Here is a 108,928-nt window from a genome sequence, read left to right as displayed (position 1 = left end):
AGTCCCGGTACGGGAAATCGGTGCCTACCAGCAGCAGGGTGTCGGCTTGATGCAAGGCCAGGTGGGCGGCCGGGTTGCCGATCAGCCCGGATTGGCCGATCTGGTAGGGATTCTCGCCTTCCAGTCCCTCTTTTCCTTTCATGGTGAGCACCATCGGTGCAGCCAGGGTCGAGGCGACCGACAGCACCTCCTCGCGTGCGTCACGGCCTCCGCATCCCACCAACATGGCGACGTTTCCCGGGGCGTTGAGGAGTGCGGCTGCCGCGTCGACATCGTCGGGCGCGGGGACCTGGCCGGCGCGGGGAAACGCGAAAGACGCCAGATAATCACCAGTCTCCTGATCACCGATGTCGCCGGGCACGGTGAGCACGGCGACGCCGCGCCGCGCCAGCGCTGAATTGACCGCCTGCTCCAGCAGGAACGGAAACTGGGCCGGCGCGGTGACCGTGGCGTGAAAGACCGCGACGTCGGCGAACACCGCGTCGTTGTCGATCTCCTGGAAGAAGCTGCTCCACATCTCCGAGGTGGGCACCTGGCCGCAGACAGCAAGCACTGGGGCGTGGGACTTCTTGGCGTCGTAGAGGCCGTTGAGCAGATGCAGCGAACCTGGGCCCACCGTTCCCATGCAGACACCGAGGGACCCGGTGAGTTGGGCCTGCGCGCCCGCGGCGAATGCGGCGACCTCTTCGTGTCGGACGCCGATCCATTCCACTTCGTCCTGGGTACGGATGGCATTCGTGATCGGGTTGAGCGCGTCACCGACCACGCCCCAGATCTGTCGGACCCCCAGTCCAGCGAGGGCCGATACGAGGGCGGAGGCGACGGTAGGCATGGCAGTCCTTCCAGCTGGTGTCAAATACGTTGTGTTCCAATAGGTGTGAATGAATCCGGCGCTGCGGCTTCCCAGTCCGCCCGCCAGCTCTCGGGCGGTTCGCTCAGGAGCACTTTGGCGGGAAGCCACTCGAACAGCTCGGCGTAGGAACGCTGCTCGGTCGCGGACACGCGTTTCCGCAGCAGGTGGGGTGAAAGCTGTGCCGGGTCAGCGACGCCCATCGACGCCATCAAGCGCATCGCCTGCGCCACCGTCGCACGCTGATACCGGTACACCCGTTGGCTCTTGTCGGCGACGTCGAGGGCACGTGCCCGCCGCGGGTCCTGTGTGGCCACCCCCACCGGGCAGTGGTTGGTGTGGCAGCGCTGGGACTGGATGCAGCCGGCCGCCATCATCATCGGGCGGGCGGCATTGGTGTAGTCGGCACCTTGGATCAGGCGCTTGACGATGTCGGTGCCGGTGGCCACCTTGCCGCTGGCGCCGACTCGGATGACATCACGCAGCCCGGTGCCGACGAGTGCGTTGTGCACCGTCATCAGGCCGTCGGTGAGCGGTAGGCCGACGTGGTCTTCGTATTCCAGAGGCGCGGCCGCAGTCCCGCCCTCGGCGCCGTCGACGAGGATGAAGTCCGGGGTGATGCCTTCCGCGAGCATCGCCTTGCAGATCGCCAGAATGTCGACTCGCGAGCCGACGCACAGCTTGAACCCCACCGGTTTCCCATCGGCCAGTTCGCGCAGCCGGGCGATGAATCCGATCAGTTCCCGTGGAGTGTGAAACGTCGAATGGGCTGCGGGGCTGACGCATTTCTGACCGGCAGGCACGCCGCGGTACCGGGCGATCTCCTCGCTGACCTTGGCAGCCGGCAATACTCCGCCCACGCCCGGCTTGGCACCCTGACTCAACTTGACCGAGACGCACTTGACCGCGTCATGGGCGACCTTGTCGGCGAACTGATCGGGATCGAAGGCGCCGTCGCGCGTGCGGGTACCGAAGTAGCCAGAACCGATTTCCCACACCACGTCGGCGCCGCCCAGATGATAGGGCGTCAGCCCACCTTCACCGGTGTCGTGAGCGAAACCGCCGAGTTTGGCGCCATTGTTCAACGCGCGCAATGCATTGCCCGACAGGGCACCGAAACTCATCGACGAGATGTTCATCAACGCCATGTCGTAGGGGTGCCGGCAGTCCGGCCCTCCGATGCGTACCCGGAACGGCTCCAGAGGATGGTCGATCGGCGCAGTCGAGTGCACGAGGTACTCGTAGCCCTCGACATGGATGTCACGCTCAGTGCCGTAAGACAGCTCGGCGGCGGTGCCCTTGGCCCGTTCGTATATCAGGGACCGCACGTCCCGATCGAACGGGCGTCCGTCGAAGTTGCGCTCGATGAAGTACTGCTGCAGCTCGGGGCGCAGCGTCTCCAACATGTACCGCATATGCCCCAGGACGGGATAGTTACGCAGCACAGAGTGCCGCCGCTGGAGCAGGTCATACCAACCGACCACTGCGAACAACAGCGTCACCGCGGCCAAGATCCACCAGCCCCACGACCCGACGACTGCGACCGCGGCCAGGATCGCCGCCAACACCGACAATGCCGCCACGGCGCCGAACCGGATCATTGAGGAGGCATACCCGCGGTCGGCGGATTTCAGGCGCACTCGTGTCACCGCACAGCGAACCCACAGCCGAACCGATCTCTTGGGCAACCCGGCAAGAGCACCGCCATCCGCCGGGGTCCGTGTCGATTGCACCCTCGATGACCTCACCGGAATTGAGTCCGATCCACAGCCGAACTTCGCTTCCGTGTCACGCGGCAAAATTGACGACTCTGTGAAATACTCCTCTGGACTTGACGATCCGGCGGGGGGCGGCGGCATGGCGAATTCGGTGAGATGCCAAGTGGTGACGGCAATGTTGAGCATGGGCGCGCTCGCGTCAGCAGGTTTGTTGGTCGCGGATCCACCGGACCGGTCCGGGGCTTCACCAGCCGTCCGACCCAGCGCGTCAACACCCTCGGCGTCCCCCAGGTGGACACTATTGGCCACCCCAAGTTCGTTCGCAGCTTCCGGCAGCGTCGTTCAGCTGGCCGGTTCGGGAATCTCGGCCACCCAGGTTCCGGGCGGCACGATGCTGAGCTTCTCCCCGCCGGTTGGCCGCACCACCTCACCTCGACATTCACCGGGCCCGGGGGCACAGCCGAGCGTCACAGCAAGGGGCGCAAATACTTTCGTGACAACTGGCGGCGGCGGACCCGCCGTGAGTGCCGTGCTGGCGACGCCGAGCGGGGCGACCGTCGTGACCGCGAACTCACTGGCCGACCTGCCCGGGCAGATCGCGGGGGTACTCGGAGACATCGGCGGCAACATCCCGGTGGTGTCGATCTTCATCCGCAATGGCACCGAGGACAATCCCAATGCCGGCCTGCTCATCGGCAACGGGTACAGCTTCGACGTGACCGAAGCTCCGGACAAGCTCGGCCGCGACGGCGGCAATGGCGGGCTGTTGCTGGGCAACGGTGGTAACGGCGAAGGCGCCGGGTCGGCCATTGTGCCGGGCGGCAGCGACGGCATTGTCGGCGGTCGTGGTGGTAACGCCGGCTTGCTCGGCAACGGCGGCGACGGCGGAAACTCGGGCATCACCGTCCGACTGACGGGTGCCGTCACCGGTGCGGCGGGCGCCTCGGGGGGTGACGGCGGGGCGTTCGGTCACGGCGGCCGCGGCGGTCGCGGCGGATACGCGTACGCCTACACCGGTGCTGATGCGACGGGCGGTGACGGCGGTGTCGGCGGCGCGGGCGGTTGGTTGTCCGGGTCAGGCGGCGACGGCGGCGACGGCGGAGGCAGCAATGCCGTCGACAATGGTGTCGGAGTGGCGGCCGGCGGGCGTGGCGGTCGGGGCGGGGACGCCGGGTTGACCGGGACGGGCGGGCGCGGCGGCACTGGCGGCGAATCCATTTCGGGCTACGAGACGGAGTCCCGGGCCGGTGACGGCGGCGACGGAGGTTTGGGTGGCGTGCTGACCGGGTCGGGAGGGGGCGGCGGCAACGGCGGCAAATCCTTCTTCGGGAAGGACCCCTCCCGCGGAGGCACCGGCGGCCGCGGCGGGGATGCGCGCGGCCGCGGCGCCGGCGGCGCCGGCGGCAATGGAGGGTCCGGTGACTACGACGGCGGTACCGGCGGCGAGGGTGGCAGCGGAGGCGCGCTGGGCGGTGACGGCGGCCGGGGTGGACTGGGCGGCAATACCTCGAACAGCCAGTCCGGTCACTACGGCGGTAAGGGCGGCAAGGGCGGCCGAGCCGGCACCGGAGGTCGCGGTGGTGACGGCGGCACCGGCGGATCAGGTGCCTACGGCGGCGACGGCGGCGACGGTGGGCCCGGCGATCCAGGCGGTACCGGAGGCGCCGGCGGCCGCGGCGCCCAGAAAGATGGCGAGCACGGCAAGAACGGCTGACGCGAGACGAGGCGCGGACGAGGCCCAATAGCCCCGTCGCGGGCCACATCCGCCCGGTCAGCGCCCGGCATCCGCAATTGTCAACAGCAGCGCTGCCTCGTCGTAGGGAAACCCTCGGTAGAGCGGCCGGGAACTGGGTGTCACGAGGGCCGCGCCTTCGGCCTTGCTCACCACCCGTGCGTTGGTGAGCGCGACAACCCGCCCCCGCTTGCGCAGCAACGTCGGCCCGCCGGCCAGTACGTTCTTCAACCAATCCGTCTGCTGGCCGTAGCCGACGAGGATGGCGTAGCCGTCGTGAGTCTTGAATACCAAAAGGGGCGTTCGATACCGTTTGCCCGACTTCCGTCCGACATGCTCCAGCGTCCCGAGGCTCGGAAGCCATGGCGTGATCGCGCGAGCCAGCGGATTGGTCACATGCTTGTTGAAATGTGCGATTCGTCGAGGGACGCGCATTCTCGGAGTCTAGGTGTTGATCCAGGTCGGTGACCGGCCACGGCTCGGTCGACTTGCCGTTTACACAGGGCGTTCAATCCGCAACGACGTCGGTGCCCCCAGTCGGACTCGGACCGATTTCGCCGCCTGGAAAGCGTGACTGCAGCGGCCTTATGCTCCCACGTAGTTCACCGGGGCAAGGTGGTTAGGCCCAAAGATTGAGCGGCCAGACTTTCCGTGGGCTAAGCACCAATATCTGCACCGATGAAATCCCAAGAAACAGAAGCACACCGGCCCAAAACGCATAGAGGCTGAGACTACGCCGACGACGCAACGCTACGGCCGCTCCGGCTGCGGCAAAAATGAAAGCGACGACAAATGCTGTGTTGACGCCTAACGAGTAGAGAGCCGCGCCAAGGATGACAGCGAACACGGCGTATGTAGCGGCACCCGCGAAAACGCCGAGGACCAGGCAACCTGCAATCGTCAACGCGCGCTTCATCTTTGCCCTGTATGCCCATTTCGGCATTATTTGTATCCGTGTGGTGGAACTTCAGCGAAGGGACGCGAGCGCCGCGTGGAGCGGTTACCGCAGCTCATACGTGCGCGACGAGATTGTGAAGCCATGCTCGTGTGGCGTGCCACTGTTCGCAGTGCATGTCAACTCGTCCGGTTCTGTGGCGGTGCATTCTATGTTGAGAATTTGGATGGTTCCGCCAATCGGCAAGGGCGGGACGAAGTCAACGATCCGTGTATCTAGCACGGCGAAGTGACTCCCCTGACTCGGATTGGGGTCCAGGACAATCGAATTTGGCCGTAGCCCATTCACCAAAGGCGCATCTTGCGGCAACTCACCCTGGCAGACAACATCTTTGATCTTGTCGGAAGGGTCAAGGGTAATCTGGCACCATACGTTCCTACTGGGCGGAGCGACGGAGAACGCTTTCCCGCTTACGCCAGGAGCGTTTGGAGGGAGCTGGTAGATGCGGTTGTCAACGACGTTGCTTAGATTGCGTTCCATAATGGATACCAGCCTAATTTCGGTACCATCTTTCTGGCACTTAACTCTGTAACCAGTCAGGACGGCGGAGTCCCGCGGTACTGTACACATCCAGCCATCGCCTACCGAGAACTCGGCTCCGGTTTGTGGATCAGCGCCGGAAGCCCTAGCGATAATCGAAGTTGCATCGCCACAATTAATCAATCCTCTGTTGACGACGATTTTCGATTCAGCCACATCAACTTTGCTTCCGTTACTCGGGTGCGCGGAAAAAGAACCGCAATCGTCGCCAGTCGACACTGTTGCGTTCGGGTCCTTTGGCGGCGGCAGGTGTGTCCACGGATTACCGTCCGTAGGGCGCGTACTCAATGCCCAGGTTAGGACCACAGCTGCGGCAACAAGGGCCGCAGAGACAGGAAGCCAAATGTGCCACGGCCGAACTTTTCCCGTGCTCACGGCCTACCTGCCCTCGACAAACGCGGTTACTCCGTGGTGCGAGAGCGCATCGGATAGATTCAACCAAGCACGCCCTGGTGTCGAAGGATCAATTTGAACGACGGGGATACCTGAATCACCTTTAGCTGCATTGTATTGCCATGGATTGACTATCTCCGCCCAAACCGTGCCGTCCGGATCACGATGAGCACTGCTAATGGCATAAACGTGCGATGCGGCAAGTCCATCTCGATGAGGATCGACACCAAATGGCGTGGCAGACATTGATGTGCCCATGACGACCGGAGTTCCTGAGTTCAAAGCGTCCATCAAGTCATTCTCATCGCGACCCCCACCGAGGAACCAAGTGTATGAAGTCTTTCCCGTGAGTTGTTCAAGTCCGGCACCAGGAGTGTCCCCTCCTCCCATCAACTCAAGCCCCTGCGCGACGTTCCCGCCACCACGCGTCTTTGCCGCCGCCGCCTCCAGCACCGCAGGCCACAGCACCTTTTGACCTGCATGATGTTTCAGTACTTCGTCAAGATCCTTTTCAGTAATCGGATAGTTTACGATCGGGTTTCCGTAACGGTCTCGCATTCCTGACACATAGTACTTATCGCCCAACTTGTAAATCATGTCTTTGAGGCGTTCCGGATCCTTATCCGCTACAGCGATCAGCGCCGCCTCAAAATAGCAATCTCCAATGTCTCGTTGCATGACATCGCCTGGATGCGGATTCCCATCCGAGCCAAACATCGGAAGCTCATCGCCTTCAAATGTCGTGTTGTCTACAAACTGGACAGAGTGCCGCTTGCCAGGGGCTTCGTTCTCGCCTGGGAGTCGGATCGCTTCGAGTTCTGCGGCTTTCGCTTGCAAGCGTTGTTTGAGGAACATATCGGTCTGCAAGAGCCGATCGGCATGCCAGCGGATGTCTTCTGCGTGCTCCGCAGCGGCACGGAGGCAGTTAGCCAGTTCGAACACATCCACTCGGCGGGTGTCCGTAAGCAAGAGATTCTCGCCCACTTTGAACCCGTCATTCTCAGCGGCAGCAATCACGGCAATCGTTTCACGTCGGCCTGCGTCAATCGCGGTGGCGCCTTCTTCAGCGAAACTGGCGGCTTCGCGCAACACATAACCCTGATCGCTGACCAAACGGCATGCGGTGGTGGCGTTCTCCATAGCGGCGTCCCTGGCGTCACCTTCCCAGGTGGTGCCACCTGGAGACGAGACGTTGCTGCAGTGCTGTTCGAACGCTGCTTCGGATTCGGCCGCAGCCTGCTTCCACGCTGCAGCCGCACGCGTCAACGCTGCCGTGTCGCGGGTTTCAATCTCGGAGCGGGTCAACTCGCGCCCAGCGGAACTATCAGGCACCGCCAGCTACACCGTGACGGTGAGAGCTCGGCCACCCTCGGCGTCGATATCGGCGTATTGGGTTCCAGCCACTGACATCCCGTTGGCCTGACCCGTGATCCAATTGGATTGGCGGACCCGAACCTCAGCCAAAGCTGTGTTGAGCAGGTCGATGCCCGCACTGCTCGGCCAAGCATCTGATGGAGCAGCGCATGTCGTGCCGTCTAGAGCTGCCGCAGCGGCATCGCTGCCGGCGGCGGCACACCGCAGCCCCTCGCTATCGACAGTCAGTTCGTTTGCCACAGCTATCCCCCATCCTGATGGAACCCCGTGCCGTACATTACCCATCCGCCCTCAAGAGATGTCCAACTGGTTTGGACAGCGGCATCCGCCGTGCCTTCTGGCGACCGATCCGGACGGTATGGCGACGTGGCCGGCCAGCAGGGCTGTCACACACCCCGAGCAGCCGCCCGAAAACTATTCTGAACTGCACCGATATCGGTGCCCCCAGTCGGACTCGAACCGACACTTGGCGGATTTTAAGTCCGCAATTTTGATAGAATCGTGGGAGGCCGGTGATTTAAATCCGCTGGTAGACAGTGGTTTTGATACCTACCGAATGCAGTACGTATGCAGTACGTTGTGTGCAGTGGTGTACACGATGAAGGGGGTTCTGTGGCATTCAAGTCGAGCAAGAAGAAACCGCCCCGCGCCAAAGGTGAGGGGTCGATCTTCCAACGCAAAGACGGCATGTGGGTTGGCAGTGTCGAGGTCGGCTACGACGAGAATGGGAAGCGGCGACAGAAACGCGTCTACGCCAAGGACTACCGGGCGCTGGTCGCGAAACTGGATGAACTGAAATCCGACACCCTCGATGGCCTCAATTTGGACCGCAGCATCACAGTGACGAAGTGGCTGGACTACTGGCTCCCCAACGTCCACCGAGAACGGATCCGCCCCACCACCTTCCGTGACTACGGGTACACCGTGAACAACATCTGCACGGCTGTCGGACACAAGAAGTTGGTCGAACTCACGCCGGCGGACGTGCGACGGATGCACACGCTCATCGGGAAGGGTGAGCGGCGCGCACAGAAAGCGCACGTCGTACTCCACAAGGCGCTAAAGGACGCTGTCGCAGAGGGTCTCATCAAGCGCAACGTCGTTGACGCCGTTGACTCCCCCGAGGTCCGCAGGAGTGAGCGCGAATCACTGCCCGTCAGCGATGTGCAGAAGATCCTCGCCTACGCCACCGAGCATCGCAATCAGATGGAGACCACCCGCTGGCTGTTCGCGTTCCTCACCGGAACCCGCCAAGGCGAGACCCTCGGACTCACATGGGATCGCGTGAACATCGAAGATGGCGCCATTGACATCACCTGGCAGCTGCAGCAGCTCAAACGCGCCCACGGCTGCGGAGAGAAATCGGGCGACACGTGGCCATGTGGGCGAAAGCACGGCGGACACTGCACTAACCCCAAGTGGGACATGCCAATCGCATTCGAGTACCAACCGCTGCACGCATCCCTAGCGCTCACTCGTCCGAAGTCGGAAGCGGGCAAACGGTGGATACCGATCATCGCTCCGCTGCAGAAAGCCCTAGCAGAATTGCACGCCGCAGACGTCGGGCTGAACCCGCACAATCTGGTATTCCATCGAGCTGACGGCGCTCCAGTCATCCCGGGCGATGACAGCCAGGCGTGGCATTCGCTACTACGTGACGCCGGGATCATCGGGCCGAAGGCGACGTTGCCGCTCCACACCACCCGGCATACGGCGGCGACAGTGTTGCGCGCGGCGGGCGCCGACGAGCAGACGAGGATGGAGATCCTGGGACACAACTCCCCCGAGGTGACCCGTATCTACGCCCACGCTGACCAGGCCAAGAACTCCACAATGATGGACGCGCTTTCGGTGCTCGTTCCCACGAAAGAATTGACGTGAGTGAATACCATCAGCGCATGGGGGATGACGCCGAGACAGGCGTGGGCTCGCGGGCATTGATCAGATCGAGTGAAATCGCACCCAGCTGTAGCGGCGAGACTTACACTGCTGTTCTTCGTAGACATTCGCCACAGGCGTAGTTGGACCTGATCAGGAAAGGATATCGTTGAGTCATGAGCATCATCGATCTGATCAGCACAGCGGGTCGGTCGATCAACCGCAAGGCATTCCTAATCGGGGTGGGGTCGTTGATCGACCTGAACGGCGTGGCCACCTACGAGGCGATGCAGGACCTGATGCCGGATCCGAAGCTGCGTCCGCTGCAGGATCTCTACTCGGATACCAACAGGACCCTGTCTCTCCCGAAGTAGCGCAGATAGCCGCGCTGGTACTCGCTCAAATCAGCCAACACCAGCACTTTCACCTGGCGCCGAGCCCGGACGCTGACCAACTCGCGGAACTCAAATCCAAGGTTCCAGAGGCTTACGAGCTGTGGATAGATACCACACGGAAGCGCAACGAGCACGAGCTATGGCAATCGAAGAAAGCCACACGCCAGCCCTACCTGCTGGCTTCGCTCGGTCAGTGGCTTGGCCTGGTCGCCGTCTTGGGTGTGCTGGTCGTCGCCGGTATCGCGGTGTACCTGGATCATGCCTGGGTCGGCGCCGTCCTGGGTGTGATCGATGTGATCGGTCTGGCTGCGGTGTTCAACGGCAACCAGGGGCGACGTCGACAGAAGGACTCCGACAAGGGCGAGGAGTAACGCACCCTTGAACGCAAAAGGACGCCCCATCCCGTTGAGAGGTCGGGATGGGGCGTCTCTTGACTTGCCAGTCGAGATCGATCGTATCGCTACATCATGACCACAGCGGTCAGCAATATCGCGCACATGCCGATGACGACCGCGACGTAGATGGTGCGGTGAACCTCTAGCTGAGGATCGGTCATAGCGGGTCGGCCCCGGGGTGTTCGCGCCGGATGAACGCGTTGAGCCGGCGCACCAGATCAGTATGTTCTTGCTGGGCCACCCGGTCGGCGCCACGTAGGTCCCCAACGTCGTCACGGATACCGCCAATGTCGGCACGAATGTCCCCGATGTTGCGGCCCTGGTCGATCTGCCGGGACCGCATCTCACTGACCTGGCCGTGTAGCGCGTTCTGTTTCTGCTCGATGCGGTCGAGCTGCTCGCGCATGTTCTCCTCTTCGGGGTGATCGTTCACGGTTTGTCGGTGAACGTCGTTGAGCATTTTGCGGTCACCTTTCCACCGCTCCCGGCCTCGCTTCTGGCCGCGGACGGTGATCACGCCGACGATGATGACGCCGATAGCGGCGATGATCGACGGGGTGATGGTGATCAGCATGCCCAGTAGGTCGATTCCGTCGCTCGGGTCGAATTGGTCGGCGGCGGCATTGAGGACCTCGGCCAGGGTCACAGCGTTCCGTCTTTGCGCTGCTTGGCTAGGTTCACCCCGGCAGTTCCGGTGGAGATCGCGCCGACGGCAGAGAACAGGCCGAGCCACAACGGAACCTTGTCCGCCTCAACAACGCCGTAGCCGACAGCGAATGCCAGCAGCGCAGTCGCCACCGAATACAGGTACAAGCGGGCTTTCGTGCTGGCAATGACAGCTATCAGCTTGTCGAACATTGGGGTCAACCTTTCGTATTGCGGTAGGCGAGGATTGCGGCGAGGGCGATGGCGCCGGCGCTGTAGAGGCAGCCGAACGCCATGACGACGTACATCAGGCGGCGACACCGCGCATCCACTCCACGTCCCCAGGTGTGGCGAACGTGGAGTAGTGCGGGTTCGGGTTGGCGGCGAGGAACATGATCGCGTCGAAAGCTGCCTTGACCGCGGCGAATCCCTCACCGACCGGGTTGCCGAACAGTGCGAGCACGCGGGAGAACAGCGACAACGGTCCGCCCACCCAGGAGTTCTCTGTGATGATCTTGGCGATGGCCGTCTGATCCTTGCCGGCAGAGTCGTCACCGACCTCGGCGAACATGTCGTCGTCGTTGGCGTTCTCAGCCCACCTGTCCCCGATACCCTCAGCGTTGGCGTCGAACAGGCGGTCCATGATGCCGTGCGTCCCGAGGTCGGGCGGGCTCTGCGCCCACGCACACACCGCGTCCTTGGCCCGACGCGGGTTGCCGAACATCAGGCCGCGGCGGAAAGTCTTCAGCCGGTAATGCAACGGCGCGTTCGGATGGCTGGGCATGAGGCGTCTTCTCCTGAGCGAATACAGCGCCCAGGAGTGTGGCCTGGCGGACCGACAAGCCGGGGCGACCAGGCAAACTTCCTCTAGCATTGCTGCCATGGCAGGAGTAAACTGGTGCCATGGCAATTGGCTCGGCGGCAAAAGTGCGCAAGACTCGGTGCAAAACCGATTCCGAACTGGTGTTCCTCGACTACGGCAACGGTTTCGTTGAGGCCGCGCTTGAGGTTCCCGGCGACATTCCGATCACCATCGCGAAGGCGTCAATCCCGGAAGGCCGGCGCCGCGGCCATTGGATCGTGGTGGTTGACAAGGACTATTCCGACCCGATCGGAACGAAGGCTGCCGCGATGGAGCTGTTGGATGTTCTCGCGGCCGAAGCTCGCCCACGCGTGGAGCAATCCGAAAGGGACTTCCGCGAGCGTTGGCCGGTGGCACACGAAGGATTCGCGGTCTTCAAGCGTGAGGCGATGGGGCTCAAGGCCTCGTGACGGCAGAACCTGAGGGCGATACCCCCAACCGAACCGTTCGTATCCCCACCATCGAGTGGAACGCCGGATTGCGCGCCGCAGCCGAGAATGGCGAGAAGCTACCCGCGGTCATCCGGCGCGGAATCGCCTCGTATGTGGCCCAGACCGACGACGACTACCGCACCGAATACCGGGCGACATCGGTAGCCGACTCCCAGCTCGTTGTCATGGGCATCTCCGGCGAACTGGCCAGTGTTCGGCGCCAGTTCCCCGCCAAACACTGGCACCTGGAGTCATGCCGCCGATCGACCTACCAGCCCGTCAAATGACCCCAATCCGACACGCACAACGGCAGGAGTTCCCCATGAGCGCGACACCGATCACCATCACCGCCGAGATCCTCCCGGGAAAACAGGATCCATCGGCCGAAGCCCACTTCGCCAACGGTCAACGTGCGAGCCAGTACGCCCGGATGCTGGTCGACAGCGGCGACTACACAGGGGTCTATCTGGACGACGGCGTAACCAAGTGGCCTATCCGGCCGTCCGCGTAACCAATCTAGTCCACTCGCCGCGGAAGGAAATACGCGTGTCAACTGGCATGCCAGACCAGAGCTGGACGAGTGAATCAGTTGACGGCGAGGTATTAGTCCATCTCGCTCGACTCGCGATGACTGGCGACGAATCAGACATCGTGATGTACATCCGACGGCAAGCGCGCCGTCACCGCGTCAGTTGTCCGCGGACATCGCAAGCCCTCAATGCACTCGTGAGCGATGCGCCTGCTCCGAGTGCGCTGCGCTCGCGAGAGCCACGGGTATCCGTCCCGCACTGCATGATCTGCGGACGAAAGAACTGCTACCACATGGGGTGCGGACTGTGACCGGAACTAGCAGCGCATCGGTGTAACTCCGTGTAACCAACGTGGTGGAACACCACAGCTAGCCCAGTAGGTCAGCCAGTCGACGACAGTCACTGGGTCACGACCCCGGTCTTGCCGCGGTCCTCGCTGCCGGTGATGTGGTCGCGCAGCTCGGCCAACGTCTCCACCACCGTCTGACCGCCGAGGCAGTTCCACCTGTAGGTGAGCTGGTCATCGGCCGGCCCAACGACAACGGGCTTCGGCTCAGCAGGCGGGGTAACTTCCGGATGTTCACCGGGGAACTCGAATCCGTCGATGTCCTTCTGGATCTCGCCGCGGAACCAGTCCATGTCGAGGTTGCCCGGATCCCATTTGAACTGGCGTTGACCGGCGGGCCCGAAGCGTGCCCATTCACGGTGGGAGATGTTGTGCGACACGGGGACGCCGAGGTGCTTGGTGAGCGCGGCGCCGACGTCGCGCATGGAGATAATCTGCGCGTCGGGCCACGGCTCGCGGCTAGCGGTCGCCTCAGTCAATGAGGTGTCGCGGGGCCAGGCGCATTCGATGCCGATGGTGTAGGCGTTGGCTCCATCGGTGGGCAGACCGGGCCACGATCCGGCGCCAGCATGGTTGCACGGGCCGACAGCGACAATGGTCACGATGCCATCAGGTGCGATGTGAATCTGCGCGAGCGGCCCGGACAAGTCAGGGCGTCCGACGCTGATGGATTTGGGCTTCTCCGCTGCGTTTCCGGTGTGGTGCCAGATGACGCCCCAGATGTTGCCCATAGTTCCGCCGACACCGTCGGACTCCCATCCGGGCAGAGTCTTGAGCCTGTCCCCCAGTGCGGGTCGGAGTACGTCTTCGAGCCAGACGGGATCGCCTGATACGCCCACGGTGGTTCCTCCTGAGAGTCGGTCGTAGTAGCTCTGCGCTTCGGCCATGCGCTGCGCGTAGCGGTCGGGGAATGCGGACTTCTGGATCTGCTGCGCGATCGCGCCAGCCGCGGCGTCCGTGGTGTTCTGGTACGGGAGTTTGGCGAGCCGGTCGTAGAACAGGCCGGCGCTCTTGGTGGGGTCCTGGCAGACGTCGACCGGGCCCCACCACCAGCCGTTGCCCATGATCACCTGCTGCTGCAGGGGGCCGACGCTCATACCGTCGGAGCCGACAGCGTCATGCGGGAGGTCTAGAGAGCCGGGGACTTTCGCGTTCGCGTACACCGTGAGGTTCGACTCCACGAGGCCGGTAGCAATGCAGATGACGATGCCGCGCGGGGCGATGCCACGACGTTCACCTTCGTCTACGAATTCCTGGGCCACCTGATCTTTCGTGCGGTACATCAGGGCAGCCACTTCCGCAGGATCTCGGACAGGTCGATAACGTTGGACAGGCCGGGAATGTCGGGGTCGGCGTCGACGATGTTCTTGGCGACGCTCTCCGCGAGCTCAACAGCTTCCGGGAGGTTGGCGACGTTGGGCAGTGCATCCAACGCGGCCTTGATGATGCCGGATCCGAATGTTGGGAACAGTGCGATCAGATCGGGCAGGATCTCGGCCTTGATCTTGTCGAGAGCTTCGGCGCCGAGCTTCTGGATCTCGGGGTCCTTGGCGGCGGTGATGATCAGTTTGATGATGAAGTCCTGGAGCACGGCTGGTCCTTTCACGACGAAGCCCCGCACACCTGATGGGTGGCGGGGCGAAATTTGGAGGTGAGTCGAAGGCTTGTATTTGATCTAGGTGGCGGCCTGGAGCATTTAGATGTGGTGGATGGTGTCGCTGTCGCGGATCGTGTCGAAGATCGGGTGGCCCACGTAGAACGCCCACATAAGGAGCGCGGAGAGGCTGAGACCAGCCAGTGTGCCGGCGGCCAGGGCGCGGGTCATGACGCCAGCGGTGTGAAGCCGATGGAGTTGGAGCTGATGCGGATGATGTCGCCCGACACGCCGCCTTTGGACACCGATGCCTGTGCGGAGTAGAGGAAGTTGCCCGACGTTGAGGCGTCCCAGAAGCTCACGCCGGTGATGGTTTCCGATGCACCGAGGGTGTGTTCGGGGGTGTTGGACATGGCGATGGATCCGGATGCGGCGGCGTTCCATGCGCAGGCGTAGCGGGTGGTGACGGAGCTGCCGTTGCTGGTGCCCGCGGCGCCGGGGTCGCCGGTGTGCATCCGCGCGTAGACGGTGGCAGGCGGGGTGTAGGTGGTGTTGCGGAATGCGTGGTCCAACAGCTTGTTGGCGAGGTATGTGCTGATGCCGTAGGCCATGACGATCTCCTGGTTTGGTTGGTTACTGGTAGGCGTAGAACCACACTTGGCCGCGTGCTCCGGCGTTTCCGTTGGAGAAGGCGTTGCCGCCCCTTCCGCCCGCACCGGGGACGTTGGCGGTGGTTCCGGTAGAGGTGGCGCCGCCTGCGTAGGTTTGGCTGTTCAGGGAGACGTCTTTGCCGCTGTTGGCGTTGCCGGATGTGACGGCGTCACCGTTCTGGGTGCCTGATCCGCCGCGGCCGGTGCCTCCGGTGCCGGTGATGGTGTTGCCGTTGATGGTGGCGGTGCTGTTGCCGCCGTTGCCTCCCTTGCCCGCGCCTGTACCGGCCGATCCGCCTGCGCCGACAGTGCCGGTGATGGCGGTTTCGGTATAGGAGAAGTCGACGCCGCGTTGCAGTGTGTCCCAGGCGAATGCTCCGGCGTCGCCGCCTTGGGCTGGGGTGAACGCGAAAGATGCGCCGCCGCCCCCACCGCCGCCTCCGAGGACGATGCGGTCGACGAATTGGCAGTTGCGGGGGAAGTTGTAGGTGTATGCGCCGGTGGTGGTGAAGCTTGCGGCTGCAGGTAGGCCGGTGGTGGGGAATCCGAGGGTTGTGGCGCGGGTGGCGCTGATGGCGGTTGACAGTGCGATCTGCGCGAGCCGATCCAGGGTGTTGGCCCGATTCACGGTCAGCGTTTGGGCTGGGGCCAGTGTCGCGAGCCTGTCGAATCCGAGGCTGCGAACGGCGGTGAGGGTTTGCAGGGTGTCAAGGTTCGCCACACGACTGAGACCCAGCGTCTGGGCAACGGTCAATGTTTGGGCGAGGTCGATATCGTTCAGCTTCCCCAGGGACAGTGCGCGTTGCGCAGTGACGGATGCCGTGGAGTTGATCTGATATTTGCCTTGCAAGGCGACGTTGCGTGCGGCTGTGACCTGCTGACTTATCGCGATTTGCAAGATCGCTAGCAGGGACAGGTTGCGGGCCACAGTGACGGACCGGACAACCCCGAGCCCCTTTAAGGCTTGCAGTTCGAGGTTGGTGACGCATTCGACGGTGAGGTTGACTGGACCGAGAGTGAGCAGCACCGCCCACTCCTGGCTGCTCGTGCGTGGCGGGATGGTGGGGTCGGTGGTCCAGCCTGGTTTCGCGATGGGTGCGGGTGGGGTGGTGGACCAGGACACGATTCACCCCCGTCAAATTTTGGTGGTTCTCTAGACCCCGCCAGCGGCGGATGGCACAATCCCGAGAGGGGAAAATGCGTCACTGGGGGATGCAAATGGTGCGTAAATCGGCTGGCTGTGAGGTCGCTGACTGCGACGGCTCACACATCGCTGCGGGCGTGTGTCACAACGGCGACGGGCCACACAAGGCCAAGGGGCTGTGTAAGTCCTGCTATCAGCGCGCGCACCGTGTCTGCAGTCAGCGGACGTTGCCGAAGTTCCACACCTTGACGCCGGATGACGTCAGGGAGATCCGAGACCTGTACGCAACCCGGCAGTACAGCCAAGTCGAGCTGGGCAGAAAGTTCGGGGTCTCCGGTAAAGCGGTCTCAGAGCTCGTGAACCGGAAGACCTGGCAGCACGTGGCATGACGAAGGCCCCCGGTTTCCCGAGGGCCTTGCGTGCATTTTGGATTTAGCGCTGGTCAAACCAGTCGTAGATGTTCTGGATGCCCTGTTCGCGGCGTTGCTCGAAGTAGCGGTCCATAGTGCGCTTCTTGGCGGCCCGCCAATCCCCGGCGGGGTGGCCAGCGAGCTTTTTCTGGACCGGCACGCGCAGCTTGGGCGCGGACACCTTCGGCGCGGTCTGGCTGGATTCATTTTCGGATCGCGTCTTGCCTGCCTGATCGGCGGCCGCGGTGGGTGCGCCGATCAGGCCGAGCGAGCAGACGACAGCCGCGGCCGCGAGGGCGGTGCGTAGCATGAGTGAGCCTCCATTCCGGGGGTGGGCCGCGTGGCGGGCCGATGGTTCCTAGCCGGTTAGCCCGCCGCGCGGTGCCTAAGTGACACCCCGAGTGTAGCGTCGCTTGCCCGTCGCGTCCATCATTTAACAGGGGAAGCGCGCTACACTCAGCCTGTGGACATTCTCGAGGCCATCCGTGCCAACAGGCGGCAGCACCGGGAGCATACCGACGCCGCGAATGTCCTCGATTCTAAGTTGCGAGACCTTGTGAAGATGGCATTTAAGCAAGGACGCACAGGCCCCGAACTGGCTTCCGTCTTGGGGATATCCAAAGAGCGCGTCTACCAGATCCGTGACGGTAGGCGCTGACTCACACCCACTCAATGACTGTGCGTCCGGCGCCGCCGAAGCCGCCAGCGCCAGAGCCTATAGACGAACTGGTGCCGCCAGCGCCGCCGCCGCCACCGCCACCGCCGTTGCCACCATCGCCACCCTTGGTGGGTACCAAGGATCCGCTAGTGCCGTTGTCGCCATTGGCTTCGGTACCGGCACCACCACCGCCAGCCCCGGCCCTGCTGCTGCCGGTGGTGCCACCTGCACCACCGACGTTGGTCGTCGAATCGCCACCACTGCCACCAGCGGAGGCCGAAGCGGAGCATGAGCCACCGCCCGCGGCCGCGCCGTTCGGATTATCCGCTGCGGACTTGCTCGTGACACTGCCGCCGCCATCTGCACCGGCAGTGCCCGACGCCGTTGTTGCGGTCACGCCGGAAACGGTGGCCGTTCCACCGGCGCCACCGGAAGCTGTGGCGCTCCGGCCGCCGATTCCACCCTGCCCACCGCCAGCAGACAGGGACACTGACCCCGAGGAGAACGTCGATGCGCCACCGGTAGGTCCATTGCCTCCGTTGCCGCTAGTCACGCCAACACCCCCCGAAGTCCAGCCTCCACGCGTGACGGTGTAGGTACTGCCCAGCAACGCAACCGGAATCCAGGTGCGGAACACTTTCGCGCCACCGCCGCCACCCGCGCCGCCGAACGGAGAACTTGAAGCGAACATCCCACCACCACCGCCGCCACCCGCGCCAACGAGGGTGACCCAGCAGCCCTCAGCGCCATCCGGCACCGGCTGATTAGTGCGGGCAACGTTCGTCTCCGTGAACGCAACGAATTCGGACTCGCGCTGGCCAAAGTATGTTGCCAACACATAAGTTCCATCTGGGTAGCCCGAGACCACATTCAAGGCGCCACCGGAATTCTGGTACGCCTCGATCGAGAACTTGTCCGTCACGGCCAAGGAGCCCCTTGTGGCAACCTCCTGCGTTGCCCGAACCGAATTTCGAACCCCCCACGATGGGAAATCGGCTGCATCCACACCGTCGATGGCCGGTATCACCGACCCGCTTGTCAAGGTCCGCTTCATTGCCGACTGTCGTTTCCCAGTGGTCGACGATTGCCAGACCACCTGCGACTGGACATCCCACCAGCCTGCCTTCGGAAACGCCCACCGCGTATTGGTGCCGTCATCGAATGTCGCTGTCACACTGCCGGTCTGCTGCCACCCAGTGAGGGCGGTCGCAGTGCCGGACGATATGGATTGGTTCGCGGAAAGTGTGAACAAAATGTGTTCGTTGGGTACGGGAGTATCGTCGCCAACGCCTGGAACGTTGCCGAGCTGAGATAGTGGGACGTTGCCCGACGAATCCAGGGTCGCGACACCGTTATTCGCTCCCTTTTGCGACAGCGGAATCGCGTTCGATGACCCACCGCCGAACCACTGCGCGAACCAGTCCTTCACGGCCTGAACGGTCGCGTTGATCGCGGTCACCGCGTTACCTGCCAGAATCTCAACGATCTGGTTCGTCTGAGTCGCAAGGTCGGTCAGTCCGGTCACCAATGACTGCGACAGCGTGCCCGTGATGTTCGACAGCTTCCCCGCATCGAACAGGCCACCCGAAGTGATGTTCACCGTCTTCGCGGTGATCGCATCCCAGAAATCCTCCAGGCCATCAACCACAGTCTTCGGAATGTTCTGCAAGTAGGACAGGATGTCAGCGGCGGTATGCCCAGTTCCCGCGTGCCCGAGCGCATTCGCAATCGCATCCCGAATCGCCTGACCCGCATTATCCAGCGCATCATCAATGTCGTCGACCGTGCCGCCGACACCGCCCTTGAACTTGTCCCACGTCGCCTGCAAATCGTCGATGCGGTCCTGGATCGCGGCAGGCAACCCACCCGCCAACGGACCCGCCAAAATCCGCTTAAACTGCGGCGTGTTCTTCCAAAACACCGTCCCCGCAGACAAATCCTGCACCAAAGCCGGACGCACCGACTGCACACCCGCCGGAATATCCCACGACGTATCACCAAGAGTCACCGGCGTTGTGATCGACCCAGACGGATTCGAGATCGCCTGAACCGTCACCGGAGTAGCAGTACCAGACCCATCATCCGACGTGAACGTCTCCAACACATACCGAATCGACTGACCCACACCCGACGACACACCCGTGTACTTCACCGGAATCGTCGTATTGATCGGCTGACCTTCCTCAACCTTGATCACACCCGACGACAAATACAACGTCTTCGTGCTGCCATCCGCAACAACCTGCGCCGCCGACTCAGTCGCATTCCACGACCAACCATCCGACGACGGCACACTCGTTGCACTGAACGGCTCCAACTCATTCGGAACCGCCGTCGTCAACGCCATCAACGGCACACCACCACCAAACTGCGGCAACGACAAGCGCCCGAAAATGTTCAACGCATTCAACGGAGACGACGGGCCCAGCAGCAGATTCAACGGCAACATAATCGTATTGATCACCGTCTGCCACACCTCAGCCGGCGACGGCAAATCATTGAAATCCAAGCCCGCGAAAATCGGGCCCAAAATCGCGTTCAGACCATCACCAATCGCACCAACAACATCAATGATCGGCTGAATGAACGTCGACACCACGAACTGCCACACATCGCCGGCGTCAGGCAGATTCGACCAGTCGATCGACCCGAACATGTTCTCCAAGAAGTCCCGGATCCCCGTCAGGTCAATGCCGGTCAGATCCTTCAAGGCTGTGAGGAATCCGTCGACGATCTGTTGAATGTCGAACGGCGGCAACTTCCCTATAGCCGTGTCGATCCGTTGCGTCGGATGGTGCGTGATAGAGACCGGGTTCAGGTCATACGACCGGGGCATTAGCCGCCTTCCAGTTCCGCTCCGCCGCAACCCACGCCTTCAACTGATCGTTGCGCCACTTGCATTCAGCGACCAACCAATCCAGCACCGCCTCATTCACACGCCCCGTGCTGGTCTGCTCAATCCACAGATAGTCAGCGGGATTCATGCGCAGAGACACCATGTGCTTCACCGTCTTCGGCGGCAGGTCAGTCACAGCGATCTCACGCTCTGCGTGGTCGATCAGCTCGAAACCCTCAGCCGCCAATGCACGCTCAGCGGACTCGCGCGCCAGCCATGACAGCACTGACCGGTCAGCATCCAGCGGGAATGGGCCCAGTGTGCGGAACGTTTTCTCGCGCGCCATAACTCAGCCCTGCGGAACCGTCTCGATGACCAACTGGGCACCGTTGGCTTTGTTGAAGATGTACACGCCGCCAAGGAACCCGTCGTTGTACAGGTTGACGTTGATCGTTGCCGTCTCACCTGCATTGACCTGCGCCACACCGTTGTCGGGCGACACCGCGGCGGTGGGATCTCCGGGGTCGGAGTAGTGAGGAAGGATCGTCGTCCAGTTCGACGAATTGCCGAACCCCCGGCCGATCAGCGTTCCCGAGATGGGGTCACCAAGCCGGACTTCCACACCGATGGTGAGCGGGTCGGCGTCGGTCTCAATGCCGTAGCACTTGAGGTGCCCGGACACGTAGGGCACGTAGTCGTAGTCCTGGGCTTCAAGGGTGAACGACAGAATGGTTTGCCGCTGCGTGGCACCGGTGTAGTTGGTGAACGCACCCTGCGGAACCGAATACAGGCGAGGATGTTTCGCCGCGAAATCGCTGGGCTCCCACTTGTCCTTCACTGAGCTCCACGTCACCACTTGCCCGTTGAGGGGTGGCAGGGTGTTGTCGTAGTCCGCGGCCAAGACGATGGACGATGCGGGGCCTTGCGGTCCGGCCGGCGGATCGACCTTCACATGCACTACGGGATTAAGCGAGGTTCCCGACTGCTCGGTGGTAGTCCCAGTCCCGGGTGCAACTCGCTCGAAGGTGAACGTGACGTGCGGGGTCTCACCTGTCGCTCCCGGAGAACCCATCGCCTTCGCCACGTAGTGGGTGCCGGTCCAGGCGTAGACGAGGTTGTCGATCCAGAACGCGAACCCTGCGTCCGCCAACGTGAGGGGCCGGTCAAAACCGTTGGCGGCCGACGCGGTGGGCAGGTCTGCAGGATCGTCAATGTCGGAGTCCCACTGCATCTTCACAATGTCGGCAGGGTCGCCCTTGTCACCCTTGGCGCCCATGAGTGCGTCCATCGCGATGACCGCGTTGTTCTGGACAGCCTCCATGGTGGCGACCTGCATCGCAGGGGTGTCCCCGTCACCCACCACCCCGTACCAGTGGGTGTTGGTCAGGAACGAACCGAGGTAGACCGGATCGCCGGGAATGGGTGAGCTCACTTGAACGTCCCTTCAAATTTGGTTCGCACTTGCCACGGCATCGCGTCGAACATCGCGTCGAGATCCACTTCGTCGCCCACAGCTGTGACGAGCTCGGATCCTGGAATCGGTTCGGGGTCGGGCCAATCCACCGGAACCCAATCCCGCATCCCGGCCATCTGACCGGGTCGGTTCGGTACCGCGCGCGCTTTGATTACTGCCCTATCTGGGTGTACGTCGGCGCCGGCGCGGGCGAGGTGCCATGCGATTTGCGGCAGCTTCTCCCCCACGAACAGCAACTCGCCGGTTGGTCCGCGCATGAACATCAGGGCATCGGCCAGACGGTGCATGGCGTCGATCAAGTCCTGTTTTTCGGCAGGCAAAACACACCCCTCTTACGTTGGGAGCGGAAAGAAATCAGGCAGCGATGGCGGCGCCGCCGATGAGTGAACCGATCGCGTTCCACCCATCAGCGAGCGCTTTCAAACCCGCTTCGAATGGGTCTCGGTCACGGTTCTTGCCGATCGTCAGCGCCAGGTGAATCGGGGTGTCCTCGTCGTACTCCCACTTCACTCCGCGAATCTGCTCGGTGTAGTAAATGCCGTCGATCTCGAACAGCCCGCGGTATCCGATGTTGTAGTCGTAACCCCAGCACCACGGCTCACCGTCACGCGCATTGAGGGTGAAGGACACCTTCGGCTTACGCTTGTGCTGTCCCTGGCGGATCGTCAACGCCGCCGACACAACGTAGGCGTAGCCGTTGCCCTGCTCGAAATCCTCCAGGAACGCGTAGTCGTTGAACCACACCGCCACAAACGGATCGGTGAACTTCTCGTAGGCGAAGAACATGTCATCGAACTGGCCCTGATACACGTTGTCTAGACCTTCAGCGCCGTACTGCTCGTAGGCGCCGATGCCGTAGTTTATCACCTGGGCAATCTGAGACAACCCGTACCGGATACCGAACGTGATGGCCTGATTAAGCCACTGCGGGCTGTGGCCACCAGTCCAGACGGTCTGGGCACCACCCTTTTTGATGCGCCGCTCAGAAGACACCAAGCCGGAATACTCGCAGTCACGCCACACTAACGACGGTTTCTCGGGCGCTACTCCGAGCAGCTTGCGGAAGAACGGGTCAGTTTCTCCGTCGCCGTCCGCGTCGATCGGCAAGATGGTTTCGGTGATCGTGTCATCCAGCACCGCACCAATAAGATTCAACGCCCCATCGAACGCGGTTCCCGTCGGTCCGGTGACCCCGGAGTTGTCCTCGAACGCCAGGATCACCGCCGCCCGCGACGGGCGGGCCGCATCGTTACCCACCAGCGCCGCGAGCTCGGGGTGAGGCGAATCCTTGTCCTCTGGCAGCCAGATGTAGTCGACCAACGAGCAGCCGGCGTCATCCAACAACGGCTCTGAGATGGTGTGCAGGTCTTGCCACTTCGACGCCAACGGCAGGATCCGTGACTGATCCAGCACTGGGTTGACGAACTGCACCTGGATGGGCCAATGCAACGGGGAGAGGTTGCCGACACGGGTGGTCAACCAGTGCACCGGATCGAACAGCGACGTCGGGATGGACAGCAGCGGCCAGAACGATCGGGCCAGGTTGATGAACGTCGTGAACGCCAAGTTGGAGCGGAGATTTTGGATCCACACCCATGACTTGAGGGGCTGGAATTCCGGTGCGCTGAACGGTGTGGCACCCAGCAGGATGTGCTTGGCGTGCTCCCGCAGGCTGATGATGTCTATTTCCACCGTGCGAGTGCCGTCATCGTGCTTCACCGCGCGAATGTCGGTGACCTTGTAGCCCAACCGAGTGCGCCAGTGCCGCTGATTCGGGTTCGGATCAACCGCTAAGTGAAGATCCTCCTGCACTCGGGTCTTGTGGGCGCACAGATCAGCCAGCCAGTCCGACCACCGCAACGACACAGTGCCGGTACCGGAATCGTCCAACAGTCGTTCCCAGTTAGCGGCCTTCTCGGTGGCGACCGTGCCGAGGTAGTCCCAACGCTTGTCCATCAACCGCAACAAGGGCCGCTGCCGGTTGGCGTCCACGATCAACTGGCGCCGCTCATTCAACAGCCGGTACTTGGTGACCGCGTCGTTGGCTTCAGTGATCTTCTTCAGTTCCGGGCGAACCTGCGTCCGAGAAACGAAGCCCATCAGGCAAATCCCATTCGGTACCACTGCGGGACAATGGCGGTGACCTTGCCGTTCGGGTTTGTGTGTGTGACTTTCACGTGCGTCACCGATTTCGCCGGGATAGGTGAAGCGAACCCGATACCACCGGGCATCCGCCGGCCCACCGGAAGACCCGAATCGGCCTTCGTCAGATCGCCGAGGATGTAGTCCAAAATCTCGCTGTTGCGGATCAACTGGTAGAACAGGTTGTCCACCGGATCCTTCGACCCCGTCAAGGTCCGCGCAGCAGGATCGGTGTCCACCAACACCAGGCCATCGGTGGCGAAAATCTCGGGCAGCTCCACCATACGATCAGTGATGCCGTCCTGGATCGTCACATGCCCCGCACCCTCAACGATGTACTTGGGCCACGGCTTCCAATCCCCCGCATTCACCAACGCCAGCAGGCCGGTGTTGACGCCGTTGACCTGATCGTTGTCCTCGTTGTTCGCCCACACTGTGGTGTAGGCGCGCTTCGAATAGAACGGGAACTGACCGTGAATGGTCATCGCCCATGCCTGGCAGTTGTTGCCGTACGCCGTGGGATCCAGGTCTAGTGTCTGATCGTTGGCCTCACCGTGGCGAACGCGGATCCACCGCCACCCATGGGTACGGGTGTAGGTCCCCCAGAAGCCCGCCGGGTCATTCTTGTTCTCCGGCCAATCCGACCACCACTTCTCCTCCAGCATCCGATAGGCGAATTCATTGTCCGGGTATCTGGTCCGCGTGAGGTAGTTGATGCCAGGTCCGACAAGAACATTCAGGTTGTACACCCGCTTGCGGTAGTCGGTGCGCTCCAGCTCCTCACCGATCATGTACGGGCCGCCGGAGTAGCGTTGCTCGAACGGGAGGTGCATCGAGCCCTGCAGTTTCTCGTCGAGCACCACGCCTTCTTTGCCTGCCCAGTTGCCGGCCAGGTTCCATAGCCGGCGCCCGTCCGGCGACATGTACACGTGTTTGGTCCTCAGTCCGCGCAGCTGTTTGCCCCACGGGCCCAGGTCATTCCACGACGTGTACCGCTGCCACCCCGGATGCCGAGATCCGACCGGCTCGTAGATCGGTGTACCATCGGGTCGAACCCAGTCGTCCATCCCCAGGTTGACCTCTTGGGTGGTGTCGAACCGGGCCCACTCTTTGAAGTTGAAACTCTCACTCCGCGGGTAGGTCATGACGGCCTCACCGCGCCGAGGGTCTTCTTGTACGTCTGGTTGGCGTGAGCATCAGCCTTCAGCAGCCCCGCTTTCGGATCAACCCCGGACATGTTGTAGTTCACCGTCGTTGACGGTCCCGGGGCGCCACCGGTGCCCTGATGTGCTTCATTGGGGCGCAACTGCCGACCCGCCTCTGGGAGAGGCTTCAAGAAATCCCCCACCCCAGGCAAGCTGATACCGGGCAGTTCGCCGCCACCACCAGGCAAACCAACAACATTGCCTTCATCGCCGATCGGCATACCAGGCGACCATCCCGGCTGCTGAATACCGAGCTTGCCTTCCAGCGCACCCTTGATCGGGCCGGCGAATGCGTTCAGTAGAGACTGGCCGGACTTGAGCAGTGGCCACTCCAGCATGTTGGAAAACCCCGGCAGGCCAATCGACTCCATCACGCCGCCGAACAACCCCGATGCCAACTGCTGCCCGAACCCCTGAGCGCCGGTGTCCTTCTCCGCCTTCGTCGCCTCTTTGTCCTTCACCTCAGACAGGCGGGTCTCGGCCGCGGTTTGGCGTTCCTGCGCGGCGGTGAGCTTCTGCTCCGCCACATCGCGTTTCTTCTCCGCCGCGGTCAGCTTGTCGGCCGACGCACCCTTCGCCTTGAGCGCATCCAGATCGGCGTTGGCCTTGTCGAGCGCGTGCTGCGCCGAAGCGGTAGAGGCTTTCGCTGAGGTGACCGATGCTTGGGCGGACTGCACCCGAGCGGACGCGCCACCAGACTTGGTTGGGTCTTCCCCGTAACCGGCCAAGGCGATCCAAGCTCGGTTGGGGAACTCCGATGCACCCGCCGCTCCGCCGCCGTACTGGCCACCCCCGGAGCGTCCACCCATCTCCACGTTGACGTTGCCGCCATCGGGATCCAGGATCGTACCCGCCGTATGGCCACCACCGGGACCACCGTTCTTCCAGCCAATCCAGTACGCCGCAATACCCGAGGGCGGGTCGCCCTGCTGGAAGCCACGCGCCAGCAGTGCTTGAGATTCGTTGCCGGTGGCGAAACGCCCGCCAGCTCCGGTGATGTAGTTCGCCAAGGCGGCCTGCGCCCCCGAGCAGTCAGTTCCCGTGAGTCCAGGGGGACCACCGCGGACATAGCTGCCACCGGAGATCCCGGAGGCGTACGACTTCAGCTCATCGACGGTGATGGAACCTTCGGCGTTTCGTCCGATCCCGAACAGGCGGGCAACCTCCATGAGGATCGCCATCGACCGGCCCCGCTTCGACGGGGTCAGCGGAATGTACGCTTCCCCACCGGTTTCCTCTTCGGCGAAGATCGTGCCCGCACCGCGCCCCGCATAGATACCCGCGGTCTTCGGCTTCTCAATCCACTGCAAACCACCATCGGCCATCGGGACGATTGCACCGAAAACATGGGGAACGATCGCACCGTTCGCACGTTCGCCATGCGCTGTGGGGCGATCGATGGCTACGGAGCCGGATGCGGTAACGCCAGCAAATGCCGCCTCAATCGTGACCTTACGATCCTTCGCCGCCTGGTCGATCTGGGTACTAGCCTCTTCGGCGCCGACCTGACGGACCGTGATTGTCTTGTCGTTGTTCTGCGTAACCTCGAACCCGAGAGACTTCAACGTCGCCAAAACCTCAGGCGCCAAAGGGGCATCAACGTGAATGTTCTTCTCGTTGTCCTGGGAGACCTTCTGTCCCAGTTGGGTCAGCAGGTCGAACACCGCCTGGCCACCCGGGGCAGACACATTCACCGGGGCGTCCTTCGGCACCGCATCGAAAGCGGTCTTGATGCGACCAGCGGACGCCACCACGTCGTCACTCAGCTTCTTCAGCACAGGATTCGCGACCGTGCCGGCCTGCTGCGCGCCGAGCAGATCTATGCGGAGCTGCTTCATCTTCTCCGCGGCAACAACACCGCCAGCGCCCTGTTTCTCAAGGTTGGACACCAACGCATCGAATGTCGGCTGGTCCCCGCCAACCTGCTTGGCAAGGTTCTCCTGTGACAGGCTGAGGTTGTCGATCGCGGTGCTGGCAGCCTTCGCCGTGTCGGCCTGCTGGGCAATTTTCGTGTGAAGGTTGCCCTCAGGGTTATCCCCGAATGCGAATATCTGCTTCTTGAAACCGCCCCACAGGCTGCCGGATTCGTCACGCAATCGGTCAAGCGGCGAACCTGTGCGCCCACCGGCGGTGTCCAGTTCACCCTTCAGCGTCCCGAGGCGGTTCTGCAGATCCCCTAGAGCCTTCTCGTCCATGACGCCGCCGGATGCAATCAGCGCATCATTGAGGGTGGTTTGCGCTTCCTTGGACCGCTTCAGCGCCTCGTTGTAGTTATTCAATGAGGTTGTCGCGGCATCATTGCCAGCGGAAATCGCGGCGAACGCCCCGGCGCCCACCATCAGCGCCGCGGAAAACGGGCCGCCTAATGCGCCCACGATCCCGCCGGCGGCGCCCTTGAGGGCATTCAAGCCGCCGGACACCGCGTTGCGCGCGTTCGTGCTCAGCACCCGCAGATGCGCGCTAGCAGTCTGGGCGTTCGATCCCATCCCGAACAGCACGCGCCCCGCCGTTGAAACAGTCGGATTGGACTGCCTCATCCAATTCACCGACGTGCGGTACGTGTCAGCGAGATTCCTCACCCCGCCGACGGTGTTCTTCGCCCCGGTCCCGATCGACGCGACAGCATCGTTGACACTCTTCAGCTTCGGCGTGACCGCGCCCATGATTCCCGGAATGGCCTTGAACCCCAGCCACGCCGCAACAGCCGCCGTCACCAAACCCTGGTGCGCAGACATTAAGTCACCAACGGTCTTCAAAGCAGGCGTGATCACCCGAACCGCGCTAGCCACCGTCTCCAATGTGGTGACGAACGCTTTCCACGCCGCGCCACCAATCGCAGCGGCAGCAGTGCCGAGAGACTTCGCGATTTCACCCAACGCCGGCGCTGCGCCCTTCACGCTGTCACCCAGCGATCCGAACGCCGACTTGGTCTGTTCGATCAACGACTGAACCTGAGGGTTGCGCGCCAACTCAGACAGCGTGTCCGGAACCTTCGCCACACCGTCGATCAGCTTCGTCAGTGGGCCCTCAAGCTTGTCGTAGGCCTGCAACTGCAGAGACTCGAGCGTGTTCTTGAACCGCTCCCACGCACCCGGCAGACCCTTGGTCTTGGCTGCCGCAACATCTGCGGCAGCGCCTTGCCGGTCGATCGCCACACGCATGTTGTCGTAGGACTTCGAACCATCCTTAGCCGCCACACCCGCGATACGCATCGCGTCCGAACCGAACAGCACCGCAGTAGCCGCTTGGTACTGCTCCGGAGTCATCCGCTTCGCAGCTTCACCCAACTGCCCATAGAGCGAGTGCAAGCCAACGAACTTGCCGGCCGTGTCATAGACGGTCAGGCCGAGCTCTTTGATCGCACCCTGTGCTGGGTTGCCCTGGTCGGTCAACGCCAGCAACGACGACTTGAGCAGTGTGCCCGCATCGGAACCCTTGATGCCATTGTTGGCAAGCAGCGCGATTGCCGCCGAGGTGTCCTCTGCAGACAACCCGAACTGATTCGCAACGGTGCCGGCGGCCTGCAAGGCATAAGCGACGTCAGTGATCTCGGCCGATGATGCGTTCGCGGCGTTGGCGAGGGTGTCGGACATCTTGCCCGCCTGGTTGGCGTTCAGCCCGAACGCCTGCAACGCTTGCGACTGGATCGTTGCGGCATCAGTCGCCGAAATCCCCGCCGCGGCAGCCAGTTGCAGCGACCCCTTGGCGGCATCCATTGCCTGTTGAACTGTGAATCCGCCCTTGGCAAGCTCGGTCATCGCCGACGCTGCATCGTTGGCTGAAGTCGCTGGCAACGAAATATCGTTACCCAAGGCGCGAGCGGCATCGCCGGCTCGCTTCAACTCGGCAGCAGAGGCACCCGTGACCGCAGTCAAGGTGTTCATGTTGTTGGTCCAGTCCATGCCAACAGACATGACAGCCTTGAACTGCGAAGCTAGGCCGGCTATCCCACCCGCCAACCCGACTGTGGCCAGTGCAGTCTTCGCCCCGGTGGAGAACCGCGAGCCGAAGTCCTTACCCGCCTTGTCACCCTGAGCCGCAATTCCAGAAGTGTTGACCTTCGGGTCCAGCTTCGCTGACGCAGAGAACCGCGAACCGAACCGGCGGCCAGCCGAATCCGCCTCGTTGGACATTTTCGAGGTGTCAACCTTCGGGCTGATCTTCGCGCCGCGCTCAGCCTGATTCAGCGCCTTGGTGATGTCCCGCTTCATGCCGTCAGCGGAGACTGCCAATGTGATCCAGGCCGTTGATAGCTCGGGCATCAGGCTCCTTTCAGCAGGGCAACAACTTGTGGCGGTGCGGGATCTTCGAGCGCTTCTTCCCATGTGGTCGCCGAGTCGATCGGTTCAACACCGGGACGGGAAATCGTCTCTGGGAACGGCATTTTGTCGCCGTCCTTGAAATGCACAGCGCCGTAGCGCCAATACAGCCTTCGCTGCACTTCCAACTGTTCGGCGGCGAGGTGATCGCCAACCGTCCAGCCCTCGTTACGGACGTAGTAGATGGCGGTCCCTGGTGGCGCTGCCTCAATGTAGGCCCGCATATCGGCGGGGTGAATCTTGTTGAAGTTCAGTTGATCTGAAAGCAGGTCACGGGTGATCGCGTCGGCTAGGTCGCCCGTGACCTGACCGGCCAGCCACGCTATTCCCCCGGTGTCACGCCTTCCATATCGGCGGAAGACCACGCAGTGAATAACGCCTGGAAGTCGTCAGGGCCGCCGATCGGGCAAGGGCGGGTGTCGATCAACTGCTTGGCGAGTTCGCATGACGCACGGTCGATAGCCGCGGACTCGATATCGAACTCAGTAGGAAGATCCTTGATGGACCTGAGCCACTGCTTGCTGTAGATGTCCTTGAACCGGCGCAGCGCCACCACCAGGCCATCTGGGTAGGTGTGCGTGTACAGGTCATCGGTGCCGTAGTGGACGGACCAGTCGTAGTCGGCATCACCCGGCTTCGGGTCCGGCTTGGTCTGACTATTGTCGGGTCGCTGGTCGTCGGCGGTCAGGTCGACAACCGGCTCATCAACTGCGTTCTTCTTCGCCATTTCGTTTCACCTTGGGCTTCACCTTGGCTGGACCTTGGCCCACCAGAGCCGCGCCAAGGTATACGGCTCTGGTGGGAGAATTTGCGCGCAACAACCCCAGGTGGATGTACATTCGCGGAATGGCTAAGGGATCAATCGCCCTGGTGTTATCGGCTCTGGCGTTTGCGTTCGCCGTCTATTTGGCGATGTGGAACAACGATCGCCACGACGGCCAATACGGCTGCGATGCGGCTCAGAAGAACCAGTACACCGAGCAGAACTGCCGAGCTGAGAATGAAGACCAGAACCTGATGTACGGGGCCGGCGCTGTTGCTGTCGGGCTCTTGGTATTGGGGTTAGTGCGTCGTTACCAGCCGAGTGGTGGCCGCGCCGAAGCGCGGCCACCTACCGACTAGGCCGGGGTGACCGCCGCGGTGGCGCCGCCGGAACCGACCGCGGACAGCACGCCACCGTTGGCCAACGTGATGTCGTAGCTGGTGCCCGCCGTGCCGGTGACGGTGGCGTTGCCGGCGCCGACGTTCGGCAGACCCTCGATCGCGGTCTTCAGTGCGGTCGTGGCCACGTTGTACGCCAGAGCCGTGGTCGACTCAGACACCGAATCCCGCGTCACCGTGTAGATGACCGTGCCAGCCGAACCGGATATCGCCACATCCCACTCAGACGGCACCAAAATGTCATTGAGCTCGGTGTACTCCACCCACGTCCGGCCCTGCGAGTCCGGGAACATTTCGAGGGTGATCTCATACACGGTCCAGTCCTTCGACTGGAAAATGATGTCACCGGTCTCCGACACCTGAGCATCCGCGATGCAGGTACGGATCTTGTCGTCACCGTCAATCGTGTCCACCACATAGGAGTGGTGCGGCAACACGTCACTGGTGGACTGCGCAGTGATCTGAGTGCCATGCGAGGCTGTCGCCGGAACCACAGTCACGTTGGCGTCGCCGTACAGCATCGCCTTCGCCTGAGGCGACTTCGGCTCGATCAGAACGAACTTGCCGGTGTCATCCTTACCGGTCTGGATCGAACGAACTTTATCGCCATTCCAATCGCGCTTGTTGTCTTTGTCGCGCTTGGATGAGACGGTGAAGCCGGTTTCGTCGCAGCCACCGAGCCGCGGGTTCCATCCAGCGATGGTCGGCCGCACGGAGGTTGCATCGGTCGGTAGAACGGTGCCGAGCGGATAGCGGAAGATGCCGCCCGCGAGTCCAGCGCGTGCGACCTGGGTGTTTCTGACGTTGGTGTGAGCCATGTCAGTTCCCTCCTAATAGGGGTTGTGCACCCCAAGTCGGGGCACGACGAAAACCCCCAACGCCGGTTGGCGAGGGGGTGGAAACCTTGGCTTGGTGGAACTCTGTGGGGTTAGGCGATGCTCTCGCGAGCACCCTTGGTGAGGTTGCACCGCAGGTGCGCTGTCACCAAGTTCGACCGTTCATGTGTGCCGCCGCACGCCAACGGAATGACGTGATCAAGGCTGGCGAATAACGGATTTGGCCAGTCAACATCAAGGCTGGCTGGCACTCCCGGATAGAGACACCCTGCGACTTGGCACTGCCAGTCATCGCGCTCGAAGATTTCCAACCGTGGCACATCTTCGATGAACGCCTCACGGTGGAGCGCCCGCCGCCGATGGTTTCCGCGAGTGCGGAGATCGGCGATTTTGTCGGGGTTCGCTTCCCGCCAACGCCGCACATCTTCGGCCGCCTTCTCCTTGTTGGCCTCGTAGTGACGTCGGCGATAGTCGGGGTTTGCTTCCCGCCAGAGACGGTTCTTCTCGGAGTCCCTGGCCTTGTTCGCTTCCCAGGATTTCCGGCGGTGGTCGGGGTTTGCTTCGCGCCAGCGCTTCTTGCGTTCAGATTCTGCCGACTTGCAAATCTCGCATCGGCACTTGTGGTAGACGTATCCGCTTGCGGTTCCATGCGGTATCGGCTTCGCCACCCCTCGATTCTACTGTCAGGGTACGACAGTCGACTGGATCGTCCATACCAAGTTGGCCTGGCGGACCGGAAGGTTCGGAACGTCCGGATCAATCGACGGGAAAGGTCCGTGAAGCTCGCACGGCTCAGTGACTGGTACGTCTTTGCCGTCGATCACCGCATCGGGTGCGGCGCGCAGGATCGCGGCCACCAACTGGGCAGTCTGCGCACAGCGAACCTCATGCTGCGCATCGTCATACACGTAGGCATTGACCTGGCACCACTGGACACGGCGGCACGTCTCACGCCCCGGCAAGACCACCAATCGGATGAACTGCGCCGGCATTGGTGACGGAATCTTGGTGCCAACCTTGATCCCCGACAGTCCACGCTCAGCCAATCCCTGCAGCAGGATCTTCCGAGCGATGGTGTCCACATCCGGGAACACGACGAGATCAGGCACCGCCCAACGCCTTCTGTAGAGCGTTCGTCTTAGCCTCATGCCGCATCGCGCGAGCCCCCACGGCACGCACCCGGCGGCGGGCACGCTTGTTGTCGGATCCGTCCTGAACCTCGTAGTACGGCTCCGTCGCCACGGGATCAGTGGTCGACGGGACCGCGTTAGCGCGTTCTGCCAAATCGTTGGCCGCATCATCCACCAACCCCTGAGCGTGGGCTCCCGTCAGGAGAGCATCGAACCCGGCTTCGTTCCACTGGATTCGCATCAGAACACCGCCTTCAGCTCGACCACAAGGCGATCAGGTGAGAACCCGAATGGCCCGTGATTGAAGTCCTTCGGTAACCCAATCACCTCAAGCCGCACCGGATTGCCGACCGAATCGAGCAGATCCGCGATTGTGAACCGATCCCGATGGCCCACAGTCACAGCCGAATCCACGACAAGAACCACATCCGCGGCCACGCGATCACCGCCAGTAGGACCAGACAGTGGTTCAGTTGACGCTGTATCGGCATTGGGCGACCACCACACGCACGCAACCGGAACTGGATCTAGCCAGCCCGGAACCGTATTGCCGTGATCATCCTCAACCCCAGGCGTATACGCCTCATGCTGACAGGTGAACGGCAGCGGGAAGTACCGCGCGAGGCTCACCACTTGGACGTGCCAACGTTCCCTGCGCGGCCACGGCAGCCGTATGGTCGCAGCATCGACTTGTCCTGCCTGGTCAACCACACGCCACCGGACGTGGCGTCTGGCGAGAATCCTCGGGTAACCCCGAAGATGCCCATGGTGGCCTGGATCTGAGACACCCCAGGATCTGGGCCGCCGGCATCTGGTCCGGTGGTGAGAACGCGTGCCACCATGCGTGACACGACGATCTTCACCGCATCAGGAACCGGATCCGGCACGCACTGAAGCCAGCCTTCAGCCATCACCGACGCCTCTTCGAGAAGCCCGGTCACCCGGGCTGTCTCGTCAGTCGTCAGTGGACGGCCGAGGCGCGCTACGACGTCCGCGCTTGACGCCAGCACCATCGGAATCCTTCTCGGTCAGGTGATCGCCCACCTCCGCACCGTCTGGGACGGTGTCGCCGGCCTTCAGGCAAGCGACACCGCCACCAGCGGTGTGTACGTAGACAACCCCTTCCAGGTCGTCACGGATCTTCATCAGGAGACGACCGTGGCAACCATCGAGGCGACGGGATTCACCAGCACCGGGAGGGCGATGGCGTTGGAATGGACCCACACCGCGATGGGATCCTTGGTCTTCCAGGCGCCCACAACCAGGCCAGGCTGGTCCGACGCGCCGATCCCGTACTCCGGTTCCCCGGCCTCCAGGGTTTCGCCGTAGAACGTGGCACCCAACTCCGACTGCCCGTTCGGATCGACCGGGGCAGGAAGCAGGTACACCTTGTTCACGTTCAGAACAGCGGTGCCCCGGATCTTGCGGTCGTACACATAGATCGGAGGCAGGCCGTACCCGGCGAGGATGGCGTTCAACGCATCGACCGACACGATCGCCGGGGTTCCCGCCATCGTGGCGGCCAGCGAGCGAATGTCAGCCGACCGCTGCAGGGCAGCGACGACCTTGCGGGACGTGACGATCGCACCGGGCATCGCACCCTGGTTGCCGGCGGCGAACACGTCGCACCAGGCGATCAGATCGTCGATCGGCTTCGGGGTGCCCGAGCCGGCGTTCCACAGCACCGATGCGGTGACCGTGTTTCCGCCGGGGCGGCCGAACGACATGGTCTGCACCACACCGTTCTCGTTGATGGTCAGGGCGCCCGAGTCGATGGCCTGACCGCGCGCGACCTCCAGGCGGTCAACGACCGCGTTGGCGACTCGCTGGGCGGCCTTCTCGACGCCACCCAGGACCATGGCCTGGGCGTCGTTGCCGCGTGCCCGCAGCTGGTCGTACTCCGACACCCGTTCCTTGAGGCCCAGGGGCAGAAGTTCGAAGACCTTGCGGGTACCCGAGCCGCCGGACCCGATCGGGGTCTCAGCGTCGAACGCCCGGTACTGCGCCAGGGCGCCGTTGCCGTCCGCTGCGACGATGGTTCGGACCACGACGTCGGGCACCGAGTAGTTCGGCAGCCAACGCGCCAGAGTGGCCTTCTGCCGCTCCACGTCCTCCACTGCAGCGCGGGCGAACCCGGTCAACTCAGCGGGAGTGATGAGGTCAGTCCAGAGTGCCATGATCAGGCCTCCCAAGTGAAGTTGCCGGAGGTCTTCGCGGTGGCGGCGACCGTGGATGGCAGTTTGGACAGAATGACAGAGCCGCGCCGCAGGGCGGGGAACGTCACGTTGCCGGCGCCACTGACGACGGGGGTGTCGGTCAGGATGAAGCCGTAGATGACCTCAGTGCCATCGGAGGCGCCCGAGGCGTAGGGCACGGCCAGGCCGGAAGCGAGCGCGAACGGCTCCCCCGACTTGATCACGCCGTTGCTGGTCTTGCCTGACCATGCGGTGGGGTCCAGCGTTGCCGAACGCGCGGTATCGGTGCCATGCCGTGAGCCAAGCCAGGACTGGTCACCTGCACCGACAGACTCGCTACGAATACCGAGCTGAGTCATGGTGTCACTCTCCTTTCAAGAGCGATGTGCAGGTGGCCCACCTGCGGGGGTTACTTGGGGTGTGCTGCCGCATACCGTTCACGGCCGGCCGCCAGGGATCCGCCGCGCGCTTGCGACGGATTTCCTTGTTGCGGGTTTGGTCGGGGCCCCGGCGTACCGAGATGTGGAAGCAGTTCGGCGATCTCAGCCTTGATCTCTTCCTCGGTTGTGCCGGTGAATTTCTTCGCCAGCACCGCTGGAATCCCCTCAACTGCGGCGAGGTCGACGCGAAGTTGTGTGGTCGCGGCGTCTTTCACAGCTTTCTCGGCGGCTTCGCGGGCTTCGCGCTCGCTGTCGATCTGCGCCTTGAGGTCGTTGATCTGCTGCTGCCATTCAGGCAGGCCGTCCTTCTTCGCCGCGTCGAGCTGTTTTTGCAGTTCCTTGGCTTGAGCTTCGGCAGTCTTGCGGGCTTCGCGCTCCGCATCCAGAGCTCTCTTTCCGCCCTCGCCTAACGGTTCGTCGGGGGTGGGGTTCGGGTCTCCCTCTGGTGTGGGGTCTCCCTGTGGAGCTTCCGGGGTGATTGGTGCGGTCATTCTTCCTCCGTCGCAGAGGTAAACCGGTCGGCCTCGCGCCTTCCGGGGGTCTAGAGGTTCGCCTTGATCCACGCCCGAGTTCGGGCGCGGTCAGCTTCGGTGATGTTTCGAGACGTCGGCGTGTACGCCCGCACAGGAAGTGGCTGTCCGCCGAACGCTGGGACGGCGACGCAATGGCAATGGTCATGCGCCCCAAAGTCAGCTGTTCCTTGGCTGCGATACAGCGTGGCGCGGCCGGCAAGCATCTGACAGAAGCCGCAACCATCCGGTCGAGCTTTGCGCTGCCATCCACGCGCCTGTGGGTCGGCGTGTGTGGCGCCGGTGATCGTGGCGCGGCTCGAATCCGAGATGCGCCGCTGAAGACCACCAGTGAGCCGAGTTAACGCAGCATCCCAGTCTGCAGTCTCTGGGGCGATGAGGCTCGACCCCCAGCCCGCCAAGGCTTCCGCTCCAAGATCTTGTGACACCGGGACAACGGCCCGGAACGACCCGCCGACACCTTGCCCGTCTCTGTACTCGTCGTACCAATCAGCTGAAACGACTGCCGCCGCATCACTGTATTCGCCCACCAGGGCGGGCATCACATCCATCAGCGCGTCCTGCAGTCCTGCCAGCAATGGACGGATCCACACCTCATACGACCCGCCCACATCAGGCAGACTGTCGCGTTCCGCCCGAAGATCCGGGGTGAAGATCTGCGCCCACAGCAGCGAAAGATCGCTGCCCGCCGCGTCAGAGAGCGTTTGAACTAGGCTGCGAAGTTCCGTCGCCGTTGCCATTGACGTCCGAGTTCACGTTACGGAGAGACCGGAGCCGGTCGATTACCTTGCCGCCAGAAGCCTTTGCGCGATCGCGCTCCAACTGCTGCTGTTCCTGCTGAGACAAGCCGATCCGGTCGTAGGTCACCGACGAATCGGGGGGCAGCACTTCAGAGCCAATCAGTTTCGCAGCCTCATCAGCCGATGCCGCCCGTGTTGGAGTGGAAGCGTCACGCCACTTCACGCCGATCTGACGGAACACATCAGGATCCACCGATCCGTCCCGGAACAACATCGACAGGTAAGCGACTTCGCGCCACGCCAACCCGAAACTGGTCTGGCGCCGTTCCGCCCGCTTCACCAGCCGGTACTCCTGCTGACGAATCGAATCCGCAGACGGAGGATTCTCCGTCACGAAACCCAGATACGACGACGGGAACCCACACTCGGCGGCCAACAGCATTGAATACGCACGCACCTGGTCGATATACGGGGTTGGTGGCGCTGGCCGGAACTCATGCAACTTCGGCTCAACAATATTGCCGTCGTCATCCACCTGCGGTGGAATCGCGTTCAACCGACCCGAGGTGGAAGTCCAACCAGCCTTGCGGTTTTCCTCCGGCGAGTTGTCCTCACTCATCCCAAACACCGCAGGATCGGTATTCAACGCCGTCCACTTCGGGGTGGTGTAGAACTCCCGGTTGATCTCCATGCCCGTCAAGGTGCGGATCGCCGCATTGGTCAGATACACCACCGCCCGGGTGATCTCCGAACGTCCATGCACATCAGAAGCACGCTCACGGTTCAACATCCGAGCCACCGGAACCCGACCAAGCTTGTGCGGGTCACGATCAACAATCACGAGCTCGCCACGGGTCCGCTCGAACCGGATCGTCTCATTCGGCAGATACAGCGTCTCCATGATCGGAACACCCTGCCGGTCCCTGGTCTGCGACAGTGCCGACTTCGCCCGCCGCAGCCGGTAATCCCACTCCACCGTGCACGATTCAGTCGACTCCACCGTCACCAGGACAGCTGGTTCGTCCCCTTTGCCGCGGCCGACACTGACAAACCCGCACCCGTAAGTGAAGGCGTCCAGATGGCCGCGGCCGGACTCCACTGCGAGATCGTTGTCGACCATCACGTCCCGCAGGTTCAGATCGTCGGCACCGGTCCAGCCCTGGAACTCGAGCCGCTCCTCCAGAACGTCCACTACTGTTCCCGGCCAGCCGATCACAGCCTCAATAAGCCCAGGCAGCCCAGCCGGCGCTGAGATCCCGAGGTCCTCAGCAGTGTGCTTGCCCTCGTACAAGTCAGACTTGAACTTGTTCTTCAGCGCGACCCGCTGCAGTTGAGCCCTAAGTAGTGCAGCCGAATCTCGCTCGGACTCCGAGAGCTTCAGCGACGGCAGTGCGATAGCCGTAGTCATCCCACCACCGCCTTCCGCACTCGTCGTTGACCCTTGTTCGGGTTGTGGTTTTCCGTCGCACCGAACAGTGCGAGAGTCGCGGCCACCGCCTGGTGGATGACCACCGTGGAGTCTTTGCGATCCCACGCCCAGGCACCCGTCTCACCGGCAATGGCCCGCTTTCGGCCACCTAGCACCGCGGAAGTGACCGAATCCTGGCCACCATGCGTAAGAGCGTCTGAATTCACCCGGGTCGCGAACAACATGCACCCCTTGGCCATATCCCGGGCAGATCCACGGCGGACTTTGCAGCCACGTGCCTTCAACTCGGGAATCATCTGCGCAGCTGGTGACACGTCATCGATCACCACATCAGTTCGACGTCCAGCGGCCATTGCGATCCACTCAATCGCCGCGGCGACGTCCGAGCCGGCCCACGCCTCTTCGACGTGAGCCGATTCGCCTTCAATCCAGCACCCCGCCACCGAAATAGCCAGACCATGAGACATATCCACACCTAGCGCGTTCGGGCGCACATCGTCACTCGGACCAATGTCGATCAGGTCCCGCCACACCGAAGCCGTAACGATCGCCTGATGCTTCGACACCGCATCCCAAATGCCCAGCGCTTCACGCCGCCACGAATCCTCATTGCGAAGCTTCTTCCGCAACCGCAGCATCGCCCGTTCGCTCGTTCGGAACGGGAAGCTCGGGTTGGCCTTTCGCCACTGGTCCCGATCCATCGGATCTTCGCCACGATCAGCAGACATCTCGATGTACAACGTGCCCTCAGAGTCGCCATCCAACGCCTCTTGCCGTAGCAGGGTGAAGAACTCGCCCTTGTCCTTCGGCCGGGGTGGCGTTCCCATCACGAAGCACAGCGGATTCTGCGCAACATTCTGCGCGGCACCCATGTTCTCCAGCGCCTCATTCGATAGGTGCTGACCCTCGTCGAACACAATCACGTCGACGTCGGTTCGACCGCGACCGAAACCCGAATCCCGGGCGCCGAATTCAATGGACGACCCGTTCTTGAAGATGATCGCCTCATCGCCCTTACCCCTAGGGGTTGCGGCAATATGCGGATCCACCTTCGGACGCTTGGCCATCGTGTAGAACTGGTCAAACGTCTCCAGCGCCGTATCTTTCACCTGCGCAGTCCAAATGACTTTCAGGCCCGGAGTCTGCAAACACAGCGCGAAGATGATGCAGCCGATCAGGTACGTCTTGCCGACCTGGCGCGGAATCGAAATGACGATCGTGTCCGCGGCATACTCGCCGTCGGCGCGCTTCGCGAGGATCAGCTTGCCGGCATCGTCCTGCCAGCCGTCAAACTCCCAGCCTAGGCGTCGGCAGGTCTCCCGAGCCTGCGGCCACGCCGTTGATGCGATCCCCGAGGGCGGGATGACATGCCGCGCGCACTCCGACAGCCGGCGCGGATTCGTAGCCCGCCGACGCCGCTGAGCGCTGGGCCGGCTAGTACCCGGTCCCGTCCCAGGCTTCATCCGGAACATCCGCGACGACAGAACCATCCATAGCCGCGGCTATCGCCAGACTCTCGATCTCCTTCGAGATCAACGACAACTGCCGATGGAGAGCCGCCTTCGCTGGCCCCTTCTCATTCGGCAGCGATGTGACGATCTCCCGACGCTGAGCCAACAGAATCTCTCGATAGTCGCCCGACTCGACCGCTTCTGAGAGCGACTTCGGCTTAGCCGGCGGCGCAGACTCGCCAGGCGTGACCACCGTGAGCCGTCGACCCATGCTGATCACCTCCTAAGCGGCAAGAAAAAAATCGTCGGGGGGAGTAAGCGCCTATGCCCTGAGCGGCGGTCCAGGTCAGTCGAGGGGGTTTGCCCCCTGGGTATTTCCGCAGGTCAGCGGCTTGAGACATGTCGCCACTCCACGTTTTCACCGGTCAGGCACTTCGGAGTACGCCTGCGAGCGGCGCTTCCGCGAGGAGTTGATGCCCTGGCCGTTCGGCGGCGAGCGCCTTCTCTAGCGCCACGATCCGGCGAACATAGTCGTTGCGCGCCAGCATCTCTGCGACATTCTCCCTTGATGTCACCTGCTGCAGGTGGTCAGGGTTGACACACAGCGAGTTGGCGCACATATGGTGGGCCGTCTGAGTTCCAAGTGATGCGCCGAGCTTGGCTTCCAATGCAAGGCGATGAACTTGCCATCTTTGATAGATGGGATACGGGCCGCCGCCTTTAGCAGCCCCCTGCTTGCAGCCGTTCCAGTTCCAGCATCCGCCTGGCATCACCGTGCACCGAGCTTCGATCTCGCGCAGGAGTGACGCGTAGTCCGCGTCTTCAATCGCCGTCCGTAGAGGGCCGCGCATCTTCCGCGCTTGGTGATCAGCGGCTGCTGATCGGCAATCGGTTCCGCAGAACTTTCCAGACCCGAGATGTGTCGCGTAGCACCAGGTGCACTGCTTCAGCACAAAGTTGGGCTGACGGCGCCGCTCCTCGCAGGGCTTGCATCGGATGCAGCGCCTGTCTGCAGTTTTCGTGCCGCACGACGCGCACACTCCCGGCTGAACTCGGCCGCCGTTCGGCCAGGTCCGACAGTCGGGGCACCACTTGGGTACTTGACCGCGGGTTGGTGGACGGTGCCACACGATCCCACAGTTCTGACAGGTGTGGTCAGGCATTTGCATCTCCAGGAATGCGAAAACCCCCGCACCTGGAGATACGGGGGTTTTCTAGCCTCGGTGATCAAGCCGAGGTTGCTTGCAGGATATTCAGTTGTTTGGCGTGGGTGTTGTCCACCAGCACCGTTCGGTGACGAAGGTGACGCCGGCCCGATACCCGACTTTGTTGGACTTGGCCCGGTTGCACTTGCGATGTGCCGGAACAATGTTGTCGATGGTGTCCGGGCCGCCCTTGTCGATGGGGTGCAGGTGGTCGATCTGGAAGGCCAGTGGGTTGCGGTGGTGCGCTTCGTAGTCGATCGGTTCGGCGCAGTGATAGCAGGGCGGATGCCAACCGAAGGGGCTTGGGTCTAACCCTTCGGCGATGATGCGGCGGTGTTCGTCGCGGGTGGTGGTGTTGCGGCTCATGTGGCGACTTCTTCCATCACCGTTACATCTGTCCTTGGCTGGTCGTACGCTGTGCGTTTATGACTACGGGCAGTGCTGATGATGTGGTGCAGCGTTACCTTGTGCCGATCGTGTTGGCCGGTGTGACGGTGGTGGCGTTCATCCTGGCGATGGTGTTCGACGCTTCGTTCTTCGCGTTCGTCGCGATGTGCACGTTGATCGGCGCTGTGGGGATGGCTGCTCGTATCAACCTTGCACCAGCCAAGGCTCCGGTGATCGTGTCGACTGTGTTGGTGTCGGATGACGTTCGCCGGCAGAACCTGCAGAACGCTTTGTCTCATGAGGTCGCGGTGTCTCGTGGCCGGGTCGAGTCGGTTACGCCGTACAGCGCGGTGGTGGTGACGGGACAGAAGGTCAACCACATCCTGCACCTGTTGGTGAGTGTGTTGCTGTGCGGGTTGTGGTTGCCGATCTGGCTGATCATTTCCCTGGATGGCGGGGAGAAGCGGCATGTGCTGACTGTTGATCAGTGCGGGAACATCACGAGAAGTTAGAGGCGCGCTGCATTATCTGCTCGTTCAGTCGTCGGCCGATCTCTAGTCCGGCGATCCGTGCGGCTTCGCCCGCGTTGCCGCAGTGGATGCGGTTCACGACGGTCACGCGGGGCGGGTACACCTTGTGTGCCAATCGGATCAGGCGTCCTGCGATCCAGCGTCGAGTGTTCATGGGGGTTACTCCTGGGCTGTGGAGCGGCGCGGGTAGCGGTCAAGCAGGCTGTCGAGGACGTTTGCGGCTTTCTTGACGTCGCTGGGGGTGCCTTGTTCGCGGAGTGTGCGTAGGGCTGCGAGAGCATCGGTGATGCGTTGTGGGAGCGTCCGCGGTGGGGTGAAGGTGGACATAAGCACCTCCCGACATGCGAAAACCCCGCCGTGTGAGCCCGATATCTCTGCGGCGGGGTTGGCGAATCGCGGTGTGAATCCGATCCTTGGACATAGGTCTGCCAGTGGAACGTTGAGCGCCATTTTGCCATATCGGCATGTCCGGTTGCTACTGAACGCGCCGTGTCACGCCGATAGATCCGCCTTACGTCAACTGCCGATTTGCTCAGGGTCACCACTTATCGGTCCAACGGCCCGCGTAGGGGTCATGATCAACGCGGCCCCGGCAGGTCAAGGTGTGGTAACCGAGCCGACACGCGATGCGGCTGAGACGGTAGATAACCCACTCCTGTGCGGTCATTCCCGGATCTCCTGAATCTCGCAGATGACGAACTCCCCGCCACGCTGCTTGGTGACGTACTCGTGAGCGTTCTGCGCCTGGGCGAGGTCATCGAACACGGCGCTGACCAGCTCGTAGTCGTAGACGCTCTCCCGCTTGATGTTCGGCGTTTTGGAGAACGCCCCGTAGCCGATGCGACGGTCGTCCTCGTCAGCCTTGGCTACCTTGCGGATGGCTTCACGCACTCGGTCGGCGTGGGTGTTGCCACTGGCGAACACGTAGCGTTGGGCGGCGGGTCCGAGCCAGGCGGCGATGAACTCATCGAAGGCGGTCAGCGCCCGATTGATGGGGTTGGTCATAGGGTCGATTCTGGTGTCACGGTGGGAATGTCGACAGTGCTGCGCTGGCCCCAGGCGCAGCACTCCCAGAACGGGCAATCGGTGTCGGGGTGCCGTCCGCAGGCCAGCTCAGTCATGGCACACCTCGGCAACGTAGACGGCTTTGGTCTCCACCCGGCATTGCGTGGGGTACGGGGCCTGGCAGGTGGTGCAGTTCCCGGTGCCGTCGTCCTGGTGGATCTCGAATGCGATTGTCACATCAGTCTCTTTCCTCGGTGTGATTCTTTCGGCGCTCCCGACGCCGCCAGATGGCCTCGTGAGTCCAGATGCACAGGTAGAGCGCCAAGACCACGAGGGGGATGCTCAGGTTGGCCCACTCGACTTCGGTCATGTCTCACATCCTTTGCTGGTTGCTGATAATGCGGCGTTGCGTCATCTCAACCGGCCTTGCCGTGTCGGGGCCTGGATGCCCGCGCCCTGCGTACATCGCCGATGGTGACCATGTTGGCGCCGCTGGCGTCCTGGCCGCGTACGGGTACCCAGCCCTTGACGATCCAGCGTTCGATGGTGCGTTGCGGTACCGGCTCATCGAGGCGGGGCAGCACCCAGTCGACGAGATCCCGGACGGTGACCAGAACGTCATCGAGTTCGGCGAGGTTGCGGGTCAGTACATCTGACACGTCGTGGGTTTCGTCGCATTGCGGGCAGGTGACTTTGTTGGCTTTCTTGCCGACGTGGAGTGCGAAGTTGCAGCGGGTGGTGCCATCACCCTTCTGGGCGCGCTGCGACAGTAGTTCGTCGGGGGCGGGGTCGGTGACGCACGGTCCGATGATCATGGGCGCTACGGGACGGTTGATGACGCGCTCAATGGACTTCTGCACGTCGTCGATCTCGTTGATGAAGTCGAGGCCGTCGTCCTGGTGTGCGATGTGTGAGCAATGCCGTTCCAGCCAGCGGACCATGGCCACGGTGGTGTTGAGGGTCGGAATGTCGATGCCGCGTTGCTCGCACAGGTCTTTGATCCACCAGGCCAACGTGTTGTGGATTTTCTGCAGTTCGTCGGAGGCTCGTCCGTTGACTCGGCCGGCGGCGAGGGCGTGATGGAGTGCGCGGCGTTCGCGGGCGGCGAGATCTTTACCTGTGGGTGGTTTGTCGCTGTCGCGAGGGAAGGTTTCGATGTGTGCTGCGAGGGTGTCGTCACCGTGGAGTACGTCGCGGCGTTTTGAGCGTCGACCGTTGTCGCTCATGCGGACTTGTCCGATGGTGGTTTCGATGAGCCGGTCGAGGTACCAGGGGAGGTCGCGCAGCTTGGCCCGCAGGTTGCCGATGCAGGTGGAGCACAGGAACAGGTCGCATTTGCGTTCGCAGCGGGCGCATTCAGCCATGGGTCATTTCCTCCAGTCCGCCGTTTCGTTTCGAGATGAGCCCGTTGTGGACGACGCGCATGAGCCTTTCAGATGTGTGTTGCGGGATGTGGGTGATGCCGTCTTGGCAGTCGTCGCAGAGCTCGCTTGTGGCGGCGGTCGGCAGGGTGATGTTGCATACCTGGCAGGTAGTCACTTGGTCCTCCCGTGTTCGCAGTCTCCAGTTTCGGGTTGGGGTCGCGGGATGCGTCGGAAGTCTTGGACGTCGGTGAAGCTCAGGAGGTATCCGTCCACGTTGGGGTCGATGACGGGTAGGGCCGTGAAGATGTATCGGGCGTCGGCTGCGTCGATCGCGAACTGGCGGCGTTGGCTGGGTTGGCTCACTGCTGGTCCCCGCTTCCAAGCTCAGGCTGTGCAACTTCGGCGTCGATCGTTGGCAGTTGCGGCGCAAAGCAGCCGATGATGACTGCTGGTTCGGTTGGGGTGGTGTCGTTGTAACCCCAGTCGGGGCGGTCGTACGGTCGACTGCCGTCGAGTGAGAAGGCGTTGTGATCGGCGGTAGATCAGGTCATCGCGGCGCTTGATGCTCATGAGTTCGACGTAGGTGCCGACGAGTTCGAGGTCTTCTTGTTCGATGACGACGGGTAGGTGGTCGGGGAGGTTGGCGAGGGCTGCGCGTAACTGACCTACGTTCATCGGTGATTACCTCCGCATTCGGTGCGTGGCCTGTAGCACTGTGGGCATGTGGGGCTTTGGTGGATGAAGGTGGCTTGGGTGTGGTGAATGTCAGCGAGCTTCATTGAGCGGTCCAGTGGCAGGTGAGGTGTGCTCCGTTGTGGTCGATCCATTGGCCGGGCGAGAGCGGCTGACCGCAGCGGGGGCAGGGTGGCATGGTGTCGGCTTTCAACGAGTCCCAACCGCGATGGGCGAATCGATAACAGTGCCCACATAAGTCCCTGGATCTTCGATCGGTCCTGGTTCCGCATCTAACGCACCGATTGGCATCCGGGGTCCGGTCACACGCGGGGGCCGGTTCTGACGCGTCTCCGTGGACGTGGGGCGGTCGTGCGTGGCTCATTTCTTGGCGCCCCATCCCATCGCGGCGCGCACTGCAGCCATCCCGCGGACCGCGGCAGGCCGGTGGTCGATGTGGTCGCAGACGGTGAAGCTCGGCGTGTAGCCCTCGCTGTCACACAGGCTGCAGTTGGCGATGCGTATTTCGTTGCGACGCTTCTCGGCCCGGTCGGTGACTGCGTTTCGGTGCGCACGGGCGGCGTTGGACTGGTCGCAACTCAGGGGCGCGTGCACGGTACGGCTGCCTGTGAGACGTTCGCGCTGCTGCCGGGCACGTTCGGTCGCGGCTGCGGTTTCACGGGCGCGGCGCCGAGAATCGAAATCAACCACCGGGTCGTCGGACTCTCCGTAGCGGTCAGGCATGGTCGGCGTCCATCGGGGCCGGGGGTGCTGCGGCACGCTGGCGGGCGACCAGATCGGCAGCGCGTTGTGGATCGGTTCGGGGCTGGCCGAAATGCTCACGGGCTTCTGCGAATGCGGCGATGGCCTGCCGGCGCTGCGCGGTGACCGCGGGGTCTTCATCGGGGGCGGCCTTCGAGTCGCACAGCGCTTGGTATTCGGGGGTTGGTAGCGCGTTCTGTGCGCGTTCGGCAAGGATTTTCCGTGCCCGCTGATACACGTGGCCCGGTTGTATCCACGTGTCGGGCTGGTGACGCAGGTGGTCGCGTACGGCTTCGAGTGCGACGCCGACGGGCAGTTCTCCGATGACGGCTTGCCAGATTTCGACGTCGGCTTGGCCGATGGTGCGTCGGTCGGCGGCCGCGATTGCAGTGAGGACGTCGATGACGTCGTTGCGATTCATGTCAGCTCCGATCGGTTCGGCGGGTTGTCTTTGAGTGCTTGGGCTTGGGCTGCACGGAGGTCGCTGGTGGCGGGGCGGTGTCCGTTGACGGCGGCTTGGTCGCGCTCAGCGGCTCGGGTTTTTGGTGATGCGAGCCAGGATGCGAATGCGGCGTCCCAGTTGGCTGATTGGCGCGCTTCGGATAGGGCATGGTTGCGGAACGCTTCGGCTGCTGCGTTGATGTCTTTGATGCCGAGGGTTTTGGCTTTGGCGCGGTGGGTGAGGTTTGGTTCCCAGTCGTCGGGGATGAGGGCCAGCGTGCCGCGCGGGCGCGCGTTCTCTCTCTCTTTTGCTGTTCCCCTGTTCCCCTGTTCCCCTGTTCCAGTCGCGAGTGTGTCGCGAGGGCTCGCGAGTGTGCTGCGAGGGTTTCTGTAAGACTCGCGATCAACCACGTCGGCATACTCGAAAGTGCCGTCTGGCCTGGGGTAACGCCCTTTAGACGGTCGGTCGATGCGTTGGAGGTCTTTCCACTTGTCGACATAGAGCAATTTCTCGCCGTCGGCCTCGTATCGGGCAATCAGACCGGCCCGATGGATGCGGTCAATGGCTTCAGACAAGCTCGCGACAGTCTCGCGAGGGCTCCTGAAAGTGTCGCGAGGGAACACTTCGGTGGCGATCAACTCAATGTCATCCTTGCCCACGCCGTTGTCATCTACGTACGCCTCAAGGCCCTTGAGTACGAACCGGTCTGCCCATTCGAGAGCGTCGGCGATCGTTTTGGACCTCCAGAATTCCGGTTTGGTCGACCTAATCCTCATGGCTCTCCTCTTGGTTGGGGCAGCCGTCACGGTGGCCTTGGGTTCGGATGTGCAGACCGCATTCCGGGCACCGGTTGCGGGCCACGAGTTCGCGGCGCGGGAACGGCAACCAGGGCTTAGTCATCGCGCACCGCCTGGAAGTCGCGGCAGGCGGGCCACCACGCGCGGATGTCCGACGATTCGCAGCCCGTATCGCGGTCGTAGGTCACTTTGTCGCCGCGCTGGGTTGGGAAGTGGCATTTCGGATACGTCTTGTCGTGATGGCTCAGCCGGACGCGGAACCGGCAGTCACCGCAGCGGAGCCCTTCGGCAACGCATTCATCCGAGGTGCCGGGCGTGAACTTCGCGGCGTCGGGATGTAGTGCGACGTAGCCGAGTGGGTGCGTTCCCTGTGCGATGCGCTTCTCCACGAGCCGTTTCCGCCTCTCGCCACGTGTGAGCTGTTCCGGTTCAGGCGGGATCAGGTAGGCGTCGGCGGGCACATCGAACAGGCCGGGCTCGTCACTCATCGGTGATCACCTCGATGTGGACGTCGCCGTCGTAGACCACGCGCTCAACCCCGTCTACGGACTGGCTGTAGTGGCCGCACTCGTCGGACAGGCAAGCTCGGACGGGTAGGTCGGGGTTGTGTTGGGATAGTGCGGCGATCAACTCTGCGACAGTCATCGGGCACCGTCCTTGGGGTGGTAGCAGGCAAAGTCGCATTCAGGGCCGGGGCACGTGTAGGGGCAGCCACCGTTAGCGGGGAGTCCCGTGTGGGTGTGCAGGGTGCCGTCACCGCGGATGTAGAACTCGCGGCGGCACCAGCGGCAGATGCCGTAGGAGTCGACCATCTTGCGGCCCCGTCGAACACTGGTTTCGCGGGGCACGAGCGCGTACGGGGTTGTGTGGCTGCCGGGGCATGGAGTGCTCATGGCTGCACCTCGCTCCAGCCAGACACCCAACAAGCTTTGCCGTAATAGCCACTCGACCAACCCGCTACGTGCAGGGTGAGTCCTCCGAGGGCTTTGTCGATCTCAGCGGCAACATGCTCAGCCCAGAGGTCATATGGGTCAGGATCGTTACGGCGAGGCTTGCCCGTCAGCCTGCCGAAGTCCGTCTTGCAATTGGCGCATCGAAGGATCTCGTTGTCGTTACTGAACGACCTCCACCGCGAGGGCTTGTGATTCTTGTGCACATCGTTGATGAGCTTCTGGGCGTCACTCATCGGATCTCTCCTCGCGCTAGCTTGCGGGCTTGGTTCATGGCTTGCGCGTGGGGGTTCCAGCCGAGCGCCCCGCACCAGGCGACGCCGTAGAAGTCGAGTTCCCTGCCGCCTTGGTTGATTGCCCAGCCTTGGATGCGGCCGTTGGCGGCGCGGACCGGCGTGACCTTGATGCGGTCAGTCATCGCACACCCCCGGATTCAGCTGGGCCGGATGGCCAGACTCGTCGATGCGACCCATGGTGAAGTGGCACCAGACATCGAACTCCGCACCCTCCATGCCGAATCCGTCCCGAACCATCCACTCCCGAACCCGCCGAAGTTGGATCGCCTTGCCGCACACTTTGCACCGGCCGACGCAGCCCAACGCGGTGCCGTCGCGCAACCCGTCGATGCCACTCATTCGGGTGCCTCCGCAGCGTGGACAGCGGCCAGGAGTGCGGCGCCGAATGCCCGGGCGTCACTGGCGCTTAGCGGGTCATCGTCGCCGTTGTCGTAGTCGAGTTCGGCGCGGATGTTTCGCCACTTCTCGTTGTAGATGACGTGCGAGTCGCCAACTTCCCATATCTGTTCCTGGTGACGTGGTGAGAGAACCGGCTCGGGCAGTTTCACCACGACATGCCCTGACGAGGCGAGTGCCTCCAGGTGCGCGGCGATAGCCGCGTCGGCGAGCACGCTGTATCCCATGACCTCGCCACGTTCAAGGCAATCAGCTTCCGCGGCCTGGAGCGCCATGGCGACCCTCTCGCGTGCGCTCATCAGTCCACCACCCAGGTAAAACCGCATCCGCACTTATGGATTTCGGTTTCACAGTCGACACCCGGCGCCGTCCCTATGTCATGGCGCGCTGTGCCCAAGATGGCGCACCGGTGTTGGTGATCCGGTTCGGGTTCGGGCCAGTATGGTTCCCCGCACTCGGTAGCGTTCATCGTTCCAGCTCCTCGGCGGGCGACTTGCCCAAGCTGGCGTGGTCGTAAGTGCTGCACCACTGCTCGAATTGAGCGCCAGTTATGGCGTGCTTTTTGAGTACGGCCATCGCCTGAACTACGGCGGGGTCGTCATACAGCTTCCGAATATCTGCGCTCATTCGCCTATCGCCTCGTACGTCGCGGCAAAAATGTCGGGCTTGGCGCTATTCCCGTTTGAGGTAGCGGAGAGCCGCCCTGAGCCGCTTTGGGTCGTCGCGGAAGAACCCGAGGCCCTTGTTGCACGAGTCGCACAGGACGCCGCGAACGCGCTCAGAGACGTGGCAGTGGTCGATTCGCAGTCGCTCAGTACTGCCGCAGATCGCGCACTTGCCCTCGCGCATGAGTTGTTCGTACTCGTCCAAGGGGATGCCATAGGCCGACTTGGCCTTGTGGGCAGCCACGCGCTCCTTGTTGGCTGCGACCCACTCGCGGTGCTTGGCCTTCTGGCGCTCCTTGTTGGCCGCGTAGTACGCCGCACTCTTGGCGCGAGAGCAGACCTTGCACCAGCCTGCGCGCTTGCGAACTCCGTAGTAGTCCTCACGAGGCTTCATCTCCCCGCACTTCGGACACTGAATCAGTTCGCTCATTGTCGGCAACTCTCTCGTAGGTTGCCTCAAATATATCACTCTTGCAGGGGTAGAACTCGCCCTGCACGCCACGGATGATCCAGTCGCCGATGTCTGCGCGCATGTCTCCCTCAAGCGTGCGGATGATGATGTGCGGGTCGGCGAACGGGAGAATGCAAGTCCCGCCGTTCGATTCGATCCAGTACGCGATCAGGGTGTGGTTGGCGAGATCGTCAATCACCTGCACCGCCTGGATCTCTACCGGCTTCTTTCGGAACCGTTTTGCCCTGATCGGCCCGTCGGTTCGCAACGGAAATTCGCTCATTTCTTGGTCCTCCACATGGTTCCGGTGGTACGGCGGCGCTCACGGTGGGCACAGCAGGATTCGGCAGTCACGAGGCGTCCTCGAGGTCGAACAGACTGGGCATGTCCTGCTTGTTCTCTTCGGCCTGCAGGTACTTGACGGCATCGAAGAAGTAGCCGGGGTTGAGTTCGACGCCACGGCCGCGCCTGCCCAGCTTCATCGCCCGCAGCGGAACGGTGCCCAGGCCGCCGAATGGGTCGAACACCAGATCCCCCGGGTTGGAGAACCGTGTGATTAGTCGGTCCACAATGTCGAACTGCAAGGGGCAGACGTGCATCTGCACGTTGCGGCGCCTCTGTTCCCCGTTCAATGTGATCATGCGGTTCACGTCGTGCCACACGTCGGGCGACCAGGACCCGGGCGCCAGTGACATGAACGTGGCCGGAAGTGCGCCGCGACCGTCGAGCTGCTCACCGATCCGGATGTGCGATTCGTAGTCGTAGACGTCCTGCAGGCTGTACTTGGTGAACAGAGTCGCCAGGGCATCAGGCTTCAGCTCGGCGAGCTCGTCGGCAGTCAATGACCTGTCACCGCTCGAGCGCCAGAACGCGTGTGCATCGACCTGCCAGCGGGCCCGGGTGTAGTCGTCCTTCGACTTGGTCACCGGGGTGTCGGCGTACCCCTTCGACCGATCCGACTGCGGCTTGTGGAACAACAGAACGTACTCCGGTGAGCCGACACCCATCTTGGTGGCGTCCTTGCACTGCTCCGACCAACCCAACCGGTACGTCTGATTGTTCTCCCGCACCACATCGGTGACGACGGTGATCATGCCGAGGTAGTCGAACCCGTGCTTACGGCCGTGGAACAACGCCTCAGCGTGGAACGGGGAGACGGTGGGAACGCCGGCGCCGGTGACGTTGCCGAACAGGATCCGGTCTTTGACGTGGCATGCGTAGATGCGCCCGGGTGCGAGGATCCGCAGCAGTTGGGGGGTGAGGTAGTCCATCTGCTGCCAGAAGTGGTCGTTGTCGTCGGTGTGCCCGAAGTCGTTGTAGGACGGGGTGTATTCGTAGTGGTTGGAGAACGGGATGCTGGTGACGATCATGTCGACCGAATCGGTGGCCATGCTTTCGGTTTCGGGTACGCAGTCGTTGTTGGCGAATGCCCAGCCCTCACCGGAGGCTTCGATGCGTTCGCAGCCGATGGACCGCTGCAGGGCTTCTGAGATCGCTTCGGGGTCCAGTCCGTATTCGTGGATGATGTCGGTCATGGTTGAGGTCAGCTCTCTGTGCTGGGCCCATTTCTCGCGGATGATCCGCACCACTTCGCGTTCGGTTTCGGAGTGGATGAGATGGGCTGTGCAGGGGTGGGTTTGGCCGAACCGTTGGATGCGGTGCAGGCTTTGAATCAGGTCGTTGAACTTGTGCGTGATGCCGATGTAGACGCAGGTGTGCGCCTGTTGCAGGTTCATGCCTTGCCCGAGCATCACTGGCTTGCCGATCAGGGCGTAGGTGTCGCGGTGCTTCCAGTCGGCCAGGCGGCGTTCCACTTCGTCGGGGTCGAGTGAGCCGTACACCGAGGAGAAGCTGAGACCGGCGTCCTCGAGGGCCTTCTCGATGGCGCGTTGTTCGTCGTTCAAATCGCACCAGATGACGATCTGGCCCTGGCCGTGTTCGGCGTGGTCGGTGACGATCTCGGTCAGCTTCGCCAGCCGGGCCCCGAGGGAACGTCGCTTCTCCGCCGCGGCCTGGGGTAGGCCGAGGTTCACGCCGCGCACCAGCTGCCCCTGCCCGTCACGTTCGAAGTCGAACCCGTCGGCCGGCGGGTCAACCTCATGCCACTGCACATCCAGGGGCGGCAGGTCGTAGCCGGTGGCGTCATGTCCGAGGTCGGCCGGTGATTGGACGAACGCGGCCCACGTGTTGAGCCACAGCCAGAATTCGCGTTCCTTGTGCGGGTAGAGGGTGAGGTTGTTCGCCTTGGTCGAGTCCCGTTGGAACCACCGGGTGAGCGCGGCGCCGGTGTCCATGACGCCGAGATACCCGGCGTAGTGGATCAGTTCCTTGAACCGGTTCGGTGACGGGGTGGCGGTGGCGACGTACCGGTACGGCACCCCGTCGAACAGCTCGAGGAAGCTCTGGTAGGTCTTGGACCCGTAGGACCGCAACACTGACGCTTCATCGAGGCTGACGGCCGCGAAGGCCTTCGGGTCGAGCTTGCCGTCGCGCACGGACTCGTAGTTGGTGAGATAGATGCCGTCACCGTCGATTTCGTCGGTGCGGCGGATGAACCGGGTTTTGATGCCCAACATCTGCGCGTCGTGGGCGAACTCGATGCGCACACCGAGCGGCATCACGATCAGGCCCTTGCCGCCACCATGCTTGGCCAGCGACAGCCGCACCGTTTCGAGCTGCATCACCGTCTTGCCCAGGCCGAACGCGGCGAAGATCGCACGGCGCCCGCCAGCGACGGCCCACCGCACCAGGTCACGCTGATGCGGCAATAGCAGCGAGTGCACCTCGGCGCCGTCGACCTGATGCCCGTACGTGTTGTCGAAACGCGCCTTGTTGGCGACGAACTTGGTGTACGTGGTCGTCACTTCTCCCCCTGCCGTTCGATTGCGCGCGCCAACTCCCGCAGGATCTCGCCCAGGTCAAGCACGTCCTGCATCGACGCCGGCACCCGCACCGCACGCCGATCGAGCAACAGAGGCCTCATGCGCCGGCCTCGTCGATCGCGAGGATGGTTCCGCATGGCCACGGCTCATGGCAGCAGGTGCAATTCCGGAAGTAGTTCTCGGTGTGCAGCTCACGAACCGCGGTGATCGCCTTGGCGTAGTCAGCCCCGGCCAGCATTCCGAGCTCGGCGCCCCGCTTGATCGCTGTCAGGGTGTCGATCGGACCCTCACCGAGCGGTTCGTCGCCTTGGTCTGTTGCGTTCACTGCCCCTCCAAGATTTCTGCTCTGTGCCCGACGAGGGCGTGATGCCGGCGGACGAACGCCTGGGCGCCGTCACGATCCGGGTATTCCGACCGCACAGGCCGCCCCAACTTCTTCGCGCACTCGATGCATTCGATTGCGATCACGAGGTCGCCTCGATGGCCTTCTTGCGGTCACTCCACATGGACAGGAGGTGTTCGCGGTGTGTGCCCAGATCCCACGACTTCAGGTCGGCGCCAATGTTCTTCAACTCGTCGACTGTTGCGGCATCCGTGATGCGCTGCTCAAACTCGGCCACGGTCTCGGCAGTGATCTGCGGGGGGCCATCAGGCAGGGGTTCGACGGTGAACGGGGCGCGCCTGCCGCGGGTCACGGTCAACGCCAAGGTGAGCCGGCTGTCGATGTGGCTCATGGCGCTGATCCTGATGCCGCCCGGTGTGTCTTTCCCGAATCGCACGTCCGGATCTCGATAGAGCATGAGGCGCCGGCCTGCGTAGGCAGATGCATCCTTGCCCCACCCGGCAATCAGCACTCGGATCATGCTCTTGCAGGGCCGATAGGTTCGACCAGGAAACTCCGCGAGGTGGATGTAAACCGGTTGCTCCGCAGAGCCTTTCGTGACCTTCTCGATGGTCACGGCACGAGGACCCGAAAGCATGTCTTCAGCGTTGACCTGGTCACTGTTCGGTTGCGCAGCTGCTGAGATGTCCATGTTAAGACGCCTTTCTGGTCGGGTTCTCTGCCGCTTCCGTCCTGGCCCTGGCGCGCCTTTGGCGCATGTACTCCCGACCCTTAAGCCTTCTTTCCTCCCTGTGTTCCTCGCGGTATATGCGACGGCAGTCGCGGCAGCACCGGCTACCGCTTGGCTTCACATAGGTGTTCTCTGGCGTATATGGGTGGCCTTTAGGGCATTCGGTCCTATTTGCCATGTGGTGACCGCCGTTACGAACACAGTCCAAGGCGTTCGAGCTTCGCGTGTCCCAGCGGAGGTTTGCGACACGGTTATCGTCCGGAATGTCGTTACGGTGACACCCATCCAGGCCATCCGGTCGCGGTCCGACGAACGCCATCAGCACGAGGTGGTGCACCAAGAAGTTCCGACGTGAGCCGGCATGGAGGGCAATGGCCAGATGTCCACTGCGTGCCTTGCGTGGGCTCATCAGCTTCCCGCGTCGCAAACGACCTCGCGTATCTAGGCGGGTGAGTGATCGCACTCCGCCCTTGTCTGAGACCTCATAGGCGCCTTCGTATCCGGGGATCGCGCGCCACTCTTCGATGTCGGACATATCAGATCACCAGCCCGAAGTCTTCGACGCGCCGTTCGGTCTGATGCAAGCCAACGGTCGACTCGTCATAGACGCGCATCATCTCGGCGGCGTTGGCCTCGAATGCGGCGACAGCCTTGGTGATTGCGTCGAACCAGCGTTGATCAGGGTAGACACGCTTAACGAACATCGGCATGCCGCCCGACCAACTGATGTAGTCGATCCACTTGCGGCCGGAAACCAGCAGCCCACACATCAGTTGCGCCATGTTCTCGATCGGCGGATGGCCGGCGAGCACGGTTGCCAGTTGCCCCTTCTGCCTTCGACTCTTGATCTCGATCAGGCCGTCATCGCCGACCAGGCCATCAGGTGAATACCCGATCCGGAATCCCCAGTCGTCGCGGATCATCAGCCCAACCTCGGTTACCGGTGCGTACTTTTCGCTGTACTTGTCGCGGGCGATCGGCTCGTCGTCGATGCCGCGTTGCATGTCGTCGTTGACATAGATCGGTTCGGTAACGCCGGTGATTCGTTCGGCCACCAGTGAAGCGGTGAGGCCACGGCTGGTGTCGTTGCTGGCCGGTTCAATGACGGTCGACGACGTCTGGCTGCGGGCGTATTCGGCGCGCTCGGGATGCAACGTCTTGATCGGCGTCGGGGACCGCTTGCCGAGGCAGGGATTGTCGGCCGCCGCACCGCACTCGGGGCAATCGAAGTCGACGGCGCCGATCTTGCGGGTGGTGATGAGCTGCCCGACAACGGAAGCGGTGACCAGACCGCGCCGTTGCTCAAGCCACTCGTCCGAACCTTGTTCGAGCTCGGGAAGGATCTGCAATGTCATGCGTCCTCCAGGTACTTCACGAGGTCGATGGCGTCGCCGATGTGGACCTGGGATGCGGTGGCGATGCCCCGTACCGATCCCGCATCAAGGGTGTCCTCAAACTCGGCCATCTCCTTCTTGGCGTCTGCCAGCAGGAGTCGCGCTCGTGTCAGGTGTGTGTCGTTCACAGGTTGTCCTCCGGGTTCCATCCGTAGATGTCGGGGCGGTCGTGTTCTGTTGCAGCGCGGTCCATCTCGGACATGGATGCGACGGCGGAGCGCCACTCGTCGGTTTCCCAGCTCATGCCGACCTCCTATCGAGGTGGCGGGATTCGGGCCGCAGCTTGTCCCGCTGTCGCCGTTTCTCCCGGTGCCGCGCCTCATAGCCGCGTTGCTGCGCGGTCTGCGCCGCACGCCGGCATTCAGGTGTGCAGTACCGCACCAGGTGATGCCCCGGCATGAATGTGGCATCGCAGCCTTTGCAGGATCGTGGTGGGATCCTGCGGGCGAGTTGGTGCCGCTGGTTCGGGGTGAGTCCGCCGCGAATGCCGCGGGATTCCTTGCGGTCCAGCGCGTCCTGTAGACACTGCTCCCGCACCGGGCACCCGTTGCAGATTTGGATTGTCTCGGGTGCGGGTTCGTCGGTGTCCCAACGGCTCGGGTTGTAGTCGGCGCACGCGGCGCGGCCCTGCCAGTAATCCATCAGGACCTCCCCATGATCGGGAGTGCTTTGGCGATGCAGTCCGGGCAGAACCGGCAGATCGCCGCGTACATGTCGGGGTTCGCCATGAATGACCAGTAGCGGCCGCAGCGTACGCATTTCGCGGCGCTCACCGTTCACACCTCCGCATCAGGTCGGCCCCGATCCCGAATCCCATCGAGCAGGCCAGCGCGGTGCCGAACATGGTGGGTGTGCCGACGACGAGTGAGGCGAGCGCGAATCCGAGTGCGGCAGCGGCGATGTAGGCGAGCAGACGCGGCGTCATTGGCGGTTCCCCCAGTGCTGGCCGAGCGCGAACCCGATGGCGGTGAACACCACGGGGGCCATTACGGTGAGGAACCCGAGTATCTGGGCGGGAATGCAGATCATGCGAACCTCACCCCGATGCCGGCCTCCACGAGCTCGTCGAACGTCACCGGGTCACCGACCTGGCGAAACTTCCTGTCATAGACGGTGATGCTCGGCTGGGAGCTGCGGACCTCGGCGGCCAACTGCGCCCAGAACCGGACCAGCGCGGCGTCGGCGGCGCGGCGGTTACGCGCCCGGCCACGGATGCCGAACGGGCCGCACGCAGGGCAGCGGAGTAGGTGATTCATCGGGTCACCACCTGATCGATCGGAACAACGGGGGCCTTGCTGCCGCGGTCGAGGTACCACTCCCGCGCGGCCCGGAAGCATGAGGCCGTGGCCGTCGCATCGCCGTATGCCGAATGCTCGTCGTAGTTAGTGATGCCGAAGTGCTCGCAGACCTTGGCCAGCCCCGGAAGCTCGTCGGGGCCGAGTCCCATTGCTGGCGCTGCGTAGGCGGAAAGGTCGGCCAGCCGGTGGTGCCACACCTCGCCCATGAGCCGGGCCAGGACCGCAGCATCGAACCGAGGATTGGAGCCGCCGAGGGTGTTGCCGGTCAGCATCTTCTCGAGTTCCTGGTACGCGACGTGGTTTTCCGCCGCGCTGGCGAGCATGTCTTCCCATGAGCCGCGCTCGTAGTACCGGTTCACCTGCAGGGCTTGAAAGTCGGCTTCTCCGAGCGCACTTCGTGTGACGAACGGGTTGAACCTGATCTCGTGCCCGGTTGCGGTGTTGATTGCCGCGACCTCCAGCGGCCAGCAGGTAGCGGTGTTGAGCCCGGTGGTCTCCAGGTCCACGACAATGAGTTGGCGCTTACTCATCAGGCACCGTCCTCGGTCAGCTCTGGCCAGTACTGGTCCGGTGCCTCGCCCTCGGGTGACCAATCCTCGAACTCGATATCGTCGTCGTACTGGGTTTCCCAGTCATCGAAGATGTGGCCAGCGTCCGGAAAGTAGTAGCCGTCAACTTCTTTGCCGAGATGCGACTTGTAGAACTCGGCTACGTCGAATTCGTCGGTGACATCAACACCGTTCGCCACCATGATGTCGAGCTCACGGCCGGAAACCTCAATCGATCCGTCACGGGGAAGGGTTGCGCTCCACCGAATGATGATGCTCATCGGATGACCACCGATCCTGTTGGCAGCCAACCCGGTTCGTCGGGCAGGACTGTTTCGTCGGTGACGGGGTATTCCTCGTAGGCCACGGTGCCGCCCGCGTTGTAGTAGCCCGACGTGCACGAATACCGCGAGCACCAGCCCGGCACCCAACCGGCGGGTACCCACACCTCACGCGCCCGCGTCCACGAGCCGTCCGGGCGGCGCGGGGTGTCGCACACCGTCCGGCGTTGGCTGCCGAGGAAACCCCAGCGGATCGTCTCGCAACCCACGCCCGGCGCGGCCTTGGCCGGGGCGGTGGCGTAGCCGATGCCGACGATGACGAGCGCGGCGATAGCCAGGGCGGCGAGGAGACGCTTGGCGGTCCGCTTGTGCAGGGTGCGGCGCCACCAGCGGGGACGGTGCACCACCGGCCCTGGCGCAGGCTCGTCCGGCCACTCGTCGTAGCGCCACGCCTTCAGCGGCTCAGCGGCGCGGTCCGGCTCGTCGGTGCGCAACTCGGCAAGGGCGGCCTCCAACTCAACACTGGCGCCAAGGTCGACCAGCCCACCCCGATCTTCGAGATCATCGGCGATCGCCCGCAGGTACATCAGATCCGACCAGTGCGCAGTGTCCTCATCCGACGCAACCCAGTTGGCGTCGTTCAGCAACGGCAAATCGCCCCACTTGCCGTCGTGCGCGGTGATATCGGTCATGCCGACACCTCACTGCTCATCAGGCGCACCAGCAGGCCCGCGTGAAAGTCCAGCAGCGCCAACGCATCAGCGCGATCCAAAGCGACTGCTGACGCGCTACCGCCGCGGCCGTCAGTGAGGGCGACCGCCCACTGGTCGTCAACCGTGGTCGCCATGCACCTCCCGGCGACTATCTCCCGACCATCGGGGGCGACGACGTACGACAGCAGCGCGGCGGCCCCGCACTCCCGGATCTTGTAGCTGTACTCTGTGGATTGCATCGGAATGGTTTTCCTTTCGGTTGGTGTTTCCGGTGTTTCGGCGGGTCGTCGGGCATGACGGCCCGCCGTACTACTGGGTGTCGTATACGTTTTCGAGCGCGGCGAACTGGGAAGCCCGATCCCGCAGTGCGTCAGCGAGATTCAGCAGTTCGTTCGCCTCGATGACCGTCGTCGAGCGACGTGCGGCCAGATCGGCAGCGGTAGCAGCCCGCGTCAGCAACTCCGAGTCGGACATTCGGGCGAGGCGCTCGATCTCCACCTGATCCAGGCGCGCATCAATCAGCGCCGGATCGAGCCCGCATGAGGCGGCCAGGGCGTGCGCGAGGTCGTGGACGGTGAGGTCCCCCAGGGAGGGCGGTGTTGGGGGGTTCCCGCTCTCCTCCCTGGGGGATTCACCCGCAACCACCGGAGTCACGGGCTCAAGGTCTAGGTACGCGAAGCAGGCATTGCACCGGCCGCCTTTATCGGAAACCGCTCGCTCAGCGGCTATCTGATTCGGGAACAGGCCAGCCACATCGCAGCCACATGCACCGCACCGAGGCTGGTACGACGTACCCACCCGCCAGCGGATCGGGACGGTTGAGCGCTCCGGGGGTGGCGACGGCAGAATGTCGCTATCACCCCCGGAGCCTTCGTCAACCGCACTCGCCGGGGACGGCGATGGTCGGGCGGGTGACGGGTCTGCCGCTGCGCTGACGGCGGCAGAGCCTTTGAGGTGGTTGCCGCATGACGGATCGAACGCGCACCACGCGCCGTGCAACTCGCACACCGCGCGCGGTTCCAGGCTGTCGCGCTGCTTCTCGAACTCGGTCAACCACTGCGGCCCACACTCCACCTGGGCGCGCGCATCAGCTTCCAAACGCGAACCCAACGTGGTCAGCACCGTCCCAGCAGCAGTACGCAACTCGCGGCACAGCTCGGAGACGTTGGCGCAGAAAGTCCTGGCAGCGTCACTCATCGAACAGCCTTCCGCTACCCAGTTCCGCGAGCTTCTCCCAGATCAATCCCCAGTCGCCGTCACCAGTCTCATCAACCAGGTGGTGCAGTCCGGTGATGTTGAGAACCATCTGGCATTGGCTCTCCACGATCCCGCCGAGCGTCTTGCAAGCGCTGCGCAGGCGTTCGACTTCGGCGACGAGCTCGGCCACAAGGTTGAGACGGATCTCCATCACCGGGTTGTCGTTGTCGCCGTGGCAGATACACACCGCCATCGCTTCCTTCACCTGCTCTGCCACATCACTCATGCCTTGCTCCAATCGGGATGGTGGAGTACGTAGGCGGGCAGTTCTGGGCCGTCTTCGCAGACCAGTTCGCTGTTGAATGCGGACGGAATCCACAGGCGCGATCCGGGATTGGCGTCCTTCTGCCATGCCCAGTTGTCGGCATCGACGATGATCGTGTCGGCTGGTAGCGCGTCGAGCTGCTCAACCGTGGTGATCGTGCAGGCTTCCCGCCATTCACCTTGAACGTGCTCGGCGAAAGACTCCCGTGAAAACTGGGCGGCTGGACTGCCGTCACGCCAGTAGCAGGTGCATACCCGGTACCCGGGCTGAGCAAAGCCGTGGACGGGATAGCTCTTAGCGCCGATCCAAGTATCCGCGTGCTTGGCGACTACCTCTGCAAGCGTGGGGAATTCGCTCATGCTGCCCCCTCGCACCGGTGTGCCTCGTACTCCTGCACGAGAGCGTTCAACCGCGCGTTCTCCGCATCAGCCTGAGACAGAAGCCGTTCCGCAGCCTCGGCCCGCTCCAACGCAACCCGCTCAGCCTCGATGAAATGACGAATCTCCCGCCACTGCCCAGCCGCAGACTCAGCGAAACCCTCAAACAAACTCGTCAACTTCTCAATCTGCGCCCGATCGAATTCCTTTGTCGCAGCCTGATACAACGCATCCGCAGCCACATCCACCCGCTGCAACACACGAATCGCGTACGGCTCATCATCAAACAGACGCGTCACGAGGCCTCCGCGGACGTCTTCAACGAATCCACGTACCGCTGCAGATCCTCGGCGGTGTACTTCCATTCGCGGCCGTCCTGGACCGCCAGGAGAAGGCCGGCGCGTCTCAGTTCATCGACACGCCTTGGGCTGGTGGAAATCTGCTCCGCCGCGCCGTCACGGTCGTACAGCATCCTCGTCGCCTTCACACTCATGACGACTCCAACATCCGCATCAGGTTGGAAACGATGGCGCGCGTTTGAGAACGGTTGAAGTCTCCCGGCCGCGCAGCCAATTGCTCCCCGAGTACGCGCCAAGCCTCATCGCGGCCGGCTCCCGTCAGATACTTGACGGCACAGTCGTGATGCCACCACGTCATGAACAACTTTGTGATCGCAGAACCGTCTCGCGTCACCTCTCGGCATCCGGGGCAAGGCCGAGACGGCGGATCGATCACAATCACGCCTTCCGTCTCCTCGTTCTTGAGCACTTTGGGCATGCGTCGACCGGACGACGAAGTCACAGAAAGGTTTTCGATCGGGTTCATTTGGTCAGCTCCAACTGGTCGCGAGACACCGTGATCAGACCGGTGCTGTGTTCGTTGACTGGAAGGCCCTCAGCGGCGAGGGCGTCACGTAGCTCGATTTCCTTCTGCGGTCGGACCCGCGGCTGGAATCGGCGCTTGCCGCCGTAGTTGCCGGTGTCGTGGTCGTAGATGTATGGACGACCCTTTGCGGTTGGCTTGCGGTGGTCGTAGCCATCTCGAATGGATCCGTCTGCCCGGACCCGGGTGTTGTGCTGATTGATCAGCCAGCCCTTCGAGTACAGGTGTTCATCGAACTTGCGTGCTGGGACATCGGAGAAGTACTTCTTCCCGAAGTCGGTGAGGTGAATACCGTCCCCGGCCTCGATCGCGCGGCGGTGGCGTTGCTCAACTTCCAGCTTCTTCTCAGCCTTATCCGCGCGGACACGCTCAGCCCGGGCGATGGTGACGGCTTGAGACGCGCGACAATTCGCGGCTTCGAGCGCACCAAGCGGATCGGCCAGGATGTCTAAGCCTCGATCCGTGGACTTGAGTGATTGATGTGTCTGCCGTGGCTGGTTGTCGTTTGGTGGGCTTGTGAGCGTGACGTAACCGCTGGTCTGCCCAGCTTTTCCCTGTGCGCTCCGGTAGGGGCCTATTCGGCCAGGTGGTCAGGTGGTGGCGGTGAGTGGTGGGCTGTGGCCGATGGTGTTGCGCCACAGCGTAAGCCAGTGGTCAGCCCAGGGCCAGTGGCTCGGTAGGTGCAGAAGGGGTCGGCGTTGCGGTCGGACCAGGCGTGCGGGGACGGTGATGAGCTTGCGGCGCAGTGTGGCGCCCCGGGCGACTGCGTGGGCTCCACCGGCCAGGACGCCGGCGGCGCGCAGCAGGTTGTGGGCAATAGCGGCGCACAGGATCCACGCCGAGTTCGCTCCGAAACGTCCCGAAGGCATGTGAGCCAGGGGTCCATCGATCAGGTCGGCGAACACGGTTTCGATGATCGCGTGGCGGCGGTGGGTGATGTCGGCCGCAACGGTGGGTTCGTCGGTGTCGGTGAAGAACGGGTGATACCGCCACACCGGAAACAGCGCATCAGGAAAGCGGGCATCTTTGACCCGACGCACGATCAACCGGGCGGTCATCGGGTTGTCGGTGGAGGTGAAGGCGGTGTAGGTGGTCTCGGCGACTTCGGCATCGGAGATCCAGGCTCCCGTGTCGGGATCACGGACCGCTCCGGGGTATTCCACTGCAATCCAGGCGCTCTCGTCGATGGACTCGATGGCTGCAGCGACGGCGCGGGTCTTGGTCAGCACCAACGAGAACTGGGCACCGGCGCGGCGGCAGGCTGTGGCCACGGTGCTGTTGCCGTAGGCCGAATCGCCGCGCACCACAATCTGGCCGGTGACCCCGGCGGTGCGGGCGGTGGCGACGGCTTGGGCGATCATCCGGGCCGCACCCTTGCCGGAGTTGGCCTTCCCGGCTCGCAACCGGGCGCCGGTGATCACCGGCGCACTCGTGGCGGTGCTGATCGTGGTGACCAACGGCGACAGGCCCTTGCGCAGGATCTGCTTGCCCGCGATTTTGGTGTGTCCGTAGGAAGCACCTTGTTTGGCGTGGCCATAGACCGGACGCAGCAGTGAGTCGATGTCGAGGAACGCGCGCTCGTCGGCGCCAGGCAACAGATCGACCCGCGCGCAGAGTCCGGCCAGGTGCTCGCGCAAAACCGATTCGAGCTGGCGGGCGTGTCCGAAAGTAAACTCGCGCAACAAAGTTCCGATGGTCGAGGGTGCATACACGCCGCCGAACAGTGTCTTCATCCCACCTGCCCGCACCAGGTCGAGATCGTCAATGCAGTCCGCACCGGCACACATGCCCGCGATGACTGTGCTCAGCTTCGGTGCCGGGTTGGCCGCCCCGGACTTGATCCTCGGCTCGGCAATGACCACCTTGTCACGTAATAGCTGCGGCAAGGCAGTCTGGGCCGCCAGGGTCATCACCGGGACCAATCCAGCACAGGACACGAGATGGTCATCATCGAAGACCGCCGACGACACAGCGAAACTATGGGACACTTTCACCGGAAGTGCCTTTCTGACCTGGACTGATTAGTGCGTCGAGAACACCAATCTTCCCAGTTCAAAGGGCACTTTCCTCATTCCGACACCCTGCGACCAGCCGATACATCGGTGGATCGAGGCTAAGGCGTCGCGATAGGCGGCGGTCTCGGATTCTCGGGTGCGGATCGCGAAGTAGGCCTGGGCGGCCGCCACCTCAGGCTTGTTCGGGTCACCGTTCATAGCCACGAGGTAGGCCGCAAACCGAGACAGTTCGAAGTCCACCATTGGCTTGGTGGCAGAGTTTTTCGCAGATCGGCGAAAATCTTGCGACACATCGTCGAGCTGATTCCGCGCTGACGCCATCGCGCGGTCAAGCGGGTTCCTAAACCGCTCCCATGTGCCGTAGCCCATGAGCGGCATGAGGTCGCGGGCCGACCAGAATTCGGAACCGTCGGGCCGCGCCCGCCTGATGGCGTCGAACGGCGACTGGTCACCGTTGGTAATCTGTAGATCTGACATGGAGACTGTTCCTCTCTGTCGGACGGCCCCCACCCCTTGCCGGGTGGGGGCTTTCTTTATGCGGCGGTGTTTGATCCGGAGCGTTCGTTCAACACCTCGCGCACGACGTCGCGGATCAGCTCGCGGAGGGCGATGCTGTGTCCGTCACTGTCAGCGGTGCGGGTGCGTTCGAGTACCGACATGGGCACGTGCAGTGCGGTGGCGATCTTCTTTACTTGAGTTGGGTTCGGCCAGCGGTGCCCGCCTTCAAGATCGGACAGATAGCCGAGGGAGACGCCCGAGTTCCTAGACAACTCGGCCAACGACTGGCCGTCCTTGGTGCGGAGCACCCGGAGTTGGTCCCAGACGCCGTACTCACTGATTCGCTTGGTGCCCATTACGATTCACCGCCTGGTAGCCCCTTGAGTGCGGGCATGAAGCTCAGCTGGCACTGATTGGCCTGCGGATCACCGATCTCCTGCATGACCGGAACCAATGCGGCGACCAGTTCGGGAAGCACGTGCGGGAACAGGTGGTACGCGGTGCCGGTGTGCCAGAACTTCCACCGGTGCTCATGCTTCGGCGTGGTACCTCCGGCCTTAAGCCAGCCGGCCGCACGAAGCGCACGAGTGACCTCAGACGGCTTGTAGTCCAGGCCGTAGCGCTGACGTATCTCAGCGGCAACGTCGTCCCACGACCAGGTTGTGCCGATGAAGAGCGCTTCGCTGGCCTGGCCGGTGCGCAACATCTGTGGGAGCACTTCATGGAAGACCCAGCGCTGGAACTTGGCGACGAACGTGCGGACCTTCTCGTCGCGGATCGCGTTGACGTTGCGCTGCCCGACGATTCGGTAGAAACCAGCCTCGGTCAGATACCAGACTCCTTGGTTGGCGGCGGCTCCGTAAAGCGCCTGGTCGTCGCGGCCCTCAAATTTGAGGGGCGTGCTGACCAGCGGGTTTTCCTCCGGGGTGACGAGGACCTTTTCGTCGTCATCGAGCGTGCGGACCATGTTCGATGCGTCCTTGAATGCGAGCTGGCGAGCCACGATGCCGCCATGGACCCGAAACCCGTCACCGTCCGGGATGAATGGGAGTTCAAACTCGCCGTTACTGAAGAGCTGAAGGTTGCTCACTGGCTGTCTCCTTGAGTGGAACCGGGAGAACCCGGTACGCATCAAGGTACTGCGTCAAGGTGCGTAATGCAACAACCTCTTCGCTCCATGGTTACTTTTGGGCCCTGACCTGCCGTGTTCGAAAATTACATGCGTGTAACTGCGAACTGTCTCGAAGGTGCGAAAAGTGGACTTCGCACCTCTGCGCGTAGCAAGGTTGACCTGTGCAGATACCCACCCAGACACCAGAGGCGAAGCTGATCGAAGAGCTTCGTCAAGCTGTGCGGCCGAAGCTGTCAGTTCGCAGGGCCGCAACGATGGCCGGCATAAGCGAGGGGCGGTGGCGACAGATCGCAAAGGGGTACAACCAGGTATCCAAGGAAACGTTCGTTGAAAGCATCGCCCCGGCGGACACGCTCGCGCGCATGGCGCGAGTAGTCGGAGCGACGCCGGGCCAACTCCAGGAAGTTGGACGTGAGGATGCCGCCGACGAGCTTGCGGTCTTATACGAGAAGGACCGTGAGTTCCGCGAGGTGAAGCAGCGAGTGGGTGAGATCTATGACGACTTGCAGAGCCAATCCGCCTTCAAACCGCCAGCGCTGCCCGAGCTGCCCCGCAACGCGCCTAACGCGCCAACCCTGGGTCATCTCGATATCGCGCTAGGCGCACATCCCTTCCGACCCAACACCTTCCTTCCAATGTCGAACCGGGAACGCCAACTTCTTGTGTCCGCTCGCAACAAGCTCTTTCATAACCGTGCCGATCTGACTGACGAAGAGCGAGCCGTCCTAACGCGATTCATCGAGGACGACGAGCTCCGCACTCTGCATGCCCGGATTGACTGGCTTCCACGAGCTGAGCAACTGGACGTCAGTGCACGCGTAAACGAGCTCCAACTTGGAGTCGAGGAACGCTGGGTAGCGGACGGCTACACAAATGAGAGCGAACAGCTCCCCGATTATGCCCGGCCGAACCCACTGCCTCGCGAGGGCACGTTCCCCGACCCGGACCTATTCCCACCGCTAACGCCAGTGTTCGCAACAAAGGAGAAGAAGGATGACTTGGAAACTGCGTCGGAATCGGCAACATCGCCGGAAGCCCAGCAAATCAAGGAGGAGGGTGGGGTTGTTCGCCTGCCGCACTGGGGCAAGGGTGATCCGCCCCCTGCTGTGATCGATGAACAGGCAGCCGCATCGACTCGACGGAAGCGGTCCGATGAAGAGGATGACGACGATTTCAGCAACTGAGTTTCATCGGTGTAATTACTGGTCAGCGTCGTTTTTGTCGGACCCCACCCCTAGGTTCCTGTGAGTGTCCTGGAATCCGTGGCGATGGGTAGGCGAGCACTATCCGCACATCGTGGTGAGCTGCGAGCACCGGTTACCCAAGCGTGTTGCTGGGCTCTGGCGCGGTAACACCATCTGGCTCTGCTCGACGCTAACTCAAGCCGAAAGACGCTCAGTGCTCACACACGAGCTGCAACACATCCAACGCGGACTCCCAACACCCGAGCACCGCGAGCGCGAGGAACGCATCGTTGATGAGCTCGCCGCCCGTCGGCTCATCTCATTGCCTGACCTTGCACGCACACTCAGGGCCACCCGGGATCCCGACGCGCTCGCCGAAGAACTCTGGGTCGACAGGCACACTGTCGAGGTTCGGCTGGCCACTCTCGACCCGATTGAGACAGCAGCGTTGGAACACGAGTTCGGAGATGAGTGGCTATGGATTCCCTGACCGACCAACAGCGCGCCATTCTGGATCTTGAGCGTGAGTGGTTCGCCACGGTCGGCGGCAAAGAGGACGCTATCCGAGGTCTCGGCCTCACACCGGTCCGCTACTACCAGAAGCTCAATCAACTGATCTCCACCGAAGCTGCAGTGGCGTATGACCCTGTGACTGCTCACCGCTTGCAGCGCGTGGCCATCCGAAGTTGGATGCGGTAGGCCCGCTAGGTGTACACGTACTGCACACGACCTACGCATCGTGTACAGCGACGAGTACAGTAAGGGTTACCTAAAATTGCTCTGACCTGGTGCCCCCAGTCGGACTCGAACCGACACTTGGCGGATTTTAAGTCCGCTGCCTCTGCCAATTGGGCTATGGGGGCGTCGCACGAGAGCATATTTCAGGCCGACTCGTCGTCATCAGACCGCCCTCAGCACGACCCGCGTTCTCGATCACCCCACCTCGACGACGATCTTGCCGAACGGGCCGCGATCGAGGTGGTCCAGCGCCGCCGGCAGATCGTGGAACGGATAGCGCGCACCGATCACGGGTTTCGTCTCCGTGCTGTCGATGGCGCTGACCAATTCGCTGAGTGCGCGCCGATGCCCGGTGCCGATACCGTGAATCGTGATGTCTTTCATCAGAATTGGCATGACGGGCGTCGATACCTCGAACCCGTCGAGCGCGCCGATCAGATGAATGTGGCCACCGACCGCGGCGACTTGGGCCGCCTTGCCGAGATGAACGCCCCCGACGAGCTCCAGCACATGGTCCACGCCGTGGTCGCCGGTCAGGTCCAGGATGGTTTCGGCCCAGTCCGCGCTCCGCCGATCCACGACGTGGTCGGCGCCCAGCAGTGCGACCCGCTCCAGTTTGTCCGCACTGCCCGACACGATGACGCTCGCGCCGTGCATCTTCGCGATCTGCACTCCGAACAACGCGACGCCGCCGGTACCTTCGACCAGCACAACATCGCCGGCCCGCACGTGCCCCCGTTCGACCAGCGCGAACCACGCCGTGAGCCCGGCGACCGGCAGCGTGCTGGCCTCTGCCGCCGAGAGGGTCCGTGGAGCTCGAACAACCCAATCCTGCGGAAGCGCTACGTATTCAGCGAGCACCCCGGGGTAGAAGCCGCCGAGCGTCCAGTACGAAGGCGTCCGTGCGTTGCCCGGCCGGGCGCCATCGAGCCAGTCCGGGGTGAACACCGAGATCACCTGATCCTCCACGGCGAATCGGGTCACCGAATCTCCGACCGCGACGACGGTGCCGGCGAGATCGGACCCCGGTGTGAAGGGGAACTCCAGGGCCAGGCCGCGCCCGGTTTCGATCACCATCTTGTCGCGATGGTTCAACGCAACCGCCGCAACCTTGATCAGGACTTCTTCGGGGCCCGGTTGCGGGACGGCCACCTCACGCAACCGGAGCGCGTCTCGGCCGATTCCGTCCATCTCCCACCGGCGCATGATTTCAGCCATGCGGTGCTGCAACTGGGTCGGACATACGCATATTCCCCGGGGATGACGGGCCCGCCAGCGGAACTACGACCCGCGCAGAGCGAGTAGCGCAGATTTGGTTGAATGTGTCCCAGGGATGGGACAGCGACGGGGGCCGCATATGCCGAGCAGTATCGCCAATTCGATTGCCGTAGTTGCCGAACGCATCGCGGCAACCCTCGGGCCACGGGCAATGCGCGTGATCGCCCGCTTCAACAAGTACGTCACCAATCCACTGCAGCGGCTTTGGGCGCCGTGGCTGCCCTACATGGCTGTCATCGAGCACACCGGCCGCAAGTCGGGCAAGCCATACCGGACCCCGGTCATGGCGTTCGTCGACAACAAGTCCGTCTCGGTCGTGCTGAACTACGGCGAGCACTCCGATTGGGTCCGCAATGTCCGCGCCGCGGGAGCAGCCGAAGTGGTGCATCGCGGACGGCGCTACCAGCTCTCCGAGCCCCGCATCATCCCGGTCACCGATCAGAAGGCACGCTTCGTCGCCACAGTGACGCCGGTTTCTACGCCTGGGTCGTGAAAATCGCGGCAGCGCGACCCTGGTGTCGATAACGGCGGCGTCGACATGGCGGAAGCAGATGAGGCCGCAATAAGGCCAGATCGGCGACACCGCCCGGCGTAGGCTGCGGATATCCCGACTCCCGGGAGGCTGCGATGCCCGAACTGGCCATCGAACTGCGCGACGTGGTCCGCGAGTACAAGGTCGGCGGTCAGATAGTCCGCGCCCTCGACGAGATCAGCCTCCGACTCAACGGCGGTCAGTTCGTGTCGATCATCGGCCCCTCCGGCGCAGGTAAGAGCACCCTGCTGCACCTGCTCGGCGCGCTGGACTCCCCCGATTCCGGGTCGATCACCTTCGACGGCGAGGAGATCGGCCGCTTGGGTGACGAGCAGCAGTCGGCGTTCCGGCACCACCGGGTGGGCTTCGTCTTCCAGTTCTTCAACCTGCTGCCCACCCTGTCGGCGTGGGAAAACGTGGCTGTCCCCAAATTGCTCGACGGGGTCCGGCTCGGCAAGGTCAAACCGCAGGCCGTGGAACTGTTGGACCGCGTCGGTCTGGGTAACCGGACCGAGCACCGGCCATCCGAGCTGTCCGGCGGCCAGATGCAACGCGTCGCGGTGGCCCGGGCCATGATGATGGACCCGCCGCTGATCCTCGCCGACGAACCGACCGGCAACCTCGATTCGACGACGGGTGCGGCGATCTTGACGCTGCTGGGCGAGGTCGCCCACGAGGAGGGCCTGGGCCGGCTGGTGGTGATGGTGACCCACAATGCCGATGCGGCGGCGGCCACCGATCGGGTGATCACCCTGCAGGACGGGCGCCTGGGCTCCGACGAGATGTCGGTGGTGCCCGGGTGAGACTCGCGGCCGCGGCCAGTCGGCTCCGAGTGTTCAGCCTGCGCGAACTCACTGTGCACCGGCGGCGCACCCTCGCCTCGATCGCCGTAATGGCCGTGTCGGCAATGTATCTCGTCGCGATCCTCGGCATCTTCGGGTCGATCACCGGATCGGTCAATCGGCTCGCGGACGGCGTCGCGGGCATCGCCGCGCTCGAAGTCTCGGGCGTCACCGACGCGGGGTTCCCCGAATCTGTCCTTGCCGACGTGGCCAAGGTTCCCGGCGTCGCCACCGCCGCCCCGATGATCCGGATGACCGCGCCCACCGCGACGGAGCCGGTACTGCTGTTCGGCGCCGACGACCGCAGCCGCGCCTTGGAAGGTGCCCTCAAAGATGCGGTCGGAGTGCAGGTTCAGGCCCCGACAGCGGCGGAGGGCGTCCGCGTCGGGCCCGCTGTCGGCCACGCGAAGGGCGAGACGTTCCAGCTCGGCTCGGGGTCGGTGACCGTCTCGGAGGTCCTCGAGGGCAAGCAACTCGCGGACCTCAATGGCGGCCACTACGTGTTGGCTCCACTCCCGTTGGCGCAGAACGTCACCGGGAGACAAGGACAGCTCGACTCGATCCTGATCACCACGACCCCGGGCGCCGATCTCGACAAGGTCCGCGACCAGGTCACCGCGGCAGTGAACGGCCGGGCGATCGTCGCCGCACCGAGCTTGCGGGCCGCCCGCGCCGGTGATGGCGTCAAGTTGATGAACTACATGGCGTTGATGGGCGCAGCCGTCGCATTGGTGGTCGGCGCGTTCCTGATCTACACGACGATGACGATGGCGATCGCTCAACGCCGCTCGGTCATCTCGATGCTGCGCGCCATCGGCGGCAGGCGCGCCACCATCGTGCGCGACATGCTCGCCGAAGCCGCGATCCTCGGGCTGATCGGCGGCGCGATCGGCTCTGCTCTTGGAATAGTGCTGGGCCGCTTGGCGATCGGGCGACTGCCCCCGACCATGACTCAAGGTCTTGAAGCCCGCATCGAGTACTGGTTGCCCGACTACGCGATCCCGGTGGCCATCGTCGCGACGGCCCTGACCAGTGTCGCCGCGTCGGCGATGGCGGCCCGGCAGGTGTACAAGGTCTCCCCCATCGAGGCGCTGGCTCCGGTCGGGGCGTCGGCTGCCGACAACGTGCCGCGCTGGCTGCGGATCACCACCGGAATCGCGGCGGTGGCGGTGCTGGCCGCGTCGATCCTGATCGTGTTCTATCTCCCCGGCTCGATCGCGTTCGTGGCGATCGCCGCCCTGTTCACCGCCCAGATCGCGCTCGGGTTCGCACTCGCCGGGCCCATCGTCACAGTCACCGCTGCGGTGGCGCGCCTGTTCGGCTCCGCCGGGGCGCTGGCGGCCGCGACTGTCGAACGGGCCCCGCGCCGGGTCTGGGCCACCGTGATGACCGTGCTGATCGCCGTCGTCACGACCGTGGTGATCACCGGTACGAACAACGACATGATCCGGTCGGCTCGCGACATCTTCGCGCCGGTCGCCGACGTCGACGTCTGGGTCAGCGCCAATTCACCCGACCAGTACCCCACCGGCCTTCTGCCACAGGGACTTTCCCAGACCGTCACCGAGGTGCCCGGCGCGAGTGACGTCACCGAAGGTGCCCTGGGTTTCGCCGTCGTCGGCGGCACCCGCGTCATGCTCGACGGATTCGCCCCCGGTAGCCACGATGCCCTCTTCCGCGCCCTCGCCGACGATGTCCGCAGCGACGTGCTCGCCGGCCGCGGCGTGGTGCTCTCGCAGAATCTGGGCAAGACCCTCAACGTCCGGGTCGGTGATGAGCTGCAGTTGCAGACGCCGCACGGCCCGCAGCGAGCGAAGGTACTGGCCCTGGTGCCGTATTTCTCCACCGTGATCGGCAGCGTCGGGATGAGCCTCGACCAGATGCGCACGTGGTTCGACCGGCCGGGGTCGACGACGCTGCAGGTCACCGCGGCCAAGGGAACAGATCCCCATCGCCTGTTGGCGAACATCCGGGGTGTCGTCCCCGCGCCGAATCACACCTACGACGGCCGCACCGCGCTGGCCGGTCTCGAAGCGCCGCTGCACCAGAGCATGCTGATCGCCAATGCGGTGTGGATCATCGTGGTGTTCGTCGCCGCCGTCGCGCTGCTGAACACCCTGACGCTGTCCGTGCTCGAACGGCGCCGTGAGATCGGGGTCCTGCGGGCGATGGGATCGAGTCGTCGCTACACGTTGGCCATGGTTCTGGCCGAGGCCGCGGCCATCGGCATCGTGGGCGGGATCTCGGGATTGCTTGTCGGGCTGATCGACCAGTGGTTGTTCAGCCTCGTCAGCGGCGACATCATGAACTTCAATGTCACCTTCCGGCCGAGTGTGATGGCGCTGGTCTTCACGGTGGGGGCATTGGCGATCAGCCTGCTGGGGTCGCTGCCACCGGCGCGACGCGCCGCGCGGCTCAACATCATCGAGGCTGTCAGCGTCGAATAGTCGCGATTCCCTGCAGATGCGGGGTACAGGGCGGCGGCACCAGCGTCCACCGTCGGCTGCGCAGCCCACGGGTGTCGAACCCGGCCGCCGCGATGGCGTCGACGGTGCGGCGATTCGGCTCACAGCCCGACGACAGCCACGACCACGGCCTCGCCACCAGGTCCTGGAAGCGCCCCATCAATCCCTCACCGCGGACATGCTCGAGAACGACCAAGCGTCCTTCGGGTGCCAGCACCCGCCGGATCTCGGCGAGGGTGGCAGCCACGTCGTCGACCGAACACAACACCAGACCGACGTGAACCGAGTCGAAACTGCTGTCCGGGAAGGGAATCGATTCGCCCGCGCCTTCGGCGACGTCGACGTCGATACCGTGGCGACGCGCCAGGGCGCCTGCCATCCGCCGCATCACCGCGTCCGGCTCCACGGCCGCCACGGACGTCACCGCCTCCGGCAGGAACAGCAGATCGGTTCCCGGCCCGACGCCGACCATCAGCAGCCGGCCCGTCGCATGGCTCATCGCCGTCCGGCGGTAACGGCGGTAGAACAGCCGGTCGAATACCGGCATTCCGAACCGATAGACGTACGGGAACAGGGGGTTACGGTGCTTCAAGCGTGCTTTCCAAGGTCCATTCGAAACGGTGGATATTCGTCGCTCATCAGCGACACGTATACGGCGACGCGGTAGCGCCATCGCACGATTCCCATCAGCAGGTCGAACATGTCTTGTGAGACCGTCCCTCTGGCCAGCAACCGCACCGCGGAGATGACGCACAGGACTTGCAGCGGTGCCTCCAGCGCCCAGCACATGATGATCTGCGGAAGCGCCAACAGCCACCACTTCACCAGCACCGCCCACCGGGAGAGTTGTTCGGGATAGTCGACCTCGAGGTCCCCCGGATAGTCCGCCTGGGGCTTGAGGCTGAACGGCGGGTACTGGTCGGTGGTGTTCATCGGGAACCGGTAATTCATCACGCGCCACGACCAGCGCAGCACCCCCACGTTGAAATCGAACAGGGCACGCGGATAGCGGCCGGTGAACAAGATGGCGAAGCCCGCGGCGAGGGTGACCAACGGATACAGCAGGTAGAGACCGATCAATATCGGATAGTGCGGCACCGCAAGGACGCACCATTTGACCAGCCACAGCCGGTTGGACGGCGCGTCGATCGCGCCCCGCACCCGGACGGCATCAGCGGGCATGTTCATCACTGCCTGCGGTCGTCGCCGCGAGATCCCGGCTGATGGACGCAGCCATCCGGCGGTGGCTCACCGTCCGTAGGAACGTCGACAACACCCATGTCATCATCCGGTCCGGGACCATCGCGGCCGGCCGCAGCACGGCCTCGCCGTGGGAGACCTGCAGCGAGGCCACCCGGGACACCGCGGCGACCCGGCGGCGACGGGTCTTCTCGTACCACCGCAGCGCTGCGGGCAGATCGCCGTTGGCGCCATGGCGGAAATCCCCGATTGCCTTGCACAACACCATCGTGTCGAGCAGCGCCTGGTTGGTTCCTTGCGCGAGGGTCGGCGGCATCGTGTGCGCGGCATCGCCCAGCAGCGTCACCGCGCCCTGGCCCGGGCCCGGGACGGGGTGGCGGAAATGCGGATAGGGCGAACGCGCCAGGTCATCGTCGGTCAGCGTGGCAAGTACCTGATCGACGAGCTCGGACCATCCGGTGAAACTGGCCCGGATCACCTCGATCGGGCGTTCTGGCCTGACGAAGTCTGGTGACCACGGCAGGTCGAACCACCACTGCACCTCGGTGTCCCCGGCGGGCCACAGACCGAGGTTGCCGTGCTCCCCGACGATGACGAAGGCGACGTGCCGATCGGCCTCCTCCGGAAGGGCGGCCAGTCCTTGCCAGCTGCACCAGCCCGTGGGCTGCGCCTGCTGCGCGCCCGCGATCTCGCGAATCCTGGAATGCAGGCCGTCCGCGCCGATCACCAGATCGCCGTCCGCACAGCTGCCGTCGGCGAAGTCGACGCGAACCCCGTTGCTGCCGTTGGCGATACCCACCACCTGCATGTGACACCGAATCCGCTCCGCCGGAAAGCCTTCCAGCAGCCGTTCGAGCAGAATCCGGCGTGGCACCATCCGGACCGGCGCTCCCATCCGGCTCACGATCGCCGTCACGTCCAGGGTGGTCATCGGGCGTCCCGTCGATGTCACCACCCGCACGGTGGCCAGCTCCTGGCCGGCGCCGGTCATGTTTACGCCGAGCTGCCGCAGCACCGTTTCGCCGTTGGACCAGATCGTGACGGCGCCGCCGCCGGCCCGCACCTCGGGACGCTGCTCGAACACCGTGACGTCATGGCCGTCCCGCAGCAATCCCCGGGCGATGGAGATACCACCGACCCCGGCGCCGACAACGAGGACTCTCAGCGCCCTTTGCGGCGCTGGCTGGACGTGGTGCCGGCTCTGGGGCCGTTTAGAGCCCACGGCTCAATTTATGTCCGCTCCGGGGGCGCTGTACAGGGCTTTCCGGTTCCGGTCCAACGGGGCCCGCCCGGCCCGGCCGACACCGCCACCACCGGCCGCGGGAACCGCAGCGTCGCGCATGCGTCATCGACTGTCATCTCGATCGCCTGACCGAGCCCGGAAAGATCGCTGGGGCCGGCGTCGAAATCCAACCCGCCGCCGCCGATCCACACCCGGGTGAGCACCACGGCGTGCCTCCGGCGGATATCGGCCATGTCCGAGATCAGGTCACCGACCGTTTCCGGAAACTTTGTGAAACAGTCTTCACCCGAACCGATTTCGCGATACAAGCCGACGAGATCAAGCCGAGGCCCGGTCAGGACCGCGGTCACCGCGTCGGCAGCCGTCGGACCGAGGATCACCCGTTGCCGACGGTGCCGCACGGCACAGGACGCCAGTAGGTGGACCTGCTCGACGCTGTTGGTCACCACGCGGCCCACCCCGAGATTGGCGCTACAGAACACCAGCTCGTCACCACTGAACCCGGCGGCATGCACCATCAGACGCATCGGATGGATACCGGAGCCGATCGCGGCCGCAAGATCTGCGTTGCTGCGCACCTCGACGGCCAACCCGTGATCACGGGCCCATCTGGCCACACTGTTGTCCCGCAGTGCCCTGGCGGGCAGCGCCAGTTCCACCGGGTCGAGCGAGCGGCACCACGTGGCGCAGCGTCGCATGGCCTCCTGCTCAGGAGGACAAGCCGTTGCCGGTGTGGACATGGTGCTCATGAACGCGGTACGAATGGACGCCGTACTGATCGACACTGTCAGCAGACCTTTTCCCTCAGTGCGCCTCGGCGGGATGCCCAGCGCCTACATCGAGGATTGAGCCCGCGCAGTTCGCATGGCCAGGATCCTTGCGGTCTCTTGACGCTCGCAGCGCCTGATTTGGCGCCGTCTTTACTGCCCGTAAACGGACCCGACTCGGGCGAAATCGGCAGCCGGACTTCACCAGAAAGATTCCGTAAAGGACCGCCGACGGGGCGTAAGGAAGACGTCAAGATCGCGACTGTCGCGCGACTGCAGACGCACCCTTGATCAGTCGCCGAGATCCGGCGGCCCGAATACGTGTTGGAGAACCCATGTCCGTAGTGGTCTTCATCGTGCTGACAGTGGCGATCTTTGCGCTGCTGGGCCTGGTGCAGAAGTTGGTCGAGGGACTGTGAGCTACGAAAACGTCGTCGGCCTGGGCCTGGCGATTCTCATCGCGCTGTTTCTCTTCGCGGCGCTGCTGTTTCCGGAAAGGTTCTAGTGACTACTACAACCGCGGGGATCGTTTTCCTCGTCGTTCTCATCGCCGCGGTGGCGGCCGTGCACGTGCCGCTCGGCGACTACATGTACCGCGTGTACACGACCGAGAAGCACTCACGTGCCGAACGCGTCATCTACCGCCTGATCGGCGCCGACCCGAAGGCCGAGCAGACCTGGGGCGCCTATGCCCGCAGCGTGCTGGCCTTCTCCGCGATCAGCGTCCTGTTCCTGTTCATCCTGCAGCTGGTGCAGGGCAAGCTGCCGCTGCATCTGAACGATCCGGGCACCCCCATGACGCCCGCGTTGGCCTGGAACACCGCCATCAGCTTTGTGACCAACACGAACTGGCAGGCGTACTCGGGTGAATCCACCCAGGGCCACCTGGTGCAGATGGCCGGCCTGGCCGTGCAGAACTTCGTGTCGGCCGCCGTCGGCATGGCCGTGGCGATGGCCTTCGTCCGCGGCCTGGTCCGGCGCAACACCGGCGACCTCGGCAATTTCTGGGTCGACCTGGTGCGCGGCAATCTCCGTATCCTGCTGCCCATTTCGATCGTCGGCGCGCTGATCCTGATCGGCGGCGGAGCAATCCAGAACTTCGCGCTGCACAGCGAGGTGGTCAACACGCTCGTCGGCGGCACCCAGACCATCCCGGGCGGCCCGGTGGCCAGCCAGGAAGTCATCAAGCTGCTCGGCACCAACGGCGGCGGCTTCTACAACGCCAACTCCGCGCACCCGTTCGAGAACCCCACCACCTGGACCAACTGGGTGGAGATCTTCCTGATCCTGATGATCCCGTTCTCGCTGCCGCGGACGTTCGGCCGCATGGTCGGCAGCGTGAAGCAGGGCTATGCGATCGCCGCCGCGATGGCCGTGATCGCGACGATCAGCGTCAGCCTGATGATGCTGTTCCAGCTGCAGGCTCATGGCACCGTCCCCACCGCCACCGGCGCCGCGATGGAAGGTGTCGAGCAGCGGTTCGGCATCGCCAACTCGGCGGTGTTCGCGGACGCGACGACATTGACCTCGACCGGTGCGGTGGATTCGTTCCACGACTCCTACACCAGCCTCGGCGGCCTGATCACCATGTTCAACATGCAGCTCGGCGAGGTGGCTCCCGGCGGCGTCGGCTCCGGCCTCTACGGCATGTTGGTGCTGGCGATCATCACGGTGTTCGTCGCGGGCCTCATGGTCGGGCGCACCCCGGAATACCTGGGCAAGAAGATCACCCCGCGGGAGATCAAGCTCGCCGCAACGTATTTCCTGATCACGCCGTTGCTGGTGCTGACCGGCACAGCGGTGGCAATGGCCATGCCCGGTCAACGGGCGGGCATGCTCAACACCGGACCGCACGGCCTGTCGGAAGTGTTGTACGCCTTCACCTCGGCCGCCAACAACAACGGTTCGGCCTTCGCCGGCATCAGCGTCAACACCGAGTGGTACAACACCGCCCTCGGACTGGCGATGGTGTTCGGCCGGTTCCTGCCGATCATCTTCGTGCTGGCGCTGGCCGGATCACTGGCCAGACAGGGCAAGACACCCGAGTCCATCGGCACGCTGCCCACCCATCGACCCCAGTTCGTCGGCATGGTCGCCGGCGTCACGCTGATCCTGGTCGCCCTCACCTTCTTGCCCATGCTCGCGCTCGGGCCCCTTGCTGAAGGAATCCACTGAAATGTCAGTAACTACCCTCGCTTCACCGTCGTCCGCGCAGCCGAAACCCAACAGTTCCAAGCGAATCAAGGGCGGCCTGCTGGACCCGAAGATGCTGTGGAAGTCCACGCCCGACGCGCTGCGCAAGCTCGACCCGCGCACGCTGTGGCGCAACCCGGTGATGTTCATCGTCGAGATCGGCGCGGTCTGGAGCACCGTCCTGGCGGTCCTCAACCCGTCGTGGTTCTCCGGGCTGATCGTCCTCTGGCTCTGGCTGACGGTGATCTTCGCCAACCTGGCCGAGGCCGTCGCCGAGGGCCGCGGCAAGGCCCAGGCCGAGTCGCTGCGAAAAACCAAGACCTCCACCATGGCGCGGCGCCTGACCGACTCCGGTGCCGAAGAAGAGGTCGCCGCTCCGCTGCTGCAGCAGGGTGACGTCGTCGTGGTCGAAGCCGGCCAGGTCATCCCCGGCGACGGCGATGTCGTGGAAGGCATTGCCTCGGTGGACGAGTCGGCGATCACCGGTGAATCGGCACCCGTCATCCGGGAATCCGGTGGCGACCGCAGCGCCGTCACCGGCGGCACCACTGTGCTGTCCGACCGCATCGTCGTGCAGATCACCCAGAAGCCCGGGGAGAGCTTCATCGACCGGATGATCAACCTCGTCGAGGGCGCCAACCGGCAGAAGACCCCCAACGAGATCGCGCTCAACATCCTGCTGGCGTCGTTGACGATCATCTTCGTCTTCGCCGTCGCCACCCTGCAGCCGCTGGCCATCTTCTCCAAGGCCAACAACCCGGGCGTCGCAGACACCCTGGCGCTCAACGGAAACGGCATCTCGGGCATCGTCATGGTGTCGCTGCTGGTGTGCCTGATCCCCACCACCATCGGCGCCCTGCTCTCGGCGATCGGCATCGCGGGCATGGACCGGCTGGTGCAGCGCAACGTGCTGGCCATGTCCGGCCGCGCCGTCGAGGCCGCCGGTGACGTCAACACCCTGCTGCTCGACAAGACCGGAACCATCACGCTCGGCAACCGCCAGGCCGCCGCGTTCGTGCCGCTGTCCGGTGTCACGCCCGAGCGGCTCGCCGATGCGGCGCAGCTGTCCAGCCTGGCCGACGAGACCCCCGAGGGTCGCTCGATCGTGGTGTTCGCCAAGCAGGAGTACGGGTTACGTGGCCGCACACCCGGCGAACTCGACCAGGCGCACTGGGTCGAGTTCAGCGCCAACACCCGGATGTCCGGTGTCGACCTGTCCGGGGACCATCGCCTGCGCAAGGGCGCCACGGGTGCGGTCGCCGAATGGATCCGCTCCGAAGGCGGCAGGGTGCCGACCCAGCTCGGCGACATCGTCGACGGGATCTCCGCAGCCGGTGGCACTCCGCTGGCAGTCGGTCACGTCGTCGACGGCAAAGCCGAGGTACTCGGCGTCATCCACCTCAAGGACGTTGTCAAGCAGGGCATGCGGGAACGCTTCGACGAGATGCGCCGCATGGGCATCCGCACGGTGATGATCACCGGAGACAATCCGTTGACCGCCAAGGCCATCGCCGACGAGGCCGGGGTGGACGACTTCCTCGCCGAGGCCACGCCCGAGGACAAGATGGCGCTGATCAAGAAGGAGCAGGCCGGCGGCAAGCTGGTCGCGATGACCGGTGACGGCACCAACGACGCCCCTGCCCTGGCCCAGGCCGATGTCGGTGTCGCGATGAACAGCGGCACCTCGGCGGCCAAAGAGGCCGGCAACATGGTCGATCTCGACTCCGACCCGACCAAGCTCATCGAGATCGTCGAGATCGGCAAGCAGTTGCTGATCACCCGCGGAGCACTGACGACGTTCTCGATCGCCAACGACATCGCGAAGTACTTCGCGATCATTCCGGCGTTGTTCGTGGCCCTGTTCCCCGGCCTGGATCTGCTCAACGTCATGCGGCTGCACAGCCCGCAATCGGCGATCCTGTCCGCGGTGATCTTCAACGCGATCATCATCGTTGCGCTGATCCCGTTGGCGCTCAAGGGTGTCCGGTACACCCCGAGCAGCGCGTCCAAGCTGTTGAGCCGCAACCTCTACGTCTACGGCCTCGGCGGCATCATCGCGCCGTTCATCGGTATCAAGCTGATCGACCTCGTCGTCCAACTCTTCCCGGGAATGTGACATGAAATTCTCCAACCTGCTCCGCCAGCACGCGGCCGCCCTGCGCGCCCTGCTCGTGCTCACCGTGATCCTGGGCATCGGCTACCCGGTCTTCATCTGGCTGGTCGCCCAGCTCCCCGGCCTGCGCGACAAGGCCGACGGATCGCTGATCGAGGTGAACGGAAAGCCGGTGGGCAGCAGCCTGATCGGGCAGTCCTTCACCGACGCCGACGGCAATCCCCTGCCCCGCTACTTCCAGAGCCGCCCGTCGGCCGCCGGCGACGGCTACGACCCGATGGCCACCAGCGCGAGCAACCTCGGGCCGGAAAGCGTTGTCGACACTCCCGTCGGCGGTGCCGACAATCCGGCCGAATTCAAGCCGAGCCTGCTCACCCTGGTGTGCTCACGCAGCGCCGCGGTCGGCGAGCTCGACGGCGTCGACGGCGCCCGCCCGTTCTGCACCGGAGGCGGTGTCGGTGCGGTGCTGTCGGTGATCGGGCCACGGGATGCCCGCGGAAACGTCATCCACCCGACCAAGGTGGTCAGCGTCAACGAGCCGTGCGACACCACGACGACGCCGTTCCTCAACGCCTATGAGGGCGTGCGGGTGGAATGCGCGAAGCCGGGCGAGGATTACGCCGCCGGACTGATCGTGCCGATCCGTGGCAGCGCGCCTGCCGAGCCTGCGGTGCCGGCCGACGCGGTGACCGCCAGCGGCAGTGGTCTGGACCCGCACATCTCGTTGGCTTACGCGGATCTGCAGGTCAACCGGGTCGCCAAGGCTCGGGGTCTCAACCCCGAACTGGTGCGCTCCATGGTGGCCCAGCACACCGACGGACGCACCCTGGGCTTCTTCGGTGAACCACGGGTCAACGTGCTCGAACTCAACATCGCCCTCGACTCGCTGTAGGCACGAGGATGATGGACTTGTGAATACGCCGGCGTCCAGCCCCACCAAACGCGGTGAGCTGCGCATATACCTGGGCGCAGCTCCCGGCGTGGGCAAGACCTTCGCGATGCTCGGCGAGGCGCACCGCAGGCTCGAACGCGGCACCGACGTGGTTGCCGCGGTCGTGGAAACGCACGGGCGCAAGAAAACCGCCGACCTGATCGACGGCATCGAGATCATCCCGCCGCACTACGTCGAGTACCGCGGCGGTCGCTTTCCCGAACTCGACGTGGCCGCGGTGCTGGCCCGCAATCCGCAGGTGGTGTTGGTCGACGAGCTCGCCCACACCAACACCCCGGGTAGCAAGAACCCCAAGCGCTGGCAGGACGTCGAGGAGCTGCTCGACGCCGGCATCACCGTCATCTCGACGGTCAACGTCCAGCACCTGGAAAGCCTCAACGACGTGGTCACCCAGATCACCGGAATCGAACAGCAGGAGAAGGTTCCCGACGAGGTGGTCCGGGCCGCCGACCAGATCGAGCTGGTCGACATCACCCCGGAGGCGCTGCGCCGCAGGCTGTCCCACGGCAACGTGTACGCCCCGGAACGGGTCGACGCCGCACTGTCGAACTACTTTCGGCGCGGAAACCTCACCGCGCTGCGAGAACTCGCGCTGCTGTGGCTGGCCGACCAGGTCGACGCCGCTCTGGCCAAGTACCGTGCCGACAACAAGATCACCGACACCTGGGAAGCCCGCGAACGGGTGGTGGTCGCCGTCACCGGCGGTGCCGAGTCGGAAACCCTGGTGCGCAGGGCATCCCGCATCGCCTCGAAGTCCAGTGCGGAACTGATGGTGGTGCATGTCGTTCGCGGGGACGGACTGTCGGGTGTCTCGGCACCGCAGATGGGCAAGGTGCGGGAGCTCGCGGTGAGCCTCGGGGCCACCCTGCACACCGTGGTCGGCGACGACGTACCCGCCGCACTCCTGGATTTCGCGCGTGAGCGCAACGCCACCCAGCTGGTGCTCGGTACGTCGCGGCGGTCCCGCTGGGCCCGGATGTTCGACGAGGGCATCGGCGCCGCGGTGGTGCAGCACTCCGGCAAGATCGACGTCCACATGGTGACCCATGAGCAGGCCCGTCGCGGATTCGGCTGGTCGACGGCCACGCCCCGGCAACGCCACATCGCGTCCTGGCTTGCCAGCCTTGTGGTTCCGTCGGCGATCTGCCTGGCGATCGTGACCCTGCTGGACCCCTACCTCGGCGTCAGCGGCGAAAGCGCCCTGTTCTTCATCGGCGTGCTGATCGTCGCGCTGCTCGGTGGTGTGGCGCCCGCGGGTCTGTCCGCTCTATTGTCCGGGCTGCTGCTGAACTACTTTCTGGTCGACCCGCGCCACACCTTCACCATCTCCGAACCCGACAGCGCGGTCACCGTCGTCGTGCTGCTGTTGATCGCGGTGGCGGTCGCGGCACTGGTCGACGGGGCGGCGAGCCGGGCCCGCGAAGCGCGGAAGGCCTCGCAGGAGGCCGAACTGCTGACCCTGTTCGCCGGGTCGGTGTTGCGCGGCGCCGACCTCACCACCCTGCTGGAACGGCTACGCGAGACGTACTCGCAACGGGCGGTGAGCCTGCTGCGGGAGCACGACGGAGCCGCCGAGATCGTCGCGTGCGTCGGCACGAAGCCGTGCGCCGAGGTGGACACCGCCGACACCGCCATCGAAGTCGGCGACGACGAATTCTGGCTGCTGATGGCCGGACGGAAACTGGCCGCGCGGGATCGTCGCGTACTCAGCGCCGTCGCGAAACAGGCTGCCGGACTGGTCAAACAACGCGAGCTCACCGAGGAAGCCGGCAAGGCCGCCGCCATCGCACAGGCCGATGAACTGCGCCGCTCGCTGCTGTCGGCGGTCAGCCATGACCTGCGCACCCCGCTGGCGGCGGCCAAGGCGGCGGCCAGCAGCCTGCGCAGTGAGGACATCGGCTTCTCGGCCGAGGACACCGCTGAACTCCTGGCCACCATCGAAGAATCCGTCGATGCGCTCACGGCACTGGTCGGCAACCTGCTGGACTCGTCGCGGCTGTCGGCCGGGGTGGTGCGCCCCGAGTTGCGCCGGGTCTACCTGGAGGAGACGGTGCAGCGGGCGCTGCTGGGAATCAGCAAGGGCGCCACCGGATTCACCCGCGAGGGCCTGGACCGGGTCAAGGTCGAGGTCGGTGACGCCGTCGCGATGGCCGACGCTGGGCTGCTCGAGCGGGTGCTGGCCAACCTGATCGACAATGCCCTGCGGTATGCGCCCGACGGCCCCATCCGGGTCAGCGCCGGGCAGATCGCCGACCGGGTGCTGATCGCGGTGATCGACGAAGGGCCCGGGATGCCGCGCGGCGCAGAGGAACAACTCTTCGCACCGTTCCAGCGTCTCGGCGACCACAACACCACCATCGGCGTCGGGCTGGGCCTGTCCGTCGCCCGCGGATTCGTCGAAGCCATGGGCGGGACCATCTCGGCGACCGACACCCCCGGGGGTGGCCTGACCGTCGAAATCGATCTTGCTGCACCGCCAAAGGACGAACCGGCATGACACCTACCAACGCCACCAAGACCCGCGTCCTGGTGATCGACGACGAGCCGCAGATCCTCCGGGCACTGCGGATCAACCTGTCGGTGCGCGGCTACGAGGTCGACACCGCCACCGACGGCGGCCAGGGCTTGCGGGCCGCTGCCGACCACCGGCCCGACGTGATCGTGCTCGACCTCGGGCTGCCCGACATGTCGGGCATCGAGGTGCTGGCCGGCCTTCGCGGTTGGCTCTCGGCACCGGTGATCGTGCTCTCGGCCCGCACCGACTCCTCCGACAAGGTCGAGGCGCTCGACGCCGGGGCCGATGACTACGTCACCAAACCCTTCGGCATGGACGAGTTCCTGGCCCGGCTACGCGCCGCGGTGCGGCGTGGTGCGGCGGCATCCGAAACGGACGAGCCCGTCATCGAAACCTCGTCGTTCACCGTCGATCTCGCAGCCAAGAAGGTGACCAAGAACAACCACGAGGTGCATCTGACACCCACCGAGTGGGGCATGCTGGAGATGCTGGTGCGCAACCGCGGCAAGCTGGTGGGCCGCGAAGAACTGCTGCGTGAGGTGTGGGGGCCCGCCTATGCCAAGGAAACCCACTATCTGCGGGTCTATCTGGCGCAGCTGCGCCGCAAGCTCGAGGACGATCCGTCGCATCCGGTACACCTGCTGACCGAGGCGGGGATGGGGTACCGCTTCCAGGAGTAGCGGTTTCACGCCACCAGCATCGGCAGCCGCTCCCAACCACGCACCGTCGAGGTGGGCGACAGCGCGGCGTCGTCGAGATCCACGTCCCAGTCCGGGAATCGGGTGAGGATCTCGTCGAGCGCGATGCGGGACTCGATCCGGGCCAGTGCGGCACCCAGGCAGAAATGGGCACCGTGCCCGAACGCCAGGTGCATACCGATGTCGCGGTGGATGTCGAAGCGGTCCGGTTCGGGATACCGGCGCTCGTCGCGGTTGGCCGCGGCCATCACGATCAGCAACGCACTGCCGGCGGGCACCGTCTGCCCGTGCCACTGCGCATCGACGGCCAGGGAGCGAGCCGCGTGCGGAGCCGGGTTCTCGAACCGCAGGATCTCCTCGATCGCGTTGGGCACCAACGACCGGTCACGCACCAGTTCCCCACGCTGCTCCGGATGCTCGGCGAGCACCTTGACGGTCCATCCGATCAGTCGCGCACTGGTCTCGTTGCCTGCCCCGGCGATGACGTGCACGTAGGTCAGCAGTTCGCGCCGGGTCAGCCGGCGCCGGGTTCCGGTCTGATCCTCGAACTCGACGTTGAGCAGGTCGGTCATGATGTCGTCGGAGGGATGCTCGACGCGCCAGTCGATGTAGTCGGCGAAGGCGCCGCCCAACGCCATGTTCTGTTCGTTGATCCGCATGCCGCGTCCGGCCTTGGTGCGCATGTTGGCATTGCTCATATCGCGGATCGCGATCTGGTCGGCATCGGGAATACCCATCAGCATGCTGATCACCCGCATCGGCATCTGTGCGGCGAACTCACCGATCACATCGAAACGGCCGGTGCCGACCAACGGATCGAGGTACTCGGCGCAGTACGCCCGGATCGCCGGTTCCAGCGCGGCCACCTTCCGCGGGGTGAACACCCGCGACATCAGGGTGCGGTGGATGGTGTGGCTGGGCGGGTCCTCGGCCACGACGATGCCGGGCGGCATCTCGACACCGGACTTGATGAACTCCAGGACATTGCCCCGCCCGGAGATGAACGTGTCGCGGTCGATCAGTGCCCGCTCGACGTCGTCATAGCGGGTCACCGCGAAGAAATCGTGGGTCGCGTTGTAGTACAGCGGCGCCTCGTCCCGCAACCGTCGGTAGGTCGGATAGGGGTCGCGCGTGATCTCGACGTTGTACGGGTCGTAATCGATGTCGACTCTCATGCCGGCTCCTCGTCGTCCCGGCAATCCTGACCCGGGCCACCCGTGTCGGCGTGAGTACCGCGCTACCCGAATCGGCGCGTACCGACCGATGACCGCGCACGAGCGACCACCCGTCGCGGGCAGGCCACCGACCAGCGACAATCAGCGATTTCGACTGGCCGGACACGCTACGGTGCCGGTATGTCAGATGATGGTGCCCTGTACCGTGCTCTCTTCGAAGCCAGCCTCGACGACCCGGCCACCTTCTGGGCCGACGCCGCCAAGGCGGTGACCTGGACGTCCGAGCCGCAGCGCATTCTCGACGACACCAATCCGCCGTTCTACCGGTGGTTCCCCGACGGCGAGCTCAACACCTGCGCCAACGCCCTGGACCGTCACGTCGCCGAGCGGGGCGATCAGACCGCGCTGATCTACGACTCCCCCGTCACCGGCACCAAGGCCTCCTACACCTACCGCGAGCTGCGCGACGCCACCGCCCGGTTCGCCGGGGCCCTGCGCGGGCTCGGGGTGAACAAGGGCGATCTCGTGGTGATCTACATGCCGATGGTCCCCGAGGCCGTCATCGCGATGCTGGCCTGCGCCCGGCTCGGCGCGGTGCACTCGGTGGTGTTCGGCGGGTTCGCCGCGCACGAGCTGGCCACCCGCATCGATGACGCCCGCCCGGTGGTCGTGGTGAGCGCGTCGTGCGGCGTCGAACCGACCCGCATCGTCGAGTACAAGCCAATGTTGGACACGGCGCTGGAGATCGCCGAGCACAAGCCCCGGGCCTGCGTCGTCCTGCAGCGCGAGCAGTGTCCGTGCGAACTGGTCGACGGGCGCGATCACGACTGGCAGCAGCTGGTGGCCGACGCCGCGCCGGTCTATCCGGTGCCGGTGGCCGCGACCGATCCGCTGTACGTGCTCTACACCTCGGGTACCACCGGAAAACCCAAGGGGATCGTCCGTGACAACGGCGGCCACGCAGTGGCCCTGCTGTGGAGCATGCGCCACATCTACGACGTCGCGCCCGGTGACGTGTTCTGGGCGGCCTCCGACGTCGGCTGGGTGGTCGGCCACTCCTACATCGTCTACGCGCCATTGCTGTTGGGCGCGACAACCGTTCTCTACGAAGGCAAACCGATCGGCACCCCCGACGCGGGGGCGTTCTGGCGGGTGGCCGCCGAGTACGGCGTCAAGGCGTTGTTCACCGCCCCGACCGCGATCCGCGCGATCAAGAAGGAAGATCCCGGCGCCACCCGGCTGGCCGACTACGACCTATCCGGGCTCAAATACCTGTTCCAGGCCGGCGAGCGTCTCGACCCTGACACCTATCACTGGGCCGCCGACAAACTCGGCATCCCGGTGGTCGACCACTGGTGGCAGACCGAGACCGGATGGGCCATCGCCGCCGACCCGATGGGTGTCGAACCCCTGCCGATCAAACCCGGTTCGGCCACCGTGCCGATGCCCGGATACGACGTACAGATCCTGCGTTCGGACGGCACCCGGTGCGAGGCCGGCGAGGAAGGCGCCATCTGCATCAAGCTGCCGCTGCCCCCGGGCACGCTGCCGACGTTGTGGGGCGACGACCACCGCTATGTCGCGTCGTATCTGTCGGCATTCACCGGCTACTACCTCACCGGCGACGGCGGCTACGTGGACTCCGACGGCTACCTGTTCGTGATGGGCCGGACCGACGACGTGATCAACGTTGCCGGACACCGGTTGTCGACCGGGTCGATCGAGGCCGTGCTGGCCGATCACCCCTCGGTGGCCGAGTGCGCGGTGATCGGGGTTGCCGACGAACTCAAGGGTCAGGTGCCGCGCGGCTTCGTCGTGCTCAAGACCGGGGCCTCGACCGAGGGAATCACCCAGGAACTCGTCGACCGGGTGCGGGAGAACATCGGCGCGGTGGCGGTTTTCAAGAAGGTCGACGTGGTCTCGGCGTTGCCGAAGACCCGCTCGGGCAAGATTTTGCGCAAGACCATGCGGGGTATCGCCGACGGCCTGGACGAGCCTGTGCCCTCCACCATCGAGGATCCCGCCGTGCTCGACGCGCTCAAGGACGTCCTGCGCCCCTGAGCAGCCGCAACCCGTTGAGCGCGACCAGAATCGTCGAGCCCTCGTGGCCGGCCACCCCCAGAGGTAACGGCAAGTGCCCGAACAGGTCCCAGGCCACCAGCACGGTGATGGCGGTGGCCGCGATGACCAGATTGGCGATCACCATGCGCCGGGCTCGCCTGGACAGCGCGACCACCGAGGCGATCGCCGAGAGGTCATCGCCGACGGTGACGACGTCGGCGGTGTCGACGGTGAGATCGGCACCGCTGCGCCCCATCGCCATCGACGAATGGGCGGACGCCATGGCCGGTGCGTCGTTGACCCCGTCGCCCACCATCAGAACCCGTCGCCCACCGGATTCCAGTTCCCGGACCGCGGCGGCCTTGTCTTCGGGCAGCAGTCCGGCCCGCATCTCCTCGATGCCCAACTGCCCGGCCAATTGTGCTGCCGCCGCATGGTTGTCACCGGTGAGCAGCACCGGCGAGCGACCGGTGAGGGCACGCAGCGCCTGCACGGCTGCGGCCGCGCCCGGACGGGCCTGGTCGTGAAGCCCGAGCACCCCGATCGCTTGACCGTCGATGGTGACGACGACGGCGGTCGCCCCCGTCACCTCGATCTCGGCCACCGCAGGTATCGGCGGGCCCATGTGCGCCGCGGGGCTGAGCACCTCGACCGGGCGCCCGCCGACGCTTGCCCTGACCCCGCGGCCCGCACACGTGGAGAATCCGGTGGCCTCAGGCACCGGGACGGCGCGGACTGCCGCCTCGGCGACGATCGCGCGCCCGATCGGATGTTCACTGAATTGTTCTGCGGCAGCCGCGATTGCGAGAACGCGATCGGTCGCCACCTCACCGAGGGCCACCATGCGCGACACCCGTGGCGCGCCGGTGGTCAGCGTCCCGGTCTTGTCGAGCACGACGACGTCCGTGTCGGCCAGCCGCTCCATGGCGACCGCGGATTTCACCAGCACGCCGCGACGGCTGGCGTTGGCTATCGCGCACAGCAAGGGCGGCATCGTGGCGAGCACGACCGCGCACGGCGAAGCCACGATCATGAAAGTCATGGCGCGCAGCAGAGTTGAACGCAGATCGGCACCCAGCGCCAACGGCACCGCGAACAGCGCCAGGGTTGCGACGACCACCACCACCGAGTAGCGCTGCTCGACCTTCTCGATGAACAGCTGTGTGCCCGCCTTGGTCGCCGAGGCCACGGCGACGGCGGCGACGATCCGGGCCATCACCGTGCCCGAGGGGTCCTGGGTGACCGTGACCTGCAGCGCCCCAGAGGTGTTGAGAGTCCCGGCGAAGACGTCGTCGCCCACCTGTTTGGCGACCGGCAGCGGTTCACCGGTGATCGAGGACTGGTCGACGTCGGAGGCGCCACCGGTCACGGTGCCGTCGGCCGAGATCCGTTCCCCCGGCCGGATGAGGATGCGGTCTCCGGGCCGCAACGACTCCGCGGCGACGACGCGCTGGGAACCGTCGCCCGCGAGCAGCGTCGCGTCGGGAGGGGCCAGGTCGAGCAGACCGCGCACCGACCGTTCGGTACGCGCGGTGGCCACGTCCTCCAGCGCTCCTGACGTCGCGAAGATGACGATCAGCAGCGCGCCGTCGAAGACCTGCCCGATGGCTGCCGCACCGATCGCCGCCAGGATCATCAGCAGGTCGACATCCAGCGTGCGGTCGCGCAGCGCCTGCACGCCGGACACCGCCGATTGCCAACCGCCGGCGAGGTAGCACGCGAGATACAGCGTCCACCACAACGGTTGTGGCGCATCGGCGACCTGTGCGGCCACACCGCAGAGCATCAACACCAGGGCCGCCACGGCCCAGCGCACCGAGTCCAGCGACCAGATCCACGTGCCGATCCCTCGCGCCACCACGGGCCCCGCACCGCCGTCGGGCACCGGCAACCGGTCAGCCGACAGAGCTGTCATGGACTGCGCCTCCCGCTCGTCTTCGTCCACACATCGTAGATATTTATACATGTAGAGATTGAAATGTATCACCTACGTTTTGGGCCGCATGTTTCAATGAATGCCATGGGCCACGGAGTGGAGGGGCGAGCGACGCCGGCGGCGTCGCTCGACGCCGCTTCAGCGGCCAAAGTTGCCGAGACCCTTCAGGCGCTGGCCTCCCCCAACCGATTGCTGATCCTGACCCGGTTGCGGGAATCGCCGTGCTCGGTCACCGAACTGTCCGCGGCCGTCGGCATGGAGCAGCCCGCGGTCTCCAATCAGCTCCGGCTATTGCGGGCGCTGGGCCTGGTGACCGGCGACAGGTACGGCCGGAACATCGTGTACCGGCTCTACGACAGTCACGTGGCGCAACTTCTCGACGAAGCCATCTACCACATCGAGCATCTCCGACTGGGCGCCCGCGACACCACCGCCTGAGCCGCTAAATCCGCCGCAGACAAAGAGTTTCACGCGTTGTTCACTTGAGTGCGCGGACCCGAAACAGGACGCGTGGCAAAACTCGCGCCATTGCCGGAATCCTTTATTTTCGCGTCGACCCGAACTATTGTGAAATCGTTATATGTTGATGTCCGCCCAAACTCGGGAGTTTGCTGCCGGCCATACCGGCGGTGCCCGAACAGTGAGGAGTTGAACAACGATGCGCATGGCAACCAAGGGATCCTGCACCTGTCGCTGCAATGCCTGCGACGGTGGCCACCACTGCGGAAACCCCCCGAACTGCAACGCGCGGCGCTGACGCCGTCGGTGGCCTGTCGTCCGGGCGACCGGCGACAGGTCACCACCCCCAAACCGCTACGCCGCCTGATCATCGGGCCATAACCCCATCGATCGCACCGATCGGTCGTGCGATCTTGTGCTGCCTCGCTTCTCCGCTCGTTCTCCCCCGGCACTTTCCTCCCCGCCGCGGCTCCCCGATTCCCACCCCGCGCTGCCTTATGCTGCGGGCGTGCTCACCGCGCTGACCTGGGGCCTGGTCGCTGCATCCTCACTGCTCATCGGCGCGATCGCCGGCGTGGTCCGGGACTGGAATCAACGCCTCGTCGGCCTCGTCCTCGGTTTCGGCGCCGGGGCACTGATCTCCAGCATCTCCTTCGAACTCGCCGAGGAAGGCTTCCGGGCCAGCGGCGCCTGGGCCGTGGCCCTCGGCCTCGCGGTCGGTGCCGTCGTGTTCTATCTCGCCGACAAGGCAGTAGATCGACTGGGCCGCAAGGGAACCCAGACCGCCGGGCTGCCCCTGCTGCTCGGCGCCCTGCTCGACGGCATTCCCGAACAGGCCGCACTCGGCATCGGGATCGCGACCGGAGCCGGCGTCAGCCTGGCCCTGGTGGTCTCCATCTTCGTGTCGAACCTGCCCGAGTCCATCGGATCCGCCAGCGACATGAAATCGGCGGGTGAACCGGCCCGCCGGATTGTGGGCAGCTGGGCCGCCATCGCCGCGCTGTGCGCGCTGGCAACCGTCGGCGGCTATCAGCTGCAGAACGTGGCCGGCGCGGAATTCCAGGGCGGCATCAACGGTTTCGCCGCCGGAGCCCTGCTGGTGATGCTGGTGGGCTCGATGATCCCGGAGGCCACCGAGAAAGCCAAGGAGAACGCCGGACTGGCGGCCGTGCTGGGTTTCGCCGTTGCCGCGGGACTGTCGCTGGCCGGGTGAACAGGCCGCGGGTTAAGTTCGGCAGGTGACTGCGCAGTGGCACCTGGGGCCCGTGAGCGTCGGGGTGCACAACCTGTTCGTCGCCCTCGGGGTGTCCGCCGCGTTGCTGGTGTTCGTCGTCGAGGCCCGCCGCCGCGGCGCGGTCAACGAGCAGTCCGTGGTCGCCGCGGCCGGCGCGCTGATCGGTGGCGCGATCGGGATGAGGTTGACCGGATGGGTGCGTCACCTGGATTTCAGCGCCAATCCGACGCTGGCGCAGGCCTGGCAGTTCGGTTCGCGCAGCATCCTCGGTGGACTGCTCGGCGCCTACCTCGGGGTGCTCGTCGCCAAACGACTCGGCGGTTATCGCGGAAAGACCGGAGACCTGTTCGCCCCGGCCGTCGCACTCGGCATGGCGATCGGTCGCATCGGCTGCCATCTCACCGAAGCCCCCGGCCGCCCCACCACCCTGCCGTGGGGCATCCACGCACCGGCGGACACCCCCGAGTGTCCGGGGTGCCTCACCGGCGCCGCCATGCACCCGTCGTTTCTCTACGAGATCGGCTTCCAGCTCACCGCATTCGCCGTGCTGTTGTGGCTACGCCCCCGCGTCGGCAGGCCCGGTGAGCTGTTCGTGCTCTACGTCGCCGGCTATGCGGTGTTCCGCTTCTTCGTCGAGTTCGTCCGGGCCAACGAGACCGTCTGGCTGGATCTGACCCGCCCGCAATGGTTCCTGCTGCCGTCGTTGCTGATCCTGGGCTTTCGGCTGTGGTACGGCTACCGCCACGGGTACTATCGCAACCCAGCCCACTCTCAGGAGGTGCCCGTATGACGACACCGCCCGGCCCACCTGACGACGCACCCCCACCCGGCGAAGGCCCGCCGGAGTTCGGCCCACAAAGCTTTGAGCCACAAGGGATCCCGCCCGCATATCACGGTGACCCGTCCGCGCCTCCACCACCTCCGCCACCGCCACCGGGCTACCCCGCACATCCGTACCCGCCCGGCTATCCATACGGCCCACCGCCACAACCTCAAAAGCGCATCTCGGTTCCCATGGTGATTCTCGGCCCGTTTCTGTACGCCGCACTCAACCTGGTGATCGGGTTCGCCGCCTTCATCGGCGCCGGGAGTGCCGACAGCGCCGGCGGCAGCGCCAACGCGGTCCTCGCAGGCGGTGCGGTGTTGTTGGCCTTCATCGCGTTCGGCGGCGGCACTCTGATGCTGCTGTCGAAGAACCCGACGGCCAAAGGACTTGGCATCGGGCTGATGGTCGGCTGGGCGCTGGTCTCGCTGTTCACCGCCGGGTTCTGCACCGGCATCAACCCGGAGCTGTACGCCCTGTGAGTACCGGGATGGGGCTGCGCGGCGACCGGCTGCACCGGTACGTCACCGCGTTCTGCCCGCGCTGCCATGACGAGGCGCCCGAGCGCCCGCTCGCCGACGTCACGCGTCTGGCCGGCATCCTGGTCGAGCGTGACGGGCAGGTCTGGCTCGAACGCGGCTGCCGCACACACGGACTGGTCCGGACCCTCTACGACGAGGATCCCGAGATCCTGTCCTACCTGGAGGAGTGGACGGCCCCCACGAAGGCCCACATTCCCGATGTGGCGGGGAACTTCGACCCCATTCCCTCGGCCTATCTGCGTGGTCTGCCCGAGATGCAGACGCAGCACACCTGCATCCTGCTGGAGGACATCGCCGAGACCTGCAACCTGCGCTGCCCGACCTGTTTCACCGACAGCTCACCCGATCTACGCCATGTGGTGCCCACCGCCGACGTGTTGGCCAACGTCGACCAGCGATTGGATCGCGAGAACGGCCGCATCGACGTCCTGATGCTCAGCGGGGGCGAACCGACCCTGCACCCGAATCTGGCCGAACTGCTCGACGAACTGGTCGCCCGGCCCATCACCCGAATCCTGGTCAACAGCAACGGGGTCCGCATTGCCAACGACGACGGGCTGCTCGATCTGCTCACCGCGCACCGCGAACGCGTCGAGGTCTACCTGCAATACGACGGGTTGTCCGAGCAAGCACACCGCCATCACCGCGGCGGCGATCTGCGGCGAACCAAAGGCCAAGCTCTGCAGCGGCTCTCCGAGCGGGAGATCTTCACGACCCTGGTGATGACCTGCGCCCTCGGGGTCAACGACGACGAGATCGGGGACATGGTTCGCCTGGCCCTGGACACGCCCTACGTCGGCGGGCTCACCATCCAGCCGCAGTTCGGCTCCGGCCGCTCAGGCGTGATCGACCCGATGAACCGGCTCACCCACACCGGGGTGCTCAAACGCCTGGGACCGCAAACCGACGGCGCCGTCACCTGGCGCGACCTCACCGCCCTGCCGTGCTCGCACCCGCACTGCTGTTCGGTGGGCTATCTGGTCCGCGACGACAGCGACCAATGGCGCTCGCTGGTGTCGCTGATCGGCACCGAGAGCCTCAAGGACAAACTAGGCCTGGTCTCGAACCGCATCGCCGACACCGAGATCCCGCGTCAGCTGCGCATGGCGGTGCAGGAGTCACTGCTCGGGCTGCTCTCGGAGCAGTCGTCGTTGTCGCATCCTCAGATCGGCGACGTGTGGCGTGCCATCTGTGAGAGTTGCGACCTGGGTATGGGGACTCTGCTGACGCTGGCCTCCTCGGCGTTACCGGGGCGCCGGCGCAAGATCCGCAAGTTGCTCGGCGAACGCGTGGTGCGACTGACGGTCAAGCCGTTCATGGATATGTCCACGATGATCGAAGAGCGCCTGATTCAGTGCTGTGTGCACGTCGGAACCCGCTCGCAGCAGCCGGATACGGCCGGCCATCAGTGCGCGCCGTTCTGCGCCGTCCAGGCCTGGCCGGCACTCGGGCGTCAACGGCTGTCGCTGTCGGCCGGGCGGGCATTACCGCTCATCGAGATTCGATAGGGCGGCGAAAAACCAGGTCGTGGCACACATCGAGCTCGACTAGCAGGTCAAACGGGTTTTCTGCCAGGCTCCGATGGCAGAAACTGCGAACTGGTGTTCCTAACCGTCCTCTTAAGCTGCTAACTTCCCATGAAGTGGGTGTCCCACTGCCGGGGGGCCTGCCAACTCTTTTGGACCAGTCAGGAGTGAATGCCTTGAAGACGACGAATATCAGTACGGCCTTTGCCGGAGCGGCCATTGCCGCTGCGGCGATCGTCGCCGGCGCCCCGATGGCGCTCGCCGACGCCGACACCAGTGCCGTCACCACCGCTTCGCTCGGCGGCCAGGGCAAGCTGGACGGCGGCACCCAGGTGTGGACCGTGACCGACCTCAAGCCCAGCACCGACACCATCAACTACGCGCCGCACGGCACCCTGTGGGAGGTCACTGCGACCAACGAGGCTCTCCAGGGCTCGGTGACGCCGATCGTCTCCAACTTCAACATCCGCGCAGCCGACGGCCAGAACTACCGTGCGCTGTTCCAGGTGCCCAGCACCCAGGGCGTCAACCCCGCCACCCTCGCCCAGGGGCAGAAGACCAGCGGCAAGATCTACTTCGACGTGACCGGTGACCAGCCGACCTCCGTCGTCTACAACGCAGGCGGCAACGACGTCCTGGTGTGGAACAAGACCGCTGCGCCCGCCGCAGCCCCGGCCGCCGCCGGCGCGCCGAAGCGTCCGGCTCCCGCCGCTGCACCGGCTGCCGCCACCCCCGCCGCTCCGGCTGCAACCCCGGCCGCTCCGGCCGCTCTGTCCCCGGCCGCCCCTGCCGCCGTGACCCCCGGCGCTCCGGCTGCACCGGCAGGCACCGGCGCAGGTAGCCGCGCGGCGGACCTGCCCGCCGCCACCCCGGCTCCGGGCGCACCGGCCGCAACCCCGGCCGGCACCGAAGCGGTTCCGGCCGCTCCGGCACCGGGCGCACCGGCCGCCGAGTCGACCCCGGTCGCGCACGGCACCCCGGTCGCCGAGGGTGTCCCGGCACCGGCCGCCGCAGGCGCCGGCAACGCCGCCACCGCGGTTCCGCCGGCCGAGGGCGTGCCCGCCGAGGGTGCCCCCGCTCCCGCCGCCGCTCCGGGCGCTCCGGCGGCTCCGGCTGCTCCGGGTGCACCTGCTGCTCCGGCAGCTCCCGCCCCGGGCGCACCGGCCACCGAGCCGGCACTGGTTCCGGCCGGAACCCAGCCGGTCGTCACCACGCCCGCCCCGGCCCCCGCGGTCGCTCCGGCGAGCAACCACGGGACTGCGTCCTGATCTAGGTAGTCACGGCAACGGCCGGACGCGGGCAACCGCGTTCGGCCGTTGTTTTTTTGTGTGGGGTCCCGCGGCTCGCCGGCCCCGCTTTCTACCCCACGGCTGTCGATCGCGCGGTTTGGCGACCCTGCGGTAGAAAGCGACGAACGGCGGCCACACATGCACTCGCCGTTTTCTGCAACCGGGTTGCTCCGACGACGAGATCGCAACCCCAGGGTAGAAATCGGCGGGCAGAGAGCCCTTTGCGAGGACGGGTCAGGCGATCGACAGCGCGATGCCGTCGAGAATGTCGTGCTCGCTGACCACCAGTTCACCGATGCCGGCCCGCTGCTCGAGCACGGCCGCCAGCTCCTCGACGATGATGGCGCCTCCGCCGATCACATCGGCACGGCCGGCATGCATGGGCCCGAGAGCCAGGCGCTCGGCCTTGGTCATCCCGATCAGCTGCTCACATACCCCGAGCAGCTCGTCGAATCCGATGCGGGACAAGTGAATTGCCTCCGGATCGTACTCGGTCATGCGCTGCGCCAGCGCCGATAGGGTCGTCATTGTCCCGGCGACGCCCACCCAGGTGCGCGCACCCTCGACCGGCACCACCCGTAGCGCCTCGGCCAGGCCGTCACGAGCCACCTCCCGAGCCTGCGCCACCTCGGCCACGGTTGGCGGATCAGAGTGCAGGCATCGTTCGGTCAGCCGCACACATCCGATATCAGCCGAGAAGCTCGCCTCAACGGCAGTACCGCCGCGCACCAGTTCGGTCGAGCCGCCACCCAGGTCGACGACCAGGAAAGGCCCTGCGGCGGGGTCGAGTTCGCCGACCGCACCGCGGAACGACAGCTCGGCCTCCTCGGTTCCGGTGATCACCTCGGCCACCGATCCGGGCACCACCTTGCCCAGCAGCCGCGCGGTCATCGCGAAGAACTCGTCGCGGTTACCGGCATCGCGTGCGGCCGAGGTCGCGACCATCCGAACGGCGGTCACCGAACTCTCGGCCATCAGGGCCACGTAGTCGGCCAATGCGGATTCGGTGCGCGCCAACGCTTCCGGAGCGAACTCGCCCGTGGCATCGACACCCTGTCCCAACCGCACGACCCGCATCTCGCGGTGCACATCGCGCAGCTGGCCGCCGACCACGTCGGCGATCAGCAGGCGAATCGAGTTGGTGCCACAATCAATTGCGCCGACCCGACTCAAACCCACACCTCACGATCCAGTATTCCGGCCATCGCCGGCTCGACGGCCAGCACCGCAAGCGCCTCATCACCAAAGGGATTGACCCCGGGACCTTTTGCCAGCGAGTGGGCCATCACCACATGCAGACATTTGACCCGGTCGGGCATGCCACCCCCGGTGAACGTCGTACCCAACGGCTCGATGGCGTCCCGCTCGGCCAGATACGACTCATGCGCCCGCAGATAGGCCGCAGCCAGTTCCTCGTCCTGTTGCAGTCTTTCGGACATCTCCCGCATCAGCCCTGAGGATTCCAGCCGGCTGGCGGCCGCCGTGAGCGCCGGATGTGTCAGGTAGTACAGCGTCGGGAACGGCGTGCCGTCAGGCAGCCTGGGCGCAGTCTTCACCACCCCGGGCTCGCCATTGGGGCAGCGGTAGGCGACCTCGAGGACACCGCGCGGTTCCCGGCCCAATTGCCGTGTCACGGCCTCGATGTCGGCGGGATCAACCATTGGGACCTCTTGGCTCGGCCGGCGGTGGTGGAACGGGAGGTGCAGGGGGCGCAGGCGGCGGGCCACCGATCGTCGGGGAAACCCCGTGCGGCTCATCGGCGATCGTGTGCCACAGCGACGTGTACCAGGGCTGCCCTGCGGGCACCGTCGACCCGGGCAGCACCGGTGTCCCCGGCTCGGACACCATGGCCCCGGGCGGCAGTTGCACCTGGTACGGGGTGTCGCCGGGCATGACGAAACCGAGGCGTTCCCTGGCCTGGGCTGCGATGAACACCGGATCGGCCAGCTTGACCTTCTGCTGCTCGAGCGCGGCGATCTGGCCGCGCAACTGTTGCTCGCTGGCCTTGAGTTGTTTCATCTCGGTGCGCTGGGCGAAGTAGGTGCGCACCGGCCCGGCGATGGTCAGCGTCAGCACACACACCACGGCGGCCAGGATCGCCGCGCGGCGGGCCGTCGACCCGAATCGCTGTTCGGACTGCAGCTCGGCCTGCTGCTGAGCTTGCACCGCAATGGCTTTGGTGACCTTTTCCTCGGCCACCGGATCAGCCTGCGCCGGACGGGATTCAGCCGCCCGGCGGCGGGGCTGTGAAACGCGCGGCCGATTCGACTCCCCGGCCTTGCCCGGCTTGCCGGGTCGGGAGGCCGGGGACCGTCGCTTCGGATCGGGCCGCTTCGCTTCGGGCATCGACGTTTTGGTGCGCAGACGCCTGCGTTACTTGGCCTCGAACCGAGGGAACGCGAGATCGCCCGCGTAGCGCGCGGCGTCGCCGAGCGCCTCCTCGATGCGCAGCAGCTGGTTGTACTTGGCCACCCGCTCGCTGCGGGCCGGGGCACCGGTCTTGATCTGACCGCTGCCGACCGCGACCGCGAGGTCGGCGATGGTGGTGTCCTCGGTCTCACCGGAGCGGTGGCTCATCATGGTGCGGTAGCCGCTGTTGTGTGCCAGCGCAACGGCGTCCAGGGTCTCGGTCAGCGTGCCGATCTGGTTGACCTTCACCAGCAGCGCGTTGGCGGCGCCACGCTCGATGCCGTCCTCCAGCCGCTCGGGGTTGGTGACGAACAGGTCGTCGCCCACCAGCTGGACCCGGTCACCGATCGCCGAGGTCAGCGCGACCCAGCCATCCCAGTCGTCCTCGGACAGCGGGTCCTCGATGGAGACCAGCGGATAGGCGTCGATCAGACCGGCGTAGAACTCCGACATCTGCTCGGCCGTGCGGGTCTCCTTCTCGAAGGCGTAACCCGAACCCTCCGTGTAGAACTCGGTGGCGGCGACATCGAGCGCCAGGGCCACATCGCTGCCGAGCTTGAACCCGGTGGTCTCGATGGCCGTCGCGATCAGGTCCAGCGCGGCCTTGGTGCCCGCGACGTCGGGGGCGAAGCCGCCCTCGTCACCGAGACCGGTCGACAGCCCCTGCTTCTTGAGCACGGACTTGAGCGCGTGGTACACCTCGGCACCCCAGCGCAGCGACTCCTTGAACGACGGCGCGCCGATCGGGGCGACCATGAACTCCTGGACATCCACCCCGGTGTCGGCGTGGGCGCCGCCGTTGAGGATGTTCATCATCGGCACCGGAAGAATGTGTGCGTTCGGGCCGCCCAGGTACCGGAACAGCGGCAGCGCCGCACTGTCGGCCGCGGCCTTGGCCACCGCGAGCGAGACACCGAGGATGGCGTTGGCGCCCAGCCGGGACTTGTCGGGCGTGCCGTCCAGATCCAGCAGCGCCTGATCGACCAGACGCTGATCGTCGGCAGCCAGGCCGATGATCGCCGGGGCGATCTCGTCGAGAACGGCCTCAACGGCCTTCTCCACGCCCTTGCCGCCGTAGCGGGATCCGCCGTCGCGCAGCTCCACCGCTTCGTGCTCGCCGGTCGACGCACCCGACGGCACCGCCGCGCGGGCGAACGTGCCGTCGGTCAGGGCCACCTCGACCTCGACCGTCGGGTTGCCACGGGAGTCGAGGATCTCGCGGGCTCCAACCTGCTCGATGATGGGCACTGGCTTCTCCTTATTGAGTCCGGCGTGTAGGGATGAGACTAGATCGTGGTCCGCGTGACGGCCCGTTTGGGCTTGTCACACGTGTCACAAGCCGTGACCGGCCGCGTAGGCCGTCGCCCAGTCCCGGACCATCCGGGCGTACTGGTCGGAGTTGTTGTAGGCCTTCAGCGCCTTCATCCAGCCTCTCGGGGTGGACAGGTCCTTGCCGTACCAGCACAGCAGGCCGGCCGCCGAGAGCGCCGCGTCATCGAAGTTGTCCGGGCTCACCACCCCGTCGTTGTTGGCATCCACGCCGAAATGCCCCCAGGTCTCCGGGATGAACTGCATCGGCCCCATGGCGCGGTCCATCAGCGGATCGCCGTCCAGCTTGCCCTTGTCGGTGTCAGGAATGCGCAGGTTGCCGGCGGTTCCGTCCAGTTGCACGCCACGGATCGGCGGGGTGACGTCGCCGTTGCGCGCGATCATCGCGCCGCGGTACGTGCCGTGATGGCTCTCGACCATGCCGATGCCGGCCAACGTGGTCCAGGCCAGTTGGCAATTCGGGTTCTCCACCTGGGCGACGCGGGCCGCGTAGGCGTAGGCCTCCAGAGCGTTGACGGGCATGCCCAGTGCGGGTGCCCGCTGCGCTGCCCACTCGTGCAGCTGATCGGCGGGCCTGCCCTTGGCGTAGGTGTCGATCGCGGGCACCGGGTCACCGGCCGGTGGTGGCACACCTTCGGGAATTGGGGTCCCCAGATGCCACGAACAGCTGGATGCCAACAGCAGCGCTGTCGCAGCAATTACGGCGACAGCCCGCAGCCAACGCACTGGCGACACCGGACTCCCTCAACCCCGCTCTATCTGATTGGCCATCGTCGCATGCGCGCCCATGAACGTGACGAGCGACGGGCCCGTGCCGGAAGAACGGCAGGTGAAGTCGGCCGGACCCACAGGCCCCCCTGCTAAGGTGAGCCACGCCTTGCTATGGCAAGGCAAGGCTACGTTTTTTTCGGTGTTTACACCCCGGTCGAACGAGGACGCTTTGATGACTGCCATCTCGGACGTTCCGACCAGCACGCTGGCCGCGTCCAACGTCACTTCGCAGGTGTTCGGCAGTGGCCTGATCGGTTTGCGGGAAGGCCTCGAAGCGGCCATCGTGGTGTCGATCCTGGTCGCGTTTCTGGTCAAGTCCGAACGCCGGGACGCGCTCAAATGGGTGTGGCTGGGCGTCGGCGCGGCGATCGCCATGACTGTCGCCGTCTTCCTGGTGATCCAGTTCGGCGAGAACACCATCAGCGGACTCGGCGCCGAAGCCATCGCGGGTATCGCCTCACTGATCGCGGTCGTCATTGTCACCACCATGGTGCTGTGGATGAAGAAGGCCTCCGCTTCGATGTCCGGCCAGCTGCGCGGCGAGATGTCGCAGGCGTTGCAGACCGGTGGGCTGGCCGTGGCGCTGCTGGCCTTCCTTGCGGTGGGCCGTGAAGGCGTGGAGACCGCGTTGTTCATGGTCGGCTACGCCGAGGCCGAGACACTGTGGCCGCTGACCGGCCTGATCATCGGTGTGCTGATCGCCGCGGCGATCGCCTACGGCATGTACGCCGGCGCGGTGCGGATCAACCTCGCCAAGTTCTTCAAGTACACCGGCATCTTCCTGATCGTGGTGGCGGCCGGAATCCTCGCCTACGGCATCAAGGCTCTGCAGACGGTGGGCTGGATTCCCGGGCTCAGCGCCAAGGCCTTCGACATGAGCGGCGCGTTCGACTGGTCTGCCTGGTACGGCGAGATCATCCAGGGCGTCTTCAACATCGACCCCACGCCGACCGTGCTGCAGTTCGGCGCATGGCTGGCCTACATCGTCGTGGTGCTGGCGCTGTTCCTGAAGCCGATCCGGACCGCGGGGGCGGCCAGTGCTGCGACTTCCCCCGAGACTTCCTCCGAGCCGACCGTCGAGCCGGAGACCTCCACAGCATCCGAAAGGTCGACCAAGTGAAGATGACCCCTGCCGTCAAGACCGGGTTCGCGGCGACCGCCGCGGTGCTGGCCGGCATCTCGATGACCGCGTGCCAGGCCAAAGAGGCCGACAGCGGCAGTGCCGGCGGGGAGGGTGCCAAGGGCTCTCAGATCACCGTCGATGCCTCCGACACCGAGTGCAAGCTGTCCGGGACCACCGCGGTGACCGGCCCCAGCACGTTCGTGGTCACCAACAGCGGCAACAAGGTCACCGAGTTCTACGTCTACGGCGAGGGCGAGCGGGTGATGGGCGAGGTGGAGAACATCTCCCCCGGGCTCAAGCGTCAGTTGATCGTGCAGCTCACCCAGCCGGGTACCTATCAGACCTCGTGCCGGCCCGGCATGGTCGGTGAGGGCATCCGCGGCAACTTCGAGGTCACCGGCGAAGCCGTGAAGATCGACACCGAGGGCAAATTCAAGGAAGCCGCCGACAACTACAAGCGCTATGTGAACAGCCAGGTCGACGCGCTGGTGCCGGCGGTCGAAGAGTTCGTCGCCGCGGTCAAGGCCAAGGACGTCGCCAAGGCCAAGGCGCTGTACCCGACCTCGCGTGTCTACTGGGAGCGCATCGAGCCGGTCGCCGAGTCCTTCCCCAACGACCTCGACCCGCGCGTCGATTTGCGGGAGGCCGACCTGGAGCCCGGCCAGAAGTGGACCGGATTCCACGCGCTGGAGAAGCAGCTGTGGGTCACCGGTCTGCAACCGGACGCCAACGCACTCGGCGACCAGCTGATCGCCGACGTCAAAGAACTCCAGGCCGGGGTCAAGGCGCCGGACTGGACCATCGACTCCACCCAGATCGCCGGTGGCGCACAGGGTCTGCTCGACGAGATCGCGATGAGCAAGATCAGCGGCGAAGAGGACATCTTCAGCCACACCGACCTGTGGGACTTCCGGGCCAACGTCGAAGGTTCACAGACCGCGGTGGCCTCGGTGCGGCCGATCCTCGACGAGCGCGACGCCGAACTGGGCAAGCGCGTGGACGCGAGATTCGCCGATGTGGAGAAGTTGCTGGAGAAGTATCGTGAAGGCGACGGATTCGTCTCCTACGACAAGGTGACCGAGCCGCAACGCCAGGAACTGTCGCGCGCCATCGACGCGCTGAGCAAAGAAGTGAGCCAGGTGCAAGGTGTCATCGCCAAGCAGTGATTCGGTAGCGGACTCAGGCGCTCCGACCCCGGACGCCGAGCAGTCCACCGGATTCTCCCGGCGCAAACTGTTCGGTGCCGCCGGGGTCACCGCGGCGGTAGTCGGTGCGGCCGGCGCAGGTGCGCTGGCCGGCCGCGCTTCAGCCGCAAGCACCCCGCATGGCGCCCTGCAGGGGCCGGTGCCCTTCCGGGGTGACCGGCAGGCAGGCATCATCACCGAGGCGCAGGACCGGATGCATTTCTGCTCCTTCGACGTCACCACCGACAACCGCGAGGACGTCGTCGCACTGCTCAAGCAGTGGACCCAGATGGCCGAGCGGATGACGCGCGGCGAGGAGACCGAGGCCGGCGGCGCCGTGGATGGCAATCCGTATGCGCCGCCGTCGGATACCGGTGAGGCGCTGGGCCTTCCGGCCTCACAGCTCACCCTGACCATCGGGTTCGGGCCGTCCTTCTTCCGCAAGGATGGCAAGGACCGCTTCGGCATCGCCGACAAGCAACCGGCCGAGCTCAAGGATCTGCCGAAGTTCCCGAACGAGACCATGGACCCGGCCCGCAGCGGGGGCGACATCTGCGTGCAGGCCTGCGCCAACGATCCGCAGGTGGCTGTCCACGCGATCCGCAACCTGGCCCGCGTCGGGTTCGGCACGGTCGCGGTGCGGTACTCGCAGCTCGGGTTCGGCCGCACCTCGTCGACCACCCGGGACCAGGCCACCCCGCGAAACCTGTTCGGGTTCAAGGACGGAACCAACAACCTCAAATCCGATCAGACGGATCTGCTCGACAAGAACGTCTGGGTGGCCGAGGGTGACGGGCCGGCCTGGATGACCGGAGGCAGCTATCTGATCACCCGGCGGATCCGGATGCGCATCGAGAACTGGGACCGCACCACGCTTCTGGAGCAGGAGCGGGTGATCGGACGGCAGAAGGGCAGCGGCGCCCCCAACGGATTGCAGCAGGAGTTCGACGAGCTCGATTTCGAGATCACCGACGGCAAGGGCAATCCGAAGATCGACGTGGACGCGCACGTGCGACTGGCCTCGGCCGAGCACCTTGGCGGCATCGAGATCCTGCGTCGCGGCTACAACTTCACCGACGGTTCGGACGGCTTCGGGCACCTGGACGCGGGCTTGTTCTTCATTGCGTTCGTCCGTAGCCCCGAGAAGCAGTTCATCCCGATGCAGCGGGAACTGGCCCGCAAGGACGCGCTCAACGAGTACATCACCCACACCGGGACGGCCGTCTTCGCGTGTCCGCCCGGGTTGCGTGACGGCGACACCTCGGGTTACTGGGGTTCGACGCTGTTCGCGTGAGGCACTGGCAATCGCGGTGCCGGCCATCTTCGTGTAGCAGTAGATTTCGTGACCGCGGCGGGCCGGCCGCGCCCGGGGCGTGCAGGGAACGCGCCGCTGTCATCCACCGAGCAGGATCTGACTGAGCCGGGTGGTGGTGGCGACGCCTTCGTCGTAGCCGCCCTGCCCGTTGAGCCCGTTCATGATCGCCAGCGTGTAGCGCTGGTTGGGCCCGGCGAAGCCGACCGAGTTCACGACCCAGCCGCCCTGTTCCTGCGACCAGCCGTTCTTGTTGCCTGGGCTCATCGACGGGCCGGCGCCCCACACACCCCACTGCTGTTCCGCGCCGACCCGTTGCATTTCGCCGACCACGGCGGAAGCATCGGCCGGATTCAGTTGAGTCAGTGTGTAGTTCATCAACCGGTCGAGGTCATTGGCGGTGGACTTCTGGAAGCCCCAGTACGGGAACATGTCACCGAATCCTGGTTGGGGCCGCAGGTCCGTCATGCCGTAGCGGGGGAAGTCGGCATTGAACGCCTTATGGTCGGCTCCGCCGTAACGGGTCCACAGTGAATCGGCCGCGTCGTTGTCGGAGTTCCGAAGCATGTTCACCATCAGCTGCCGGTCGTTGCCCGACAGTCGCAGGACTCCGGCACGTTCCCGGGTCAGCAGGTCGACCACCATGGCCAGCTTGATGGTGGAGGCGGTCCAGATCATCGTGTTCGCATTGGCATTGGCATAGCGCGTGCCCGCTGCGCGATCGCGCAGCACATAGCCGACGGTTCCCGGCCGCGACGCCAAATAGGCGTCCGCCGCAGCGATGCGCGAGCGCAGGTCACAGCCTGTGGCGGCGCATTCCGCAATAGCCTGCGGTGCAACCATTCCCAGACCGAGAACCAGGACGACGGCAGCGACCCGCAGTACCCGCATCGCCCCACCGTAGATCTTGCGGGTCCGATCCAGCGTCGCCACAGCCCGGGCACCCCGAGCCGAAACCGTGCCGTTGTCTTTTCGTGACGGAGTATCGCTGAGACCCAGTCCTCGCTCGTAACGTGGTGGCGGAAAAGCCGACTCGAATTCGCCCTGGCGTTACGCACGCGGCAGACACGACTTGGCAGCGACTCGCCGGCCGTCAGTTTGGGGGGTGATCGTCCTCGTCTGGTTCAGAATCCGACTCGCCCTGGTCAGCCGGCTCATCCTCTGCGTCGTCGTCAAACTCGTCGTCCGCATCCGGCTCGGGCTCGGGCTCGACGACCGCGCCTGGCCAGTAGGCCCGCCACTCGTCCTCGGTGATCGGCCCCAGCGGCGTCGCATCGAGTTCCTCGGGAACATCCTCGCCGCGGCGGCCGGCGGCGACATCGGACTCCACCACCCGCACGGTGTCCATGAACTCCAAAACCGCGCTGCGCAAGTCATTCTCGGCATCGGTATCCGCCGAAACCACCACGGAGGTCAGCGCCGCCGGCACCAGATCGGCGGGCAGCCCGGCCTGAGCCACCCGCGCCAGCACCTTCTGCGCCAGCGCCAGCGCCGGCTGGCCGGTGGGCACGTCGTCCATCGATGACCCGCGGGCCTTCACCTTCTGCTCCTGCGCCTTGCGCTGCTCCCATTGGGCCAGCTGCTCGTCCAGTGAAATCGATTCTCCGGCAAGCACTGCCGGCACGCGGTTGCCGAGCTTGCGGACCAGCGAATCGGCGACGTCGTCGATGTTGAACGGGTGGACGGGCGCATCTTCGGCGATGCGGGCATGGAACAGCACCTGCAGCAGCACATCGCCGAGTTCTTCGCGTAGCTCGTCGGCGTTGCCACCGCGCACCGCGTCGAAGACTTCGTAGGTCTCCTCCAGCAGATAGCGACGCAACGAATCGTGGGTCTGCTCGCTCTCCCACGGCCCGTCCGTGCGCAGCTTGTCCATCATCGCCACGGCGTCCACGAGCCGCTCCCCCGCCTGCGTCTGCGGAGCCGCGATCAACCGGTCCCCGGCTGCCAAGCGGGCCTTGACCGCAGGATGCTCCGGGTCCGAAGACAGCAGGACGAGAGCAGCTTCATCTTCCGGCGCGTCAGAGAGCCATGGACGCGCCGCAGGCAGCGACCACGGCACCTTGACGGGCATTTCCTCGGTGTACTGCACATCGCCGGTGAGCAGATCGATCGCGTCGACAGGGATCAGTGAAGGGCGGCGCGGGTCGACCAATACGACGGTCATCGGGCTCCACCCCTTCCATTTCGACGAGATTTGCTGATCTCGGTTATACCAACACTGTGCCCGACTTCGACGTACGTCGTGAGCACGGCCAACGCGGCGATTCGCCGCCACCGGGTGGCAGCCACACAGGATGGCCGCCCTGCCCGAAGGCAAGGCGGCCATCATGTCACAGGCCGTGGCTTACGACTCCGGCGGGAACTGGCCCTCCGGGACCTCCCAGTGGCCCGGTGTCTGATCGAAGAACGGGTTGGCGACGCCGTTCACCGTGGGCAGCGTCCTGAGCTGACCAGGCGGGATCCCGAAGAACGGATTCGCAACGCCGTTGATGGTCGGCGAATTCATCAGCTGACCGGGCGCGATGTTTCCGTTCGGCTGCCGGAAGAAATTGTCCAGTTCAGGGAACCGCACGGTCGGCACATTCACGTCAGGAACGTTGACGCGCGGGACGTTCACGTCAGGAACATTCACACTCGGCACATTCACATCAGGAACATTCACACTCGGCACATTCACATCAGGAACATTCACACCCGGCACATTCACATCAGGAACATTCACACTCGGCACATTCACATCAGGAACATTCACACCCGGCACGTTCACATCAGGCGCGTACACATTGGGCACGGCCGGACCGGGAATCGGAGGCGGCGGGGGCACGTTCGGAACGGCCTGCGCGAGGCCTGTACCCAGGCCGAACGCGCCGAGCCCCAGTGCACCGGCCATCGTTGTGGTTACTGCGAACTTCTTGAAGTTCATGGTCACTCCTTCGCCTTGCGTCACCGCGACGAGTCGCCGATATTGCCGGCAATCGCGTGATGTTCGGTTTGGGAAATTGCATGACCGCCCTATGGCCGACGATCTTGCCGCCTCTCCTAACAGGCGACTACGCAATACCTTGACCCCCCACCTATATGTCGGATCTGCGTACCGCAGCGTTATCAGCGCTTCGAAGATTCGGCGGGCACAGACACCCAAAAAGGCGGTGTCACCAGGCGATAAGACCGAAAAAAATTACAGGTTCGCGGTGATGTCGACGCTGCCCTCGGTCTGCCCGTTGAGCACCAGCACCAGACCGGCCACCCATCGGACAATGTCGAGGTCACGGATCCGCGGTGAGCCGATGCCGTCGCTCTCCCGCGGGATCGGCACCTGGACCACCGAGGTGGTGGCCCGGTAATGCCCGCCCGGGTACATCCGCTTGAGCCGCAACTGCGCCGAATCGGGCAGCACCACCGGTGACACCTTGACCGTCGACGCCGACACGGCACCGATCTCGGTGATGCCGTACTGCCGGCACAACAGCCGCAGTCGCGCCACCGCGACCAGACGCTTCGCGGGTTCGGGCAGCGGGCCGTAACGGTCGACGAGTTCGTCGACGACGGCCTTCACCGCGTCCTCGTCCGTCGCCGCGGCCAACCGCCGGTAGCCTTCCAGCCGCAGCCGGTCGCTGCCGATGTACTCGGGCGGCAGATGTGCGTCGACCGGCAGATCGACCCGCACCTCTTTCGGTTCCTCCGCTGTGGCAACGGTTTTCCCGTCGGCAGCGGCCCGGTAGGCCTCGACAGCCTCACCCACCAGCCGTACGTACAGATCGAAACCCACCCCGGCGACGTGGCCGGACTGCTCGGCGCCGAGCACGTTGCCTGCACCGCGGATCTCCAGATCCTTCATGGCCACGGCCATGCCCGCACCCAGCTCGTTGTTCTGCGCGATCGTGGCCAGCCGGTCGTAGGCGGTCTCGGTCAGCGGCGAATTGGGCGGATAGAGCATGTAGGCGTAGCCACGTTCGCGGCTGCGGCCGACCCGGCCACGCAGCTGATGCAGCTGCGAAAGCCCGAAGGTGTCGGCCCGCTCGACGATCAGCGTGTTGGCATTCGAGATGTCCAGGCCGGTCTCGACGATCGTGGTGCAGACCAGAATGTCGTACTCGCGGTTCCAGAAGCCCTCGACAGTCTTCTCCAGGGTCTCCTCGTTCATCTGGCCGTGCGCGACGACGACCCTGGCTTCGGGCACCATCTGACGAATCCGCGCCGCGGCCTGGTCGATCGTGCGCACCCGGTTGTGGATGTAGAACGCCTGCCCGTCCCGCAGCAGCTCACGACGCAACGCCGCGGCCACCTGCTTGTCGTCGTGCGGACCGACGTAGGTCAGCACCGGGTAGCGCTCTTCGGGCGGCGTCAGGATCGTCGACATCTCGCGGATGCCTGCCAGGCTCATCTCCAGGGTGCGCGGGATCGGGGTGGCGCTCATCGTGAGCACGTCGACGTGCGTACGCATCGACTTGATGTGCTCTTTGTGCTCGACGCCGAACCGCTGTTCCTCGTCAACGATGATGAGGCCCAAGTCTTTCCAGGTCACGCCGGTCTGCAACAGCCGGTGCGTGCCGATCACGACGTCGACCGAACCGTCCTTCATGCCCTCCATCGTGGCCCGCGACTCCGCCGGATCGGTGAATCGCGACAATCCCTTGACCGTCACCGGGAAACCCGCCATCCGGTTGGTGAAGGTCTGCAGATGCTGATCAGCCAGCAGCGTCGTCGGCACCAGCACCGCGACCTGCTTGCCGTCCTGCACGGCCTTGAACGCCGCACGAACCGCGATCTCGGTCTTGCCGTAGCCCACGTCGCCACAGATCACCCGGTCCATCGGAACCGGCTTCTCCATATCGGATTTGACCTCGGTGATCGCGGTCAACTGGTCCATCGTCTCGGTGAAACCGAACGCGTCCTCCATCTCGTTCTGCCATGGAGTGTCCGGCCCGAACGCATGCCCGGGGGCCGACTGCCGCTTGGCGTACAGCGCCACCAGCTCACTGGCGATCTCGCGAACAGCCTTGCGGGCCTTGGTTTTCGTGTTGGCCCAGTCGCTTCCGCCGAGCTTGGACAGTGACGGCGCCTCGCCACCGACGTAGCGCGACAGCTGATCCAGCGAGTCCATCGGCACGTACAGCCGGTCCGATCCGCCGCCGCGTTTGGCCGACGCGTACTCCAGCACCAGGTACTCGCGGCGGGCTCCGCCGACCACCCGCTCGGTCATCTCGACGAACTTGCCGATGCCGTGCTGGTCGTGCACCACCAGGTCACCGGCGGTCAGCGCCAGCGGGTCGACGACGTTACGCCGTTTGGCCGCAAGCTTTTTGCCCTCTGACGCCGTCACCCGGTTACCGGTCAGATCGGTCTCGGTGATGATCACGAGGTTGGCGCCGGGCAGGATCACGCCGTCGTGCAACGGTCCCTTGAGCACACCGACCACGCCGGCCTTGGGTGCCGCTCCCGGCTCCAACATCGCTGCGGGCGTGTCGGCGTCGCCGAGCTGCTCCACCACGCGGTGCGCGGTACCGGCGCCCGGGGTGACCACGGCGGCGTAGCCGCCGGTGGCGACGTGGGCGCGCAGCATCGCGAAGATCTCGTCGAGGCTCTGCTGACTGCGGGCCGACGGCGACGGCCGCAGGTCGAGTTCGGCGGCCTTGCCGTCGGGCAGCTGGCTCAGCGTCCACCACGGATGCCCGCCTGCCACGGAGTCTTCGCGCGCCTGGTCGAACGGGACGAACCCGGACGCCCCCAGTGCCTCGATGTCGATGGGGGCATCCCCGCCGACCGCAGCCGTCGACCACGAGGCCTCGAGGAATTCCTGCCCGGTCTTGATCAGGTCGGCGGCCCGGGTCCGCACCTTCTCGGGATCGCACAACAGCACCGGGGCGCCCTCGGGCAGGTGATGCGTCAGCGTCGTCGGCTGGATCGGATGCAGCAGCGGCAGGAGCGCCTCCATCCCGTCGACCGGAATGCCCTCGGCGAGCTTGGCCAGCATGTCCGGCACGCTGCCCGGCACGCTGTTGTCGTGGGTGGGGTGCTCGGCGGCGAGTACCGCGGCGCGCTCGCGCACATCGGGGGTCATCAGCAGTTCGCGGCACGGTACGGCGACCACGTTCTGCACCGGGATCTCGGGGATCGAACGCTGGTCGGCGATCGAGAACATCCGCATCTCGGAGATCTCGTCGCCCCAGAACTCGACACGCACCGGGTGCTCGGCGGTGGGCGCAAAGATGTCGAGGATGCCGCCGCGCACGGCGAACTCGCCGCGTTTGCCGACCATGTCGACTCGGGTGTAGGCCAGGTCGACCAGCCGGGCGATGACCGCCTCGAACTCGGCCTCCGCTCCGACGGTGAGGGTGACCGGCTCGGTACTCACCACGTCGGGAGCCATCGGCTGCAGTAGCGAACGCGTCGTGGTGACCACCACCCGCAGCGGCGGGCCCAGCGTCTCGTCGTCGGGATGGGCCAGCCGGCGCAGCAGCAACAGCCGGGCCGCGACGGTCTCCACGCCCGGGGACAACCGCTCGTGCGGCAGCGTCTCCCAGGACGGGAACAGCGCGACGGCGTCGCCGACGACACCGCGCAGCTCGGCGGTCAGATCGTCGGCCTCCCGGCCGGTGGCCGCGACCACCAGCAACGGGCCCTGCTGAGCCAGGCCGGCCGCCACCAGCACCCGGGCACTGGCCGGCCCGACGAGCGCGAGATCGGCGGGCCGGTCGGCGGCACGCTGAAGGACGTCCTGTAGGGACGGATCGGTCAATGCCAGCTCGACGAGACCCGCAATCGGGGTCTGGACATGGTTGTGCCCCGGTGCGGTCATGATGACGGCCATTCTACGGGGCCGGAGATTCGCCTCCATAGCGCTCTGTCGCGGGCGATCATGGAGCGATGAAGCGGTGGGCGGCGGCGCTCGTTGTGGTGCTGACGGCGGCGCTCGCGATCATCTGGCTGACCAACCGGGACACATCGCGGCCCGCGCACGAGGCCGTGCCGACGCACCTCGGGCCCGACGGCGTACCCGAGTTCGGCGCCTACCCCGCCGTCGATCCGGCGCAGTACGTCCTGCGGGAGGGACAGGGGTTTCCGGTGCAGGGGTTCCGCACCTCCGACGGGTTCGTCTGCATGACC

At 64.6% G+C, this 108,928-nt stretch carries 132 protein-coding genes and 2 tRNA genes (2 of these 134 running past the window's edge); 34 read left to right on the top strand and 100 right to left on the bottom strand.

What is annotated here, in order from left to right:
- On the bottom strand, nucleotides 1-832 hold the 5' portion of the coding sequence (locus tag ACNQR1_RS10735; RefSeq protein WP_418045916.1) for a thiamine pyrophosphate-dependent enzyme. The gene continues 887 nt to the left of window position 1, outside the view; the window shows 832 of its 1,719 coding nt (coding positions 1-832); the start codon lies at nucleotides 830-832; the stop codon falls past the left edge of the window.
- Nucleotides 833-852: 20 nt separating this feature from the next.
- The gene (locus ACNQR1_RS10730) at nucleotides 853-2,451 is read right to left on the bottom strand and encodes an FMN-binding glutamate synthase family protein (RefSeq protein WP_418050336.1); all 1,599 of its coding nucleotides are present in this window, start codon (nucleotides 2,449-2,451) and stop codon (nucleotides 853-855) included.
- A 637-nt stretch (nucleotides 2,452-3,088) separates the two neighbouring features.
- Here ACNQR1_RS10730 and ACNQR1_RS10725 point away from each other — a divergent pair.
- Nucleotides 3,089-4,282, top strand: coding sequence for a hypothetical protein (locus ACNQR1_RS10725; protein ID WP_418045914.1), 1,194 nt, complete (start codon nucleotides 3,089-3,091; stop codon nucleotides 4,280-4,282).
- Nucleotides 4,283-4,339: 57 nt separating this feature from the next.
- Here the strand turns inward: ACNQR1_RS10725 and ACNQR1_RS10720 are convergent, their stop codons facing one another.
- The 4 genes from ACNQR1_RS10720 to ACNQR1_RS10705 form a co-directional block, all read right to left on the bottom strand.
- Nucleotides 4,340-4,735 carry a nitroreductase family deazaflavin-dependent oxidoreductase gene (locus ACNQR1_RS10720; protein ID WP_418045912.1) on the bottom strand — a complete coding sequence of 132 codons (396 nt, stop codon included), beginning with the start codon at nucleotides 4,733-4,735 and terminating at the stop codon, nucleotides 4,340-4,342.
- A 184-nt stretch (nucleotides 4,736-4,919) separates the two neighbouring features.
- Nucleotides 4,920-5,216 carry an ABC transporter ATP-binding protein gene (locus ACNQR1_RS10715; RefSeq protein ID WP_418045910.1) on the bottom strand — a complete coding sequence of 99 codons (297 nt, stop codon included), beginning with the start codon at nucleotides 5,214-5,216 and terminating at the stop codon, nucleotides 4,920-4,922.
- Between the two features lie 957 nt (nucleotides 5,217-6,173).
- Nucleotides 6,174-7,328: a C2 family cysteine protease gene (locus ACNQR1_RS10710; protein WP_418045908.1), complete on the bottom strand. Its 1,155-nt coding sequence runs from the start codon at nucleotides 7,326-7,328 to the stop codon at nucleotides 6,174-6,176.
- 673 nt (nucleotides 7,329-8,001) lie between these two features.
- A tRNA-Leu gene (locus tag ACNQR1_RS10705) sits at nucleotides 8,002-8,072 on the bottom strand.
- A 102-nt stretch (nucleotides 8,073-8,174) separates the two neighbouring features.
- Here ACNQR1_RS10705 and ACNQR1_RS10700 point away from each other — a divergent pair.
- From ACNQR1_RS10700 to ACNQR1_RS10690, 3 genes are all read left to right on the top strand, one after another.
- On the top strand, nucleotides 8,175-9,443 hold the full coding sequence (locus ACNQR1_RS10700) for a tyrosine-type recombinase/integrase (protein ID WP_418045906.1): 1,269 nt from the start codon (nucleotides 8,175-8,177) through the stop codon (nucleotides 9,441-9,443).
- 173 nt (nucleotides 9,444-9,616) lie between these two features.
- A complete protein-coding gene (locus ACNQR1_RS10695) occupies nucleotides 9,617-9,814 on the top strand; it encodes a hypothetical protein (protein WP_418045904.1) in 198 nt (65 codons plus the stop codon).
- Between the two features lie 236 nt (nucleotides 9,815-10,050).
- The gene (locus ACNQR1_RS10690; RefSeq protein WP_418045902.1) at nucleotides 10,051-10,206 is read left to right on the top strand and encodes a hypothetical protein; all 156 of its coding nucleotides are present in this window, start codon (nucleotides 10,051-10,053) and stop codon (nucleotides 10,204-10,206) included.
- 181 nt (nucleotides 10,207-10,387) lie between these two features.
- Here the strand turns inward: ACNQR1_RS10690 and ACNQR1_RS10685 are convergent, their stop codons facing one another.
- The 3 genes from ACNQR1_RS10685 to ACNQR1_RS10675 form a co-directional block, all read right to left on the bottom strand.
- On the bottom strand, nucleotides 10,388-10,876 hold the full coding sequence (locus tag ACNQR1_RS10685; RefSeq protein WP_418045900.1) for a hypothetical protein: 489 nt from the start codon (nucleotides 10,874-10,876) through the stop codon (nucleotides 10,388-10,390).
- Nucleotides 10,873-11,088, bottom strand: coding sequence for a hypothetical protein (locus tag ACNQR1_RS10680; protein WP_064914736.1), 216 nt, complete (start codon nucleotides 11,086-11,088; stop codon nucleotides 10,873-10,875). The genes ACNQR1_RS10685 and ACNQR1_RS10680 overlap by 4 nt, the downstream gene beginning before the upstream one ends.
- 94 nt (nucleotides 11,089-11,182) lie before the next feature.
- Nucleotides 11,183-11,659 (bottom strand): hypothetical protein, encoded by a 477-nt coding sequence (locus ACNQR1_RS10675; RefSeq protein WP_418045898.1) that lies wholly within the window; start codon nucleotides 11,657-11,659, stop codon nucleotides 11,183-11,185.
- 119 nt (nucleotides 11,660-11,778) lie between these two features.
- Here ACNQR1_RS10675 and ACNQR1_RS10670 point away from each other — a divergent pair, with 119 nt between their 5' ends.
- Genes ACNQR1_RS10670 through ACNQR1_RS10660 form a run of 3 tightly spaced genes read left to right on the top strand, consistent with a single transcriptional unit; the run spans nucleotide 11,779 to nucleotide 12,679 of the window.
- Nucleotides 11,779-12,147, top strand: coding sequence for a hypothetical protein (locus ACNQR1_RS10670; RefSeq protein ID WP_418045896.1), 369 nt, complete (start codon nucleotides 11,779-11,781; stop codon nucleotides 12,145-12,147).
- Nucleotides 12,144-12,455 carry a hypothetical protein gene (locus ACNQR1_RS10665; protein WP_418045894.1) on the top strand — a complete coding sequence of 104 codons (312 nt, stop codon included), beginning with the start codon at nucleotides 12,144-12,146 and terminating at the stop codon, nucleotides 12,453-12,455. Before ACNQR1_RS10670 ends, ACNQR1_RS10665 begins: the two co-directional genes overlap by 4 nt.
- 35 nt (nucleotides 12,456-12,490) lie before the next feature.
- Nucleotides 12,491-12,679 carry a hypothetical protein gene (locus ACNQR1_RS10660; protein ID WP_418045892.1) on the top strand — a complete coding sequence of 63 codons (189 nt, stop codon included), beginning with the start codon at nucleotides 12,491-12,493 and terminating at the stop codon, nucleotides 12,677-12,679.
- A gap of 418 nt (nucleotides 12,680-13,097) precedes the next feature.
- On the opposite strand, the gene ACNQR1_RS10655 is transcribed toward ACNQR1_RS10660, so the two are convergent.
- From ACNQR1_RS10655 to ACNQR1_RS10630, 6 genes are all read right to left on the bottom strand, one after another.
- Nucleotides 13,098-14,339 (bottom strand): N-acetylmuramoyl-L-alanine amidase, encoded by a 1,242-nt coding sequence (locus ACNQR1_RS10655; protein ID WP_418045890.1) that lies wholly within the window; start codon nucleotides 14,337-14,339, stop codon nucleotides 13,098-13,100.
- Entirely contained in the window at nucleotides 14,327-14,650 is a 324-nt protein-coding gene (locus tag ACNQR1_RS10650; RefSeq protein ID WP_418045888.1) for a hypothetical protein, read from the bottom strand. The genes ACNQR1_RS10655 and ACNQR1_RS10650 overlap by 13 nt, the downstream gene beginning before the upstream one ends.
- Nucleotides 14,651-14,740: 90 nt before the next feature.
- Nucleotides 14,741-14,869 (bottom strand): hypothetical protein, encoded by a 129-nt coding sequence (locus ACNQR1_RS10645; protein WP_396921705.1) that lies wholly within the window; start codon nucleotides 14,867-14,869, stop codon nucleotides 14,741-14,743.
- Nucleotides 14,866-15,249 (bottom strand): phage tail fiber protein, encoded by a 384-nt coding sequence (locus ACNQR1_RS10640; RefSeq protein ID WP_065064461.1) that lies wholly within the window; start codon nucleotides 15,247-15,249, stop codon nucleotides 14,866-14,868. Before ACNQR1_RS10640 ends, ACNQR1_RS10645 begins: the two co-directional genes overlap by 4 nt.
- 22 nt (nucleotides 15,250-15,271) lie before the next feature.
- On the bottom strand, nucleotides 15,272-16,411 hold the full coding sequence (locus ACNQR1_RS10635) for a hypothetical protein (protein ID WP_418045886.1): 1,140 nt from the start codon (nucleotides 16,409-16,411) through the stop codon (nucleotides 15,272-15,274).
- Between the two features lie 453 nt (nucleotides 16,412-16,864).
- Nucleotides 16,865-17,152, bottom strand: a complete 288-nt coding sequence (locus tag ACNQR1_RS10630; protein WP_418045884.1) for a hypothetical protein — start codon at nucleotides 17,150-17,152, stop codon at nucleotides 16,865-16,867.
- 153 nt (nucleotides 17,153-17,305) lie between these two features.
- On the opposite strand from ACNQR1_RS10630, the gene ACNQR1_RS10625 reads away from it, so the two are divergent.
- Nucleotides 17,306-17,500, top strand: a complete 195-nt coding sequence (locus ACNQR1_RS10625; protein WP_418045882.1) for a sigma factor-like helix-turn-helix DNA-binding protein — start codon at nucleotides 17,306-17,308, stop codon at nucleotides 17,498-17,500.
- A 1-nt stretch (nucleotide 17,501) separates the two neighbouring features.
- Here the strand turns inward: ACNQR1_RS10625 and ACNQR1_RS10620 are convergent, their stop codons facing one another.
- From ACNQR1_RS10620 to ACNQR1_RS10580, 9 genes are read right to left on the bottom strand one after another with little or no spacing between them, the layout of a single operon-like run.
- On the bottom strand, nucleotides 17,502-20,336 hold the full coding sequence (locus ACNQR1_RS10620) for a hypothetical protein (protein ID WP_418045880.1): 2,835 nt from the start codon (nucleotides 20,334-20,336) through the stop codon (nucleotides 17,502-17,504).
- Nucleotides 20,320-20,682 (bottom strand): hypothetical protein, encoded by a 363-nt coding sequence (locus tag ACNQR1_RS10615; protein WP_064866905.1) that lies wholly within the window; start codon nucleotides 20,680-20,682, stop codon nucleotides 20,320-20,322. The genes ACNQR1_RS10620 and ACNQR1_RS10615 overlap by 17 nt, the downstream gene beginning before the upstream one ends.
- Nucleotides 20,683-20,685: 3 nt before the next feature.
- Nucleotides 20,686-21,768 carry a phage tail protein gene (locus ACNQR1_RS10610; protein WP_418045878.1) on the bottom strand — a complete coding sequence of 361 codons (1,083 nt, stop codon included), beginning with the start codon at nucleotides 21,766-21,768 and terminating at the stop codon, nucleotides 20,686-20,688.
- Entirely contained in the window at nucleotides 21,765-22,130 is a 366-nt protein-coding gene (locus tag ACNQR1_RS10605) for a hypothetical protein (RefSeq protein WP_418020008.1), read from the bottom strand. Before ACNQR1_RS10605 ends, ACNQR1_RS10610 begins: the two co-directional genes overlap by 4 nt.
- A 34-nt stretch (nucleotides 22,131-22,164) precedes the next feature.
- A complete protein-coding gene (locus ACNQR1_RS10600) occupies nucleotides 22,165-23,910 on the bottom strand; it encodes a hypothetical protein (protein ID WP_418045876.1) in 1,746 nt (581 codons plus the stop codon).
- On the bottom strand, nucleotides 23,910-25,097 hold the full coding sequence (locus ACNQR1_RS10595; RefSeq protein ID WP_418045874.1) for a hypothetical protein: 1,188 nt from the start codon (nucleotides 25,095-25,097) through the stop codon (nucleotides 23,910-23,912). Before ACNQR1_RS10595 ends, ACNQR1_RS10600 begins: the two co-directional genes overlap by 1 nt.
- On the bottom strand, nucleotides 25,094-29,419 hold the full coding sequence (locus ACNQR1_RS10590) for a phage tail tape measure protein (protein ID WP_418045872.1): 4,326 nt from the start codon (nucleotides 29,417-29,419) through the stop codon (nucleotides 25,094-25,096). Before ACNQR1_RS10590 ends, ACNQR1_RS10595 begins: the two co-directional genes overlap by 4 nt.
- On the bottom strand, nucleotides 29,419-29,841 hold the full coding sequence (locus tag ACNQR1_RS10585) for a hypothetical protein (RefSeq protein WP_418009928.1): 423 nt from the start codon (nucleotides 29,839-29,841) through the stop codon (nucleotides 29,419-29,421). The genes ACNQR1_RS10590 and ACNQR1_RS10585 overlap by 1 nt, the downstream gene beginning before the upstream one ends.
- Nucleotides 29,799-30,203, bottom strand: a complete 405-nt coding sequence (locus tag ACNQR1_RS10580; RefSeq protein WP_418009927.1) for a hypothetical protein — start codon at nucleotides 30,201-30,203, stop codon at nucleotides 29,799-29,801. The genes ACNQR1_RS10585 and ACNQR1_RS10580 overlap by 43 nt, the downstream gene beginning before the upstream one ends.
- A gap of 119 nt (nucleotides 30,204-30,322) precedes the next feature.
- On the opposite strand from ACNQR1_RS10580, the gene ACNQR1_RS10575 reads away from it, so the two are divergent.
- Nucleotides 30,323-30,598, top strand: a complete 276-nt coding sequence (locus ACNQR1_RS10575; RefSeq protein WP_418045870.1) for a hypothetical protein — start codon at nucleotides 30,323-30,325, stop codon at nucleotides 30,596-30,598.
- Here ACNQR1_RS10575 and ACNQR1_RS10570 read toward each other — a convergent pair.
- The 16 genes from ACNQR1_RS10570 to ACNQR1_RS10495 all read right to left on the bottom strand — a co-directional run bounded on the left by ACNQR1_RS10570 (nucleotide 30,595) and on the right by ACNQR1_RS10495 (nucleotide 40,959).
- Entirely contained in the window at nucleotides 30,595-31,455 is an 861-nt protein-coding gene (locus ACNQR1_RS10570; protein WP_418045868.1) for a hypothetical protein, read from the bottom strand. The two genes, ACNQR1_RS10575 and ACNQR1_RS10570, sit on opposite strands and share 4 nt — an antisense overlap.
- 110 nt (nucleotides 31,456-31,565) lie before the next feature.
- Entirely contained in the window at nucleotides 31,566-32,141 is a 576-nt protein-coding gene (locus ACNQR1_RS10565; RefSeq protein WP_418020015.1) for an HNH endonuclease, read from the bottom strand.
- Nucleotides 32,142-32,156: 15 nt separating this feature from the next.
- Nucleotides 32,157-32,582, bottom strand: a complete 426-nt coding sequence (locus ACNQR1_RS10560) for a hypothetical protein (protein WP_418045866.1) — start codon at nucleotides 32,580-32,582, stop codon at nucleotides 32,157-32,159.
- Nucleotides 32,575-32,844, bottom strand: a complete 270-nt coding sequence (locus ACNQR1_RS10555) for a hypothetical protein (RefSeq protein WP_064869538.1) — start codon at nucleotides 32,842-32,844, stop codon at nucleotides 32,575-32,577. Before ACNQR1_RS10555 ends, ACNQR1_RS10560 begins: the two co-directional genes overlap by 8 nt.
- The gene (locus tag ACNQR1_RS10550) at nucleotides 32,844-33,041 is read right to left on the bottom strand and encodes a hypothetical protein (RefSeq protein WP_234790421.1); all 198 of its coding nucleotides are present in this window, start codon (nucleotides 33,039-33,041) and stop codon (nucleotides 32,844-32,846) included. Before ACNQR1_RS10550 ends, ACNQR1_RS10555 begins: the two co-directional genes overlap by 1 nt.
- Before the next feature lie 188 nt (nucleotides 33,042-33,229).
- Nucleotides 33,230-33,544, bottom strand: a complete 315-nt coding sequence (locus ACNQR1_RS10545) for a hypothetical protein (RefSeq protein ID WP_418045864.1) — start codon at nucleotides 33,542-33,544, stop codon at nucleotides 33,230-33,232.
- A 13-nt stretch (nucleotides 33,545-33,557) separates the two neighbouring features.
- The gene (locus ACNQR1_RS10540) at nucleotides 33,558-33,749 is read right to left on the bottom strand and encodes a hypothetical protein (RefSeq protein WP_396921673.1); all 192 of its coding nucleotides are present in this window, start codon (nucleotides 33,747-33,749) and stop codon (nucleotides 33,558-33,560) included.
- Nucleotides 33,749-34,780, bottom strand: coding sequence for a major capsid protein (locus tag ACNQR1_RS10535; protein ID WP_064869534.1), 1,032 nt, complete (start codon nucleotides 34,778-34,780; stop codon nucleotides 33,749-33,751). The genes ACNQR1_RS10540 and ACNQR1_RS10535 overlap by 1 nt, the downstream gene beginning before the upstream one ends.
- A 2-nt stretch (nucleotides 34,781-34,782) precedes the next feature.
- Nucleotides 34,783-35,157 (bottom strand): hypothetical protein, encoded by a 375-nt coding sequence (locus ACNQR1_RS10530; RefSeq protein WP_064869532.1) that lies wholly within the window; start codon nucleotides 35,155-35,157, stop codon nucleotides 34,783-34,785.
- Between the two features lie 50 nt (nucleotides 35,158-35,207).
- The gene (locus ACNQR1_RS10525; RefSeq protein WP_418045861.1) at nucleotides 35,208-35,729 is read right to left on the bottom strand and encodes a hypothetical protein; all 522 of its coding nucleotides are present in this window, start codon (nucleotides 35,727-35,729) and stop codon (nucleotides 35,208-35,210) included.
- 50 nt (nucleotides 35,730-35,779) lie between these two features.
- Nucleotides 35,780-36,508, bottom strand: coding sequence for a hypothetical protein (locus ACNQR1_RS10520; protein ID WP_418045859.1), 729 nt, complete (start codon nucleotides 36,506-36,508; stop codon nucleotides 35,780-35,782).
- A complete protein-coding gene (locus ACNQR1_RS10515) occupies nucleotides 36,462-37,916 on the bottom strand; it encodes a phage portal protein (protein ID WP_418045857.1) in 1,455 nt (484 codons plus the stop codon). Before ACNQR1_RS10515 ends, ACNQR1_RS10520 begins: the two co-directional genes overlap by 47 nt.
- Nucleotides 37,913-39,409 carry a terminase large subunit domain-containing protein gene (locus ACNQR1_RS10510; RefSeq protein WP_418045855.1) on the bottom strand — a complete coding sequence of 499 codons (1,497 nt, stop codon included), beginning with the start codon at nucleotides 39,407-39,409 and terminating at the stop codon, nucleotides 37,913-37,915. Before ACNQR1_RS10510 ends, ACNQR1_RS10515 begins: the two co-directional genes overlap by 4 nt.
- Entirely contained in the window at nucleotides 39,372-39,659 is a 288-nt protein-coding gene (locus ACNQR1_RS10505) for a hypothetical protein (RefSeq protein WP_418045853.1), read from the bottom strand. The genes ACNQR1_RS10510 and ACNQR1_RS10505 overlap by 38 nt, the downstream gene beginning before the upstream one ends.
- Before the next feature lie 154 nt (nucleotides 39,660-39,813).
- On the bottom strand, nucleotides 39,814-40,239 hold the full coding sequence (locus ACNQR1_RS10500; protein WP_418045851.1) for an HNH endonuclease: 426 nt from the start codon (nucleotides 40,237-40,239) through the stop codon (nucleotides 39,814-39,816).
- Between the two features lie 402 nt (nucleotides 40,240-40,641).
- Nucleotides 40,642-40,959 (bottom strand): HNH endonuclease, encoded by a 318-nt coding sequence (locus ACNQR1_RS10495; RefSeq protein WP_418045849.1) that lies wholly within the window; start codon nucleotides 40,957-40,959, stop codon nucleotides 40,642-40,644.
- A gap of 59 nt (nucleotides 40,960-41,018) precedes the next feature.
- Here ACNQR1_RS10495 and ACNQR1_RS10490 point away from each other — a divergent pair, with 59 nt between their 5' ends.
- A complete protein-coding gene (locus ACNQR1_RS10490; RefSeq protein WP_418045847.1) occupies nucleotides 41,019-41,492 on the top strand; it encodes a hypothetical protein in 474 nt (157 codons plus the stop codon).
- On the opposite strand, the gene ACNQR1_RS10485 is transcribed toward ACNQR1_RS10490, so the two are convergent.
- From ACNQR1_RS10485 to ACNQR1_RS10295, 39 genes are all read right to left on the bottom strand, one after another.
- On the bottom strand, nucleotides 41,479-41,664 hold the full coding sequence (locus ACNQR1_RS10485) for a hypothetical protein (protein ID WP_418045845.1): 186 nt from the start codon (nucleotides 41,662-41,664) through the stop codon (nucleotides 41,479-41,481). The genes ACNQR1_RS10490 and ACNQR1_RS10485 overlap by 14 nt on opposite strands.
- Before the next feature lie 5 nt (nucleotides 41,665-41,669).
- Nucleotides 41,670-41,837: a hypothetical protein gene (locus ACNQR1_RS10480; RefSeq protein ID WP_418045844.1), complete on the bottom strand. Its 168-nt coding sequence runs from the start codon at nucleotides 41,835-41,837 to the stop codon at nucleotides 41,670-41,672.
- Nucleotides 41,838-42,173: 336 nt separating this feature from the next.
- Nucleotides 42,174-42,515, bottom strand: coding sequence for a hypothetical protein (locus tag ACNQR1_RS10475; protein WP_418045842.1), 342 nt, complete (start codon nucleotides 42,513-42,515; stop codon nucleotides 42,174-42,176).
- A gap of 108 nt (nucleotides 42,516-42,623) precedes the next feature.
- Nucleotides 42,624-42,752, bottom strand: a complete 129-nt coding sequence (locus tag ACNQR1_RS10470; RefSeq protein WP_418045840.1) for a hypothetical protein — start codon at nucleotides 42,750-42,752, stop codon at nucleotides 42,624-42,626.
- Between the two features lies 1 nt (nucleotide 42,753).
- Nucleotides 42,754-42,885 (bottom strand): hypothetical protein, encoded by a 132-nt coding sequence (locus ACNQR1_RS10465; RefSeq protein WP_267887996.1) that lies wholly within the window; start codon nucleotides 42,883-42,885, stop codon nucleotides 42,754-42,756.
- 46 nt (nucleotides 42,886-42,931) lie between these two features.
- Nucleotides 42,932-43,879, bottom strand: a complete 948-nt coding sequence (locus ACNQR1_RS10460) for a hypothetical protein (RefSeq protein WP_418045838.1) — start codon at nucleotides 43,877-43,879, stop codon at nucleotides 42,932-42,934.
- A gap of 171 nt (nucleotides 43,880-44,050) precedes the next feature.
- The gene (locus tag ACNQR1_RS10455) at nucleotides 44,051-44,242 is read right to left on the bottom strand and encodes a hypothetical protein (RefSeq protein ID WP_418045836.1); all 192 of its coding nucleotides are present in this window, start codon (nucleotides 44,240-44,242) and stop codon (nucleotides 44,051-44,053) included.
- A gap of 690 nt (nucleotides 44,243-44,932) precedes the next feature.
- Nucleotides 44,933-45,295, bottom strand: coding sequence for a hypothetical protein (locus ACNQR1_RS10450; RefSeq protein ID WP_418045834.1), 363 nt, complete (start codon nucleotides 45,293-45,295; stop codon nucleotides 44,933-44,935).
- Nucleotides 45,288-45,734, bottom strand: a complete 447-nt coding sequence (locus tag ACNQR1_RS10445; RefSeq protein ID WP_418045832.1) for a hypothetical protein — start codon at nucleotides 45,732-45,734, stop codon at nucleotides 45,288-45,290. Before ACNQR1_RS10445 ends, ACNQR1_RS10450 begins: the two co-directional genes overlap by 8 nt.
- Nucleotides 45,731-46,414, bottom strand: coding sequence for a hypothetical protein (locus ACNQR1_RS10440; protein WP_418045830.1), 684 nt, complete (start codon nucleotides 46,412-46,414; stop codon nucleotides 45,731-45,733). Before ACNQR1_RS10440 ends, ACNQR1_RS10445 begins: the two co-directional genes overlap by 4 nt.
- Nucleotides 46,415-46,647: 233 nt before the next feature.
- Nucleotides 46,648-47,040, bottom strand: coding sequence for a hypothetical protein (locus ACNQR1_RS10435; protein WP_418045828.1), 393 nt, complete (start codon nucleotides 47,038-47,040; stop codon nucleotides 46,648-46,650).
- Nucleotides 47,033-47,197, bottom strand: a complete 165-nt coding sequence (locus ACNQR1_RS10430) for a hypothetical protein (RefSeq protein ID WP_171504876.1) — start codon at nucleotides 47,195-47,197, stop codon at nucleotides 47,033-47,035. The genes ACNQR1_RS10435 and ACNQR1_RS10430 overlap by 8 nt, the downstream gene beginning before the upstream one ends.
- Complete coding sequence (locus ACNQR1_RS10425; protein WP_418045826.1) at nucleotides 47,194-47,445, bottom strand: hypothetical protein; 252 nt, start codon at nucleotides 47,443-47,445, stop codon at nucleotides 47,194-47,196. The genes ACNQR1_RS10430 and ACNQR1_RS10425 overlap by 4 nt, the downstream gene beginning before the upstream one ends.
- On the bottom strand, nucleotides 47,442-47,738 hold the full coding sequence (locus tag ACNQR1_RS10420; protein ID WP_418045824.1) for a hypothetical protein: 297 nt from the start codon (nucleotides 47,736-47,738) through the stop codon (nucleotides 47,442-47,444). The genes ACNQR1_RS10425 and ACNQR1_RS10420 overlap by 4 nt, the downstream gene beginning before the upstream one ends.
- Complete coding sequence (locus ACNQR1_RS10415; protein WP_418045822.1) at nucleotides 47,735-47,920, bottom strand: hypothetical protein; 186 nt, start codon at nucleotides 47,918-47,920, stop codon at nucleotides 47,735-47,737. The genes ACNQR1_RS10420 and ACNQR1_RS10415 overlap by 4 nt, the downstream gene beginning before the upstream one ends.
- Nucleotides 47,913-48,137, bottom strand: coding sequence for a hypothetical protein (locus ACNQR1_RS10410; protein ID WP_418045820.1), 225 nt, complete (start codon nucleotides 48,135-48,137; stop codon nucleotides 47,913-47,915). The genes ACNQR1_RS10415 and ACNQR1_RS10410 overlap by 8 nt, the downstream gene beginning before the upstream one ends.
- On the bottom strand, nucleotides 48,134-48,493 hold the full coding sequence (locus tag ACNQR1_RS10405) for a hypothetical protein (RefSeq protein ID WP_418045818.1): 360 nt from the start codon (nucleotides 48,491-48,493) through the stop codon (nucleotides 48,134-48,136). The genes ACNQR1_RS10410 and ACNQR1_RS10405 overlap by 4 nt, the downstream gene beginning before the upstream one ends.
- Before the next feature lie 373 nt (nucleotides 48,494-48,866).
- Nucleotides 48,867-49,253, bottom strand: a complete 387-nt coding sequence (locus ACNQR1_RS10400; protein WP_418045816.1) for an endonuclease VII domain-containing protein — start codon at nucleotides 49,251-49,253, stop codon at nucleotides 48,867-48,869.
- Nucleotides 49,240-49,593 (bottom strand): hypothetical protein, encoded by a 354-nt coding sequence (locus ACNQR1_RS10395; protein WP_418045814.1) that lies wholly within the window; start codon nucleotides 49,591-49,593, stop codon nucleotides 49,240-49,242. Before ACNQR1_RS10395 ends, ACNQR1_RS10400 begins: the two co-directional genes overlap by 14 nt.
- 67 nt (nucleotides 49,594-49,660) lie before the next feature.
- A complete protein-coding gene (locus tag ACNQR1_RS10390; protein ID WP_418045812.1) occupies nucleotides 49,661-52,174 on the bottom strand; it encodes a DNA methyltransferase in 2,514 nt (837 codons plus the stop codon).
- The gene (locus ACNQR1_RS10385; protein ID WP_418045810.1) at nucleotides 52,171-52,293 is read right to left on the bottom strand and encodes a hypothetical protein; all 123 of its coding nucleotides are present in this window, start codon (nucleotides 52,291-52,293) and stop codon (nucleotides 52,171-52,173) included. Before ACNQR1_RS10385 ends, ACNQR1_RS10390 begins: the two co-directional genes overlap by 4 nt.
- Nucleotides 52,290-52,517, bottom strand: a complete 228-nt coding sequence (locus ACNQR1_RS10380) for a hypothetical protein (RefSeq protein ID WP_418045808.1) — start codon at nucleotides 52,515-52,517, stop codon at nucleotides 52,290-52,292. The genes ACNQR1_RS10385 and ACNQR1_RS10380 overlap by 4 nt, the downstream gene beginning before the upstream one ends.
- A gap of 139 nt (nucleotides 52,518-52,656) precedes the next feature.
- A complete protein-coding gene (locus ACNQR1_RS10375) occupies nucleotides 52,657-52,926 on the bottom strand; it encodes a hypothetical protein (protein ID WP_418045806.1) in 270 nt (89 codons plus the stop codon).
- Between the two features lie 301 nt (nucleotides 52,927-53,227).
- On the bottom strand, nucleotides 53,228-53,800 hold the full coding sequence (locus ACNQR1_RS10370; RefSeq protein ID WP_418045804.1) for an NUMOD4 motif-containing HNH endonuclease: 573 nt from the start codon (nucleotides 53,798-53,800) through the stop codon (nucleotides 53,228-53,230).
- A 1-nt stretch (nucleotide 53,801) separates the two neighbouring features.
- On the bottom strand, nucleotides 53,802-54,620 hold the full coding sequence (locus ACNQR1_RS10365; protein WP_418045802.1) for a lambda exonuclease family protein: 819 nt from the start codon (nucleotides 54,618-54,620) through the stop codon (nucleotides 53,802-53,804).
- Nucleotides 54,617-54,787 carry a hypothetical protein gene (locus ACNQR1_RS10360; RefSeq protein WP_418045800.1) on the bottom strand — a complete coding sequence of 57 codons (171 nt, stop codon included), beginning with the start codon at nucleotides 54,785-54,787 and terminating at the stop codon, nucleotides 54,617-54,619. The genes ACNQR1_RS10365 and ACNQR1_RS10360 overlap by 4 nt, the downstream gene beginning before the upstream one ends.
- Before the next feature lie 112 nt (nucleotides 54,788-54,899).
- Nucleotides 54,900-55,301, bottom strand: coding sequence for a WhiB family transcriptional regulator (locus ACNQR1_RS10355; protein WP_418045798.1), 402 nt, complete (start codon nucleotides 55,299-55,301; stop codon nucleotides 54,900-54,902).
- Nucleotides 55,302-55,428: 127 nt separating this feature from the next.
- Nucleotides 55,429-55,584: a hypothetical protein gene (locus ACNQR1_RS10350; RefSeq protein ID WP_418045796.1), complete on the bottom strand. Its 156-nt coding sequence runs from the start codon at nucleotides 55,582-55,584 to the stop codon at nucleotides 55,429-55,431.
- A gap of 100 nt (nucleotides 55,585-55,684) precedes the next feature.
- Nucleotides 55,685-55,915: a hypothetical protein gene (locus tag ACNQR1_RS10345; RefSeq protein ID WP_418045794.1), complete on the bottom strand. Its 231-nt coding sequence runs from the start codon at nucleotides 55,913-55,915 to the stop codon at nucleotides 55,685-55,687.
- A complete protein-coding gene (locus ACNQR1_RS10340; RefSeq protein WP_418045792.1) occupies nucleotides 55,912-56,487 on the bottom strand; it encodes an exonuclease domain-containing protein in 576 nt (191 codons plus the stop codon). The genes ACNQR1_RS10345 and ACNQR1_RS10340 overlap by 4 nt, the downstream gene beginning before the upstream one ends.
- Nucleotides 56,487-56,786 carry a hypothetical protein gene (locus ACNQR1_RS10335; RefSeq protein ID WP_418045790.1) on the bottom strand — a complete coding sequence of 100 codons (300 nt, stop codon included), beginning with the start codon at nucleotides 56,784-56,786 and terminating at the stop codon, nucleotides 56,487-56,489. The genes ACNQR1_RS10340 and ACNQR1_RS10335 overlap by 1 nt, the downstream gene beginning before the upstream one ends.
- Entirely contained in the window at nucleotides 56,783-57,478 is a 696-nt protein-coding gene (locus ACNQR1_RS10330) for a hypothetical protein (RefSeq protein ID WP_418045788.1), read from the bottom strand. Before ACNQR1_RS10330 ends, ACNQR1_RS10335 begins: the two co-directional genes overlap by 4 nt.
- On the bottom strand, nucleotides 57,475-57,738 hold the full coding sequence (locus tag ACNQR1_RS10325) for a hypothetical protein (protein ID WP_418045786.1): 264 nt from the start codon (nucleotides 57,736-57,738) through the stop codon (nucleotides 57,475-57,477). The genes ACNQR1_RS10330 and ACNQR1_RS10325 overlap by 4 nt, the downstream gene beginning before the upstream one ends.
- 70 nt (nucleotides 57,739-57,808) lie before the next feature.
- On the bottom strand, nucleotides 57,809-58,696 hold the full coding sequence (locus ACNQR1_RS10320) for a hypothetical protein (RefSeq protein ID WP_418045784.1): 888 nt from the start codon (nucleotides 58,694-58,696) through the stop codon (nucleotides 57,809-57,811).
- Nucleotides 58,689-58,982 (bottom strand): hypothetical protein, encoded by a 294-nt coding sequence (locus ACNQR1_RS10315; protein WP_418045782.1) that lies wholly within the window; start codon nucleotides 58,980-58,982, stop codon nucleotides 58,689-58,691. Before ACNQR1_RS10315 ends, ACNQR1_RS10320 begins: the two co-directional genes overlap by 8 nt.
- Entirely contained in the window at nucleotides 58,979-59,380 is a 402-nt protein-coding gene (locus ACNQR1_RS10310; RefSeq protein WP_418045780.1) for a hypothetical protein, read from the bottom strand. Before ACNQR1_RS10310 ends, ACNQR1_RS10315 begins: the two co-directional genes overlap by 4 nt.
- Nucleotides 59,377-59,697, bottom strand: coding sequence for a hypothetical protein (locus ACNQR1_RS10305; RefSeq protein WP_418045778.1), 321 nt, complete (start codon nucleotides 59,695-59,697; stop codon nucleotides 59,377-59,379). The genes ACNQR1_RS10310 and ACNQR1_RS10305 overlap by 4 nt, the downstream gene beginning before the upstream one ends.
- The gene (locus ACNQR1_RS10300; RefSeq protein ID WP_064914869.1) at nucleotides 59,694-59,891 is read right to left on the bottom strand and encodes a hypothetical protein; all 198 of its coding nucleotides are present in this window, start codon (nucleotides 59,889-59,891) and stop codon (nucleotides 59,694-59,696) included. Before ACNQR1_RS10300 ends, ACNQR1_RS10305 begins: the two co-directional genes overlap by 4 nt.
- Nucleotides 59,888-60,223, bottom strand: coding sequence for a hypothetical protein (locus ACNQR1_RS10295; protein ID WP_131811493.1), 336 nt, complete (start codon nucleotides 60,221-60,223; stop codon nucleotides 59,888-59,890). The genes ACNQR1_RS10300 and ACNQR1_RS10295 overlap by 4 nt, the downstream gene beginning before the upstream one ends.
- 200 nt (nucleotides 60,224-60,423) lie before the next feature.
- On the opposite strand from ACNQR1_RS10295, the gene ACNQR1_RS10290 reads away from it, so the two are divergent.
- On the top strand, nucleotides 60,424-60,732 hold the full coding sequence (locus ACNQR1_RS10290) for a hypothetical protein (protein ID WP_418045776.1): 309 nt from the start codon (nucleotides 60,424-60,426) through the stop codon (nucleotides 60,730-60,732).
- Between the two features lie 138 nt (nucleotides 60,733-60,870).
- Here the strand turns inward: ACNQR1_RS10290 and ACNQR1_RS10285 are convergent, their stop codons facing one another.
- Genes ACNQR1_RS10285 through ACNQR1_RS10270 form a run of 4 tightly spaced genes read right to left on the bottom strand, consistent with a single transcriptional unit; the run spans nucleotide 60,871 to nucleotide 63,883 of the window.
- Nucleotides 60,871-62,274, bottom strand: a complete 1,404-nt coding sequence (locus tag ACNQR1_RS10285; RefSeq protein WP_025997282.1) for an IS1380 family transposase — start codon at nucleotides 62,272-62,274, stop codon at nucleotides 60,871-60,873.
- Nucleotides 62,275-62,301: 27 nt separating this feature from the next.
- Complete coding sequence (locus ACNQR1_RS10280) at nucleotides 62,302-62,772, bottom strand: BRO family protein (protein WP_418045774.1); 471 nt, start codon at nucleotides 62,770-62,772, stop codon at nucleotides 62,302-62,304.
- A gap of 56 nt (nucleotides 62,773-62,828) precedes the next feature.
- Entirely contained in the window at nucleotides 62,829-63,149 is a 321-nt protein-coding gene (locus ACNQR1_RS10275; protein WP_418045772.1) for a helix-turn-helix domain-containing protein, read from the bottom strand.
- Nucleotides 63,149-63,883, bottom strand: a complete 735-nt coding sequence (locus ACNQR1_RS10270; RefSeq protein ID WP_418045770.1) for a Bro-N domain-containing protein — start codon at nucleotides 63,881-63,883, stop codon at nucleotides 63,149-63,151. Before ACNQR1_RS10270 ends, ACNQR1_RS10275 begins: the two co-directional genes overlap by 1 nt.
- A gap of 203 nt (nucleotides 63,884-64,086) precedes the next feature.
- Between ACNQR1_RS10270 and ACNQR1_RS10265 the strand changes: the two genes are divergently transcribed.
- The 3 genes from ACNQR1_RS10265 to ACNQR1_RS10255 all read left to right on the top strand — a co-directional run bounded on the left by ACNQR1_RS10265 (nucleotide 64,087) and on the right by ACNQR1_RS10255 (nucleotide 65,808).
- Nucleotides 64,087-65,109 carry a hypothetical protein gene (locus tag ACNQR1_RS10265; RefSeq protein WP_418045768.1) on the top strand — a complete coding sequence of 341 codons (1,023 nt, stop codon included), beginning with the start codon at nucleotides 64,087-64,089 and terminating at the stop codon, nucleotides 65,107-65,109.
- A 214-nt stretch (nucleotides 65,110-65,323) separates the two neighbouring features.
- The gene (locus ACNQR1_RS10260; RefSeq protein WP_418045766.1) at nucleotides 65,324-65,599 is read left to right on the top strand and encodes a hypothetical protein; all 276 of its coding nucleotides are present in this window, start codon (nucleotides 65,324-65,326) and stop codon (nucleotides 65,597-65,599) included.
- On the top strand, nucleotides 65,587-65,808 hold the full coding sequence (locus ACNQR1_RS10255; RefSeq protein ID WP_418045764.1) for a DUF3263 domain-containing protein: 222 nt from the start codon (nucleotides 65,587-65,589) through the stop codon (nucleotides 65,806-65,808). The genes ACNQR1_RS10260 and ACNQR1_RS10255 overlap by 13 nt, the downstream gene beginning before the upstream one ends.
- A gap of 87 nt (nucleotides 65,809-65,895) precedes the next feature.
- Here ACNQR1_RS10255 and ACNQR1_RS10250 read toward each other — a convergent pair.
- Nucleotides 65,896-65,972 (bottom strand) — tRNA-Leu (locus ACNQR1_RS10250).
- Nucleotides 65,973-66,042: 70 nt separating this feature from the next.
- Nucleotides 66,043-67,065, bottom strand: a complete 1,023-nt coding sequence (locus ACNQR1_RS10245) for a zinc-dependent alcohol dehydrogenase family protein (protein ID WP_418045762.1) — start codon at nucleotides 67,063-67,065, stop codon at nucleotides 66,043-66,045.
- Nucleotides 67,066-67,204: 139 nt separating this feature from the next.
- Here ACNQR1_RS10245 and ACNQR1_RS10240 point away from each other — a divergent pair, with 139 nt between their 5' ends.
- The 3 genes from ACNQR1_RS10240 to ACNQR1_RS10230 all read left to right on the top strand — a co-directional run bounded on the left by ACNQR1_RS10240 (nucleotide 67,205) and on the right by ACNQR1_RS10230 (nucleotide 70,946).
- Nucleotides 67,205-67,618 carry a nitroreductase family deazaflavin-dependent oxidoreductase gene (locus ACNQR1_RS10240; RefSeq protein WP_418045760.1) on the top strand — a complete coding sequence of 138 codons (414 nt, stop codon included), beginning with the start codon at nucleotides 67,205-67,207 and terminating at the stop codon, nucleotides 67,616-67,618.
- 134 nt (nucleotides 67,619-67,752) lie between these two features.
- The gene (locus ACNQR1_RS10235; RefSeq protein WP_418029618.1) at nucleotides 67,753-68,460 is read left to right on the top strand and encodes an ABC transporter ATP-binding protein; all 708 of its coding nucleotides are present in this window, start codon (nucleotides 67,753-67,755) and stop codon (nucleotides 68,458-68,460) included.
- Nucleotides 68,461-68,549: 89 nt separating this feature from the next.
- Complete coding sequence (locus tag ACNQR1_RS10230) at nucleotides 68,550-70,946, top strand: FtsX-like permease family protein (RefSeq protein WP_418050335.1); 2,397 nt, start codon at nucleotides 68,550-68,552, stop codon at nucleotides 70,944-70,946.
- On the opposite strand, the gene ACNQR1_RS10225 is transcribed toward ACNQR1_RS10230, so the two are convergent.
- From ACNQR1_RS10225 to ACNQR1_RS10210, 4 genes are read right to left on the bottom strand one after another with little or no spacing between them, the layout of a single operon-like run.
- Complete coding sequence (locus tag ACNQR1_RS10225) at nucleotides 70,933-71,556, bottom strand: class I SAM-dependent methyltransferase (protein WP_418045758.1); 624 nt, start codon at nucleotides 71,554-71,556, stop codon at nucleotides 70,933-70,935. The genes ACNQR1_RS10230 and ACNQR1_RS10225 overlap by 14 nt on opposite strands.
- A complete protein-coding gene (locus tag ACNQR1_RS10220; protein ID WP_418050334.1) occupies nucleotides 71,553-72,125 on the bottom strand; it encodes a DUF4389 domain-containing protein in 573 nt (190 codons plus the stop codon). The genes ACNQR1_RS10225 and ACNQR1_RS10220 overlap by 4 nt, the downstream gene beginning before the upstream one ends.
- Before the next feature lie 10 nt (nucleotides 72,126-72,135).
- On the bottom strand, nucleotides 72,136-73,386 hold the full coding sequence (locus ACNQR1_RS10215) for an FAD-dependent oxidoreductase (RefSeq protein ID WP_418045756.1): 1,251 nt from the start codon (nucleotides 73,384-73,386) through the stop codon (nucleotides 72,136-72,138).
- Between the two features lie 8 nt (nucleotides 73,387-73,394).
- Nucleotides 73,395-74,192, bottom strand: a complete 798-nt coding sequence (locus tag ACNQR1_RS10210; protein ID WP_418045754.1) for a LysA protein — start codon at nucleotides 74,190-74,192, stop codon at nucleotides 73,395-73,397.
- 397 nt (nucleotides 74,193-74,589) lie between these two features.
- On the opposite strand from ACNQR1_RS10210, the gene ACNQR1_RS10205 reads away from it, so the two are divergent.
- The 6 genes from ACNQR1_RS10205 to ACNQR1_RS10180 are packed head-to-tail and all read left to right on the top strand — an operon-like array spanning nucleotide 74,590 to nucleotide 82,627.
- Nucleotides 74,590-74,679: a potassium-transporting ATPase subunit F gene (locus ACNQR1_RS10205; protein ID WP_019347277.1), complete on the top strand. Its 90-nt coding sequence runs from the start codon at nucleotides 74,590-74,592 to the stop codon at nucleotides 74,677-74,679.
- Entirely contained in the window at nucleotides 74,679-76,349 is a 1,671-nt protein-coding gene (kdpA, locus tag ACNQR1_RS10200) for a potassium-transporting ATPase subunit KdpA (RefSeq protein ID WP_418045752.1), read from the top strand. Before ACNQR1_RS10205 ends, kdpA begins: the two co-directional genes overlap by 1 nt.
- 1 nt (nucleotide 76,350) lies before the next feature.
- Nucleotides 76,351-78,483, top strand: coding sequence for a potassium-transporting ATPase subunit KdpB (gene kdpB / locus ACNQR1_RS10195; protein WP_418045750.1), 2,133 nt, complete (start codon nucleotides 76,351-76,353; stop codon nucleotides 78,481-78,483).
- 1 nt (nucleotide 78,484) lies between these two features.
- Complete coding sequence (locus ACNQR1_RS10190; protein ID WP_418045748.1) at nucleotides 78,485-79,372, top strand: potassium-transporting ATPase subunit C; 888 nt, start codon at nucleotides 78,485-78,487, stop codon at nucleotides 79,370-79,372.
- A gap of 19 nt (nucleotides 79,373-79,391) precedes the next feature.
- A complete protein-coding gene (locus ACNQR1_RS10185) occupies nucleotides 79,392-81,929 on the top strand; it encodes an ATP-binding protein (protein WP_418045746.1) in 2,538 nt (845 codons plus the stop codon).
- The gene (locus ACNQR1_RS10180) at nucleotides 81,926-82,627 is read left to right on the top strand and encodes a response regulator (protein WP_418045744.1); all 702 of its coding nucleotides are present in this window, start codon (nucleotides 81,926-81,928) and stop codon (nucleotides 82,625-82,627) included. Before ACNQR1_RS10185 ends, ACNQR1_RS10180 begins: the two co-directional genes overlap by 4 nt.
- Before the next feature lie 5 nt (nucleotides 82,628-82,632).
- Here the strand turns inward: ACNQR1_RS10180 and ACNQR1_RS10175 are convergent, their stop codons facing one another.
- The gene (locus tag ACNQR1_RS10175; RefSeq protein WP_418045742.1) at nucleotides 82,633-83,820 is read right to left on the bottom strand and encodes a cytochrome P450; all 1,188 of its coding nucleotides are present in this window, start codon (nucleotides 83,818-83,820) and stop codon (nucleotides 82,633-82,635) included.
- 180 nt (nucleotides 83,821-84,000) lie between these two features.
- Here ACNQR1_RS10175 and ACNQR1_RS10170 point away from each other — a divergent pair, with 180 nt between their 5' ends.
- A complete protein-coding gene (locus tag ACNQR1_RS10170; RefSeq protein ID WP_418045740.1) occupies nucleotides 84,001-85,881 on the top strand; it encodes a propionyl-CoA synthetase in 1,881 nt (626 codons plus the stop codon).
- On the opposite strand, the gene ACNQR1_RS10165 is transcribed toward ACNQR1_RS10170, so the two are convergent.
- A complete protein-coding gene (locus ACNQR1_RS10165) occupies nucleotides 85,859-87,796 on the bottom strand; it encodes a heavy metal translocating P-type ATPase (RefSeq protein WP_418045738.1) in 1,938 nt (645 codons plus the stop codon). The two genes, ACNQR1_RS10170 and ACNQR1_RS10165, sit on opposite strands and share 23 nt — an antisense overlap.
- 105 nt (nucleotides 87,797-87,901) lie before the next feature.
- Here ACNQR1_RS10165 and ACNQR1_RS10160 point away from each other — a divergent pair, with 105 nt between their 5' ends.
- The 6 genes from ACNQR1_RS10160 (at nucleotide 87,902) to ACNQR1_RS10135 (ending at nucleotide 93,669) form a co-directional block, all read left to right on the top strand.
- Complete coding sequence (locus ACNQR1_RS10160; protein ID WP_044521695.1) at nucleotides 87,902-88,255, top strand: ArsR/SmtB family transcription factor; 354 nt, start codon at nucleotides 87,902-87,904, stop codon at nucleotides 88,253-88,255.
- Between the two features lie 529 nt (nucleotides 88,256-88,784).
- Nucleotides 88,785-89,489, top strand: coding sequence for a ZIP family metal transporter (locus tag ACNQR1_RS10155; RefSeq protein WP_418045736.1), 705 nt, complete (start codon nucleotides 88,785-88,787; stop codon nucleotides 89,487-89,489).
- A gap of 25 nt (nucleotides 89,490-89,514) precedes the next feature.
- Complete coding sequence (locus tag ACNQR1_RS10150) at nucleotides 89,515-90,300, top strand: prolipoprotein diacylglyceryl transferase (RefSeq protein WP_418045734.1); 786 nt, start codon at nucleotides 89,515-89,517, stop codon at nucleotides 90,298-90,300.
- Nucleotides 90,297-90,815, top strand: a complete 519-nt coding sequence (locus ACNQR1_RS10145; RefSeq protein ID WP_418045732.1) for a hypothetical protein — start codon at nucleotides 90,297-90,299, stop codon at nucleotides 90,813-90,815. Before ACNQR1_RS10150 ends, ACNQR1_RS10145 begins: the two co-directional genes overlap by 4 nt.
- Nucleotides 90,816-90,823: 8 nt before the next feature.
- Nucleotides 90,824-92,383, top strand: coding sequence for a radical SAM protein (locus ACNQR1_RS10140; RefSeq protein ID WP_418050333.1), 1,560 nt, complete (start codon nucleotides 90,824-90,826; stop codon nucleotides 92,381-92,383).
- Between the two features lie 269 nt (nucleotides 92,384-92,652).
- Entirely contained in the window at nucleotides 92,653-93,669 is a 1,017-nt protein-coding gene (locus ACNQR1_RS10135) for an MPT63 family protein (protein ID WP_418050332.1), read from the top strand.
- Nucleotides 93,670-93,924: 255 nt separating this feature from the next.
- On the opposite strand, the gene ACNQR1_RS10130 is transcribed toward ACNQR1_RS10135, so the two are convergent.
- The 5 genes from ACNQR1_RS10130 to ACNQR1_RS10110 form a co-directional block, all read right to left on the bottom strand.
- On the bottom strand, nucleotides 93,925-94,869 hold the full coding sequence (locus ACNQR1_RS10130; protein ID WP_418045730.1) for an exopolyphosphatase: 945 nt from the start codon (nucleotides 94,867-94,869) through the stop codon (nucleotides 93,925-93,927).
- Complete coding sequence (locus tag ACNQR1_RS10125; RefSeq protein WP_418045728.1) at nucleotides 94,860-95,351, bottom strand: DUF501 domain-containing protein; 492 nt, start codon at nucleotides 95,349-95,351, stop codon at nucleotides 94,860-94,862. The genes ACNQR1_RS10130 and ACNQR1_RS10125 overlap by 10 nt, the downstream gene beginning before the upstream one ends.
- On the bottom strand, nucleotides 95,344-96,036 hold the full coding sequence (locus ACNQR1_RS10120) for an FtsB family cell division protein (RefSeq protein ID WP_418045726.1): 693 nt from the start codon (nucleotides 96,034-96,036) through the stop codon (nucleotides 95,344-95,346). The genes ACNQR1_RS10125 and ACNQR1_RS10120 overlap by 8 nt, the downstream gene beginning before the upstream one ends.
- Before the next feature lie 27 nt (nucleotides 96,037-96,063).
- Nucleotides 96,064-97,347, bottom strand: coding sequence for a phosphopyruvate hydratase (gene eno, locus ACNQR1_RS10115; protein WP_044520038.1), 1,284 nt, complete (start codon nucleotides 97,345-97,347; stop codon nucleotides 96,064-96,066).
- Nucleotides 97,348-97,431: 84 nt separating this feature from the next.
- Entirely contained in the window at nucleotides 97,432-98,163 is a 732-nt protein-coding gene (locus ACNQR1_RS10110) for a lytic transglycosylase domain-containing protein (protein ID WP_418045724.1), read from the bottom strand.
- A 208-nt stretch (nucleotides 98,164-98,371) separates the two neighbouring features.
- Between ACNQR1_RS10110 and efeU the strand changes: the two genes are divergently transcribed.
- Genes efeU through efeB form a run of 3 tightly spaced genes read left to right on the top strand, consistent with a single transcriptional unit; the run spans nucleotide 98,372 to nucleotide 101,800 of the window.
- Nucleotides 98,372-99,319 carry an iron uptake transporter permease EfeU gene (gene efeU, locus ACNQR1_RS10105; RefSeq protein WP_418045722.1) on the top strand — a complete coding sequence of 316 codons (948 nt, stop codon included), beginning with the start codon at nucleotides 98,372-98,374 and terminating at the stop codon, nucleotides 99,317-99,319.
- Entirely contained in the window at nucleotides 99,316-100,488 is a 1,173-nt protein-coding gene (gene efeO, locus ACNQR1_RS10100; protein WP_418045719.1) for an iron uptake system protein EfeO, read from the top strand. Before efeU ends, efeO begins: the two co-directional genes overlap by 4 nt.
- Entirely contained in the window at nucleotides 100,469-101,800 is a 1,332-nt protein-coding gene (gene efeB, locus ACNQR1_RS10095; RefSeq protein WP_418045717.1) for an iron uptake transporter deferrochelatase/peroxidase subunit, read from the top strand. The genes efeO and efeB overlap by 20 nt, the downstream gene beginning before the upstream one ends.
- Before the next feature lie 99 nt (nucleotides 101,801-101,899).
- On the opposite strand, the gene ACNQR1_RS10090 is transcribed toward efeB, so the two are convergent.
- The 4 genes from ACNQR1_RS10090 to mfd all read right to left on the bottom strand — a co-directional run bounded on the left by ACNQR1_RS10090 (nucleotide 101,900) and on the right by mfd (nucleotide 108,620).
- Nucleotides 101,900-102,709, bottom strand: coding sequence for a tat pathway signal sequence (locus ACNQR1_RS10090; RefSeq protein WP_418050331.1), 810 nt, complete (start codon nucleotides 102,707-102,709; stop codon nucleotides 101,900-101,902).
- 202 nt (nucleotides 102,710-102,911) lie between these two features.
- Nucleotides 102,912-103,985 carry a nucleoside triphosphate pyrophosphohydrolase gene (locus ACNQR1_RS10085; protein ID WP_418045715.1) on the bottom strand — a complete coding sequence of 358 codons (1,074 nt, stop codon included), beginning with the start codon at nucleotides 103,983-103,985 and terminating at the stop codon, nucleotides 102,912-102,914.
- Nucleotides 103,986-104,165: 180 nt separating this feature from the next.
- A complete protein-coding gene (locus ACNQR1_RS10080) occupies nucleotides 104,166-104,711 on the bottom strand; it encodes a hypothetical protein (protein WP_418045713.1) in 546 nt (181 codons plus the stop codon).
- Between the two features lie 288 nt (nucleotides 104,712-104,999).
- Entirely contained in the window at nucleotides 105,000-108,620 is a 3,621-nt protein-coding gene (gene mfd, locus ACNQR1_RS10075; RefSeq protein ID WP_418045711.1) for a transcription-repair coupling factor, read from the bottom strand.
- A 68-nt stretch (nucleotides 108,621-108,688) separates the two neighbouring features.
- On the opposite strand from mfd, the gene ACNQR1_RS10070 reads away from it, so the two are divergent.
- A protein-coding gene (locus tag ACNQR1_RS10070; RefSeq protein WP_418045709.1) for a hypothetical protein crosses the window boundary here: on the top strand, nucleotides 108,689-108,928 show its 5' end (the start). Its footprint extends 330 nt past the window's final position; only the first 240 of its 570 coding nucleotides appear in the window; the start codon lies at nucleotides 108,689-108,691; the stop codon falls past the right edge of the window.

This window comes from Mycobacterium sp. 48b (assembly GCF_048282725.1).
Classification (GTDB): Bacteria; Actinomycetota; Actinomycetes; order Mycobacteriales; family Mycobacteriaceae; genus Mycobacterium.
This window is presented reverse-complemented; position numbering and strand designations above follow the sequence as displayed.

Coding starts and splice junctions, on each gene's coding strand:
- ACNQR1_RS10730 (WP_418050336.1), bottom strand. CDS start 2,451: ATGATCCGGTTCGGCGCCGTGGCGGCATTGTCGGTGTTGGCGGCGATC.
- ACNQR1_RS10720 (WP_418045912.1), bottom strand. CDS start 4,735: ATGCGCGTCCCTCGACGAATCGCACATTTCAACAAGCATGTGACCAAT.
- ACNQR1_RS10715 (WP_418045910.1), bottom strand. CDS start 5,216: ATGAAGCGCGCGTTGACGATTGCAGGTTGCCTGGTCCTCGGCGTTTTC.
- ACNQR1_RS10710 (WP_418045908.1), bottom strand. CDS start 7,328: ATGGAGAACGCCACCACCGCATGCCGTTTGGTCAGCGATCAGGGTTAT.
- ACNQR1_RS10695 (WP_418045904.1), top strand. CDS start 9,617: ATGAGCATCATCGATCTGATCAGCACAGCGGGTCGGTCGATCAACCGC.
- ACNQR1_RS10680 (WP_064914736.1), bottom strand. CDS start 11,088: ATGTTCGACAAGCTGATAGCTGTCATTGCCAGCACGAAAGCCCGCTTG.
- ACNQR1_RS10675 (WP_418045898.1), bottom strand. CDS start 11,659: ATGCCCAGCCATCCGAACGCGCCGTTGCATTACCGGCTGAAGACTTTC.
- ACNQR1_RS10670 (WP_418045896.1), top strand. CDS start 11,779: ATGGCAATTGGCTCGGCGGCAAAAGTGCGCAAGACTCGGTGCAAAACC.
- ACNQR1_RS10660 (WP_418045892.1), top strand. CDS start 12,491: ATGAGCGCGACACCGATCACCATCACCGCCGAGATCCTCCCGGGAAAA.
- ACNQR1_RS10645 (WP_396921705.1), bottom strand. CDS start 14,869: ATGACCCGCGCCCTGGCCGCCGGCACACTGGCTGGTCTCAGCCTCTCC.
- ACNQR1_RS10640 (WP_065064461.1), bottom strand. CDS start 15,249: ATGGCCTACGGCATCAGCACATACCTCGCCAACAAGCTGTTGGACCAC.
- ACNQR1_RS10630 (WP_418045884.1), bottom strand. CDS start 17,152: ATGCTACGCACCGCCCTCGCGGCCGCGGCTGTCGTCTGCTCGCTCGGC.
- ACNQR1_RS10620 (WP_418045880.1), bottom strand. CDS start 20,336: ATGCCCCGGTCGTATGACCTGAACCCGGTCTCTATCACGCACCATCCG.
- ACNQR1_RS10615 (WP_064866905.1), bottom strand. CDS start 20,682: ATGGCGCGCGAGAAAACGTTCCGCACACTGGGCCCATTCCCGCTGGAT.
- ACNQR1_RS10600 (WP_418045876.1), bottom strand. CDS start 23,910: ATGGGCTTCGTTTCTCGGACGCAGGTTCGCCCGGAACTGAAGAAGATC.
- ACNQR1_RS10595 (WP_418045874.1), bottom strand. CDS start 25,097: ATGACCTACCCGCGGAGTGAGAGTTTCAACTTCAAAGAGTGGGCCCGG.
- ACNQR1_RS10590 (WP_418045872.1), bottom strand. CDS start 29,419: ATGCCCGAGCTATCAACGGCCTGGATCACATTGGCAGTCTCCGCTGAC.
- ACNQR1_RS10580 (WP_418009927.1), bottom strand. CDS start 30,203: ATGGCGAAGAAGAACGCAGTTGATGAGCCGGTTGTCGACCTGACCGCC.
- ACNQR1_RS10575 (WP_418045870.1), top strand. CDS start 30,323: ATGGCTAAGGGATCAATCGCCCTGGTGTTATCGGCTCTGGCGTTTGCG.
- ACNQR1_RS10570 (WP_418045868.1), bottom strand. CDS start 31,455: ATGGCTCACACCAACGTCAGAAACACCCAGGTCGCACGCGCTGGACTC.
- ACNQR1_RS10555 (WP_064869538.1), bottom strand. CDS start 32,844: ATGCGAATCCAGTGGAACGAAGCCGGGTTCGATGCTCTCCTGACGGGA.
- ACNQR1_RS10540 (WP_396921673.1), bottom strand. CDS start 33,749: ATGAAGATCCGTGACGACCTGGAAGGGGTTGTCTACGTACACACCGCT.
- ACNQR1_RS10535 (WP_064869534.1), bottom strand. CDS start 34,780: ATGGCACTCTGGACTGACCTCATCACTCCCGCTGAGTTGACCGGGTTC.
- ACNQR1_RS10530 (WP_064869532.1), bottom strand. CDS start 35,157: ATGACTCAGCTCGGTATTCGTAGCGAGTCTGTCGGTGCAGGTGACCAG.
- ACNQR1_RS10525 (WP_418045861.1), bottom strand. CDS start 35,729: ATGACCGCACCAATCACCCCGGAAGCTCCACAGGGAGACCCCACACCA.
- ACNQR1_RS10520 (WP_418045859.1), bottom strand. CDS start 36,508: ATGGCAACGGCGACGGAACTTCGCAGCCTAGTTCAAACGCTCTCTGAC.
- ACNQR1_RS10515 (WP_418045857.1), bottom strand. CDS start 37,916: ATGACTACGGCTATCGCACTGCCGTCGCTGAAGCTCTCGGAGTCCGAG.
- ACNQR1_RS10510 (WP_418045855.1), bottom strand. CDS start 39,409: ATGTTCCGGATGAAGCCTGGGACGGGACCGGGTACTAGCCGGCCCAGC.
- ACNQR1_RS10505 (WP_418045853.1), bottom strand. CDS start 39,659: ATGGGTCGACGGCTCACGGTGGTCACGCCTGGCGAGTCTGCGCCGCCG.
- ACNQR1_RS10500 (WP_418045851.1), bottom strand. CDS start 40,239: ATGCGCGGCCCTCTACGGACGGCGATTGAAGACGCGGACTACGCGTCA.
- ACNQR1_RS10495 (WP_418045849.1), bottom strand. CDS start 40,959: ATGAGCCGCAACACCACCACCCGCGACGAACACCGCCGCATCATCGCC.
- ACNQR1_RS10490 (WP_418045847.1), top strand. CDS start 41,019: ATGACTACGGGCAGTGCTGATGATGTGGTGCAGCGTTACCTTGTGCCG.
- ACNQR1_RS10485 (WP_418045845.1), bottom strand. CDS start 41,664: ATGAACACTCGACGCTGGATCGCAGGACGCCTGATCCGATTGGCACAC.
- ACNQR1_RS10480 (WP_418045844.1), bottom strand. CDS start 41,837: ATGTCCACCTTCACCCCACCGCGGACGCTCCCACAACGCATCACCGAT.
- ACNQR1_RS10475 (WP_418045842.1), bottom strand. CDS start 42,515: ATGACCAACCCCATCAATCGGGCGCTGACCGCCTTCGATGAGTTCATC.
- ACNQR1_RS10465 (WP_267887996.1), bottom strand. CDS start 42,885: ATGACCGAAGTCGAGTGGGCCAACCTGAGCATCCCCCTCGTGGTCTTG.
- ACNQR1_RS10460 (WP_418045838.1), bottom strand. CDS start 43,879: ATGGCTGAATGCGCCCGCTGCGAACGCAAATGCGACCTGTTCCTGTGC.
- ACNQR1_RS10450 (WP_418045834.1), bottom strand. CDS start 45,295: ATGCCTGACCGCTACGGAGAGTCCGACGACCCGGTGGTTGATTTCGAT.
- ACNQR1_RS10445 (WP_418045832.1), bottom strand. CDS start 45,734: ATGAATCGCAACGACGTCATCGACGTCCTCACTGCAATCGCGGCCGCC.
- ACNQR1_RS10435 (WP_418045828.1), bottom strand. CDS start 47,040: ATGAGTGACGAGCCCGGCCTGTTCGATGTGCCCGCCGACGCCTACCTG.
- ACNQR1_RS10430 (WP_171504876.1), bottom strand. CDS start 47,197: ATGACTGTCGCAGAGTTGATCGCCGCACTATCCCAACACAACCCCGAC.
- ACNQR1_RS10425 (WP_418045826.1), bottom strand. CDS start 47,445: ATGAGCACTCCATGCCCCGGCAGCCACACAACCCCGTACGCGCTCGTG.
- ACNQR1_RS10420 (WP_418045824.1), bottom strand. CDS start 47,738: ATGAGTGACGCCCAGAAGCTCATCAACGATGTGCACAAGAATCACAAG.
- ACNQR1_RS10415 (WP_418045822.1), bottom strand. CDS start 47,920: ATGACTGACCGCATCAAGGTCACGCCGGTCCGCGCCGCCAACGGCCGC.
- ACNQR1_RS10410 (WP_418045820.1), bottom strand. CDS start 48,137: ATGAGTGGCATCGACGGGTTGCGCGACGGCACCGCGTTGGGCTGCGTC.
- ACNQR1_RS10405 (WP_418045818.1), bottom strand. CDS start 48,493: ATGAGCGCACGCGAGAGGGTCGCCATGGCGCTCCAGGCCGCGGAAGCT.
- ACNQR1_RS10400 (WP_418045816.1), bottom strand. CDS start 49,253: ATGAAGCCTCGTGAGGACTACTACGGAGTTCGCAAGCGCGCAGGCTGG.
- ACNQR1_RS10395 (WP_418045814.1), bottom strand. CDS start 49,593: ATGAGCGAATTTCCGTTGCGAACCGACGGGCCGATCAGGGCAAAACGG.
- ACNQR1_RS10385 (WP_418045810.1), bottom strand. CDS start 52,293: ATGAGGCCTCTGTTGCTCGATCGGCGTGCGGTGCGGGTGCCGGCGTCG.
- ACNQR1_RS10375 (WP_418045806.1), bottom strand. CDS start 52,926: ATGAGCCACATCGACAGCCGGCTCACCTTGGCGTTGACCGTGACCCGC.
- ACNQR1_RS10370 (WP_418045804.1), bottom strand. CDS start 53,800: ATGTCCGACATCGAAGAGTGGCGCGCGATCCCCGGATACGAAGGCGCC.
- ACNQR1_RS10365 (WP_418045802.1), bottom strand. CDS start 54,620: ATGACATTGCAGATCCTTCCCGAGCTCGAACAAGGTTCGGACGAGTGG.
- ACNQR1_RS10355 (WP_418045798.1), bottom strand. CDS start 55,301: ATGGATTACTGGCAGGGCCGCGCCGCGTGCGCCGACTACAACCCGAGC.
- ACNQR1_RS10350 (WP_418045796.1), bottom strand. CDS start 55,584: ATGACGCCGCGTCTGCTCGCCTACATCGCCGCTGCCGCACTCGGATTC.
- ACNQR1_RS10345 (WP_418045794.1), bottom strand. CDS start 55,915: ATGAATCACCTACTCCGCTGCCCTGCGTGCGGCCCGTTCGGCATCCGT.
- ACNQR1_RS10340 (WP_418045792.1), bottom strand. CDS start 56,487: ATGAGTAAGCGCCAACTCATTGTCGTGGACCTGGAGACCACCGGGCTC.
- ACNQR1_RS10335 (WP_418045790.1), bottom strand. CDS start 56,786: ATGAGCATCATCATTCGGTGGAGCGCAACCCTTCCCCGTGACGGATCG.
- ACNQR1_RS10330 (WP_418045788.1), bottom strand. CDS start 57,478: ATGACCGATATCACCGCGCACGACGGCAAGTGGGGCGATTTGCCGTTG.
- ACNQR1_RS10325 (WP_418045786.1), bottom strand. CDS start 57,738: ATGCAATCCACAGAGTACAGCTACAAGATCCGGGAGTGCGGGGCCGCC.
- ACNQR1_RS10320 (WP_418045784.1), bottom strand. CDS start 58,696: ATGAGTGACGCTGCCAGGACTTTCTGCGCCAACGTCTCCGAGCTGTGC.
- ACNQR1_RS10315 (WP_418045782.1), bottom strand. CDS start 58,982: ATGAGTGATGTGGCAGAGCAGGTGAAGGAAGCGATGGCGGTGTGTATC.
- ACNQR1_RS10310 (WP_418045780.1), bottom strand. CDS start 59,380: ATGAGCGAATTCCCCACGCTTGCAGAGGTAGTCGCCAAGCACGCGGAT.
- ACNQR1_RS10300 (WP_064914869.1), bottom strand. CDS start 59,891: ATGAGTGTGAAGGCGACGAGGATGCTGTACGACCGTGACGGCGCGGCG.
- ACNQR1_RS10295 (WP_131811493.1), bottom strand. CDS start 60,223: ATGAACCCGATCGAAAACCTTTCTGTGACTTCGTCGTCCGGTCGACGC.
- ACNQR1_RS10280 (WP_418045774.1), bottom strand. CDS start 62,772: ATGTCAGATCTACAGATTACCAACGGTGACCAGTCGCCGTTCGACGCC.
- ACNQR1_RS10275 (WP_418045772.1), bottom strand. CDS start 63,149: ATGGGCACCAAGCGAATCAGTGAGTACGGCGTCTGGGACCAACTCCGG.
- ACNQR1_RS10255 (WP_418045764.1), top strand. CDS start 65,587: ATGGATTCCCTGACCGACCAACAGCGCGCCATTCTGGATCTTGAGCGT.
- ACNQR1_RS10245 (WP_418045762.1), bottom strand. CDS start 67,065: ATGGCTGAAATCATGCGCCGGTGGGAGATGGACGGAATCGGCCGAGAC.
- ACNQR1_RS10240 (WP_418045760.1), top strand. CDS start 67,205: ATGCCGAGCAGTATCGCCAATTCGATTGCCGTAGTTGCCGAACGCATC.
- ACNQR1_RS10235 (WP_418029618.1), top strand. CDS start 67,753: ATGCCCGAACTGGCCATCGAACTGCGCGACGTGGTCCGCGAGTACAAG.
- ACNQR1_RS10230 (WP_418050335.1), top strand. CDS start 68,550: ATGGCCGTGTCGGCAATGTATCTCGTCGCGATCCTCGGCATCTTCGGG.
- kdpB (WP_418045750.1), top strand. CDS start 76,351: ATGTCAGTAACTACCCTCGCTTCACCGTCGTCCGCGCAGCCGAAACCC.
- ACNQR1_RS10190 (WP_418045748.1), top strand. CDS start 78,485: ATGAAATTCTCCAACCTGCTCCGCCAGCACGCGGCCGCCCTGCGCGCC.
- ACNQR1_RS10180 (WP_418045744.1), top strand. CDS start 81,926: ATGACACCTACCAACGCCACCAAGACCCGCGTCCTGGTGATCGACGAC.
- ACNQR1_RS10175 (WP_418045742.1), bottom strand. CDS start 83,820: ATGAGAGTCGACATCGATTACGACCCGTACAACGTCGAGATCACGCGC.
- ACNQR1_RS10170 (WP_418045740.1), top strand. CDS start 84,001: ATGTCAGATGATGGTGCCCTGTACCGTGCTCTCTTCGAAGCCAGCCTC.
- ACNQR1_RS10165 (WP_418045738.1), bottom strand. CDS start 87,796: ATGACAGCTCTGTCGGCTGACCGGTTGCCGGTGCCCGACGGCGGTGCG.
- ACNQR1_RS10160 (WP_044521695.1), top strand. CDS start 87,902: ATGGGCCACGGAGTGGAGGGGCGAGCGACGCCGGCGGCGTCGCTCGAC.
- ACNQR1_RS10145 (WP_418045732.1), top strand. CDS start 90,297: ATGACGACACCGCCCGGCCCACCTGACGACGCACCCCCACCCGGCGAA.
- ACNQR1_RS10140 (WP_418050333.1), top strand. CDS start 90,824: ATGGGGCTGCGCGGCGACCGGCTGCACCGGTACGTCACCGCGTTCTGC.
- ACNQR1_RS10135 (WP_418050332.1), top strand. CDS start 92,653: ATGGCGCTCGCCGACGCCGACACCAGTGCCGTCACCACCGCTTCGCTC.
- ACNQR1_RS10125 (WP_418045728.1), bottom strand. CDS start 95,351: ATGGTTGATCCCGCCGACATCGAGGCCGTGACACGGCAATTGGGCCGG.
- ACNQR1_RS10120 (WP_418045726.1), bottom strand. CDS start 96,036: ATGCCCGAAGCGAAGCGGCCCGATCCGAAGCGACGGTCCCCGGCCTCC.
- efeU (WP_418045722.1), top strand. CDS start 98,372: ATGACTGCCATCTCGGACGTTCCGACCAGCACGCTGGCCGCGTCCAAC.
- ACNQR1_RS10090 (WP_418050331.1), bottom strand. CDS start 102,709: ATGCGGGTACTGCGGGTCGCTGCCGTCGTCCTGGTTCTCGGTCTGGGA.
- ACNQR1_RS10085 (WP_418045715.1), bottom strand. CDS start 103,985: ATGACCGTCGTATTGGTCGACCCGCGCCGCCCTTCACTGATCCCTGTC.
- ACNQR1_RS10080 (WP_418045713.1), bottom strand. CDS start 104,711: ATGGCCGGTGCACTGGGGCTCGGCGCGTTCGGCCTGGGTACAGGCCTC.
- mfd (WP_418045711.1), bottom strand. CDS start 108,620: ATGACCGCACCGGGGCACAACCATGTCCAGACCCCGATTGCGGGTCTC.